Source organism: Allobosea sp. GW821-FHT12C12, from assembly GCF_058807355.1.
Genome location: NZ_JBXAQP010000011.1, coordinates 56,457 through 144,871 on the forward strand (window position 1 = coordinate 56,457; position 88,415 = coordinate 144,871).

Annotated in this window: 88 protein-coding genes and 6 pseudogenes; 57 read left to right on the top strand and 37 right to left on the bottom strand. The window is 65.2% G+C overall.

Going from position 1 to position 88,415, the window contains the following annotated elements:
* Window positions 1-17: 17 nt before the first annotated feature.
* The 6 genes from AC1RRW_RS16180 to AC1RRW_RS16205 are packed head-to-tail and all read left to right on the top strand — an operon-like array spanning window position 18 to window position 6,811.
* Window positions 18-947 (top strand): hydroxymethylglutaryl-CoA lyase, encoded by a 930-nt coding sequence (locus tag AC1RRW_RS16180; protein WP_492901857.1) that lies wholly within the window; start codon window positions 18-20, stop codon window positions 945-947.
* Entirely contained in the window at window positions 944-2,095 is a 1,152-nt protein-coding gene (locus AC1RRW_RS16185; protein ID WP_492901859.1) for a CaiB/BaiF CoA transferase family protein, read from the top strand. The genes AC1RRW_RS16180 and AC1RRW_RS16185 overlap by 4 nt, the downstream gene beginning before the upstream one ends.
* Before the next feature lie 19 nt (window positions 2,096-2,114).
* Entirely contained in the window at window positions 2,115-3,161 is a 1,047-nt protein-coding gene (locus tag AC1RRW_RS16190; protein ID WP_492901860.1) for an ABC transporter substrate-binding protein, read from the top strand.
* Window positions 3,162-3,165: 4 nt separating this feature from the next.
* Window positions 3,166-4,002, top strand: coding sequence for an ABC transporter ATP-binding protein (locus AC1RRW_RS16195; RefSeq protein ID WP_492901862.1), 837 nt, complete (start codon window positions 3,166-3,168; stop codon window positions 4,000-4,002).
* Window positions 4,003-4,004: 2 nt separating this feature from the next.
* Window positions 4,005-4,856: an ABC transporter permease gene (locus AC1RRW_RS16200; RefSeq protein WP_492901864.1), complete on the top strand. Its 852-nt coding sequence runs from the start codon at window positions 4,005-4,007 to the stop codon at window positions 4,854-4,856.
* Between the two features lie 5 nt (window positions 4,857-4,861).
* Complete coding sequence (locus AC1RRW_RS16205) at window positions 4,862-6,811, top strand: aconitase family protein (RefSeq protein ID WP_492901866.1); 1,950 nt, start codon at window positions 4,862-4,864, stop codon at window positions 6,809-6,811.
* 202 nt (window positions 6,812-7,013) lie between these two features.
* Here the strand turns inward: AC1RRW_RS16205 and AC1RRW_RS16210 are convergent.
* The 7 genes and pseudogenes from AC1RRW_RS16210 to AC1RRW_RS16240 all read right to left on the bottom strand — a co-directional run.
* Window positions 7,014-7,170, bottom strand: a pseudogene (locus tag AC1RRW_RS16210) (IS481 family transposase); the annotation flags it as partial.
* A gap of 181 nt (window positions 7,171-7,351) precedes the next feature.
* A complete protein-coding gene (locus tag AC1RRW_RS16215; protein WP_492901868.1) occupies window positions 7,352-8,083 on the bottom strand; it encodes an amino acid ABC transporter ATP-binding protein in 732 nt (243 codons plus the stop codon).
* On the bottom strand, window positions 8,064-8,717 hold the full coding sequence (locus tag AC1RRW_RS16220; protein ID WP_492901870.1) for an amino acid ABC transporter permease: 654 nt from the start codon (window positions 8,715-8,717) through the stop codon (window positions 8,064-8,066). The genes AC1RRW_RS16215 and AC1RRW_RS16220 overlap by 20 nt, the downstream gene beginning before the upstream one ends.
* A complete protein-coding gene (locus tag AC1RRW_RS16225) occupies window positions 8,717-9,418 on the bottom strand; it encodes an amino acid ABC transporter permease (protein ID WP_492901871.1) in 702 nt (233 codons plus the stop codon). Before AC1RRW_RS16225 ends, AC1RRW_RS16220 begins: the two co-directional genes overlap by 1 nt.
* 67 nt (window positions 9,419-9,485) lie before the next feature.
* A complete protein-coding gene (locus AC1RRW_RS16230; protein WP_492901873.1) occupies window positions 9,486-10,289 on the bottom strand; it encodes a transporter substrate-binding domain-containing protein in 804 nt (267 codons plus the stop codon).
* A gap of 76 nt (window positions 10,290-10,365) precedes the next feature.
* On the bottom strand, window positions 10,366-11,352 hold the full coding sequence (locus AC1RRW_RS16235) for a 2-hydroxyacid dehydrogenase (RefSeq protein ID WP_492901875.1): 987 nt from the start codon (window positions 11,350-11,352) through the stop codon (window positions 10,366-10,368).
* Window positions 11,353-11,369: 17 nt separating this feature from the next.
* Window positions 11,370-12,128, bottom strand: coding sequence for a GntR family transcriptional regulator (locus AC1RRW_RS16240; protein WP_492901877.1), 759 nt, complete (start codon window positions 12,126-12,128; stop codon window positions 11,370-11,372).
* Between the two features lie 191 nt (window positions 12,129-12,319).
* Here AC1RRW_RS16240 and AC1RRW_RS16245 point away from each other — a divergent pair, with 191 nt between their 5' ends.
* Both AC1RRW_RS16245 and AC1RRW_RS16250 read left to right on the top strand, forming a co-directional pair.
* Window positions 12,320-13,519 (top strand): mandelate racemase/muconate lactonizing enzyme family protein, encoded by a 1,200-nt coding sequence (locus tag AC1RRW_RS16245; protein WP_492901878.1) that lies wholly within the window; start codon window positions 12,320-12,322, stop codon window positions 13,517-13,519.
* Window positions 13,520-13,527: 8 nt separating this feature from the next.
* Window positions 13,528-14,295 carry an SDR family oxidoreductase gene (locus AC1RRW_RS16250; RefSeq protein ID WP_492901880.1) on the top strand — a complete coding sequence of 256 codons (768 nt, stop codon included), beginning with the start codon at window positions 13,528-13,530 and terminating at the stop codon, window positions 14,293-14,295.
* A gap of 223 nt (window positions 14,296-14,518) precedes the next feature.
* Here the strand turns inward: AC1RRW_RS16250 and AC1RRW_RS16255 are convergent, their stop codons facing one another.
* From AC1RRW_RS16255 to AC1RRW_RS16265, 3 genes are all read right to left on the bottom strand, one after another.
* Window positions 14,519-14,953: a transposase gene (locus AC1RRW_RS16255; protein ID WP_492901882.1), complete on the bottom strand. Its 435-nt coding sequence runs from the start codon at window positions 14,951-14,953 to the stop codon at window positions 14,519-14,521.
* Between the two features lie 73 nt (window positions 14,954-15,026).
* A complete protein-coding gene (locus tag AC1RRW_RS16260) occupies window positions 15,027-15,353 on the bottom strand; it encodes a hypothetical protein (protein ID WP_492901884.1) in 327 nt (108 codons plus the stop codon).
* Window positions 15,354-15,430: 77 nt separating this feature from the next.
* On the bottom strand, window positions 15,431-15,964 hold the full coding sequence (locus tag AC1RRW_RS16265; RefSeq protein ID WP_492901886.1) for a 2,4'-dihydroxyacetophenone dioxygenase family protein: 534 nt from the start codon (window positions 15,962-15,964) through the stop codon (window positions 15,431-15,433).
* Window positions 15,965-16,142: 178 nt separating this feature from the next.
* On the opposite strand from AC1RRW_RS16265, the gene AC1RRW_RS16270 reads away from it, so the two are divergent.
* Window positions 16,143-16,961: an IclR family transcriptional regulator gene (locus AC1RRW_RS16270; protein ID WP_492901888.1), complete on the top strand. Its 819-nt coding sequence runs from the start codon at window positions 16,143-16,145 to the stop codon at window positions 16,959-16,961.
* A gap of 4 nt (window positions 16,962-16,965) precedes the next feature.
* On the opposite strand, the gene gcvA is transcribed toward AC1RRW_RS16270, so the two are convergent.
* Complete coding sequence (gene gcvA, locus AC1RRW_RS16275) at window positions 16,966-17,898, bottom strand: transcriptional regulator GcvA (protein ID WP_492901890.1); 933 nt, start codon at window positions 17,896-17,898, stop codon at window positions 16,966-16,968.
* A gap of 259 nt (window positions 17,899-18,157) precedes the next feature.
* Here gcvA and leuC point away from each other — a divergent pair, with 259 nt between their 5' ends.
* The 11 genes from leuC to AC1RRW_RS16330 are packed head-to-tail and all read left to right on the top strand — an operon-like array spanning window position 18,158 to window position 27,906.
* Window positions 18,158-19,606, top strand: a complete 1,449-nt coding sequence (gene leuC / locus AC1RRW_RS16280; RefSeq protein WP_492901892.1) for a 3-isopropylmalate dehydratase large subunit — start codon at window positions 18,158-18,160, stop codon at window positions 19,604-19,606.
* Complete coding sequence (gene leuD, locus AC1RRW_RS16285) at window positions 19,599-20,237, top strand: 3-isopropylmalate dehydratase small subunit (protein ID WP_492901893.1); 639 nt, start codon at window positions 19,599-19,601, stop codon at window positions 20,235-20,237. The genes leuC and leuD overlap by 8 nt, the downstream gene beginning before the upstream one ends.
* Window positions 20,238-20,239: 2 nt before the next feature.
* Window positions 20,240-20,920 (top strand): NIPSNAP family protein, encoded by a 681-nt coding sequence (locus AC1RRW_RS16290; protein WP_492902003.1) that lies wholly within the window; start codon window positions 20,240-20,242, stop codon window positions 20,918-20,920.
* Window positions 20,917-21,540: a hypothetical protein gene (locus tag AC1RRW_RS16295; RefSeq protein WP_492901894.1), complete on the top strand. Its 624-nt coding sequence runs from the start codon at window positions 20,917-20,919 to the stop codon at window positions 21,538-21,540. Before AC1RRW_RS16290 ends, AC1RRW_RS16295 begins: the two co-directional genes overlap by 4 nt.
* A 26-nt stretch (window positions 21,541-21,566) precedes the next feature.
* Window positions 21,567-22,442, top strand: coding sequence for an isocitrate lyase/PEP mutase family protein (locus tag AC1RRW_RS16300; protein WP_492901896.1), 876 nt, complete (start codon window positions 21,567-21,569; stop codon window positions 22,440-22,442).
* A 44-nt stretch (window positions 22,443-22,486) separates the two neighbouring features.
* On the top strand, window positions 22,487-23,530 hold the full coding sequence (locus AC1RRW_RS16305) for an ABC transporter substrate-binding protein (RefSeq protein WP_492901897.1): 1,044 nt from the start codon (window positions 22,487-22,489) through the stop codon (window positions 23,528-23,530).
* An 11-nt stretch (window positions 23,531-23,541) separates the two neighbouring features.
* A complete protein-coding gene (locus AC1RRW_RS16310) occupies window positions 23,542-24,327 on the top strand; it encodes an ABC transporter permease (protein WP_492901899.1) in 786 nt (261 codons plus the stop codon).
* A gap of 25 nt (window positions 24,328-24,352) precedes the next feature.
* Entirely contained in the window at window positions 24,353-25,165 is an 813-nt protein-coding gene (locus AC1RRW_RS16315; RefSeq protein WP_492901900.1) for an ABC transporter ATP-binding protein, read from the top strand.
* A 1-nt stretch (window position 25,166) separates the two neighbouring features.
* Window positions 25,167-25,994 (top strand): ABC transporter permease, encoded by an 828-nt coding sequence (locus tag AC1RRW_RS16320; protein WP_492901902.1) that lies wholly within the window; start codon window positions 25,167-25,169, stop codon window positions 25,992-25,994.
* A gap of 42 nt (window positions 25,995-26,036) precedes the next feature.
* Complete coding sequence (locus AC1RRW_RS16325) at window positions 26,037-27,131, top strand: Gfo/Idh/MocA family protein (protein ID WP_492901904.1); 1,095 nt, start codon at window positions 26,037-26,039, stop codon at window positions 27,129-27,131.
* Window position 27,132: 1 nt separating this feature from the next.
* Window positions 27,133-27,906 carry an SDR family NAD(P)-dependent oxidoreductase gene (locus AC1RRW_RS16330; protein WP_492901906.1) on the top strand — a complete coding sequence of 258 codons (774 nt, stop codon included), beginning with the start codon at window positions 27,133-27,135 and terminating at the stop codon, window positions 27,904-27,906.
* A gap of 172 nt (window positions 27,907-28,078) precedes the next feature.
* Here AC1RRW_RS16330 and AC1RRW_RS16335 read toward each other — a convergent pair whose 3' ends face one another.
* The 5 genes and pseudogenes from AC1RRW_RS16335 to AC1RRW_RS16355 form a co-directional block, all read right to left on the bottom strand.
* Complete coding sequence (locus AC1RRW_RS16335; RefSeq protein ID WP_492901908.1) at window positions 28,079-29,290, bottom strand: MFS transporter; 1,212 nt, start codon at window positions 29,288-29,290, stop codon at window positions 28,079-28,081.
* A gap of 190 nt (window positions 29,291-29,480) precedes the next feature.
* Window positions 29,481-30,323 carry an SDR family NAD(P)-dependent oxidoreductase gene (locus AC1RRW_RS16340; protein ID WP_492901909.1) on the bottom strand — a complete coding sequence of 281 codons (843 nt, stop codon included), beginning with the start codon at window positions 30,321-30,323 and terminating at the stop codon, window positions 29,481-29,483.
* 47 nt (window positions 30,324-30,370) lie between these two features.
* Window positions 30,371-31,871: pseudogene (locus AC1RRW_RS16345) on the bottom strand (tripartite tricarboxylate transporter permease).
* 11 nt (window positions 31,872-31,882) lie between these two features.
* Window positions 31,883-32,335, bottom strand: a complete 453-nt coding sequence (locus tag AC1RRW_RS16350; RefSeq protein WP_492901911.1) for a tripartite tricarboxylate transporter TctB family protein — start codon at window positions 32,333-32,335, stop codon at window positions 31,883-31,885.
* Window positions 32,336-32,430: 95 nt separating this feature from the next.
* Window positions 32,431-33,402, bottom strand: a complete 972-nt coding sequence (locus AC1RRW_RS16355) for a Bug family tripartite tricarboxylate transporter substrate binding protein (RefSeq protein WP_492901912.1) — start codon at window positions 33,400-33,402, stop codon at window positions 32,431-32,433.
* 310 nt (window positions 33,403-33,712) lie between these two features.
* Between AC1RRW_RS16355 and AC1RRW_RS16360 the strand changes: the two genes are divergently transcribed.
* Window positions 33,713-34,621, top strand: a complete 909-nt coding sequence (locus tag AC1RRW_RS16360) for a LysR substrate-binding domain-containing protein (RefSeq protein ID WP_492901914.1) — start codon at window positions 33,713-33,715, stop codon at window positions 34,619-34,621.
* Window positions 34,622-34,754: 133 nt separating this feature from the next.
* On the opposite strand, the gene AC1RRW_RS16365 is transcribed toward AC1RRW_RS16360, so the two are convergent.
* On the bottom strand, window positions 34,755-35,141 hold the full coding sequence (locus AC1RRW_RS16365; RefSeq protein ID WP_492902005.1) for an alpha-hydroxy-acid oxidizing protein: 387 nt from the start codon (window positions 35,139-35,141) through the stop codon (window positions 34,755-34,757).
* Here AC1RRW_RS16365 and AC1RRW_RS16370 point away from each other — a divergent pair.
* Entirely contained in the window at window positions 35,043-35,252 is a 210-nt protein-coding gene (locus AC1RRW_RS16370; RefSeq protein ID WP_492902010.1) for a hypothetical protein, read from the top strand. The genes AC1RRW_RS16365 and AC1RRW_RS16370 overlap by 99 nt on opposite strands.
* 3 nt (window positions 35,253-35,255) lie before the next feature.
* Here the strand turns inward: AC1RRW_RS16370 and AC1RRW_RS16375 are convergent.
* The 3 genes and pseudogenes from AC1RRW_RS16375 to AC1RRW_RS16385 form a co-directional block, all read right to left on the bottom strand.
* Window positions 35,256-35,516: pseudogene (locus tag AC1RRW_RS16375) on the bottom strand (IS481 family transposase); the annotation flags it as partial.
* Between the two features lie 141 nt (window positions 35,517-35,657).
* Window positions 35,658-36,854 carry a M24 family metallopeptidase gene (locus AC1RRW_RS16380; protein ID WP_492901916.1) on the bottom strand — a complete coding sequence of 399 codons (1,197 nt, stop codon included), beginning with the start codon at window positions 36,852-36,854 and terminating at the stop codon, window positions 35,658-35,660.
* Between the two features lie 87 nt (window positions 36,855-36,941).
* A complete protein-coding gene (locus AC1RRW_RS16385) occupies window positions 36,942-38,033 on the bottom strand; it encodes an ABC transporter substrate-binding protein (protein WP_492901918.1) in 1,092 nt (363 codons plus the stop codon).
* A gap of 249 nt (window positions 38,034-38,282) precedes the next feature.
* Between AC1RRW_RS16385 and AC1RRW_RS16390 the strand changes: the two genes are divergently transcribed.
* The 3 genes from AC1RRW_RS16390 to AC1RRW_RS16400 are packed head-to-tail and all read left to right on the top strand — an operon-like array spanning window position 38,283 to window position 41,127.
* The gene (locus AC1RRW_RS16390; protein ID WP_492901920.1) at window positions 38,283-39,437 is read left to right on the top strand and encodes an ABC transporter ATP-binding protein; all 1,155 of its coding nucleotides are present in this window, start codon (window positions 38,283-38,285) and stop codon (window positions 39,435-39,437) included.
* 5 nt (window positions 39,438-39,442) lie between these two features.
* Window positions 39,443-40,324, top strand: coding sequence for an ABC transporter permease (locus AC1RRW_RS16395; protein WP_492901922.1), 882 nt, complete (start codon window positions 39,443-39,445; stop codon window positions 40,322-40,324).
* Window positions 40,321-41,127: an ABC transporter permease gene (locus AC1RRW_RS16400; RefSeq protein WP_492901923.1), complete on the top strand. Its 807-nt coding sequence runs from the start codon at window positions 40,321-40,323 to the stop codon at window positions 41,125-41,127. The genes AC1RRW_RS16395 and AC1RRW_RS16400 overlap by 4 nt, the downstream gene beginning before the upstream one ends.
* A gap of 78 nt (window positions 41,128-41,205) precedes the next feature.
* Here AC1RRW_RS16400 and AC1RRW_RS16405 read toward each other — a convergent pair whose 3' ends face one another.
* On the bottom strand, window positions 41,206-41,664 hold the full coding sequence (locus AC1RRW_RS16405; protein ID WP_492901925.1) for a transposase: 459 nt from the start codon (window positions 41,662-41,664) through the stop codon (window positions 41,206-41,208).
* Window positions 41,618-42,094, bottom strand: coding sequence for a transposase (locus AC1RRW_RS16410; protein WP_492901926.1), 477 nt, complete (start codon window positions 42,092-42,094; stop codon window positions 41,618-41,620). The genes AC1RRW_RS16405 and AC1RRW_RS16410 overlap by 47 nt, the downstream gene beginning before the upstream one ends.
* Here AC1RRW_RS16410 and AC1RRW_RS16415 point away from each other — a divergent pair.
* Window positions 42,023-42,277: pseudogene (locus AC1RRW_RS16415) on the top strand (hypothetical protein); the annotation flags it as partial. The gene AC1RRW_RS16410 and the pseudogene AC1RRW_RS16415 overlap by 72 nt on opposite strands.
* On the opposite strand, the gene AC1RRW_RS16420 reads toward AC1RRW_RS16415, so the two are convergent.
* From AC1RRW_RS16420 to AC1RRW_RS16450, 7 genes are all read right to left on the bottom strand, one after another.
* Entirely contained in the window at window positions 42,253-43,737 is a 1,485-nt protein-coding gene (locus tag AC1RRW_RS16420) for a mannitol dehydrogenase family protein (protein WP_492901928.1), read from the bottom strand. The pseudogene AC1RRW_RS16415 and the gene AC1RRW_RS16420 overlap by 25 nt on opposite strands.
* Window positions 43,738-43,740: 3 nt before the next feature.
* Window positions 43,741-44,481, bottom strand: coding sequence for a glycerophosphodiester phosphodiesterase family protein (locus tag AC1RRW_RS16425; protein ID WP_492901930.1), 741 nt, complete (start codon window positions 44,479-44,481; stop codon window positions 43,741-43,743).
* 30 nt (window positions 44,482-44,511) lie between these two features.
* A complete protein-coding gene (locus AC1RRW_RS16430; protein ID WP_492901931.1) occupies window positions 44,512-45,402 on the bottom strand; it encodes an ABC transporter permease subunit in 891 nt (296 codons plus the stop codon).
* 7 nt (window positions 45,403-45,409) lie between these two features.
* Window positions 45,410-46,417, bottom strand: coding sequence for an ABC transporter permease subunit (locus AC1RRW_RS16435; protein ID WP_492901933.1), 1,008 nt, complete (start codon window positions 46,415-46,417; stop codon window positions 45,410-45,412).
* Window positions 46,401-47,714, bottom strand: coding sequence for an extracellular solute-binding protein (locus AC1RRW_RS16440; protein ID WP_492901935.1), 1,314 nt, complete (start codon window positions 47,712-47,714; stop codon window positions 46,401-46,403). Before AC1RRW_RS16440 ends, AC1RRW_RS16435 begins: the two co-directional genes overlap by 17 nt.
* Before the next feature lie 156 nt (window positions 47,715-47,870).
* The gene (locus AC1RRW_RS16445) at window positions 47,871-48,818 is read right to left on the bottom strand and encodes a sugar-binding transcriptional regulator (RefSeq protein WP_492901937.1); all 948 of its coding nucleotides are present in this window, start codon (window positions 48,816-48,818) and stop codon (window positions 47,871-47,873) included.
* Between the two features lie 5 nt (window positions 48,819-48,823).
* Entirely contained in the window at window positions 48,824-49,501 is a 678-nt protein-coding gene (locus AC1RRW_RS16450; RefSeq protein WP_492901939.1) for an HAD family hydrolase, read from the bottom strand.
* Between the two features lie 57 nt (window positions 49,502-49,558).
* Between AC1RRW_RS16450 and AC1RRW_RS16455 the strand changes: the two are divergent.
* The 6 genes and pseudogenes from AC1RRW_RS16455 to AC1RRW_RS16480 form a co-directional block, all read left to right on the top strand.
* Window positions 49,559-49,912, top strand: a pseudogene (locus tag AC1RRW_RS16455) (transposase); the annotation flags it as partial.
* Window positions 49,913-50,072: 160 nt separating this feature from the next.
* Complete coding sequence (locus AC1RRW_RS16460) at window positions 50,073-50,873, top strand: shikimate dehydrogenase family protein (RefSeq protein ID WP_492901940.1); 801 nt, start codon at window positions 50,073-50,075, stop codon at window positions 50,871-50,873.
* Complete coding sequence (locus AC1RRW_RS16465) at window positions 50,870-52,513, top strand: GMC family oxidoreductase (protein WP_492901942.1); 1,644 nt, start codon at window positions 50,870-50,872, stop codon at window positions 52,511-52,513. Before AC1RRW_RS16460 ends, AC1RRW_RS16465 begins: the two co-directional genes overlap by 4 nt.
* Before the next feature lie 164 nt (window positions 52,514-52,677).
* Window positions 52,678-53,805, top strand: coding sequence for an ABC transporter ATP-binding protein (locus AC1RRW_RS16470; protein ID WP_492901944.1), 1,128 nt, complete (start codon window positions 52,678-52,680; stop codon window positions 53,803-53,805).
* Window positions 53,802-54,710 carry an ABC transporter permease gene (locus tag AC1RRW_RS16475; protein ID WP_492901945.1) on the top strand — a complete coding sequence of 303 codons (909 nt, stop codon included), beginning with the start codon at window positions 53,802-53,804 and terminating at the stop codon, window positions 54,708-54,710. The genes AC1RRW_RS16470 and AC1RRW_RS16475 overlap by 4 nt, the downstream gene beginning before the upstream one ends.
* The gene (locus tag AC1RRW_RS16480; RefSeq protein WP_492901947.1) at window positions 54,703-55,500 is read left to right on the top strand and encodes an ABC transporter permease; all 798 of its coding nucleotides are present in this window, start codon (window positions 54,703-54,705) and stop codon (window positions 55,498-55,500) included. The genes AC1RRW_RS16475 and AC1RRW_RS16480 overlap by 8 nt, the downstream gene beginning before the upstream one ends.
* A 90-nt stretch (window positions 55,501-55,590) precedes the next feature.
* Here the strand turns inward: AC1RRW_RS16480 and AC1RRW_RS16485 are convergent, their stop codons facing one another.
* The 3 genes from AC1RRW_RS16485 to AC1RRW_RS16495 form a co-directional block, all read right to left on the bottom strand.
* Window positions 55,591-56,961: an aspartate aminotransferase family protein gene (locus tag AC1RRW_RS16485; protein WP_492901949.1), complete on the bottom strand. Its 1,371-nt coding sequence runs from the start codon at window positions 56,959-56,961 to the stop codon at window positions 55,591-55,593.
* Window positions 56,962-56,973: 12 nt separating this feature from the next.
* Window positions 56,974-58,287, bottom strand: a complete 1,314-nt coding sequence (locus AC1RRW_RS16490; protein WP_492901951.1) for an NAD(P)/FAD-dependent oxidoreductase — start codon at window positions 58,285-58,287, stop codon at window positions 56,974-56,976.
* A gap of 68 nt (window positions 58,288-58,355) precedes the next feature.
* Complete coding sequence (locus AC1RRW_RS16495; RefSeq protein WP_492901952.1) at window positions 58,356-59,438, bottom strand: ABC transporter substrate-binding protein; 1,083 nt, start codon at window positions 59,436-59,438, stop codon at window positions 58,356-58,358.
* A 133-nt stretch (window positions 59,439-59,571) separates the two neighbouring features.
* On the opposite strand from AC1RRW_RS16495, the gene AC1RRW_RS16500 reads away from it, so the two are divergent.
* The 3 genes and pseudogenes from AC1RRW_RS16500 (at window position 59,572) to AC1RRW_RS16510 (ending at window position 61,676) form a co-directional block, all read left to right on the top strand.
* Complete coding sequence (locus tag AC1RRW_RS16500; protein WP_492901954.1) at window positions 59,572-60,888, top strand: NAD(P)/FAD-dependent oxidoreductase; 1,317 nt, start codon at window positions 59,572-59,574, stop codon at window positions 60,886-60,888.
* Window positions 60,889-60,971: 83 nt separating this feature from the next.
* Window positions 60,972-61,181 (top strand): annotated as a pseudogene (locus AC1RRW_RS16505) (FadR/GntR family transcriptional regulator); the annotation flags it as partial.
* Between the two features lie 9 nt (window positions 61,182-61,190).
* Complete coding sequence (locus tag AC1RRW_RS16510; RefSeq protein ID WP_492902007.1) at window positions 61,191-61,676, top strand: FadR/GntR family transcriptional regulator; 486 nt, start codon at window positions 61,191-61,193, stop codon at window positions 61,674-61,676.
* Here the strand turns inward: AC1RRW_RS16510 and AC1RRW_RS16515 are convergent.
* The 4 genes from AC1RRW_RS16515 to AC1RRW_RS16530 form a co-directional block, all read right to left on the bottom strand.
* The gene (locus AC1RRW_RS16515) at window positions 61,673-62,305 is read right to left on the bottom strand and encodes an SDR family NAD(P)-dependent oxidoreductase (protein ID WP_492901955.1); all 633 of its coding nucleotides are present in this window, start codon (window positions 62,303-62,305) and stop codon (window positions 61,673-61,675) included. The genes AC1RRW_RS16510 and AC1RRW_RS16515 overlap by 4 nt on opposite strands.
* Window positions 62,302-63,609 (bottom strand): histidinol dehydrogenase, encoded by a 1,308-nt coding sequence (hisD, locus tag AC1RRW_RS16520; RefSeq protein ID WP_492901956.1) that lies wholly within the window; start codon window positions 63,607-63,609, stop codon window positions 62,302-62,304. The genes AC1RRW_RS16515 and hisD overlap by 4 nt, the downstream gene beginning before the upstream one ends.
* Window positions 63,610-63,629: 20 nt before the next feature.
* Window positions 63,630-64,835, bottom strand: coding sequence for an aspartate aminotransferase family protein (locus AC1RRW_RS16525; protein WP_492901957.1), 1,206 nt, complete (start codon window positions 64,833-64,835; stop codon window positions 63,630-63,632).
* A 115-nt stretch (window positions 64,836-64,950) separates the two neighbouring features.
* Window positions 64,951-65,316 carry an FAD-dependent oxidoreductase gene (locus AC1RRW_RS16530; protein ID WP_492901958.1) on the bottom strand — a complete coding sequence of 122 codons (366 nt, stop codon included), beginning with the start codon at window positions 65,314-65,316 and terminating at the stop codon, window positions 64,951-64,953.
* 68 nt (window positions 65,317-65,384) lie between these two features.
* Between AC1RRW_RS16530 and AC1RRW_RS16535 the strand changes: the two genes are divergently transcribed.
* The 10 genes from AC1RRW_RS16535 to AC1RRW_RS16580 all read left to right on the top strand — a co-directional run bounded on the left by AC1RRW_RS16535 (window position 65,385) and on the right by AC1RRW_RS16580 (window position 73,363).
* Complete coding sequence (locus AC1RRW_RS16535; protein WP_492901960.1) at window positions 65,385-66,443, top strand: ABC transporter substrate-binding protein; 1,059 nt, start codon at window positions 65,385-65,387, stop codon at window positions 66,441-66,443.
* A gap of 11 nt (window positions 66,444-66,454) precedes the next feature.
* Window positions 66,455-67,765 carry an NAD(P)/FAD-dependent oxidoreductase gene (locus AC1RRW_RS16540; RefSeq protein WP_492901962.1) on the top strand — a complete coding sequence of 437 codons (1,311 nt, stop codon included), beginning with the start codon at window positions 66,455-66,457 and terminating at the stop codon, window positions 67,763-67,765.
* Between the two features lie 31 nt (window positions 67,766-67,796).
* Window positions 67,797-68,744 (top strand): dihydrodipicolinate synthase family protein, encoded by a 948-nt coding sequence (locus tag AC1RRW_RS16545; RefSeq protein WP_492901964.1) that lies wholly within the window; start codon window positions 67,797-67,799, stop codon window positions 68,742-68,744.
* Window positions 68,734-69,495: an SDR family oxidoreductase gene (locus AC1RRW_RS16550; RefSeq protein ID WP_492901965.1), complete on the top strand. Its 762-nt coding sequence runs from the start codon at window positions 68,734-68,736 to the stop codon at window positions 69,493-69,495. The genes AC1RRW_RS16545 and AC1RRW_RS16550 overlap by 11 nt, the downstream gene beginning before the upstream one ends.
* The gene (locus tag AC1RRW_RS16555) at window positions 69,492-69,698 is read left to right on the top strand and encodes a hypothetical protein (protein WP_492901966.1); all 207 of its coding nucleotides are present in this window, start codon (window positions 69,492-69,494) and stop codon (window positions 69,696-69,698) included. Before AC1RRW_RS16550 ends, AC1RRW_RS16555 begins: the two co-directional genes overlap by 4 nt.
* The gene (locus tag AC1RRW_RS16560; RefSeq protein ID WP_492901968.1) at window positions 69,695-71,041 is read left to right on the top strand and encodes an amidase; all 1,347 of its coding nucleotides are present in this window, start codon (window positions 69,695-69,697) and stop codon (window positions 71,039-71,041) included. The genes AC1RRW_RS16555 and AC1RRW_RS16560 overlap by 4 nt, the downstream gene beginning before the upstream one ends.
* A gap of 684 nt (window positions 71,042-71,725) precedes the next feature.
* On the top strand, window positions 71,726-72,160 hold the full coding sequence (locus AC1RRW_RS16565; protein WP_492901969.1) for a hypothetical protein: 435 nt from the start codon (window positions 71,726-71,728) through the stop codon (window positions 72,158-72,160).
* 81 nt (window positions 72,161-72,241) lie between these two features.
* The gene (locus AC1RRW_RS16570; RefSeq protein ID WP_492901971.1) at window positions 72,242-72,601 is read left to right on the top strand and encodes a hypothetical protein; all 360 of its coding nucleotides are present in this window, start codon (window positions 72,242-72,244) and stop codon (window positions 72,599-72,601) included.
* A 12-nt stretch (window positions 72,602-72,613) separates the two neighbouring features.
* Window positions 72,614-73,225: a helix-turn-helix transcriptional regulator gene (locus AC1RRW_RS16575; protein WP_492901972.1), complete on the top strand. Its 612-nt coding sequence runs from the start codon at window positions 72,614-72,616 to the stop codon at window positions 73,223-73,225.
* Window positions 73,226-73,234: 9 nt separating this feature from the next.
* Window positions 73,235-73,363, top strand: a complete 129-nt coding sequence (locus AC1RRW_RS16580) for a hypothetical protein (protein WP_492901974.1) — start codon at window positions 73,235-73,237, stop codon at window positions 73,361-73,363.
* A 219-nt stretch (window positions 73,364-73,582) separates the two neighbouring features.
* On the opposite strand, the gene AC1RRW_RS16585 is transcribed toward AC1RRW_RS16580, so the two are convergent.
* Window positions 73,583-74,308: a GntR family transcriptional regulator gene (locus tag AC1RRW_RS16585; RefSeq protein WP_492901976.1), complete on the bottom strand. Its 726-nt coding sequence runs from the start codon at window positions 74,306-74,308 to the stop codon at window positions 73,583-73,585.
* Window positions 74,309-74,329: 21 nt separating this feature from the next.
* On the opposite strand from AC1RRW_RS16585, the gene AC1RRW_RS16590 reads away from it, so the two are divergent.
* The 12 genes from AC1RRW_RS16590 to AC1RRW_RS16645 form a co-directional block, all read left to right on the top strand.
* Window positions 74,330-76,426 carry a hydantoinase/oxoprolinase family protein gene (locus AC1RRW_RS16590; RefSeq protein ID WP_492901977.1) on the top strand — a complete coding sequence of 699 codons (2,097 nt, stop codon included), beginning with the start codon at window positions 74,330-74,332 and terminating at the stop codon, window positions 76,424-76,426.
* Entirely contained in the window at window positions 76,423-78,153 is a 1,731-nt protein-coding gene (locus AC1RRW_RS16595) for a hydantoinase B/oxoprolinase family protein (RefSeq protein ID WP_492901979.1), read from the top strand. The genes AC1RRW_RS16590 and AC1RRW_RS16595 overlap by 4 nt, the downstream gene beginning before the upstream one ends.
* Window positions 78,150-79,079, top strand: coding sequence for a 4-hydroxy-tetrahydrodipicolinate synthase (dapA, locus tag AC1RRW_RS16600; RefSeq protein WP_492901981.1), 930 nt, complete (start codon window positions 78,150-78,152; stop codon window positions 79,077-79,079). Before AC1RRW_RS16595 ends, dapA begins: the two co-directional genes overlap by 4 nt.
* Window positions 79,080-79,125: 46 nt before the next feature.
* A complete protein-coding gene (locus AC1RRW_RS16605) occupies window positions 79,126-80,199 on the top strand; it encodes an ABC transporter substrate-binding protein (RefSeq protein ID WP_492901983.1) in 1,074 nt (357 codons plus the stop codon).
* A gap of 41 nt (window positions 80,200-80,240) precedes the next feature.
* Window positions 80,241-81,077, top strand: a complete 837-nt coding sequence (locus AC1RRW_RS16610) for an ABC transporter permease (RefSeq protein ID WP_492901985.1) — start codon at window positions 80,241-80,243, stop codon at window positions 81,075-81,077.
* 5 nt (window positions 81,078-81,082) lie between these two features.
* A complete protein-coding gene (locus AC1RRW_RS16615; protein ID WP_492901986.1) occupies window positions 81,083-81,901 on the top strand; it encodes an ABC transporter permease in 819 nt (272 codons plus the stop codon).
* A 27-nt stretch (window positions 81,902-81,928) separates the two neighbouring features.
* Window positions 81,929-82,999 carry a hypothetical protein gene (locus AC1RRW_RS16620; protein WP_492901988.1) on the top strand — a complete coding sequence of 357 codons (1,071 nt, stop codon included), beginning with the start codon at window positions 81,929-81,931 and terminating at the stop codon, window positions 82,997-82,999.
* 5 nt (window positions 83,000-83,004) lie between these two features.
* Complete coding sequence (locus AC1RRW_RS16625) at window positions 83,005-84,588, top strand: AMP-binding protein (RefSeq protein ID WP_492902009.1); 1,584 nt, start codon at window positions 83,005-83,007, stop codon at window positions 84,586-84,588.
* 14 nt (window positions 84,589-84,602) lie between these two features.
* Entirely contained in the window at window positions 84,603-85,373 is a 771-nt protein-coding gene (locus AC1RRW_RS16630) for an SDR family NAD(P)-dependent oxidoreductase (RefSeq protein ID WP_492901989.1), read from the top strand.
* Window positions 85,370-86,464, top strand: a complete 1,095-nt coding sequence (locus AC1RRW_RS16635) for an ABC transporter ATP-binding protein (RefSeq protein WP_492901991.1) — start codon at window positions 85,370-85,372, stop codon at window positions 86,462-86,464. The genes AC1RRW_RS16630 and AC1RRW_RS16635 overlap by 4 nt, the downstream gene beginning before the upstream one ends.
* A 6-nt stretch (window positions 86,465-86,470) precedes the next feature.
* Window positions 86,471-87,898, top strand: a complete 1,428-nt coding sequence (locus AC1RRW_RS16640; RefSeq protein WP_492901992.1) for an FAD-binding oxidoreductase — start codon at window positions 86,471-86,473, stop codon at window positions 87,896-87,898.
* A gap of 195 nt (window positions 87,899-88,093) precedes the next feature.
* A partial coding sequence (locus AC1RRW_RS16645; RefSeq protein WP_492901994.1) for a transposase occupies window positions 88,094-88,415 on the top strand: 322 nt, incomplete at its 3' end.

Here is an 88,415-nt window from a genome sequence, read left to right on the forward strand (position 1 = left end):
AAATTCGACGGGTGGAGATGCGCGATATCACGATCTGCGAGGTAGGCCCTCGCGACGGCCTGCAGCTCGTCCGGCAGATCATGCCGACGCCGGTGAAGCGTGCGTGGATCGAGGCTCTGGCTCGCTGCGGGTTCGCCGAGATCGACGCGACGAGCTTCGTGCCGCCGCAAGCCTTTCCGCAATTCGCCGACGCGGCGGACGTGTTGCCCCACGCTCTCGCTGTCGGCGTAGAATGGCGCGTCGGAGCACTGGTCCCCAACCGCAAGGGAGCCGAGCGCGCGATCGCGGCAGGCGCGCGCATGCTGTACTGCATCGTTTCAGCGAGCCACGGCCACAGCCTCGCCAACACCCGCCGAACGCGCGAGGAACAGGCCGATATCGTGGCTGATATCGTCGGGCTCGCGCGCGATGCGAATGAGGATCGGCCCCATGTGATGGGCGGCATTCCAACCGCCTTCGGCTGCTCGATCGAGGGCCTCGTCGCCGAAATCGAGGTCTGCCGCGTCGCGGCAATGCTCGTCGAGCGCGGTGTCAACGAGATCGGCCTCGCCGACACGGTCGGCTACGCCGATCCCAGGCTCGTCGCGAGCGTGGTCGCGGCTGTGCGCCGCGCGATCGGCGACGCCGTGCCGATCCGACTTCATTTCCATGACACGATGGGGCTTGGCCTGGCTAACGTGCTCGCTGGCATCGATGCCGGCGTCACGACCTTCGACGCCGCGTCCGGCGGGCTGGGAGGCTGTCCCTTCGCGCCAGGCGCCTCCGGCAATATCGCGACCGAGGATGTCGTCTTCATGCTCGAGCAGATGGGGCTCAAGACCGGGATCGATCTCGAACGGCTCCTGGCGGCGACCGAACTGCTCGCCGAAGCCCTGCCGGAAGAACGCATCCGGAGCCATGTCCGTGAGGCCGGCCTGCCGCAGAAAATCTACGGGGTCACCGCATGAACCCGCTTCCGCTCGCGGGCATCCGCGTCGTCGAATTCTCGCAAATGGTGATGGGGCCGTCCTGCGGGATGATCCTCGGCGATCTCGGCGCGGATGTCGTCAAGGTTGAGCCGCCCAGGGGCGACCGGACCCGTTACTTCAAGAGCGTCGCCTCGGGTTTCTTCAACACCTACAGCCGCAACAAGCGCAGCGTCGTCATCGACACCGCGACGGAGGAAGGACGCGCGACGGCACGAGAGCTCGTCCTCGACGCCGACGTGCTGATCGAGAACTTCAGGCCGGGACTGCTCGGGCGCTTCGGGCTCGACTATGCGTCGCTGGCGGCGGACGCCCCGGGGCTGATCTATTGCTCGCTGAAAGGGTATCTGCCCGGTCCCTACGAGAACCGGCTGGCGCTCGACGAGGTCGTCCAGATGATGGGCGGCCTTGCCTTTATGACCGGACTGCCGGGGCGCCCGATGCGCGCGGGCGCATCGGTCAACGACATCATGGGCGGCATGTTCGGCGTCATCGCCATTCAGGCGGCCCTGGCCCAACGCGCCCGGACGGGCAAGGGCACGTATATCCAGAGCGCGCTGTTCGAGAACAACGTCTTCCTGATGGCCCAGGCGATGATGTTCGAGAGCGTCACCGGCGAACGCTCGGTGCCCTGGTCGGTCAAGGAATCGCCCTGGCCGGTCTACGATCTGTTCGAGACGCGCGGCGGCGAGAAAATCTTCGTCTCGATCGTCGGCGAGGAGCAATGGGACGGCTTCTGCCGCAGCTTCGGCCGCGAGGCGTGGATGACTGATCCCCGCCTGAGGACAAGCCAGGAGCGGGTCGACAACCGGAGCTGGATCATCCCCGAGATCGCCGCGATCGTTGCGACCTACGGCATCGACGAGCTCAGCGCCATTCTCGAGCGGCTGGGCCTCCCCTTCGCGCCGGTGAACGCGCCGGGCGACCTTTTCGATGACGCACATCTCAACGCGTCGGACGGGCTGATGGACCTTACCTTGAACGACGGGCGGCAGGTCAGGACGCCGGCCCTGCCGTTCAGCTTCGACGGCGAACGCCTGAAGAAGCGGCGCGACCCGCCCTCGGTGGGTCAGCACACGCAGGAAGTCTTGGCGGAACTTCGCGATCGGAAAACCGGCGCTCTCAACTGAACGATCCAGGGAGGACATCATGCAGGCTACACGTAGGCAGATTCTGGCAGGCGGAAGCGCATTCGCGCTGGCGGGGCAGTTTTCGTCGGCCGCGCAAGCGCAGTCGACCGTCGCGACACTCGCCTATGGGCCGGCACTGCCGGTCTACAGCATCGGCCCGATCGCGAACGAGCGCGGGCTCTTCGGCGGCGAAAAGCTCGAATTGAAGATCATCGCCGGCAATGCCGGGACGCATGGCCGGCAGACGCTTGCGGCCGGCCAGGCGCTGTTTGCGCATGGCGACGCCAGCCACGCGCTGCAGCTCTCGACGCGCGGCAAGCCCGCCAAGATCATTCTCGCCACGCAGATGATTTCCTCGATCGCCAACATCGTCGTTCGCAAGGACCTCTTCGATGCCGGGATCGACAGCGTCGAGAAGCTTGCCGCCTATAAGCGTCCCAACGGCGGCAAGCCGATCATCGCGGCAACCGCGATCGGTTCCGGCACCTGGGCCTACGGTACCTACACCTTCGAATCGAAGGGCCTCGGAGATAAGGTGACCTGGGTCGCGGGCGGCGGCCTTAACACCATGCTGCCCGGGTTGGAGACCAAGCAGTTCGATGCCATCATGGCCGTGCCCGGATGGGTGCTCGAGGCCGAGGCAAAAGGCTTCGGCAAGGCGATCTTCGACACCTCGAAGCCTGGCGTGTTCACCTCGGCCTTCGGCGGCACGGTCCCCGTCCTCGTCGTCTATGCCCTGGCCGAAACCTGCGAGCAGCAGAAGCCGCAGGTCCAGGCTTTCGTCAACGCGCTCTACCAGGCGATGAAATGGGTCAAGTCGGCGTCGACCGACGAAATCTACGCGCTGGTCGGCGAGAAATACTATAGCGGCCAGAACCCGGACTTCGTGAAGGCCGAGCTCGCCTTCGACAAGCAGACCTGGGAGTATGACGGCCGCATCGACAAGGCCTCTTTCGAGCGCGGCGGCAAGGTCTGGTACCGCCCCGGCACCGACATCCCGCCGGCGAAGTTCGAGGACATCGTCGATATGAGCTTTCTTGACGCCGCCCAGGCCAAGTTCAAGTAGCGCCATGACGGTCCTCGCGCACCGGGCGGTGCAGGCGGTCGAGACGGACGCAGCGCGTGTCAGGATTACCGTTCAGAATCTCGACAAGCGTTACGGCTCGGGCGCGAGCGGCGTGACGGCTGTCGACAACGTCTCTTTCGACGTGCGGCAGGGCGAGTTCGTCGCCCTGCTCGGCCCATCGGGCTGCGGTAAGAGCACCATCCTCAACATGGTCGCGGGCCTGCTGACCCGGAGCGGCGGCACCATCGCCATCGACGGCGACGAGGTCCGGCACGGCGAGGTCAATCGCAAGGTCGGCTACGTTTTCCAGCGCGATACGGTGTTCCCCTGGCGGACGGTCGAGGCCAATATCGGTTATGGGCTCGAGATCGCCGGCGTCGCCGCGGCAGAGCGCAAGAACAAGGTCACCCGAGCCATTGAGACGGCGGGTCTTGACGGTTTCGGCGCCAAGTTTCCGCGCATGCTGTCTGGCGGCATGCGCCAGCGCGTGGCGCTGATGCGGACGCTCATCATGGAGCCCGAGATCCTGCTGATGGACGAACCCTTCGGCGCGCTCGACACCCATACCAAGCTCGAAATGCACAATACTTTGCTGGAAATCTGGGAGCGCGAGCGCCAGACCGTGCTCTTCGTCACCCATGACCTCGGTGAGGCGTTGACGCTAGCCAGCCGCATCATCCTTCTTTCGGCCCGACCCGGCAGGCTGAAGGAAGATTTCGAGGTGCCGTTTCCGCGGCCCCGCGACGCCGTCTCGCTGCGCGAGACGCCCGAATTCGGGCGGCTTTACTCCCATATCTGGCACTCGCTCGGCGAGGAGTTCCGGCGGACCAAGGCGGACTGACGATGAAGCACGGCGCCGCAAAGATCCTGTTCTGGCAGATCGCCATCCTTGTGGTCGCCCTTGCCATCTGGGAATGGGGCTACAGTCTCCGCAGCGTGCCGGTGCTGCGGCCCTTCGTGCCCAGCATCCTCGATCCCTATTTTATCTCGCGCCCGTCGATGATCTGGACGAGCTTCCTCAAGCTGAGCTGTTTCGCCGATCCAGCCGGCTTTCGCGCCTGCTTCTCGCGCAACGACAACAATCTCTGGCTCGCGCTGCTGGTAACGCTCAAGAACATGTGGTGGGGCTTCCTGTTCGGAACGCTGTCTGGCGTTGCCTGCGGACTGGTGCTCGGCCGCTCGGACTACCTGTCGCGGATATTCCAGCCCTATGTCGTGGCGATGAACTCGGTGCCGCGCATCGCGCTCGTGCCACTGATCATCCTGATGTTCGGCCTCGGCGACATGTCGAAGATCGTCACCGCCTGGATCGTCGTGTTTTTCGTCGTGTTCTTCAACACATTTGAGGGCACACGCGCCGTCGACCGCGATCAGGTCGCGGCGGCGCGCCTGCTCGGCGCTTCGGAGATGACCGTGCTGCGCACCGTCGTCGTGCCCTCGGCGCTTGCATGGGTGTTCGCCTCGCTGACGCCGGCGGTGTCTTTTGCGCTGATCGGCGTCATCGTCGGCGAGTTCATCGGTGCCGAACGCGGTCTCGGCAAGCTGATCATCGAGGCCGAGGCCAGGGCCAATGCATCCGAAATGATGGTCTCGATCTTCGTCATGATGATCGTCGGCATCTTCCTCGCGACCATCGTCCGTCAGGTCCAGCGCTATCTCCTGCGCTGGCAGCCCCAGTTCGAAGCGCAGGCCTGACCACGATGACCGCGATCCGCTTCGAGAAGCGCACACTTTTCCTGTCGACCGATCCGGGCATGGTTGCCCGGCAGATCGGGGGCGAGGACATCGACCTCGCGCAAGTCGGCAGCCTGCGCGACGACGTCTCGACGGACGAGATCACGCCGTTGCCCTCGCTCGTCCATTTCGATGACGAGATCGGGCGTCACGCCCATGTCGGTTTTCGGGCTGGTGAGACCCATCCGATCCCGCTCGACGGCATTCGGAATGGCGATTTCGACGTTATCGTGGCGGGCCGGCGCTACGGCAAGGGATCCTCGCGCGAGCACTCGCCGCTGGCCGAATACACGGCCGGCATCCGGCTCGTCGTCGCCGAGAGCTTCGAGCGGATCTACCGCCAGAACTGCGACAATATCGGTCTGTTCACCTCAACCGACTACGGGCTGGTCGAGCGCATCCGCTCCGGTGAAGCGATCCCGCTCGCGGATCTGCTGAAGGACAGGGACGAACTCGCCAGCGCCATCCTGTCGGCTGGCGGCCTGCTGAAATACGGCGAGCGGCACCTGAAAGGCCTCGCGACGCGGCCCGAGATCGCCCCCGACAAGCCCCGCACGCTGGTCCAGAAGATCATCGACCGCAATATCCTGACCGGAGTGCCGCCAGATTGGGACGCCGCGCCGGGGACCGGCGGCTTCGTGCAGGCGCGGTTCCGCTTCATCCACGAGATCTATACGGCGATGGCGGCGCATATGCTGCATCGTCACTACGGCCGGCCGCTCGCGCTTCACGAGCCCGAATCGATCCTGCTGTTCGAGGACCACAACTCCTATGCCCACCGGTCGCCCACCCATGTGAAACGCGACCTGCTGCCCGCCATCCGCAGGCTATCCGAGGGGCACCGCGCCTTCGCGCGCGAATACGGGCTCAAGGACCATGGCTACCTGCTCGGCGAGGAAGGGTCCGAAGGCATCTCGCATGCGATGATGGCCGAGAGCTACGCGATGCCCGGCGAGATCTGCGTCGGCACGGATTCGCACACGCCTCACTCCGGCGCGCTCGGCTGCCTCGCCTTCGGCGTCGGCACGACCGACATGGCAAATGCCTTCATGACCGGCGCGATCCGGCTGACCGTGCCGGAGTCGCTGCTGATCCGGCTCGACGGAAAGCTGCCGCGCGGCGTGACGGCCAAGGACGCCGTGCTCAAGCTGCTGGCGGAGCCGCGCATCCGCGCCGGCCTTGGACTGGGCAAGGTGTTCGAATTCGCCGGGACGGCGATCGGGGCGATGTCGATCGACGAGCGGGCGACCTTGACCAACATGACGGCCGAGCTTGGCGGTTTCACCGGCATCGTCGCACCCGATGCAGAGACGCTGCGCTTCATCCACCAGCGCAGAGGCGTTGACGCCACCATCGAAGACTGGATGAGGAGCGATGTGGGCGCGCCTTATGCCGCTGAGATCGTGATCGACTGCGGCGCGTTGACGCCGATGCTGGCGGCTCCGGGAGATCCCGGAAACGGCATCGCGCTGGGCGACGTCACCGACAGCATCACGATCGGGATCGCTTATGGCGGCTCCTGCACCGCCGGCAAGCGCGACGATTTCGACCAGTATCACGAGGTGCTGGAGTGGGCGGCGGCGCATGGGCTTAAAGTGTCCGCGAGCGTTACCCTCTATCTCCAGTTCGGTACCCTGGCCGTGCGCCGCTACTGCGAGGAAAGGGGCTATCTCACCGCGTTCCGAAAGGTCGGCGCCGAACTGCTTAACCCCGCCTGCGGCGCCTGCGCGCAATGCGGCCCCGGCGTCTCGTCAAGTGCCGACGAGGTGACGATCAGCGCGATCAACCGCAATTTCCCGGGGCGGTCGGGACCGGGCAAAGTCTGGCTGGCCAGCCCGCCGACCGTCGCAGCAAGCGCGATCGCGGGCGAGATCCTCTCATTCGAGGATCTGAAGTCGCGATTTAAACATCGATAGCGGCAGGCGACGATCGTCTTTCGAGGCATCGAGATGGGTGCTGAGCGCCACAAGCTGACCTTGACGCCCTGCCATGACCAGACATCCGATCATGCTATCAGTATGGCTATGGTATTCCTCCTAGAGTGAATCCAACTTCCGCCATTTGAGCATCGACCGGTCCAATTTCGCGATGGCCGTATGCGCCAACTCCATGATGTAACTAGATGTTTGATCCCGGCATTTGGTGGAGTGGGTTGAGCTTGAACTTTTCTGGTTCGATCGTCCATCGTTTGCAGACGAACTCGTAGGGTGTGGCCCTCGAGGGTCTTCAGGCGCCGGCCGAAATCGTAGGCCGAGACGAAGTCCTGGAGGCGCCGTGTCGACACGGTCATCGCTTTCCTCCACGCGCCCGTTATCCGGGTTGCTGTTGTCCGTGTGTCGTGCGTCGAACGTGCCGCTGACGGCAAAGCGGCTTGTCGCATTGGAAGAAGTCGAGGGATCAAGACTGAATTCCGGAACGACCGGATCCTTCTCCGGGGGCAGCGGAGTTTTTGCGGCTCAGCGCGCTCCGGCTTTGACGAAGTTCGCCAGTTCCGGGGTCTTGGGCTGCGCGAAGAGCTCCTTCGACGGCCCGCTTTCCCAGATCTTGCCCTGATGCATGAAGATCGTCGTATCGGCGACGTTGCGAGCGAAATTCATCTCGTGCGTGACGAGGATCATCGTCATCCCGTCCCTGGCGAGCTTCTCCATGACAAGCAGCACCTCGCCGGTCAACTCGGGATCGAGCGCCGAGGTGACCTCGTCGAAGAGCATCACCTTCGGCCGCATCGCCAGCGAGCGGGCGATGGCGACGCGCTGCTGCTGGCCGCCGGAGAGATTGTCAGGATAGCTGTCGATCTTGTCGGACAGGCCGACCTGCGCCAGCACCTCCTTGGCGAGCGCGAGCGCCTGCGCCCGCGGCACGTTCTTAGTGATCCGCGGCGAGAGCATGATGTTCTGCCCGACCGTCAGATGGGGAAAGAGGTTGTAGCTCTGGAAGACGATGCCGACATCCTTACGCAGATCGCGCAGACGTTTCTGGTCCTGGTTGACGACATGGCCGGCGACCTCGATACGGCCGGACTGGAAGGCCTCCAGCCCGTTGATGCAGCGAAGCATGGTGGATTTGCCCGAGCCCGAGCGGCCGATCAGCGCCACGACCTGGCCGGTATCGACCGAGATCGAGACGCCTTTGAGGACTTCGAGCGAGCCGTAGCTCTTGTGGACATCGTCAATGCGGACGGCTGGCATTCATCACCTTTTCGAGATGGCGGCTGAGCCGGGAGAGCGGGAAGCAGATGGCGAAATAGATCGCTGCGACCAGCGTGAAAATCTGGAAGGGCTGGAAAGTCGCGTTGTTGACGAGCTGCCCAGCCCGCGACAGCTCGACGAAGCCCACGACCGAGACGATCGAAGTATTCTTCACCAGCTGGACGAGGAAACCGACCGTCGGCGGGAGCGAGATGCGCACCGCCTGCGGCAGGACGACGTAGCGATAGGTCTGCGCCGGTGTATGCGCCAGCGAGGCCGAGGCTTCCCATTGCTGGAACGGCACCGATTCGATCGAGCCGCGCCAGATCTCGGCGAGATAGGCGCTGACATAGATCGCGAGCGAGGCGGAGGCAGCGAAGAAGGGCGGCAGCTCGATGCCGAAGAGGGAAAGCCCGTAATAACTCATGAACAGCACCATGAGCACCGGGATCGACTGGATCACAAGGATGTAGCCCGACGCGAAGGCGCGCAGCGGCTTGAGCGGCGACAGGCGCATGATGGCGAACACGCCGCCGATGAGCCCGCCGATCAGAAAGGCGATCGCCGTCAGCAGGAGCGTCCAGCCGGCAGCGCGGACGATGAAGAGGATTTCGGGCCAACCGAACGTCGTCATCACGCGGCCTCCGCCTTGGCGGCGAGCCGCTCGACGCCCGATAGCCGCGGAAAGACCCGCCTGCCCAGCCACAGCAGCGACAACTTCAGGCTCAGCGCGAGCGCGAGATAGATGATGGTGACGACGATGTAGGTCTCGAAGCTGCGGAAGGTGTTCTGCTCGATGATCGCGGCGGTCCCCGACAGTTCCGGGACGGCGATGAAGGAGCAGATCGAGGAGGCCAGCAGCATCAGCACGAACTGGCTTGACAGCGCTGGCCAAACCCGTGCGAGCGCGGGCATCAGCACGACGTATTGGAAGACCTGGCGCTTGGTCAGCGCCAGCGACATCCCGGCCTCGATCTGCGAGCGGTGGATCGAGTCCACGCCCGCCCGGATGATCTCGGTCGCATAGGCGGCGAGGTTCAGCGTCATCGCTAGCAGCGCGGCCTGCGTGCCCGACATGCGCACGCCGAGCAGCGGCAGGCCGAAGAACAGCATGAAGAGCTGCACCAGGAAGGGGGTGTTGCGCATCAGCTCGACATAGGCGTCGACGACGAGCTCCACCCAACGGCCGGACAGGCTGCGCGCCGCCACTAGCAGAACGGCCAGCGCTAGCCCGAGGGCGATCGCGCCGAAGGACAGCCCGATCGTCAGCAGGACGCCGTCGAGGATGCGGTCCGCCTCGGAGAAGACCGCATCGAACTGGAATTGATACCGCATGCTCTCCCGCCGGGCTCGATGTCGCGGATGCCGGCGGAGCGCGCTCCGCCGGCCGGGTCCAGACCGCTCAGAAGGTCGGCAGCTGCGGCAGCGGCGCGCCGACCCACTTCTCGGAGATCGCGTTCAGCTCGCCGTTCTGCTTGATGTAGTAGATCGTGTTGTTGAGCCACTGCTTCAGCTCGTAGGCGTCCTTGCGGACTGTCATCGAGTTCGGCTGCATGCCGAAGTTAAACTTCAGTTCGGTCTCTGTCTCGCCGCGCGCCTTCATTGCGGCGTTGGCCTGTGCGTCGGGGCCGGCGATCGCCTCGACCTGGCCGGAGAACAGCGCCTGCATGGTGGTGGCGTCGTCCTCGAAGCGCAGGATGGTGAGGTTCAGCTCCTTCTCGCGGTTGGTGAATTCGCGTTCGACGCTGGAGCCGCGATTGACGCCGACCTTGCGGCCCTTGAGATCCTCCCACGCCTTGATCGGGGTGCTCTTCTTGGCATAGACGCCGGTCTGGAAGGCGCTGTAGGGGATCGTGAACATCACGGCCTTGGCCCGCTCGGGCGTCGGGGCGAGCGTCGCGATCAGGAAATCGACGCGGCCGGCCTCCAGCGCGGGAATGCGCGCGGGCGGCGTCAGCTGCACGATGTCGACCGGCACGCCGAGATACTTGCCGATCAGCGCGGTCACGTCCGCGTCATAGCCGATGGCGTTGCCCTGCGCGTCGACCGAGCCGTAGGGCGGTGCGCCGATCAGCACGCCGACGCGGACCTTGCCGCGCTTGACGATCTCGCTGACGGTCTGGGCCGAGGCATGCCCCGCGGCCAGCATGCCGGCGCCGAGCGCCAGCAGCGTTCCGGCGACCTTGAGTGTCTTGAAGAGGTTCATGGTGCGTTTCCCTGTTTTTTGCGGATAGCCTGGTTTTGGCGTGACCGGCTTCTTCGGCCGGCTTCGTAAACGATCGTCAGCCGGCGGTCCGTCCCTCGCGCACGAGGTTCGACAGCGATTCCCCGGCGAGACAGCGTCGGATGTTGTCGGCCATCGTCTGCTGCCGCCGCCGGATGGTGCCGTCGGTCCAGCCGGACATGTGCGGCGTCATCACGATGTTGGGGAGCTCGTGAAAAGGCAATCCTGCCGGCAGCCGATGGGCATCGCCGGCGTCGGGATAGCGATACCAGGTGTCGATCACCGCGCCGCCGATCCGCTCGCTCTTCAGCGCCTCGTAGAGCGCCGCCTCGTCGACGATCGGCCCGCGCCCGACATTGAAGACCACCGCGTCGGTGCGCATCGCCGCGAAGGCGGCGGAACCGACGAGCCCCTTGGTCTCCGGCGTCAGCGGCAGCGAGACGACGATCGCGTCGGCCGAACCCCAGAACGCGTCGAGCCGGTCGAGGGTGAAGGCGCGGTCGACCGTGTCCGAGGTGGCGACCGGGCTGCGATTGGCGACGTGGACGCGCATCTCGAAGCTCTTGGCGCGCTTCGCGATCGTCTTGCCGATATGGCCGAAGCCGAGAAGCCCGATGGTCTTGCCGGCGATCTCGCCATGGACGCGGTCCGGCGCGCCCGCCCAATAGGCCCAGTCGCCGCGGCGAAGCCTCGTGTCGGCGTCCGCGAGCGGGACATGGCGGGCGAGCCAGGCGCTCATCACATATTCGGCGATCGCAAGCTCATGGCCGAAGCAGTTACAGACATTCGCCGTTTCCGGCAGCAAAGCGAGATCGACCGCATCGTAGCCGGCGCCCGGCACATGGAAGAGCCTCAACCGCTCAGGGCGCGGAAGCGAGGCGTCGAACCTGACGCCGACGACGACGTCGGCTTCCTCATAGGCGCGCCGGTCCGCCTCGGCGTCGAGCCTGTCGGGCAGGATGAGGATCTCGGCACCCGGCCCGACGAGCCCGGCGAAGTCGCGGCTGAAGGAGGCGGCGTTTTCGCCGTGGAAGACGATGCGCATGGGGTGACGGTCTCCGGTCAGGCGCCGAGCAAGGGCTCGACGCTGCAATCCAGCAGAGAAGGGTCAATCGCCGCCTCCATCTCGTCGAACATACCGTCGACGAAGGCGATCAGCGCGTCGGAGGCTGCGACCGCGCGCTCGGGATGGCGGGTGGCGATGGCGTTCAGCACGGCGAGATGGTGGTCGATCGTCCCCTCCAGCCCGGCCGGCTGGTTCATGCGGCTGTGATAGATGAAGCCGATGCGGCGGAAGATCGTATGCAGGGGCCGCAACGTGTGTTCGAGGAACGGCTCGGCCGCCGCCGACAGCACCATCTGGTCGATGCGCCGGTCTAGGGTGTTGAAGTCGGCCAGCGTCATCCCGTCCCGCCTTTCGCGCAGCAGGCGCTCCATATGCAGCATCTGATTGCGATGGGCAGGTCCGGCGCGATCCGCCGCCAAGCCGATGACGAAGCGTTCGAGATCGCGTCGCAGCCGCAGGAGCACCCGCTCGCGGGCGAGGTCGATCGGCGCGATCTGCAGGCCGTGGCGGGGCCGGATGACGATCAGCGTGTCCGCCGCCAGCCGATTGACCGCATTGTGGATCGGCGTGCGGCCGAAGCCGGTCAGGCTCTGCAAGTCCTGCATCGCCAGGAACCGCCCGGGCTGCAGCTCGCAGGTGACAAGCATGTCCTCAATGCGCTGATAGGCAAGTTCGAAGAAATTGACGCGGTTGCGCCGGCGCGGCGTCGCCTCGCCGACTTCGACGAGTTGGGAACGGTTCGCGCGCTTCGTCATCGATCGTCCTCCCTGGTGGCGCTCTGAGCGGACTCCATCCTCGGGTCACTATAAACATGTTGTGAAATGTTACAAGCGCAACTATGGTCGCCGCCATGCGGCGCGGCGCTGATGCCGCCAAGCCGCGCGATCGACGAAGGCGCTCCCGGAGCTCGGCTCGCGAGAAGGTGCCGGTTTTTCGGGAGACATTCGTGAAGATAACCGCCATCGAGACGCTGCGGACCGAAGAGTTCGCCAATGTGCTGTGGGTGCGCGTGCATACCGACACCGGCATCATCGGCCTCGGCGAGACCTTCTACGGCGCCGGCGCCGTCGAGGCGCACCTGCATGACACGCTGGCCATGCGGCTGCTCGGCAAGAACCCGCTGCAGATCGAGGCCTTGCACAAGGAGATGACCAACCTGCCGATGGCGCAGGCCTCGACGGGCGTGGAATCGCGCGCCACGTCGGCGGTCGACATCGCGCTGTGGGACCTCTTTGGCAAGGTCTGCGGCCAACCCGTGCACCAGATGCTGGGCGGGCTCTGCCGCGACAGGCAACGCATCTACAACACCTGCGCCGGCTACGGATATGTGCGGTCCCGCAATATCAAGCCAGTGTCGACCTGGAATTTCGGCGCGTCCGAAGGCCCTTACGAGGATCTGAGCGGCTTCATGAACCGTGCCGACGCCGTCGCCGAGAGCCTGCTGGAGAGTGGCGTCACCGCGATGAAGATCTGGCCCTTCGATCCGCCCGCGATCGAGAACCAGGGGCTGTTCATCACCCCCGAGCAGATGAAGAAGGCGATCGAGCCCTTTGAAAAGATCCGCAGGGCGGTCGGCGACAGGATGGAGATCATGGTCGAGTTCCACTCGCTCTGGAACCTGCCGACCGCGATCAGGATCGCGCGCGCGCTCGAACCCTACGAGCCGAGCTGGTACGAGGACCCGATCCGGATGAACTCGCCGCAGGCGCTGGCGGAGTTCGCCCGCTCGACCACCGTTTCCGTGACGGCGAGCGAGACGCTGGGCTCGCGCTTCCCCTACAAGGACATGCTCGAACGCGACGCGATGCATGTGGTGATGGCCGATCTGTGCTGGACCGGTGGGCTGACCGAAGGCCGCAAGATCGCGGCGCTGGCCGATACCTATCACCGCCCCTTCGCGCCGCATGACTGCATCGGCCCGGTCGGCTTCGTCGCCGCGATCCACGCCTCCTTTAGCCAGCCCAACACGCTGATCCAGGAATCGGTGCGCGCCTTCTACACCGGCTGGTACAAGGAGCTCGTCAACGAAATGCCGCGCATCGAGGGCGGCTACGTCTATCCGATCGAGGCGCCGGGTCTCGGCGTCGACCTGCTGCCGGCCGTGTTCGAGCGTTCGGACCTGACCGTTCGCCGATCGAGCCTGTGAGCCGCGCCATGAGCAATCCCCTGTTCGACCTCACCGGCCGCACCGCGCTGGTCACCGGCTCCTCGCGCGGGCTCGGCCGCGCCATGGCGGAAGGGCTGGCGGCTGCCAGCGCCCGCATCCTCGTCAACGGCACCGACGCGGCCCGCGTCGACATGGCGGTCGAGGAGATGCGCCAAGCCGGCCACGACGCCGAGCCGGCCCGGTTCGACGTCACGTCGGAGAAGGAGGTCGTGGACGCCTTCGCCAGCTTCGACGAGGCCGGCATCGCCGTCGACATCCTAGTCAACAATGCCGGCATCCAGTTCCGCAAGCCGATGGTCGAGCTCGCCACCGCCGACTGGCAGCGCGTCCTCGATACCAACCTGACATCCGCCTTCGTGATCGGACGCGAGGCGGCCAAGCGCATGATCGCGCGCGGCCACGGCAAGGTCGTCAATATCGGCTCGCTCACCAGCGGGCTCGCCCGCGCCACGGTCGCGCCCTATACTGTCGCCAAGGGCGGCATCAAGATGCTGACCCAGGCGATGGCGGCCGAATGGGCCGAGCATGGCATCCAGGCCAACGCCATCGGCCCCGGCTACATGATCACAGACATGAATCAGGCTCTTATCGACAACCCGACCTTCGACACATGGGTCAAAGGTCGCACGCCGGCGCGGCGCTGGGGTCGCCCAGACGAGCTGATAGGCGCAGCGGTCTTCCTCTCTTCGCCGGCGTCGGACTACGTCAACGGCCAGATTATCTACGTCGACGGGGGCATGTCCGCGGTCTTGTAGACGATGTCCGATTACGGAGCGTGCCGCACCGCCCCTCAACCCTTATCAGATGCGCCCCTTCGATGCGCTGCAGAGCAGTTCCTCGGTTCTCGGGAGCTCGAAAACGCTGGGAGCTTTACCTTAGCTGGCTCAACTCGGACCGGGTGACGCGGGGCTCGTCTCGCATGTCCGCTTTCAGGCGTTGCGCCAACGTTCGAAAGTGGCGCAAAATATCGGTTCAGCTTTATTCGCACTGGAGACGGATGTTGAAGCCGTTCACCCTTGGTGCCGTCACCGGCCGACAGGCGCCGCCATATATCCTCGGGCAGGCTTTCGGCGATGTCCTTCGCGGTTCCGGCAACGATGTGTGGCTTGACCCAAGAGCGGAAGGGCGGTTGGCGTTGACGCCCAGGACATAGCCTTTGCCGGCATGCCGCAGCGCCATCTCGATATCGCCGACACCGTAGACACAGTCCCCCGCAACCCATGAGAAGGGCAGATCGGCCGCGAGCGCGCGCTCGATCATGGCGATCGCAAGCGCTGGCTTGGAGGCAAAGCCGATCTTCTCCGGCACATGCGCCTTTGCCATCCGTGCAGGGTACTCCGTCCACGCCTTGGGCAGATAAAGCGCCCGGTCGATGAAGGCATGCCCGTGCCGCGAGACACAGGCTGCGAACACGCCGATCTGCCAATTGGTGATCTTCCCGGCCGAGCCCGTGTATTCGCGCCCCCGCAGGAGGCCTGGCCCTGCTTCAGGAACCCAGTCTCATCGACGACCAGCACCGCACAAGATCGGCAAGTGTCTCCAACGCGTAGTCGCGGACGATGTCGCGAAGGGCATCGGCGTCCCAGTGACCGCGGCCGAGGATCGCCTGCTGGCGCCAGAGGCCGCGATCACCGGCCGCCTCGGCACGCATCCAACCCGTCTTGCGATGCTCATCGCCAAGCAGACCATCCAGGAACTGCCCCGCCGAAGCCGCCACACGGTCCTGCCTGAACAGTGGCCGCATCCGCATCTTCGCGTCCCGCAAGGACGACGCCCACAGTTCCAGCGCCGCCTCGATCGGCGAGCCCGTCATCCATGATCTCCGAATCATGGTCGCCCATCGATTCAGACATCACCCAAATCGCAACTGTGATGCTGGCTGAGAGTGAGTTAGCGAATGAACTGATCGACGTACTCGGCGCCGAGCCCGTTCTTGGCGTAATGCGCCCGGCACTTGTCGAGGCGGGTGAATACGTCGTCGTAGCCGATATTGCGGCCGTCCGGGTCAACATAGATCATCGCGCCGTTGACTTGGAACAACGTGATCATCTCATCGACATGCGGGTCGACAACTAGCGTATGGGTTTCGCCCGGCGCCTCATAGGCGTAGCTGCCTTCGGTCGCGACCCAATCATGCTCAAGGTAGCGCCATTCGCCCTTGATGACATAGGCGTGGACGGGCATCGGGTGGCGATGGCGCGAGAGCACGCCGGATTTGCGCACGCGGAGCAGATTCATCCAGTAGCCGCGGCTCACGCACAGGCAAAGCGGCCGGAACCAGACATTCTCCTCCACCGGCACCCAGATCCGCTCGTCGGTCGGGACCGCGTTGGGGATCACCAGCTCCGGCGGCGACTCCTTCGGCTGAGGGCGCTTGTAAGGCTGCCATTTCTCGCTGCCGCCTGCTGCAACCGGTCCGTTCATTTCTGCCTCCATCCCGCCGATGCGAGACCAAACGATGTCTCATAATATGGACATTTTAGCCACATTGTAATACATTTGCTGTCACCTGTGAGCGGCTGTCAAGTACGGCCTTGCCGCAACCGGATGCCTCGCGTGAGCAGGAGCGGCGGGAGCGTGACGTAAAGAAGGTCCTCGTGAGATGCCAAAACGTGCCGATCAGGCCGGGCCGATAGTAAGCGCCGGTCGCGACAGCGTTCCCGGCACGGCCGCGTTCTCGAAATTCGTCGCGGTTCTGCAAATCGTCGCCGATGCGCCCGGCAGGCTCGGCATGGCCGACCTTTGTGCGCGCACCGGCATGCCGCGGGCGACGGTCTACCGCATCGTGGCAGCCTTGCGCGCCGAGGGGTTGGTTGGCGGCGCGGACCGGCTTGCGCTCGGTCCCCGGCTGATCAGCCTCGCCTCGCGCAGTTGGGCGGAGTTCGATCTGCGCACGCTGGCACAGGACGAGATCCTGGCGTTGCGCGACCTCACGGGCGAGACGGTTCATCTCGCCGTGCCGAGCGATACGGAGATGGTCTATATCGACAAGCTCGACAGCCCGCAGGCCGTGCGTATGAGCTCGCGCATCGGCACACGCGTCATGCTGCATTCGAGCTCAGTCGGCAAAGCCTATCTCGCGGCCTTGCGGCCTGACGAGCGCGCGGAATTAGTGGACCGGCTTACGTTGTTGCGGATGACGCCGAACACGCTCACGCGGCGCGAGGAGCTCGATGCGGATATTGGGCGCACCGTCGCGCGGGGCCACGCTGTCGACAGCGAAGAGAACGAGCCGGGTACGCAATGCCTGGGTGCTGCGATCCGCGACCGCAACGGCGTGCCGGTCGGAGCGATCAGTCTCAGTATCCCGCGCTATCGCTTCGACGCGGACGCGGAGACCCGGCTGCCTCAGCTCGTCACCGCCTGCGCTGAGCGGATTTCGGCCAAGCTCGCGCTCTATTCCGGCCCGGCAGCCGATTGAATGTTCACACCACCGCGCTCACGCCGGTCGCTGGGTTGACACCTGAGGCCTCGGCGATGAGCCAGGCTTCGAATGTCGCCAAAGCCTTAAGCTTGGGGGAGGCACTCGGATACACGAGATAATAAGCCCATTCCGTCTCGGCCCGGATACGGAATGGCTCAACCAGGCGTCCGTCGCGCAGGTCATCCTGGATGAAAGAGGGCTGGGCGATCGTCACGCCCGCCTGGTCGATCGCCGCCTGATAGGACAGCGCCGAATTTTCGAACCTTATCCCTTCGGCCATCTCTAGATCGGCCTGACCCGCGGCGGCAAGCCAAGTCTCCCAATCGCGCGGTCGATGCGTCGACGAGAGCAGCGTGTGCCGCCCTAGGTCCTCCGGCTTGCGCAGCTTGCCGCTCCGAACCAGAGCTGGACTACAGACCGGCGTTACTGTCTCCCCAAACAGGCGGTGTCGCGTAACCTTCGCACCGGCCACGGTGAGCGGTCCGCAGGCGTCGGACTGGATGCAGGCTTCCACATCCCCGCGCTGGAAATCGGCCGGCTCATGCGAGGTCGTAATCTGGATCTTGATGCCGCGATGGGCCATCTGGAACCGAGCCAGCCGTGGCACTAACCAGCGCAGCGCGAAAGTCGGCGGTGCACGCAGCCGAAGCACCTGCCTGTCCACGGCATGATGCAGACGATGCGTCGCATCTGCGATGATGTCGAGCGCGTGTCGCACCGGCTCGTAGTAGGCCTCGCCATTGCTGGTCAGCATTGTGCCCTTGCGGGTGCGGCTGAAGAGCTTGACTGCCAGCCTGTCCTCTAGAAGCGCGACCTGGCGACTCACCGCGCCATGGGTCACGCACAGTTCCTCGGCTGCGCGGCTGAAGCTGGCGTGGCGCGCACAAGCCTCAAAAGCGCGCAACGCGTTCAACGGAGGTAGGCTTCTGCCCATGGCGTTTCCCCTTTGTGAGTTTTCCTCACAGCTAATTAGAATAAATCGATTGCTTGGCGGAAGCTTATCGCCAAACCTCAAGCCTAGTAACGGGGAGCCGCTACATCGTAAGCAAAACACAACGTCCGGCAAGAGGTGGTGCGAGAAGTGAAGGCGATCGTAGTGAAAGGCATGATCTCATAAAGAGAAAAGGTCGTTCGCCGTAGCCTGGTATAAATATCTCGCGCAGGCACCGCCGTGCGGAACCGCAGGGCATAACATGGCTGATAGAGCGAGCGCGGTTAGGCGACCGCAGACCTTGCATGACAAGCTCTGGGACAGTCATGTCGTCGCTGACCGAGACGACGGTACAACCGTCCTCTATATCGATCGTCATCTCGTCCATGAGGTCACGAGCCCGCAGGCCTTTTCCGGTCTCGCCCTGGCCCGGCGGCCGGTGGCGCGTCCAGACGCGACCTTTGCGGTGCCTGACCACAATGTGCCAACAGTCGACCGCAGGGCTGGCATCCGCAACGAGCTGTCGCGGCGGCAAGTCGAAGTGCTGGAGGCGAACTGCCGGACGCACAACATCCCACTCATCAGGCTCGACGACGCCCGCCAGGGCATCGTCCACGTCATCGGCCCCGAGTTGGGACTGACTCAGCCCGGCGTCACCGTGGTCTGCGGGGACAGCCATACCTCGACGCATGGAGCATTCGGCGCGCTCGCCTTCGGCATCGGCACCAGCGAGGTCGAGCACGTGCTGGCAACGCAGACGCTGGTGACCAAGCGCTCCGAGTCGATGCGCGTCACCATCGATGGCCCCCTGCCTTTCGGCTGCACGGCCAAGGACCTTGCGCTTGCGGTGGTCGGCCGGCTCGGCGTTGCCGGGGGCACGGGCTACGTCATCGAATATGCCGGCAGCACTGTACGCGGCCTCTCGATGGAGGGCCGCATGACCCTCTGCAACATGAACATCGAATGCGGCTCGGCCTCCGGCATCATCGCGCCCGACGAGAAGACCTTCGACTATGTCCGCTCGCGCGAGCATGCGCCACGCGATGCGGAATGGCAGGCCGCGCTCGAGTGGTGGCGCTCGCTGCACAGCGACGACGGCGCCGTGTTCGACGCCGAGGTGCGTATCGATGCGGCGAGCATAGCCCCGCACGTCACCTGGGGCACCTTGCCCGACCAGGTCGCCCCGATCGACGGCCGCATTCCCGATCCGGCGCGGGCGCCGACCGCGCTGCAGCGTCAGGCTCAGGAGCGCGCGCTCGCCTATATGGGGCTCGAGCCGGGGCAGCTCCTGGCCTCGATCCCGATCGACGTCGTCTTCATCGGCTCCTGCACCAATGGCCGGATCGAGGACCTACGGGCGGCGGCGGAGGTCATCATCGGGCGCAAGGCTTCCAGCCATGTCCGCGCGATGGTGGTGCCGGGCTCGGGCGCGGTCCGGGCGCAGGCTGAAGCCGAGGGGCTCGACCGCATCTTCACCGAGGCCGGCTTCGAATGGCGCGAGCCCGGCTGCTCGATGTGCCTCGGCATGAACGGCGATCTGGCCAATGCCGGCGAGCGGGTGGCCTCGACCTCGAACCGCAATTTCGAAGGTCGGCAGGGCCGCGGCGCCCGCACGCATCTGCTCAGCCCGGTCATGGCGGCCGCCGCGGCGATCGACGGGCACCTCTCCGACGTGCGCCGCCACATGCGCGGGGACAAGCTCCATGGATAAGTTCACCAGCCTGCACGGCGTCGCCGCGGTCATGCCGCAGGCCAATGTCGATACCGACCAGATCATCCCGAAGCAGTTCCTGACCACGACGGAGCGCACCGGTCTCGTCAATGGGCTGCTCTACGAGCTGCGCTACGACACGGCGGGCGCCGAGATCGCGGATTTCGTGCTGAACCGCGAGCCCTTTCGGCACGCCCGCATCCTCGTCGCGGGCGAGAATTTCGGCTGCGGCTCCAGCCGCGAGCATGCCGTCTGGGCTCTGCTCGATTTCGGCATACGCTGCATCATCGCGCCGAGCTTCGCTGCGATCTTCCGCAATAACTGCTTTAAGAACGGCGTATTGCTGATCGCCTTGCCGCCCGACGAGATCGAACGCTGCACCGCGGCGATGGAGGCGAGCGGAAGTCCCGAGCTCAACGTCGACCTGGCGGCGCAAACGATCGGCTTGCCGGACGGGGCGACCGTGTCGTTCAGCATCGACGAGAGCGACCGCACCCGCCTGCTCGAAGGGCTCGACGACATCGAGGAGACGCTGCGCCAGCGCGAGCTGATCGCGCTTTATGCCGAAAAGTCGCGCGCGAGCTTCCCCTGGCTCTGGCGCGGTCAAAGCCCCCAGGCGGCAGAGACTTGACCGTGCCGGCGCCCTCGACCCACATGTCGCAGACGCAACCGACCTCGCGTGAGGTCCATCGGGTTGTCTATCTCGACCTGGTGCCGCAGACCATGGTGGCGGCACTCGCCGGCATCGGGCAATGGCTGCGCGAAGAGGGCTCACCCGGCACGTTGCGGGCCTGCTGGCATTCGGTCATGGGCTCGCTCGACCGCATCCTGCTCTGGCACAGCTTCGCGGATGCGTCCGCCTTCGACGCGGCCGGGCTGGCGCTCTCCGCCGGCCGCAACCCGTTCGGCGTCGCCGACGTGCTGCGCGGCCTCAGCATCAACGGCTTCCGCAAGGTGCCCTTCGCGGGAGAGATACCGGAGCGCGGCGACGACCCGCTCTTTGAGGTCCGCGACTACGTGCTGAAGCTCGACGGGCTCACCGCGATGATGGAGCTCTGGCTGCCGTTGCTGCCGGCGCGGCTCGCGCTCGCGCCATGGGTGACCGCAATGTACGGACTGACCGGCGAAGCGCCGCGCATGCTGCACATCTATCCTTGGAGCGACCTGGGCCAGCGCACGGCGATCAGGGATGGAGCCCAGGCGGTCGGTTGGCCCCCGACCGACGCGCCGCGCCAGATTCTCGAACAGAAAGCGACGATCTACCGTGCTGCCGAGTTCTCGCCGCTCGGCGGACAGACGAGGTCGTCCGCATGAGCGCCGCAACCGACACCGCCCGCTTCGATCTTACCGTGCTCAGGCTGCGCCCGCGAACCATGCCGGTGGCGCTGGAACGGATGAAGACCTGGCTGGAAGGGCAGCGCTCATCCGGCGAGCTGCTCGCCTGCCTCTATTCCGATCTCGGCACGGTCAACCAGCTCCTGCTGCTGCGCCGCTTCGCCGACGCGGAACAGCTTCTCGATGCGCGCGACTGCGCCATTCGCGAGGCCGACCCGTTCGGCGTGAGCGAGTTCACGCTCGGCCTGACGATGAGCCTGATGGCGGTTCTGCCGGGACTACCGCTCGCGCAGCCTGGCGCTAATGGCCCCTTCTTCGAAATTCGCAGCGACGAGGCGAAGCCGGGCCGGCTTGGCCAGGCGCTCGCCTCATGGCAGCGGGTGGAACCGCGCCGCACGCCTCTGCTCGGCCTGTACGCGCTCGCGGCCGACGCCCCGCGGATCGTCCATATCTGGCCCTGGTCGGGACCGGACGGCAGCGCGGGTCTGCCGCTGGCCGATTCCCCGACGGATCTCGGCTCGGATTTTGCCGGAGCGAGCAACCTGGCCTGGCAGAAGGCCGAAATCTTCCGCGCAGCCGCCTTCTCGCCGCTGCGCTGAGGCGCCACAGATGACAAGGACAACTCGTGACCAGAGCATCACTCCGCAAGATCCATGACGCGGCCCGCCCGCTGGTGGTGCCGCTCGCCCACGACGCCCTCTCGGCGCGGCTGATCGAGCGCGCCGGCTTCCCCTCCTTCAACATTGGCGGCTCCTCGCTGCTCGCCGCCCGCCACGGCCTGCCCGATCTCGGCCTCGCCGGCATGGGAGAGATGGCGGCGGCGATCCAGGATATCGTCCGGTCGGTCTCGATCCCCTGCCTCGCCGATGCCGATGACGGCTATGGTGACGTCAAGAACGTCGTCCACACCATCGAGACCTATCATCGGATCGGCGTGCGTGGCATGCTGATCGAGGACCAGTCGCGCGATACCAAGCGACCGGGTGAGCAGGCGGCGCAGGCCGTCGTGCCGATCGAGCTGATCGAGCAGAAGCTGCGCATCGCCCTGGAGCAGCGGACCGATCCGGACTTCGTCGTCATCGGCCGCACCGACGCCGCCGGCACAGAAGGGCTCGACGCCGCGATCCGGCGCGCCGAGCGCTTCCTCAGGCTCGGCGTCGACGGCGTCTTCGTCGCCGGGCTGAAGAGCACGAGCGACCTCGAGCGCGCCGGCGCGGCCTTCAAGGGCCAGTGGAACATGACGGTGATGCCCGAAGGCGGACGCATCGCCTGGCACACGCCGCAGGAGCTTCACCAGATGGGCTTCTCGCAGGTTGTCTACACCAATAGCCTGATCCTGCGCGCGACCGGCGCGATGGAGCAGACGCTAGACGGGATCAAGGCGTTGAGCGCCGGCGCCGCGACGGCAATCGGCCCGGCCGAGGGGCTGGCGACGACGGCTTTCGATGACGCCGTGCAGATGCGCAAATGGCGCGAGATCGGGGAAACGGCCCGCAATTAGCGACGGGCCGGCCAAACACTAACGGGAGAGCAAGGGAGAGCATGATGAGGACATTCGCAATTCGGGCGTTGGCTGCCGGCGCGGCCATGCTGGCGGCCGTGGCGGCTTCGCCGTCCTTCGCCCAGGGGCGGCCCAAGATCACGGCGGCTCAGGCCGGCGACGGCTTCCAGTTCCTGACGCAGCAGCTGGCGATCAAGGCCGGCTTCTTCGAGAAGGAGGGCTACGATGTCGAAATCGCCGATGTCGGCTCGGGTCCGCGCGTCGTCGCGGCACTGATGGGCGGCAGCGCGGTCTATAGCGGTCTCGGCCTGATCAACCTGCTCAACGCCCGCGCCCAGGGCGGCGAGCTCGTCGCGGTCGCCTCGGAATCGAGCCTGATCGACATCCAGCTCGTGCTCTCGAATGCCGCGATCGCCAAGACCGGCATCGACCCCGCCATGCCGATCGACGAGAAGATCAAGCGGCTGAAGGACCTGCGCATCTCGATCACCTCGCCGGGCAGCAGCACCGACACGATGCTGCGCACCCTTTTGCGCGCCCGTGACATCGATCCGGACAAGGTGCTCAAGGTCATCCCGACCGGCGGCGGCTCGAACATGCTCGCGGCCATGGAGAAGGGCGCCAATGACGGTTTCGTCTGGGGCGCGCCGCAGACGCTGAACGCGGCTAATTCCGGCATCGGCAAGATCGTCATCGATCCGTTCAAGGGCGAGGTGCCGGAGGTCAAGGGGGTGCCCTATATCGTCATCACCACGACGATGGACACGATCAAGAAGAAGCCCGAGATGGTCCGGGCCACCGTCCGCGCCATGACGCGCGCGATGCAGTTCGCCCGCGAGAACCCGGAAGAGGCCAAGAAAGTCGTCCGCCCGGCCTTCGCCGAGATGGACGATACGGTCTTCAACCAGGCCTGGGACAATTACTACAAGGCCATTCCGGAGACGCCGGCGATCACGCGCGAGGAGTTCGAGCGCACCAAGACCTGGCTCAACATCACCTCCAAGAAGCCGCTCACCGTGGGCTATGACGAGTCGATCTACGGCAAGTTCGCGGACGAGGCCGCCGCCGAGCTGCTGAAGAAGAAGTGACGGGACGCGCCGTGACTGCCAATCAAGCCGCGCGCGGCCTCTCCGGAGAGCGCCAGCCCATCCTGGTCTGGCAGCTCGCCTTTGGCGTCGCTGCGCTCGCGCTATGGGAGCTTGCCGGGCGGGTCTTCGGCTCGACCTGGACCAGCCTGCCGAGCCTGATCTTCGAACGCCTGCTGCTCTGGGGCAGCACCGACCTGTTCCGTCACATTTACACGACCCTGGCCGAGGTCTTTGTCGGGCTCGCGCTCGGCACGGCTGCCGGCGTCGTGGCGGGGCTGGCGCTCGGGCGCACGCAGACGCTGGCGCTGATCCTGCGGCCGATCATCGTGACGCTCTACAGCGTGCCGCTCGTCACGATGGCGCCGCTGCTCATCCTCTGGTTCGGGTTGGAGATGGAATCGAAGATCGTGCTGGTCACGATCGTCGTCTTCTTCCTGATATTCTTCAATACCTTCGCGGGCGTGCAATCGATCGATCCGCTGCTCGTCACAACGCTCGACCTGATGGGCGCGAACACGTTCGAGCAATACCAGAAGGTGATCGCTCCGGCGGCGATGGCCTGGATATTCTCGGGCATCAAGATCGCTCTGCCCTATGCGCTCTCGGCCGCGACCACGGGCGAGCTGCTCGGCGGCAGCTACGGGCTCGGCACGCTGCTGGCGCGGGCCGGCTCGCAATTCGACATGACCGGCCTCTACACCGCGCTGATGGTGCTGCTCGCGATCGGAATCCTGCTCAGCGAAGGCCTCGCCTTCGTCGAAAATCACCTGCTGAGGTGGCGCCATGTGGCGGAGTAAATCGCAAGACACAGAGGAGCACGCGGTGTCAGGACCCGTTTCCGCCGCGCAGCCGGAGAAGATCGCCTTCTCCGGCGTCGGCAAGACCTTCTATGTCCGCGGCAAGGAGGTGCGTGCGCTCCAGCCCGTCGACCTCTCGGTTAGGACGCGCGAGTTCGTCGCGCTGGTCGGCCCCTCCGGCTGCGGCAAGTCGACCTTGCTCAACCTCGTCGCCGGCCTGCTGCAGCCGAGCGAAGGCAGCGTCACCTATGACGGCAAGCCCGTGCAGGGCCTCAACTTCCGCGTCGGCTACATGACCCAGAAGGACACGCTGCTGCCCTGGCGCAGCGCGGCCGACAATATCGGCGTCTCGCTGGAGCTGCGCTGCCGCCCGGTCTCGAAGGCGGAACGGGCCGAGCGCATCGCCGCAATGGTCGATCTCGTCGGCCTGCGCGGCTTCGAGAACCACTTCCCCGGCGAGCTTTCGGGCGGCATGCGCAAGCGTGTCGCGCTGGCGCGCACGCTGATCTACGAGCCCGAGACCTTGCTGATGGACGAGCCCTTCGGCGCGCTCGACGCCCAGCTCAAGCTGGTCATGCAGGACCAGCTCCAGCGCATCACGCAGGAGCGCAAGATGACGGTGCTCTTCGTCACCCACGATCTCGGCGAGGCGATCGCGATCGGCGACCGCGTCGTCGTCTTCAGCGGCCGACCGGGGCGCATCCGCGCCGTGAGCGACGTGACGCTGCCGCGGCCGCGCGACGTCTTCAAGATGCGCTTCTCCGGGGAGTTCAGCCGGCTCCACGAGGGACTCTGGGATGAGCTCAAGGACGAAGTCGTCAAGGGCACGGATATTTGAGATGGCGGCGCGCTCGGCAACATCGATGACTGCCGGCCGCTCCGGCGACGGTCGACCGCAAGGCAGCCTCGCCGCGCTGGCGACGAGCCTGTCCGGGCTCATCCTCATCCGCCTCCTGATCCTCGCCGGCTTCCTGCTGTTCTGGGAATATGCGTCGGGCACGCTGATCTCGAAATTCTGGGTCTCCGCGCCATCCGCGATCTTTGCCATGTTGGTGACCTGGTTCTCCGACGGCTCGATCTGGCCTCATCTCGAGGCGACGCTCGTCGCGATGGGGAGCGGCTATGTGATCGGCGTGGCGCTCGGCGTCGGCTGCGGGCTGCTGCTCGGTTTCCTGCCGCTCGTCCAACGCATCGTGATGCCCTATGTCTCGGGCCTCTACGCGCTGCCGAAGATCGCGCTCGCGCCGCTGTTCGTGATCATCCTCGGCATCGATATCCCCTCGAAGATCGCGCTGGTCGCGATCACGACGATGTTCCTGCTGCTCTACAGCACGCTCGACGGCATTCGCGACGTCGATCGCGATCTCGTTCAGACGCTGCGCCTGATGGGCGCGACGCGCAGCGAGATCATTCGCAAGGTCCTGATCCCGGCGACCCTGCCCTGGATCTTCACCGGCATGCGTGTCGCGGTGCGCTATGCCTTCACCGCCGCTGTGCTCGGCGAGCTGATCGCCGCCAACCAGGGCATCGGCTACCTGATCGAGGCCAATGCCGGGCTCTACGACGCCACCGGCGTCTTCGCCGGCGTCTTCATCATCGTCGTGCTCAGCGTCGCCATGGCCGAGCTGCTGACCCGGGCGGAAGGCAGGCGCGCGCCGCCGGCTTGACCCGAGGCGCCGCCCGCAGCTCCAAAACAAGGTTTGTTCATGATGACGGCTGTTCGAATTGCGATCCTCGGCGCCTCCGGCGCCATCGGCGTGCGCCATGTCGGCTTCCTGCAGAAGAACCCGGCGACGGAAGCCTGCGCGCTGGTCGACACGGCGCCGCAGGTCGAGGAGCTGGCGCGCCGGAACGGCATCCCGTTCTTTTCCGACTACCGCGCCATGCTCGACCAGGTCCGGCCCGATGGCGTGATCATCGCGACGCCCAACCGGCTGCACGTGTCGATGGCGCTGGACTGCATCGCGCGCGGCATCCCGGCGCTGGTCGAGAAGCCGATCGCCGACGAGATAGGCCCAGCGCTCGAACTCGCCGCCGCCGCCGAGGCGAGCGGCGTGCCCATCCTCGTCGGCCATCACCGCCGTCATTCGCCGATCGTGCGGAAGGCGGTTGAGGTGATCAAGGCCGGCGAGCTCGGTCAGGTCGTCTCGGCGGTCGCCATGCATCTCAGGCGCAAGTCGGACGCCTATTTCAAGGCGCAGTGGCGCCGCGAGGAGGGCGGGGGGCCTCTGCTGATCAACGGCATCCACGAGCTCGACACGCTGCGCGTGCTCTGCGGTGAGATCGAGGAACTCCAGGCGACGACCTCGAACGCCGCGCGCGGCTTCGCGGTCGAAGACACAGCCGCCGTCACGATGCGCTTCAGCAACGGCGCACTCGGCACGCTGACCCTGTCGGACGCGACTCAGGCCGCCTGGGCCTGGGAACTCTCCTCGGGCGAGGACGTGCGCTATGCGCAGGAACTGACCAACGCCTTCCTGATCTGCGGCGCCAAAGGTTCACTCGCACTGCCGACGCTGGACATGTGCTGGAACGAGCGCGGCGGCGGCGAGGCCGACCCGCTGCTGCGCAAGCGCCTGCCCATCGTCCCGGCCGACCCTTGGTATGTCGAGGTCGACCATTTCGCCAAGGTGATCCGCGGCGAGGAGGAGCCGTTGGTCACGCCGGCCGACGGCGTGCGCACGCTCGCCGCCATCGAGGCCGTCAAGGAATCGGCGAAGACGCGGGCTTGGGTGAATATCGATGAGCTGATCGACCGGCACCGCGCACAACCTCCACAGCGTCTCACCGGCACCGGGAACTGACATGTCCGAGACCAGCGCAGACAGGCGCATCGCCCTCGTCACCGGCGCGGCCCGCGGCATCGGCCGCGCCATCGCCGAGCGCCTCGCCCGCGACGGCATCACGCTCGTCCTTGGCGATGTCGAGCAGGCGCTGCTCGATCAGACGGTGGGCCAGTTCAATGCGGCCGGCAGCGAGGCGTACGGCCTCGTCCTCGACGTGTCGAGCGAGGACTCCGTCGCCGCCGCGATGGCCGAGATCGAGCCGCGCTTTGGCCGGCTCGACATCCTCGTCAACAATGCCGGCATCATGCCGCGCGTCGAGGGGCGCAATCCCTGCGTCGAGGAGACGCCGCTCGCGATCTGGCAGGCGACGCTGGCTGTCAATCTCACCGGCACCTTTCTGGTCTGCCGCGCCGCGATCCCGTTGCTGCGCAAGAGCAGATCGGGCCGGATCGTCAATATCGCCTCGCGAGCGGCGCGGATGAGCACGTCGGGCAACAGCCATTACTCGGCCTCCAAGGCAGGCATCGTCGGCTTCTCGCGCGTGCTCGCCAAGGAACTCGGGCCGGAGAAGATCACGGTCAACTGCATTGCGCCCTCGGCGGTCGAGAACGCCATGCACCAGGGCCTCGCCAGTGCGGAAGCGCATATCGAGCGACTGACGCAGGAGACGCCGCTGCGCCGGCTGGCGACCGGAGAGGACATCGCCAACGGCGTCGCCTTCCTGGCCTCGGATCAGGCGAGCTTCATCACCGGTTCGATCCTCGACGTGAACGGCGGCAGCTACATGGCGTGACGGTCTCGGCCTTGTCGAACCAGGATCTGAGCCCTCGCCCTGAGGACGGTCGAAGGCCCGTCTCGAAGGATGCTCCAGATGTTTCCGGAGTTTCCTGAAATATCCTTCAAGAAGGCCGCCGCCCGCCCTCCTCAGCATGAGGGCTCCGGGCTTCCAGTCAGCCACCAAATCCTCAGCGCTCCAGCCCGCGCAGGCTCCAGAGCGCGAACAGTGTGGTCAGCGCGACCAGGCCGAAGGCGATGTCGAACCGCGCCGTCAGCGCGAGCACGAGCGAGAAGCAGATCGGCCCGAAGACATAGCCCGCGAAAATCAGGAGCGTCGCGCCGGCCGTCGCCTCGGCGACGAGCCCGGCCGCAGCGCGCCGCGAAATCTCCGCGACCTGCAAGCCGTTCCAACTCGACACTGTCACGCCGGAGATGCCGGCGACGACGATCAGTGCCCAGAGCGGCCAGTCCGGCGCCGTGACCACGAGCGCGAGCGAGGTCAGCGCCGAGGCGATTGTGTTGGCGCGCAGCACCGTGATCGAACTGGCCCGGTCGGCAAGCGCGCCGAGAAAGATGCGCCCGAAGATACCGGTGAACTGCGTCACGGCGAAGATCGCCCCCGCCATTTCGAGCGAATAGTCCATCCTGATCACGAGGAACGAGACGAGGAAGGCGACCCAGCAGCCATGGCCGATGCTGAGCCAGACGCCGGCGAAGCTCAGCTTCAACAAGCTCGGCGCGCGGGCCAGCGCGCGCAGCGGCGTGCTGATATTGCCGAGAGCGAGGAAGGCGCGCAATCCGACCGCCTGCCGGACATCGCGCCTGGCATCGACCTGCCCGCGCAGCAGCTGTGTAGCCAGCACGACGATCAGCGCCGGCACGAGCACGGCGGCAAGCACCGCCGGCCAGCCGCCCCGCACGAGCGCGATCGGGAGGATCATGCCCGCCAGCACTCCACCGATCGGTACGCCGGCTTGCTTGATCGAGAAGACGAGGTTGCGCCGCGCCGCCGGCGTATAGCGGTGCAGAATATCGGTGCCCGCGGGAGTCGATGGGCCGTAGCCGAAGCCGATGAAGAAGCTCGACAGAACGGCGATCGCCGCCGTCGGCCAGGACAGCAGGACGGCGCCGACCGCCGAGATGGCGAGGCCGATCTGCGAAGCACGCACCGGCCCGAAGCGGCGCGTCAGGGGGCTGCCGATCAGCAGGAAGGTGATCGAGCCGATCGTCCCGATGCTTGCGAGGAAGCCGGCCGTGGCCTCACCCCAGCCGAGATCGTCAGCCAATGCGGGCGCCAATGTCGGGATAACACGCAGGATGTAGGCCGCGGCCATTTGCAGGCCGAGCGTCACCAGCAGTGGCGTGATCCAGACCCAGCGCGTCTCTGCTTTCGCATGCATCCTGATCTCAGCCGCTCCAGCCGCGCGGGTATTGGGTCACATCGCCCCGGGGGAAACATCTCACTATATAAAAACCCCAACGCGTCATCATGAAACCCCAACGCGTCATCCCGGAGCGGCGCGGCTTCGCCGCTTGTCCGGAATGAGGCGGGTGTCGTTCCGCGAAACGTTTCATGGCGCCCGCCCGGGGTCAGCCATTCGCGGCCTTGGCGATCTTGGCCTGCTGCAGCGGCGGCCGTGCGCCCGTCGCGAATTCCTCGGTCAGCTTGGCCCTAACGCGCATCAGCCCCGCCGCGAGCAGCCCGCCATCGACGGGAATCTCCGCGCCGGTGATGAAGCTCGACTCGTCCGAGCAGAGGAACAACACCACCTGCGCACATTCGTCCGGCCGACCGTGGCGGCCCATCGGCGTCACCATCCAGTTCGCCTCCCAATGGCCGGGGCGCGCGTCGCGCTGGAAGGTCGTGTCCCAGATCTGGCCGGGATGGATCGAGTTCACCCGGATATTCCAGTCGACGAGATCCATCGCCGCGCTCTTGGTCAGGCCACGCAGGCCCCATTTGCTGGCGGCATAGGCTACGTCGTAATGCGCGGTCATGCCGGCGGTCGAGGAGACGTTGATGATCGAGCCGCCGCCGGAATCCCGCATGAGCGGCGCCATCGCCTGGATGCCGAGCAGCGGGCCGGTGAGGTTGACCTCCATCACCCGGCGCCAGCTCTCGCCGTCGATGGCGAGCAGGCCCTTGCGGCTGATCGTGCCGGCATTGTTGACGAGCGCATCGAGACGGCCGAACTCGGCGCGCACGATCTCGGCCGCCCTGTCCCAGTCCTCGCGCCTGCTGACTTCGAGACGAATATAGCGCGCCTCGCCGCCGCCCTGCCTGATCTGCTCCGCCAGCCGCTCGCCCGCCTCGTCGGCGATGTCACAGATCACGATGGCCGCTCGCTCCTCCGAGAACAGCCGCGCCTCGACGGCACCCTGCCCGGCACTGCCGCCGGTGATGAGGATCGTCTTGCCTTTCAATCGAGCCATGTCTGCTTCCTGCCCATGCATTGGCGGCGCACCGAGGCGGCCGCGCCTCAGTCTTCCTGGAAGGCTTCCTGCCGGATGCCGCGAATGGCGGGGACGGCGACGATGATCGCCAGGATCAGCGCCACGGCCAGCAGTACGATCGAGATGGCGCTGCCGACGAAGACGCCGTAATCGCCGGCCGAGATCAGCAGCGCGCGGCGGAAATTCTCTTCCATCATCGGCCCGAGCACGAAGCCGAGTAGCAGCGGTGCGGGCTCGCAATCGAGCTTCAGCAGCACGTAGCCGACGAGGCCGAAGAAGACCATGACATAGATGTCGAATACGCTGGAGGAGACCGAGAACACGCCGATCGAGCAGAAGATCAGGATCGAGCCGAAGAGATACTTGTACGGTACCTTAAGGAACATCACCCAGATGCTGATCAGCGGCAGGTTGAGGATGACCAGGATCACGTTGCCGACCCACATCGAGGTGATCAGCCCCCAGAACAGGCTCGGCTCCTTCGTGATGATAAGCGGGCTCGGCTGGATGTTGTGCAGGATCATCGCGCCCATCATCAGCGCCATCACCGCATTGGACGGGATGCCGAGCGTCAGCAGCGGGATGAAGGAGGTCTGCGCTGCGGCGTTGTTGGCCGATTCCGGTCCGGCCAGCCCCTCGACCGCTCCCTTGCCCATTTCGGGCGCATAGCGCGAGACCTTCTTCTCGCAAGTGTAGGAAGCGAAGGAGGCGAGCGCAGCTCCTCCGCCCGGCAGCATGCCGAGCAGCGAGCCGATACCGGTGCCGCGCAACATCGGCGCGATCATGCGCTTCAGCTCGACCTTGGACGGCCAGAGCGAGCGGAACGGCACGAGGATGCGCTCCGGTAGCTTGCCACGCTCCAGGTTGCTGATGATCTCCGGCAGGCCGAACAGCCCGACCGCGACCGCGACGACGCTGAACCCTTCCGTCAATTCCGGGAAGGAGGAGGCGAAGCGCGAGGTGCCGGTGTTGATGTCGGTGCCGACGAGCCCGAGCAGGAGCCCGAGGACCACCATCGCGACCGCCTTCAGCAGCGCTCCCGAGGAGATCACGATCGCACCGACGAGGCCGACCGTCATTAGCGCGAAATTCTCGGCCGGGCCGAATTGGAAAGCGAAGTTCGACATCGGCCGCGCGAAGGCGGCGATGGCGAGAGTCGCCACCGTGCCGGCGAAGAACGAGCCGAGCGCCGAGATGGCGAGCGCGGCGCCGGCCCGGCCGCGCTTGGCCATCTGGTGGCCGTCGATGGTCGTGACGACCGACGAGGTCTCGCCCGGCAGGTTGACCAGGATCGCCGAGATTGAGCCGCCATACTGCGCGCCGTAATAGATGCCGGCGAGCATGATGAGGCCCGAGGCTGGCGCCATGCCGTAGGATCGGAAGCAACATCGCGATGGTCGCGAGCGCGCCGACACCGGGCAGCACGCCGACCAGCGTGCCGACGACGCAGCCGATCAGCGCATAGAGCAGGTTCGCCGCCGATAGCGAGACGGAAAAGCCGAGCAGCAGGTTGTTGATCAGGTCCATCTTGGCCTGACTCAGAACGATGGCCAGAGCGGCATCTGCAGCCCGAGCGCCCAGACGAAGATCACGACGCAGAGCACGCTGAGCACCACGCCCGCGCAGAAGGCCTGGAGCAGCGAATAGTCTGGCGCGGCACGGCTGGAGAGCAGGACCGCGCTGATGGTGGCGGGGACCAGCCCGATATCGTCGTAGAGCACGCCGAAAAGGCAGATCGAGCCGAGCACGAGCAGCCCGGCCTTGAGCTCGACACGATCGAGTTGACGCAGCGCCCGTTTTGCCGCCACCGAGCGGCCGGCGATCACCGCACCGACAATGGCCAGCAGGCCGCCGAGCATGAAGGGGAAATAGCCCGGCCCCATCTTCGAGGCCGTGCCGAGGTGATAGCCGGTCGCCGTGAGCGCGAAGCCCGCGCCTATGACGAGGCATGCGCCACCCAGGGCGAAATCCTTGTGATCTCTAATCTGCATGAGTCGAAGCCCGCGCGGTCATCTTGCGGAATGGCCGATCCCGGCGGGCTCCGCCGCCGGGCGATGGCCTTGTCGAAGCTGCGTGAGCGCGGCCGCTATTGCTTCTCGAGGCCGAGCGCGCCGACGATCTTGCCGTATTTCTCGCGCTCCTTGACGACGAAGGCTCCGAACTCGTCCGGCGTCATCGGCTGCGGCGCGAAGCCGCCCTTGGCGAGCTGCACCTTGGCCACATCCGTCGCGAGCGCCTTGCGGACGTCCTCGGAGACCTGCTTGACGATGGCGTCCGACGTGGCGGCCGGAGCCCAGAGCCCGAACCAGGTCAGATTCTCGGCGCCCGGCGCGCCGGCCTCGGCGACGGTCGGCACATCGGGCAGCAACGGCGAGCGCTGGGCGCCCGTCACCGCGAGCGCCCGCAGGCCGCCCTGCTGGACCTGGGCGATCGAGGTCGGGATCGTGACGTAGTTGATCGGCACGCGCCCGGCGACGACGTCGAGCAGTCCTTCGGCGCCGCCCTTGTAGGGCACATGTGTCATCTTCATTCCGGTGACGTTCTGCAGCAGCTCGCCGCCGATATGGTCCTGCGTGCCGACGGCGGTCGAGGCCCAGCTGAACTTGCCCGGCGTCGCCTTTACCAGCGTGACGAGCTCCGTCAGCGTCTTGGCAGGAACTCCGGGGTGGACCGCAACGACATAGGCAGCCGAGGCGGAGAGCGTGATCGGCCGCAGGTCCTTGGCCGGATCGAAGCCGAGATTTTTGTAGAGATACTCGTTGACGGTCATGACGCCGCCATAGCCGGCGAAGAGCGTGTAGCCGTCCGGCTTGGAGCGGGCGACGAACTGGGCGCCGATATTGCCGCCGCCACCGGGCTTGTTCTCGACAATAGCGGTCTGGCCCCAGAGCGCGCTCAGTCGCTCGGCGACGATCCGAGCGACGAGGTCCGTGCCGCCGCCGGGCGGGTTGGGCACAATCAGCCGGACAGTGCGGGTCGGATACTGCTCGGCCTGTGCGGCCAACGGCGTACCGGCCGCGACCGCGGCGAGCAACAGCATGGCTTGACGACGATTCACCTCGGATCTCCTTCCCTCGTTGTTCTTGTCATGGCCGGCGGACCGGCCGAGCGATAATAGCGCGCTCCCCTGGCTGAGGTGTGTGTGGGGGTTTGCGAAGTATATTTATCTTTTAATCGGAATGATAAGGTTGTCAGCCGCCGGTTTCATTGAATTCGAATGTTATCTGAACTTGAAATCGACGCTGTTAGCTGCCAACCCTTGAATAAGATCAGATCGCATATTGATAAATCCGTGGAGCATGGACGAATTGCAGTCAATCGATTATTTGTGCCCGGTTGTGAATTGATCTCACATCAGGCCCAGCGCAATGACTGACAGACTCCCGTCCCTCAACGCACTGCGCGCCTTCGAGGCGACGGCCCGGCATCGCAGCTTCACCCACGCCGCTGCCGAGCTCGGCGTGACCCATGGTGCGGTCAGCCGCCAGGTCGCGGCATTGGAGCAGAGGGTTCAGCTCAAGCTCTTCGTACGCGCCCAGCGTGGCATCGAGCTGACGGCGGTTGGTGAGAGATATTTCCGCACCTTGAGAGATGCCTTCGACATCATCCTGAAGGGCACACTCGATCTGGCGCCGCGATCGAGCAAGGACGAGTTGCGCCTGTCGGTGCCACCGACCTTCGCGATGCGCTGGCTCGTGCCGCGGCTGGTCCGGCTCCGGGCGCGGAACCATGGCGTCAATGTCCGTGTCGTGACCTCGCACGCACCCTGTAATTTCGTCGATCGCGATATCGACGCCTATATCCAATCCGAGGCGTGCGAGCTCGTGCGCGTCGACTATCCAGCGCAGATTCGCGTCTCCCGTCTGTTCGGGGAAGTGCTGATGCCGGTCTGCAGTCCGGCCCTGTTATCGCGCCAGCGCATCCGCTATCCGCGCGACTTGGAGGAACCTGCGCTGTTGTCCTCGCTGCACCGGCCGAGCGATTGGCCGACCTGGCTTGCCGCCGCGGGGGTCTCGGATCTCGACAACGACAATGGCATTGCCTTCGAGAATTCAGCGCTGTCCTATCAAGCAGCGATCGATCAGGCCGGTGTCGCCGTCGCGCAATTTGCCTTCATCGAAGGCGACATCCTAAACGGCCGGCTGGTCGAGCCGTTCAACATTCGGGCGAATTCGCCTTGGTCGCATTTCCTGGTCTATCCGGTGGACCGGCCGAAGCCGCGTGCGGTCGAGCTGTTCGAGCGCTGGATCCTGGAAGAGGCAGCCCGATATCAGTGAAGTGACACATGCCGACCGAAGCATCGCTCAACCGCGCAACGAGACCCGGCATAAAGGTGAAACCCGAGCTTAGCCCACGTGCTCGATCAGAGAAGCGGACACCCAAAGCGCAGCCATCTCAGGTCGGGAGCGATTAAGCATTGCGTGGCCCAAAAGGGATGTCGGGGCCGATCTCCTCGATAATGCGGCAAGTCGTGTAAGCCATCGTTTTGGCGGCCTGGTTGCGCAAAATCTCAAGCGCCTTTCGCCCGCCGCAATTCCGGCAACCGAAGCGCCATAGAGCGGCGCGTCCGCCCAGTGCCAGCGCCTTGACCATATCGGAGCCGTGCCGAAACGTACGCCCTATCAGTCTGTTGAAGAAGGTACTCGTTCGGGCGTGTTGGCATGATTGCTTGGCTCTGATGGATTCGGAGCGCGATGCATGCGGGGCGAGGCAGGCCAGCCTCGACCTCTCCTCCAGCCTCGCCTGGTCTTCTTCACAGGGGCCGGCTTCGACGAGACGGACGAGATCACCGGCGATGGCTCCGCCGAACCGCGCGACGACGGCGCGATCGGGATCTCCTTCGCCTGTCACAATGGCGACGAGCTCGTCCTCAAGGCCAAACCAGAACCTTCTTCAACAGCCTGTTAGCTAGAGACAGTCATCCAGCGGCAGCGGCGCGTGCCGCCGGAAGGCGACGATCACCGCCTCTTCCTCGATCGACAGCACCGTCGACCTCGGCTCCTTCGGGCCGGCCGGCACATCGGCGACCGAGACCCGCTTCCTCCACTTCGCGACCGTCTCCGGGTTGATGCCGTAGCGCGTCGCGAGGTGTCTCGGGCTCGCCTGACCATGCCGTATCGCCCGACGGACCGCCGCTGTCGTCGGGGCGCTCCCGTGGTGAACCTGGCCCATAGCGCATCCTTCCACTCGCGCAAAAAGACTGCGCCCTCAAAACCCGGGATCATACAGCTTAAATGAGTGACTATGTCAGCTGACCAGCCGCTTTCTTAATCTCACCTGCGGTCAACTCTCTTTGCCTCGGGACTTTCCCTCTTATTTCAGGATGGGGCCGGCATGTTCGTCCGTTGCAATGAGCTCGCGGCCGTTCTCCGTGACCAGAACAGTCGAAGAATGCGCAATGGAAAATCGCTCCGGATCGAGCAAATTAGTCACCATGTGAAATATCATGCCGGGTTTCATCTCAGCGCGATTGCCCGCCATGAATTCTAGGCCGCCTCGCTGAACCCAGTTAGGCGAGAATGCAAACCCAACAGTGTAACCGACACGACCAGCAAGGAGATTCCCTATGCCGTGCTTCTCGAGAGTCGTCTTCTGGATCGAGTACGGCGCCTCTGCAGCTACGCCTGGGCCGACTTGATTCACGCCTGCAGCGTGGGCCTCGGCGATGCCGCCAGCAATCTTTCGCTGTTCCGCCGTGGGCTCGATTATAACTGATCGGTAGATGGGGGAATGATACCGATTGAATGCGCCAGAGAATTCCAGCGTTGTCGGCGCGCCGGCTTCGATAGGCTCATGTCGCCACGAGGAGTGGAGCCGAGCGGTGTGGTCGCCCGTCTGGACGATCGGCCACGTGGTCGGCCACTCGCTGCCATGCTCGATCAGGTCCTTGACAATATTCGCGGCGACGTAGCTATCAAGCGCACCCACGCGAATGCGCTGAACTGCGCGCTTTAAGCTGGCTATCGTCATTTTTGCAGCGTGACGGTGATTCTCGATTTCCCACGCCGACTTGATTAATCTCATGTCTTGGATTGCGTCGCCGACATCCATGACATCCGCGCCAAGTACTGCTCTGAAGCTCTCAAACTGGCGCCAGGAAATGAAGAGCCCATTTTCCTCGATGCCGATCAGCGTGCCAAGCAGGGACTGATCCCGAGCGATACCAGCTGCGATTTCGAGGCCCGATGCAAGCTGGTCATCATAGTAGGGAACAAATTCCGATATTGGGCTGGCGTCGCAAATGCGAAGATAGTTGGCCTTATCCATCCATCTCGTGACCAAGGTCATTTTTCCCTGGCGAGTGAAAATGATGCTCTGACTAGCAGTCAAGGCTCTGGTATAGTATCCACTAAAGTAATATATGCTCTCAGGCGTCGTGAAAATGCAGACGCTAAGATTCATTTGTTCCATCAATTGGAGAAGAGACTGGCACCTATCGAGCAGCTCGGTACGCGGAATTTCGCCGAATTTAACAGTCGTCTCAACAGATTCGGTCGGGGCAAAATTCATGATATTCTCTCTTGATGATCTTCAATCAAGCAACAGGCTTCCGTCGTAGAGAGAGAAGCCTGTTGTGTTTCCTCATTTATGCGGGAATCATTTATTTGCGGACCAGGCGTTCCAAGCCGTTGTCACGGCAGGCAGATTTTCTCCCCACCATTTGGAATCTTGCATAAAGCCCTTGTCTGACCATTTTGGATTGGTCGGCAGCTTGAGGGCGCTCTGTTCCGGAATAAAGCTGAAGGCCTTAGTATTGGTTGGGCCATAGGGAATTAACGTGGCGAACCGCGCCTGGGTTTCTGGCGACATCGCGTAATCAATGAATGCGTACGCGCTGTCGAGATTCTTTGCTCCCTTTAGGATCGAGTAGCCCATCGGCGCCTTCATATGTTGATTCCACTCGATCGCGAAATCGCCGCCGGAATCGATCAAGCCCTGGATTCGGCCATTGGAAACCGCAGTCAGATCCACTTCGCCGGTCGAAAGCAAATTCTCTGAAATTGCATCCGTGCCATAGAACGATTGCACTTGGGCACGTATCTTTGAGAGGGACGCCAGCGCACGGGGCACGTCCATGGGATAAATGGCAGACATAGGCACGCCATCGGCGAGGAGAGCGAATTCCAGGTCAGGCGTGTTAAGTCCGAGACCAGAGATCGCTCGCGCTGCTGGAAAGTTCTTCGTGTCCCAGAATTCCTGCCAACTTGACGGGGCAGGCTTTTTTGAAAAAATAGACTTCCTGTACCCAAGTACGCGTGCGTACACCATTCGCCGAACTATTTCAGTCCTTGCCGAATCCTTGCCAATATCGGCTATCGTAAATTTCTTGAATCTAGAGTAATCAACACTATCTAATGCTTTGTTAGAAACAAGAGTTTCCAGCAGTCCCTCGCCGGTATCGACAACATCGACAAGTGGCTGGCCTTGCTTCACCGAGGCGATGAGGGGAGCCATCGCGGAGGGAGTTTTTTCGACTGCGATCCCAGTCTCTTTCGAGAAAGGGGCGAAAACCGCGTTTTCCATCGCATCACCGAAAACGCCGCCAGTTGTAGTGCGAATGACAAGCTTTCTTTCGCTCGCGGTCGCTCGCCCCCCGATTGCGAAGGTGGAGATCGCTGCGGCAGCGCTCGATAGTACCGCTCGACGATTCACATTGAGGCCGAGTCGGCAATGGTCATCGAATGACATGTCAATCCTCATGGTTAGCGTTGCTGCGATTGTTCGCGCCGATGCTTTTGCGGCATTTCTGTATATCGAAGATCGTATACGAAGATATGCAGGTCGAAGCTTTGTTGTCAATCGCGCGAATTCGCCTGCTCGACCTCAGGATTCACGGCCGCGGGAAAGCGCTTGACACAAAACAATATTAAAGAATGTATACGATCTCCGATATACCATAAACGACGCGCACGGGTGTGTCGGCAGGGAGAGGTGGTAATGCGGAGCAATAAGTCGCTGTCAGGCCAGTTTTCGGCCCCATCGGCGTCGGTTCGGATAGAGGACGTTTGGAAAACGCTCGGAGGAACTCGTGTCCTATGCGGCGTCAATCTCTTTGTAAATGCCGGAGAATTTGTAACTCTGCTGGGCCCTTCGGGATCAGGAAAGACGTCCACACTTATGGCTGTGGCGGGCTTCATCGTGCCTGATCGCGGTAGAATAGTCGTGGGCGAGCGCGATGTGACACGTATCGGCCCCGGTCGAGATCGGGACATGGGAATCGTGTTTCAAAACTATGCGCTTTTCCCTCATATGAGCGTGGAGAAGAACATCGCTTACCCCCTCGCCGTACGCGGGTTGTCTCGGGGCGAGATTGCGGAAAAGGTCGCCCGCGCCCTCGCGCTGGTTCAACTCGACGGACTGGCTGATAGGAAGCCGGCGCGGTTGTCGGGTGGTCAACAGCAGAGGGTGGCGCTTGCGCGTGCGTTGGTTTTCGAGCCTTCCGTGCTGCTGATGGACGAGCCGATGGGTGCGCTTGACGTGCGGCTCAAGCAGGAATTGCAGTGGGAGATCCGTGAACTGCAGCGCAAGCTCGGCGCCACGGTCATATATGTGACGCACGATCAGGACGAGGCGATGGTGCTTTCCGACCGGATCGCATTAATGAAGGATGGTCGCCTGGAGCAATTCGGCACTCCTCAGGAGCTTTACCGTACCCCGACCTCGCTCTTCGCCGCCCGTTTCCTGGGCGAGTCGAATCTCATCTTCGGCCTCTATGAGGCCGGTCGGCAAGCAGCACTCCTGATTGAAGGCACGGGCGTACGAATTGGCCTCGAGTCGGAGCGGCTTGGCTTCAGGCAAAACGAGCCTTGCGCAGCGCTGCTAAGGCCCGAAGCGCTGTCTGTTCTGCCGACGGCAAAGAAGAGGGCATCTTCCGCGGCAGCCGCGGCGGGGGACATGATCAGCATGGCCGGCACGATCATCGAAGCGGTCTTCGTCGGACAGGCCGTCAGGTATCAGGTCGATGTCCCGCAGTTGGGTCAGCATTTGACCGTCCAACAGCCGGTTCGAGCAAAGGTCGAGCAGCTTTCGTCTGGCGATTGCGCATCGGTCCAATGGTGCCCGGCGGACATGCACCTGCTTCCTAAGGGGTGAACAAGATGGCTAGCCTTTCTTCCGCTTCGCCGGTCAATCGAAGTGGCTGGCTCGCTCGCGTGGACCGAGAGCATCTGGGTCTTTGGTTGGTGCTGGGCTTTCTAGGCCTCTTCTTTCTCTATCCGATCGCCAGGATCTTGGTGCTCAGTCTGAATGAAGGCGGACGTTTGTCCGTTGGACAGTTTTCGCGCCTTCTCAGCGAGCCCACTACCACACAAGTGCTTCTGCAGACCATTCAGACATCGGTGGCAGTCTCTCTCATCTGCCTCGTGATCGGCTATCCAGCCGCTGCGCGCCTGGCGGGTTTGAGCGGATGGAAGGCGACGCTTGCGAACCTGATGATCCTCTTTCCCTTCTTGACCAGCAGCCTGGTTCGCACCTTCGTCTTCATCGTCCTGTTGGGCAGGCGGGGGGTCGTCAATCAGGCTCTGGAGTTCCTGGGTATTCCTGGCGGGCCTTTCAAGCTCCTATTCAACCAGATCGGTGTGCTGATTGGCATGACTTATGTGCTGCTACCTTACATGTTGCTGTCGCTCGTCGGCAGCATGAAGAGGATCGATCCCGCGCTGCTGCGGGCGGCACGAAGCCTAGGCGCCAGTTCTTTAACTGTATTCTGGACTATTTATCTACCATTGAGCCTACCAGGCCTTGCTGCTGGTTTCGTCATCACCACTATTCTCGGGTTCGGATATTTCGTCACCCCGGCTCTAATGGGTGGGCCGGGCGATATGATGATCGCCCAGCTCGTCGAACAGCAGATTTCAGTTACATACAATCTAAGCGGAGCGGCGGCGCTGGCTGTCCTCATGATCGTCGTGGTCGCAGGTTCTTACGCGGCTGCGAGCCGCTGGCTCGGCCTGTCGCGTTTGATGAGGCCTGACTCATGATCGAGAGCGAAGGTCGCGGCTTCCGCGCGATGCAGAATGGTTACCTGATCCTGGTCTTGGGTCTCTTGGTGCTCCCCCTGTTGGCATTGGTGCCGATGTCGTTTAGCCCCACGGCAACCGTTGTCGCCTGGCCGAGTTCCTGGTCGCCGCGTTGGTTCCAGTCGGTCGCAACGTCACCAGAATGGCAGCGTGCCCTCGGGTGGAGCCTGCTGACAGCCACGTTCGCGAGCGTGATTGCAACGACAACGGGCTACATGGGAGCGGCGGCGATTGTGCGGGCAGGCGCTCGGGGCAGTGCGGCGTTACAACTTCTGATCCTGTCGCCGATGATGGTGCCTCAGGTGGTCGTCGCCCTGTCGACCTATGTCCTAGCCACCTCGCTGGGTTTGCATGGACATTGGATCATGCTCGCCATCGGGCAATCCCTACTTGGCCTGCCTGTCGCTGCGATGATCATCGCAGCGAGCCTGCGGGGCATTCACGAGAGCGTAATCCGCGCGGGTATCAGTCTCGGTGGATCACGATCACAGGTCTTCTGGCGCATCGTGTTCCCGATGGCCCTGCATGGCATCCTCTCTGCTGCTGCGCTGAGTTTCCTCATTGCCTTCGACGAGCTGCTCATCGCGGTCTTCCTGGCGACGCCAAATCTCCAGACACTTCCAGTCAAGATCTACGAATCGGTTCATTACGAACTGAATCCAGCCATTGCCGTCATTAGCGTCATCCTGACTGCCATTCTCTGTGTGGGATTCATCGTCAATCAACTTGTCAAATGGACGACAGCCCAGGTCCAGAATTCCTAGCAGGCTGTTGAAGAAGGTTCTCGTTCGGGCGTTGTTGGCATGATTGCTTGGCTCTGATGGATTCGGAGCGGCCTGGGATCATTCGGTGTTCTCGAAGAGACCACGCCATCGCATCCGGCGCGGGCCATGGCGGCGTTTCCATGTCCCGAAGATCTTCTCGATCCTGGCGCGGACGCGGTGGATCGGCTGGTTCCAGGCCAGGGGGCGGGCCTGGACTTCGGCCTGGTCGCGTCCCCACATGCCGGTTGCCACGCCGCACGGTGTTCCGCCCCTGGCACGGACCGCGTCACCAGAATGCGGACCGCGACAGGCCCTGTCGGCGAACACCTCTCCGGGATCGTCCGGCAGAGCATCCGGGCCGGCACGTCCATCGTTGACGTTGGCCGGGGTGACCGGGATCTTCTCGACCGAGGCGCTGGTGGCATCCGCGCCGACATGGGGCTTGAAGCCATGGACCGCCGGCTTGCCCTTGTGCTTCACCCATCGGCCATCATCGTCCTTCTCGCTCGACGAGGCGATGACCGTGGCGTCGACCATCGTGCACGGTCTTGACCGTGACCGCCCTGGCCTTGAGCTGGGCCGTCACGGCCTCGAACAAGCTCCGGTCGAGGCTGTGCTCGACCAGCTTGCCGCGATAGCGCACGAAGGCGGCGCGCTCCGGCGTCGCCTCAGAGCGTGACAGCCCGCGGAAGCGGCGGAACGAGCCGCGGTCGTCGAGCGCCTCGGCCAGCTTCACGTCGGACAGATCATGCCAGACCGACAGCAACAGCGCCTTGAACATCGCCAATGGAGGCCAGGCCGGCTCGCCTTTTGCCGCCGGATAGAGAGGGCCGAGCAGCTCCGCGACAGGATGCCAGTCGATCAGGCCGTCGAGCTCGTCCAGCGACGACTTCGGGCCGACGTGATCATCGATATCCTGGCTCGGTGGCACGAGCAGGCAGCGGCGATCACGATCATGACGCCCCATGCGTTGCGCCTGCGCCGTGAGCCCATCGACGATTGTGCCCGCTACGACAGCCTCAGGAGAGCCGTGGGTGCACTTCCTTGCTCCACTTACGGAAGCAAACTTGCCAAACCGAGAGACACTCTTTTGTGGGCGAGCTTAAAGCCTACAGCCCTTGGTTCTCATCTGGAGTGCGATGCAAGGTAGCAAGCGATGCTCGTACGGGTGCCAGATTGCCAGATTCTCCGCAATGCTAGGATGAATGCATCAACAAATCGCCCATTTTTCGTTAGATCGCTGTAAATCTGGGGCATTTGCAGCCAAGCCTCCGGCGTTAACCTGGCCCGGTGAGCTTGCGCCTTCAGTTGCGACCAGTTGGGGTCGTTCGGCGCAATGGGCTGCCCGCTTTCGGTTTCACCGTAGCAGTAGCGGCACCAGAGCGCGCTCACCAGCGCGAGCCCCTCGATCGGCGTACCGGCCCGCAAGGCATCGCGCAGCGTCGGTAGGATGAATTTCGGCTGCCGGTTTGAGCCGTCCAGGCAGAGCCGGCGGATGGTGTCGCCGACCTTCGGATTGGCGAAGCGGCGCTCGACCGTGCGCTTGTAGCCGGTGAGATCGGTATCGGGCACCGGTGTCACGACAGGGATGACCTCGTCATCGAGCAGGGTCGAGAGGAAGCGGGCTAGCAGGGCATCCTGCATCGCTTCATGGACGAAATGGATGTCGAGCAGGCCGGCGGGATAGGCGATCGCCGCATGCCCGCCATTGAGGATGCGGATTTTCATCAGTTCGAAGGGCGCGACATCGGCGACGAACTGCACGCCGACCTCTTCCAGCCGTGGGCGGCCAGCCGGGAAATGATCCTCCAGCACCCATTGCCGGAAATCCTCGCAAAGGACCGGACGGCGGTCCGCGATGCCGAAATCATCGCGCAACGCCTGGCGTTCACGCTCCGAGGTGGCCGGCGTGATACGGTCGACCATGCCGTTCGGAAAGGCAACGCTTTCGCGAATCCAGCGTGCGTTGCCGCGATCGATTAGATCGACGAGCCCGGCGATGGCATCCGCCGTGACATGGCCGTTGCCCGGCAGGTTGTCGCAGGACATCACCGTGAAGGGCGGCAGGCCGACCGCGCGTCGTCTGAGGAGTCCGGCTGCGATCAGGCCGAAGGCAGTCTTCGGGGCGGCGAGGCGGTCAGCCGCATCGGTGACGATATCGGGATGGTCGGGATCGAAGACCTGCGTCGCCGGGTCGATATAATAGCCGCCCTCAGTGACGGTCAGCGAGACGATCCGCGTGCGGGGATCGACGAGGCGCTCGATGATCGCGGCGCTTCCGCCGGGGACCACGAAATCGATCATCGCGCCGGTGACGCGCGCCTGCGATCTCTCGGCCTCCTGCGTCACGACCGTGGTCAGGAAATCCTGCGCGGCGAGGTCGCGGCCCATCTCAACGTCGCTTTCGCGCACGCCGGTGCCGATGATCGCCCAGTCATGGTCGAGCCCGCGTTCGAACAATTCGTCGAGATAGGCGGCCTGATGGGCGCGGTGGAAATTGCCGACGCCGATATGGACGATGCTTGGGCTCAGCTCTTCCCGCCGGTAGCCGGGAACCCCGACCGGCGGCCCGAACTGTCCGAGAGTCGCAAGCGACAGGCGCACCGCCATGGCTCAGCTCTTCCTTGCGGCGAGGAGTTGCAAGGCGAGATCGGGGCGGTCGCTGGTGATCTGCGTGATCGGCTGGCCCAACCAGAAATCGAGATCGCGCACCGTGTTGGGAACCCAGGCGCCGAGCTTGCCGCGCCCGACGATGCCGACAGCGCGGTCGACGCAGAGCCGCAGCAGCGACTGCTCGACGGCGATGATGCAGCCGAGATCGACGAAGCGCTGCAAGGTGCGATCGACGCCGCCGAAGGCCTCGCAGGATCGGCGATCGACCGAGGCAAGCCGGCGCATATGCGGCGCCCGCGCCCGAATCTCCTCGATCACCTCCGGCACGAAGCAGGTCAGCACGACGCGCGAGGCCATCTCGCGGGCCTCCACGAGGGCGATCACCTTGTCGAGCAGGCCGGGATAGGGATTGCCGAAGGCATCCATCTTCATCTCGATCTCGAGCTCGATCCCGGTCGGGCCGAAGACATCGAGCACCTCCCGAAGCGTCGGGATGGTCTCGCCCAGTGTGTCGTCCAGCGTCACCTTGGCGAGCGCTGCGCGGGAGAGATTCGCGACCGGCCCCTTATGATCGGTGGTGCGCTCCAGCAGCGGATCGTGAATCACCATGATCTCCCCGTCGCTAGACAGGTGCACGTCGAGTTCGACGGCATCCACGCCGAGGCCGCAGACGTTGCGGAAGCCGCTCAGGCTGTTTTCCGCCCAGATATTGCGCGCGCCGCGATGGCCGATGATCCGCATGTCGAAAAGCCTTGCTTGCCCGTGGGCGGGCTATTTGCCGCTATCCACCAGCCCCTTCACGAACCAGCGCTGGAGGATGAGGATGACGATGGTCGGCGGCAGCATCGTCAGGAAGGCCGCGTTCATCAGGAGATGCCAGGTCGGCAGCGAATCGCTCTGCGGCATCAGTTTCTTTAGGCCGATCACCGCATTGGCCATGGCGGGCTCGGTGGTGAGCAGCAGCGGCCAGAGATACTGGTTCCAGCCCATCAGGAAGAGGATGATCGCCAGCGCCACGATGTTCGAGCGCGAGAGCGGCAGCAGGATCAGGCGGAAGAACTGCCAGGGCGTGGCCCCGTCGATGCGCGCGGCCTCGCAGAGTTCGTCGGGGATGGTCAGGAAGAACTGGCGGAACAGGAAGGTCGCGGTCGCCGAGGCGATCAGCGGCAGTATCAGGCCGGAATAGGTGTTGACCAGGTTCCAGTCGAGATCGACCAGCGCCCCGATGCCGAGCCAGGAGCCGATAATGTTCAGCGGCAGAGCGACATTCGCGGCGGATTCGTAGGTCGGCACGATGCGCACCTCGATCGGTAGCATCAGCGACATGAAGATCAGCCAGAAGGCGGTCATCCGGAAGGGGAAGCGGAAATAGGTGACGGCGAACGCGGCGATCACCGAGACCGCGAGCTTCCCGATGGTGATGCCGGTGGCGATGATGAAGGAGTTGAGCAGGAGCCGGCCGAAATTGGCGTTGCTCAGCACCGTCTGCATGTTCGTGACGAATTGGCTGCCCGGCAGCCAGGACATCGGCACGCGCATGATCTCCTGCTGCGTGAGCGAGCCGGTGACGAAGACGAAATAGATCGGCAGACAGACGAGCGCCGCGCCCACCAGCAGAATGAGGTGGCAGAGAGCATCGATGACGGGGGTGCGCTCGTTCATCGCCGACCTAGATGCTGTAGTTCACGCGGCGCTCCACAAAGCGGAACTGCGCGAAGGTCAGGAGCAGGGCGAGCGCCATAAGCACGACGGATTGCGCGGCCGACGAGCCCAGGTCGAGCGTGACGAAGCCGTCCTGATAGACCTTGTAGACGAGGATCGAGGTGGCGCCGGCCGGGCCGCCGCGGGTGGTCGCGTCGACGATGGCGAAGGTCTCGAACAGTCCGTAGACGAAGTTGATGACGATCAGGAAGAACAGCGTCGGCGCGATCATCGGAAGCGAGATGCGCAGGAAGCGCTGGATCGGCCCCGCGCCGTCCAGATAGGCGGATTCGAGGATCGACTGCGGCACCGACATCAGCGCCGCGACGAGGAAGATGTAGTTGTAGCAGATGTGCTTCCACGAGGCGGCCATGACCACCAGCGCGAGCGCATGCCAGGAATTGCGGTTCGGATCCCAGTCCAGCCCCATCCCCTGCAGCATATGGGCGACGGGGCCGACGCGGGGATTGAACAGGAAGGCGAGCATGATGCCGGCGATCGCGGGTGCGATGGCATAGGGCAGGAGAAGCACGGTGCGATAGGCGCCGCGGCCGCGCAGGATATGGTTCGACGCGAAGGCCAGCAACAGCGCGAGCGACAGGGTCAGCACGTTCTGCGCGATTGTGAAGATCAGCGTGACCTGCGCCGACGACCAGTAGACGTTGCTGCGGAAGAGCCGCTCGAAATTCTGGAAGCCGACCCATTGGGTCGTGGCGCCGAACGGGTCGGTCAATTGGAAGGCCTGGATCAGCGCCCTGATCGAGGGGATGAAGAAGAACAGCAGCAGGATGAAGAGCTGCGGCGCGAGCAGCCAGAAGGGCAGGCGCCATTCCTTGAAATGCGCGCGCTTGAGCCCGCTTTCCGCCTGACCGTCGCTGGCGCCTTTCAGGAAAAGGCGCCGCAGCGGCGAGCGAAGGCGTGGACCGCCCCCGCCAGCCACTGCCGGAAGGCCGGCCGGCTTATTTCTTGCCAGCATTGAGCTGCTCGTAGCGGCGCAGCGCCTCGTTGCCGCGCGACACCGCATCGTCGAGCGCCTGTTGCACCGGCTTCTTGCCGAGGAAGGCGGCCGAGACTTCCTCCATGATCGCGACGTTGATCTGGTTGCTGTTGCCGATGCGGAAGCCCAACGAATTGTCGCTGGGCGTGCCGCGCATCAGCTGGAGCACGGCGATCTCGCGGGTCGGGTTCTTCTGATAGTAGCCCTGCGCCTTGGCGGCGTCATAGGCAGCGGTCGTGACCGGGACATAACCCGTCGCCTGGTGCCACCAGACCTGCGTGTCGGTCTTGGCGAGGAAATCGTAGAAGGCGGCGACCGCCTTGTACTTCTCCGGCGTATGACCCTTCAGGGTCCAGAGCGCGGCGCCGCCGATGACGCTGTTCCGGGGAGTGACGCCCTGCTCATAGGGGATTTCCGTCGCGCTCCAGTCGAACTTGGCGGCCGCGACGACGGCGGCATGCGAGGCGGTCGAGGCGATGATGCTCGAGCATTCGCCGGAGGTGAAGAGCTGGATCGGGATGATGCCCTGGCCGGCGAGCTGCATCACGCCCGACGAGACGAGGCGCTTCATGCGCTCGACCTGACCGACGAGTTTGCCCTTGTTGAAGACGAAATTGGTATCGAGCCCGTCCATGCCGTTGCGCTTGGTCGCATACGGGATGTCGTTCACGGCGCTGTAGTTCTCGAGGAAGCTCCACTCGTAGTCGCCGGGGAGCACCATCGCGCATTTCGAGACGCCCTTGGCCTTGATCGCGTCGAGCTGCGGCTCGAGTTCCTGCCAGGTCGCGCCGGGCTTGTCGAAGCCGGCGGCTTTGAAATGATCGCGGTTGTAGAACAGGATCGGCGTCGAGGAGTTGAACGGCATCGCCTGCAGCTTGCCGTTGATGGCGAAGTAGCTGACGACCGGGGCGATGAATTTCGAGGTGTCGAGCGGCATGCCCTGCTCGGCCATCAGTTCGTTCGTCGGCACGATGGCGCCGGAATTGACCATCGTTAGGAAGGACCGCTCGTTCGATTGGACAATCTCGGGCTGGCGCTTGGCGCGATAGGCCGCGATCGTGCCGTTCAGGACCTCGTCATAGGTGCCCTTGGCGATCGACTTGACGACGTAGTCCTTCTGCGAGTCGTTGAACTTCTTGACGACCTCGTCGACGCGCTCGCCGAGCGCGCCGCTCATCGCGTGCCAGAGTTCGATTTCGGTTGCCGCCTGTACGGCGGACATCTCCGTCAGGAGCAGGGCGCCTGCGCCCGCCATAGCAGCATAGAAAGGTCGCATGTCAAAGCCTCCCTCGTTCGTCTTTTGTGAGCATATGCTCTTTGTTGAAGCATATGCTCGCATACTGGCTTGTTATGTCAACCGCCGGTGACGGGTGCGTGACAGCCGCGCGCAATCGCTCGCGTGCAGGGCGGATGGACGAGTTGGTGAGTAGGATCAGTCCGCGAGCAGGGCGCGGGCGGTGTCCTCGTCCGTGACGAGCCCGTTGACGATCTTGCCGGTCAGGGCGGCGCGCAGCGGCACGACCTTGGCCGGGCCCTGGCCAATGCAGATGCGCAAGCGGGCCCTGCCCGGTTCCGGTGGCACGCTGGTGACGCGGAGGTTGGTGCCGCGATCGAGGAAGTGGCCTTCGGCATCGAAGACCCAGCCGGTCACCTCGCCTACGGCTCCATGGCGGACCATGTCGAGCAGTTCGCTCCGATTCATGAAGCCGTCGCGGTAGAGCACGGCGTCCTCGCCGATCTGGCTGATTCCCATGACCCAGAGATCGGCCTCGCCGGCGATGGCGCGGATGCGCCGGATCGAATCGATCTCGATGAGCTGAGCTCGCTCCTCGGGGCTCGAGACGTAGAGCGGCAGCGGCATCGGAAAATGCTGGGCCTTGGTGATCTCTGCGAGTTTGACCAGCGTGTCGAAGGGGCTGGCCGAACCGTCCGGCGAGATGGTGCCGACCAGCGAAACCAGCCGGTGCAGCGGGCAGGACATCGAGGGGACGCGCTCGATGCTGGCGCGCATCGAGCGGCCGGTGCCGAGCGCCATGACCAGCGACTTGCGCGAGCGTAGCCAGCGCTCGATCAGCACGCCGCCGAGTGCGGCCACGCCGGCGGCGCCGGTTTCCGGCGAGCCGTCGGACGGGGCGATATCGCAATGCAGCAATTCGAACCGGCCCCGCAGCCTGGCGGCAAGATCCATGCAGGTGCTGATAGGGTGGTTCATCCGGAAGCTGATCAGGCCCTCGCTGCGGCAGAGCGAAACGAGCCGCTGCGCCGCCGGGCGCGAGATGTTCAGGATCTGTGCGATGTCGTCCTGCGTGCGTCCGGCGATGTAGTAGAGCCAGCCGGCCCGGGCGGCGTCGTCGAGGCGGGTGCTGTCGTTCTCGGCCATCGCGGTCAGTGGGGCGTCGGTGCGAGCGCGATCTCCCGCCAGGATTCGAAAAGCCGATCGGCTCCGGCCGCGAGAAGCGCTTGGCGCTGGTTGAGCACGGTGAAATGGCTGCCGGCGGCAAGGCCATAGGCAGTCATGCCAGCCGCCTTGGCCGCCGTCACGCCACTGACGCTATCCTCGATCACCAGGCAGCGTTCGCATGCGACGCCGCGCTCGCTCGCCGCCAGCAAAAAAAGGTCGGGCGCGGGCTTGCCGCGCTTCACGCGCGTGGTGCTGAAGATCCGGCCCTCGAACAGGTCCCAGAGTCCGGCCTTGCGCAGGCAGAACTCGATGCGCTCCTCGTCGCTGGACGAGGCGACGCAATAGTCGCTTGCGAAGGATTCGACGGCGTCGCGGACGCCCTCGATCGGCTGGAGGTCGCTACTGAACGCTGCGAAAAGCTGGATGCGCCAGTCTCGCGCGAAGTTGGCCGAGGCCGGACGGCCGGTCATTCTCTCGTAATCCTCGATCACTGCGCTGGCCGGACGCCCGAGATAGCGGCGCATGACCGTCTCCAGATCATAGCTCTCGTCGAAAGGCGAGAGGATATCGACCAGGGTCCGGCAGCTGATGGCTTCGCTGTCGACGAGCACGCCGTCGCAGTCGAGGATGACGAGGTCGAAGGTTGGGTGCGGAGCAAGCATCGGGCAACAGTAATTTTGAAGGAATGCTTACATGAAGAGCATTTGCCCGATGATCTGTCAAACGTCGCCTTGGTCATCGCAGCGTGCGTGCCGGACGGTCACGGAGGCTATCGGACCAGGCCCGAGATCGCGCTCGCCGGGATCGATCGGGCGCGCGCGGCCGGCCCGCGCTTCGGCTGCGTGCTGGCCGATGCCGGCCATGGCCTCTCCGCGCCGTTCCGGCAGGGCCTGAGCGAGCGTGGCCTTTCCTGGGCCGTCGGCATAGGGGCGCGCCAGAAGGTCTGCCCGGTCGACGTGGCCCTCGTCTTTCCCGTCGCCGGGCGCGGCCGCCCGCGCAAGAACCATGTGCCCGACGCGAAGTCGGTCTCGGCCGAGAAGACGCTGGCGACCGTGCCCTGGCGCACGCCGAGCTGATGGAGGCAGCCGCCCCCCCTATTCGCCTGAAGTGTTTGTCGGGCGCAGGGTTGCGCTCGCCAGATCGCAGAGAGCAGTCCAATGACAAAGTTGTCAGGCAACCTGATTTATTGTAAGCCCTCGATCTCAGTTCATTCGCCGGTGGCGAAGGGTTCGCATGCATCAGATAACAGGCGCGACGCGCATCTTCGGGATCATCGCTGATCCCATCGCCCATGTGAAAACGCCGCAGGTGATCAACGCCCTCCTCGACAAGCGGGGCGTCGACGGCGTACTGGTGCCGTTTCATGCGGCGCCGGCCGATCTTCCTGCGTCCTTCACGGCGTTTCGCGGCTTCCATAACCTCGCGGGCTGGATCGTAACTGTCCCGCACAAGTCAGCCGCCTTATTGCTCTGTGATGAGGTGACGCCGCAGGCTGCGCGGATCGGCGCCGTGAATTGCGTGCGCCGCGAGAGCGATGGCCGTCTTGTCGGCGCCATGCTCGACGGCATCGGGTTCGTCGATGGGCTGCGAGGGGAGAAGATCGAGCCTTCCGGGACGTCCGTCTACCTCGCCGGGGCAGGGGGCGCCGCATCCGCGATTGCCTTCGCATTGTGCGAGGCCGGAATCGCCCGCCTCGCCATCGCCAATCGGGACGTGGCCAGGCGAGACGAACTCGTGGCGCGGCTTGCTCGTCATTACCCCGATTGCACGGTCGCGGCGGGCGGGCCGGCCAGCCAAGCTGACATCGTGATCAACGGTACATCGCTTGGCCTGCGGCCGGACGATCCGGCTCCGATCAATGCAGATGACTTGTCGCCCCATCAGGTCGTCGCCGAGGTGATCATGAAGCCGGCGATGACGCCGCTGCTCGCTTCCGCGCAGGCGAGGGGCTGCCGGATCCATCTCGGCAGCCATATGCTGGAGGCCCAGGCCGCCGCGATGATCGCGCATATGACGGCTGGCGCCTGCCGATGAGCCAAGGCTTCGACTTCGTGATCGTGGGCGGCGGCACGGCCGGTTGCGTGCTGGCGAACCGCCTGTCAGCCAATGGCCGCTACACGGTGCTGCTGCTCGAGGCAGGCGGCGAGCCGCGCAGCATGTGGATTTCCATTCCCGCCGGCTTCAGCAAGATGCTGGTCGACGAGACCTACAACTGGCGCTTTGCGACAGAGCCCGAGGAGGCGACTCGCAACCGCGTGATCGCCATTCCGCGCGGCCGCGGTCTCGGCGGGTCGACGCTGATCAACGGCATGATCTACGTCCGTGGCCAGGCCAGCGACTATGACGGCTGGGCGCAGACAGGCTGCCGGGGCTGGAGCTTCGACGAGGTTCTGCCCTATTTTCGTAAGCTCGAGTCTTACGCCGGGCCTGCTGGCGAATGGCGCGGCAGCGGCGGCCCCCTGCCGGTCATGGAGGTGCGCGAGCGCCCCGCGATCGCCGAAGCCTTCATCGCCGCGGCCCGCGAAAGCGGCTTCGAGAACAATGCGGACTATAACGGCGCGCGCCAGGACGGCTTCGGCTACTACCAGGTCAATCAGCGCGGCGGTCGACGCGTTTCGGCGGAAAAGGCGTATCTGGAACCCGCCCGCCGCCGTCGAAATCTTTCGGTCGTCACGGGCGCATCTGCGACGAAGCTCGTGATGGAGGGCGACCGGGTCGCCGCCGTGGAATATCGGCGCGGCAGCGAGTCGCTGACGGTGCGCGCGCGCTGCGAAGTGATCCTGTCGGCCGGCGCCATCCAGTCCCCACAGCTTCTCGAATGCTCCGGGATCGGCAATCCAGATGTGCTGGGCCGGGCCGGCATCGTTGCCAGAGTCGAACTGCCGGCCGTGGGCGAGAACTACATCGACCATTTCTGCACGCGCATGAACTGGCGGGTGAGGCTACCCGTCACACTGAACGAGCTCACCCGCGGGCCGCGTCTCGGCCTGGCTGTCGCCCAGTATTATCTCAGCCGCACCGGCATCCTGACGCTCGGCACCGGGCTGGCCTACGGGTTCGTTCGCACGCGGCCGGGGCTCAGCGGCCCCGACGTCCAGTACTTCTTCATGCACGCCAGCTACGCCAACGCCGCCGAGCGCAAGCTTGACCGGAAACCCGGGATGACGATCGGGGTCACGCAGTTGCGTCCGGAATCGCGCGGCACGATCCACGTCACCTCGCCCGACCCGCTCGCTCAGCCGGCAATCCGGCCAAACTTCCTGGCGAGCCAGACCGATCGCGACTGCATGGTCGCCGGCATGTGCATCGCCCGGGACATCGTCGGCCAGCCCGCGTTGGCTCGCTATCGCGACGTTGAGACGAGCCCTGGATCGAACTGCGAAAGCTACGAGGATTGGCTGGATTTCGCCCGCTCGAACGGGCAGACGATCTATCATGCCTCGGGAACCTGCAGCATGGGCCGCGGCGGCGTCGTCGATTCCGAACTGAGGGTGCACAAGCTGCGCGGCCTGCGCGTGGTCGATGCATCCGTGATGCCGACGATCGTATCCGGCAACACGCAAGCCGCCGTGCTGATGATCGCGGAGAAGGCGTCCGATATGATCCTGGAGGCAGCACGCGAGATCGAGACGCCGGCGGCCAGCCGTCTTGCAACGGCTGTCAACCTTCGATAATTTGTCAGGCAACCTGATAAGAAAAATTGGCTTGGCGGAGGGGTTCGCGAGTTGGCGGAGACCAGGCGGGTGGCCGCTCCCGGGAAACAGAGAGGCAGAGGATGAGCGTGCAGGCGATGGAGCGTGAGCCAACTCCGGTGGTGGCGGGCAGCAAGGCTTCTGCCATGCCAATGACGTCTGGTTGTGGCGGGGCCGGCCTCGGGGTCGAGGTCAGGATCGACAGGGTCAGCCGAAATTACGGGCAGGTGCAGGCGGTCGCCGACGTCTCGCTGACCGTGGCGCCTGGAGAATTCGTTTCGCTTCTCGGCCCCTCGGGCTCCGGGAAGACGACGCTGCTGATGATGCTCGCGGGCTTCGAGGAGCCCGATTCCGGGACGATCGCCATCGCGGGGCGCGATGTCACGCATGTCGCGCCGAACAAGCGCGACATTGCCATGGTCTTCCAGCGCTATGCGCTATTCCCGCATATGACGGTGGCGGAGAACATCGCCTTTCCGCTGCGGATGCGGGGCATCTCGCGTGCGGAACAGCAGGTGCTCGTCACCCGGGCGCTCGACATGGTCCAGCTCGCCGGATACGGCGACAGGCGGCCCTCGGCCCTGTCAGGCGGCCAGCAGCAGCGCGTCGCGCTGGCGCGCGCGATCGTGTTCGATCCGCCGGTGATCCTGATGGACGAGCCTCTGGGCGCGCTCGACAAGAAGCTGCGCCAGCACATGCAAATCGAATTGAAGCAACTGCAACGCCGGCTTGGCGCGACCGTGATCTACGTCACTCATGATCAGGAGGAGGCGTTGACCATGTCGGATCGGGTCGCGGTGATGAGCCAGGGCGGCCTCAGCCAGCTCGGCTCGCCGCGCGAGCTCTATGACGACCCCGCCAACCCCTTCGTCGCCGATTTCCTCGGCGAGATGAACTTCCTCCAGGCGACGGTCGACGAGGCCTCCGACGGCTTCTGCCGCGCCAGAGGACCCGCGATGAGCGCCGTCGCGCGGCTTGCCCGCGGGCAGGCCGTGCCGCGAAAGGGCGAGGCGGTGCGCATCGCCGTCCGTCCCGAGGCGATGAGCCTTCACGCAGGGGAGGTGGGTCTGCAGCCCGGTGCGCCGCAACTGGCCGCGACGGTCAGGCACACGGTGTTCAACGGCGCGAGCCTGCACTTCCATCTCGACATCGACGGCGGTGGCAGCCTGGTCGCCGCGCTGAATCCTGCCGCGGCTCCCGATTTCGCAACGGGCCAGCGCGTCGTCGCAACCTGGGCTCCGGAGGCCGCGATTACCTTCCACGGCGCGTCATGAGCGTCGCGACCACATCCCCTGCCGATCTGGCGCCTCCCGCGGTTCGCAAAACCGGATCGCGCCGCTCACGCGGACAGCTTTCGCTCGGTCTTTCGCTGCTGTTGCTGGCGCCGCTGATCCTGCTGCTGGGCTGGGCCTTCTTCCTGCCGATCGGACGGCTGATCCTGACCAGCTTCACCGAGCCGACCTTCGGCTTCGCGCGCTATGCGCGGATCTGGAACGAGCCGCTTTATATCCAGGTGTTCGTCCGGACGCTCTGGATTGCTGGCGCCTGCACCTTCCTCGCGCTCCTCATCGGCTATCCCGTTGCCCTGCTGATGGCTCGCAGAGGCGGCTGGTTCGCGAAGCTCGCGACGATTTGCGTCCTTGTTCCGCTCTGGACCTCGGTGCTGATCCGCTCCTACGCTTGGATCATCTTGCTGGAGCGCAACGGCCTGATCAATGGCTGGCTGCTTTCACTCGGTCTGACCGACAAACCGCTGCGCATGCTCTATACCGATGGCGCCGTGCTGATGGCGATGACGCATGTCCTGCTGCCCTTCATGGTGCTGCCGGTCGCGACCGCACTGAAAAGCATTCCGGAGGACCTGCCGCGGGCGGCGCTCAATCTCGGCGCCAGCCGCTGGAACGTGTTCTGGAGCGTGACGCTGCCGCTCAGCCTGCCCGGTGTCTTTGCCGGCTGCCTGATCGTCTTCGTCATGTCGCTGGGCTTCTATGTCACGCCAGCGCTGCTCGGCGGCCCGCGCACGCTGATGATCGCGACGCTCATCGGCCAGCAGGCGCTCGAGCTTCTCGATTGGCCTTTCGCCGGAGCTCTTTCTTTCGTGCTCCTCGTGCTGTCGCTGGGCGTCACGATCGTCTTCAAGCGCCTTCTTAAGCTCGACAGGGTGATTGCTCATGACTAGCCCGCGCCAGAATTCGTGGCCCCTGATGGTGCTCGGCGGCGTCATCCTGGTCTTTCTGATTCTGCCGACTGTCCTCGTCGTGCCGATGTCGTTCAGCCCGACGAACTATCTCCAGTTGCCGCCCACGGGCTTCTCGACCCGCTGGTATGCCGCCTATTTTTCCGACCCGGCCTGGATCGACGCCACGCTTTTCTCACTTCAGATCGCGGCGATGACGACTGTCGCGAGCGCGGTGATCGGCACGATGGCCTCGGTCGCCCTGGTGCGCGGGCGGGTGCCGGGGCAGGAAACCCTTACGGCGCTGATGCTGGCGCCCCTGATCGTCCCGCATGTGGTGGTGGCGATCGCCGTCTATTTCCAGCTCTCGCCACTCGGCCTCATCGGCACGCGCCTCGCCTTCGTGCTCGTGCATACGGCGCTGGCTGTGCCCTATGTGCTGCTGGTTGTGACGGCCGCGCTGCAGCGCGTGCCTTCGTCCTACGAGATGGCTGGGCTCAATCTGGGCGCCTCGCGCTTCGATTGCTTTCGGCTGATCACCCTGCCGCTGATCATGCCGGCGGTTGCGGCGGGCTCGATCTTCGCCTTCCTCGCCTCCTTCGACGAGACGGTCGTCTCCTTCTTCATCTCGGGTGTCGAGCACAAGACCATCACGCGCAAGCTGATGGAGGATATCGAGTTTAACCTTTCGCCGCTGATCGCTGCGGCCTCGACCATCTTCGTCGTCGCGACGGTGCTGCTGATGTGGGGCGGCACGTTGGTCAAGGGCGGTGACGGTGCGAAGGCGGCCTGAGGTTTTTGGCTCGGCTTGCCTCGTCTGACAAAGAAAGAGCGCTGCATCGGTGCCGCGCTCTTTCCATTGAGGGAATGCGGTTTCGGACGTTCAGCCCAGCAGGCCCTCGGCTCTGAGATCGGCGAGGCTGTTTTTCAGTGCGCTCAGCGTCCTGTCGAGATCGGCCTCGTCATGGACGGCGCTGCAGGGGCCACCGGGCCAGGCCGACAGGTCGACGCCATGCAGACGCATCGCCAGCCGGAATTTCACGTTGAGCGGTCCGTTGCGAGCGACCCGCAGGTCGCTCGCCGGCATGGCCTCGGCATCAAAGGTGTCGGGCGACAGCGGCAGGCCGTTCGGATTAAGGAAGAAGTGGAAGCCGGTGAAGCTGCCATAGCTGCTCCAGGGCAGCCCTTCCTCGACGAAGATCGCCCTGGCGCCATCGCGGACCCTGGCGGCGTAGGCCTGTGTGGCGGCGATCAGCCTACCGTCCTTGAGCAGCTCCAGCGTGGCGATGCCGGCGGCGGCCGAGAGCGGATTGGCGTTGAAAGTGCCCTGGTGGCCGATCTTCTCGAATTTCTTCAGCTGCGCCGTCTCGGGGTCGAGATGGTCGAGCAGATCCTGCCGCCCGACGACGGCTCCGCCCGGCAGGCCACCAGCGAGGATCTTGGCGAGCGTCGTCAGGTCGGGCGTGATGCCGAGCGCCTGCTGCGCCCCGCCCGGCGCGACACGGAACCCCGTGACGACCTCGTCGAAGATCAGAACGATGCCGCTCTGCCCGGTCAGGTCACGGAGCCGCTGGACGAAGGCGCGGCGCAGCGGCACCTGTCCGTAGATCGAGCCTGTTGGCTCGACGATCGCGGCCGCGATGTCGCTACCATGTTCGGTGATGACACGACTGAGATCGGCCTCGTCGTTCGGTTCGACGAGCACGACGCTCTCGGCGAGTTGGTCGAGAACGCCCGGGGTCGGCGTTCCGTCGTAATGGTTGACCACGCCGAAGGCGGCATGGTCGTGCCAGCCGTGGAAATGGCCGCGCAGCCTGAGGATCAAGCGCCGGCCCGTGGCCGCCCGCGCTATCCGGAAGGCCATGAGGCTCGACTCGGTGCCGGAGCCGGTGAAACGCACCCGCTCGGCCGAGGGAACCATCTCGCGGATCAGCTCGGCCCAGCGTAGCTCCAGCTCGTGATTTGCACCGTAATGCGTGCCCCGTGCCAGTTGCTCGGCGATGCGCTCATTCACCTGCGGATGGGCATGGCCGAGGATCAGTGCTCCATGCCCGCCCTGATAGTCGACATATTCGCGGCCATCGACGTCCCATTTTCGCGAGCCCTTGGCCTGGGTCACGAAGATCGGATGAGGCAGGATGTAACGCACGTCATGCGTCACGCCGCCCGGGAAGATGTCCTTGGCTTTCTCGAAGGCCGACGCGGATCCGGGCGTCGCGGCGACATATTCGCCGATGATGTCGAGATTGGGCATGGAACCTCCGGTTCACGCTGCGAGATAGCGGTCCACAGCATCGCGCGTCTTGTAGTAAGCCCCGATCCCGGGAAGGAACCATGGATTGCCCGTGTAGGTCGGCCTGGTCGGGAAGGGGATGCCGTCATGCCCGCATTGGCGGTCGCTGCCGCCCAGGATCTTCTGGGCCGCCTTGTAGCCAAGATAGGACATGATGGCGACGCCGTTGCCCTGGCAGCCGGCGACATAGAGCACGCCGTCATGCTCCCCGAGATGAGGCACGGCGTCGAAGGTGAATGCGACCAGCCCCTTCCAGCAATGCGTCACCCGATAGGGAGCGATCTCGGGCCAGACGTCGCGCATGAAGCGATGCAGGATCGGCGTCGCTTCCGCCTCGTCGATGTCGCGGAACTTCGCCCGGCCCGCGAAGATGATCCGTCGGCCGTCTGGCGACAGACGGAAGGCATAGAGCGAGCGCTTGGTGTCGCCGCACATGCGGTTGGTCGGCAGCAGCGAACGCGCGAGATCCGGCGGCAACTCCTCGGTCGCAGCCATGTAGGCGGTCACCGGGACCAGCCGCCGCCTCACATAAGGGAAGACGCTGCCGTTGAATGCGCTCGTATAGGCGTTGGTCGCGAGCAACACCTTGTCGGCCTTCACCTCGCCGCGCCTGGTCTTCACGGTGAATGACCTGGGCCGCCCGTCGATCGAGAGGACTTCGGCTCGGCCGTGGACCGTAGCGCCCGCGGCTTCGGCCAGATCGCGCACTGCACGGTGCAGCTTGGCTGGATGCATGCCGCTGACCTGCTCGATGACGTAGCCGCCATAGTAGAAATCGCTGCCGACCTCTGTCCGCTGCTGCTCGCGCGGGACCATGCGCACGTCGTAGCCATAGGCGTTGCGGAGATAGTCGGCGCGGGCTTCCAGGGTCTTGTAGGCCTTTGGCGCATGGGCTCCGATGAAGCGGCCCGTCGGCTGGTAATCGACGTCCAGCTCGTTCTCGGCGATGAGGCGCTTCATGTAGTCGAAGGACTCGAAGGCGGTGGCCCTGACCGCATCGGCCCAATCCTTGCCGAGGCGCTTGTCGAGATCGGCCGGCACCTTCAGGCCGCCGCTCAGCATGCCGTGATTGCGCGTGCTGGCGCCGAAGCCCGGATCGCCCGCCTCTATCACGGCGACTGAAAGCCCGGCCTGTGCCAGCACCCGCGCGGCATGGAGGCCGCAATAGCCGCTCCCGACGATGGCGACATCCACCCGCTGCGGCAGCGCCGCATCGCGAGGGGCGAGCGGGGCCGCCTCCCACCAGAAGGGCAGGGGCTTCCAGTCGGGATGAGGGGTCTGGCTCATGGAGGCCAAGCTGTTGGAGGCAGGAGCGGAAGGCCGGCCGCGGCACGGCCTTCCGCATTCGGATGCCGTCAGGCGGAGAGCCAGCGGTTCCAGCGCTCCAGCGCCATGGCGCGATTCTTTTCGAGCCAGTCGGCGTCCGGAATGATGATCTGTTCGACGATCTCGGGCTTGGCGCCGAGCTCGGCCTTTTCCTCCTCGGTCAGCAGCTCCTGGCCCTTCTTGTTCGATGTGGAATAGCCCATCTCACGCGAAAAGGCGGCGTGGTTCTCGGGGTTGCCCATGTAGAAGTCGATGAAGGCGCGCGCGGCGTTGGGGTGCGGCGCATTCTTCAGGATGGTCCAGGCCCCGAAATCCGCGACCGCGTTGCTCCAGCTCCAATCCAAGGCGACGCCGGCCTTCTTCGTGGCGTAGGCGGTGCCGCTCCACATCAGGCTCATCACGGCATCGCCCTGACGCATCACCTGCTGGCTCTGCGCGCCGGTCTTCCACCAGACGGCGACATGCGGCTTGATGGCATCGAGCTTGGCGAAGGCGCGGTCGAGATCGAGCGGAAACAGCTTGTCGGCGGGGACGCCGTCGGCGATCAGCGCCACGATCAGATTGGCCCAGGGGCTGCCGGTATTCGGCAGTGCGCGCGGACCGGGAAAGGCCTTCACATCCCAGAAATCGGCCCAGGTCTGGGGCTTCTTGTCCTTGAAGGTCTGCGGATCGAAAGCGAGCACCTGGCCACCAGTGAGATAGAGCACGCCATACCCGCCGCAGGCTCGCGGAATGCCCTGGGAAGCGACGTTGGGCATCGCGGCGCAATCACCGAGGTTCTCGACCAGATGCGAGAGCTTGGAGAGCTCGTAATATTGCGGGGAGATGATGTCCCATTCGACATTGCCGGATGTCTGCATCGCGGTCGCCTTGGCCATCATGTCGCCATAGGAGGCGGCGACCGGAACGACCTTGACGCCCGTGGCTTTGGTGAAGGGATCGAAGAAGTTCTTCTTGAGCGCCGCCTCGAAGACACCGCCGGTCGTGCGGATCACCAGCGTGCCTTCGAGCTTACCGCCGGCGGCCTGCGCTGCGGCCGGCGCGGCGTGAAACGCGCCGGCGGCGATTGTGCCCATCCCGCCCAGCAGCACCTGACGACGATCGATCCTCATGGCTCACCTCTGTTTTTCGGGCGCCCGGGAAGGGCGCCGCACCTCGTATAGTTAGCAGGTTGCCAGACAAATATCGCAGGGATTATGATTGTGCAACCTGTTCCGTGAATTTCCGTGCCGACGAAAGACGCCCATGGCGAAAGCGAATGTTCTGACTGAGGATTTCCGCGCCGCGCCGCTCTGGTGGGACGAGGCGCCGCTGGTCCGTGCCGATGCCGCGCCGCCAGCGGAGTGCGACGTGGTGGTGGTCGGGGCGGGGTATTGCGGCCTTTCCGCCGCGCGCGTGCTGGCGCAGGCCGGGCGCTCTGTGGTGGTGGTTGAGGCTCAGGACCCTGGATACGGCGCGAGCACACGTAATCACGGCCATGTCGCCGGCGCGGGCAAGCTGCCGCTCGATATCGACGCGCGCTACGGAGCGGAGCGTGCGGGCCTGATCCGCGAGGATGCGCGGCGGGCGGCCACCTATCTGCGGGATCTGCTGCGCGACGAGGTCCACGATGTCGACTACGTCCAGAACGGGCGTTTCGTCGGAGCGCACAGCAAGGCCACCTTCAACGAACTAATGCGACGCGGCGAGGCGTGGCGTCGCGACATGGGTCTGACGGTGGCCACCATCCCGCGCGAGCGACAGCGCTCCGAAATCGGCAGCGATTTCTATTTCGGCGGCATCACGCTGGCCGAGGGCGGCGCGCTGCAGCCTGCGAAGCTCCATCGCGCGATGCGGCGGCTGGCGGAGGAGGCGGGCGCCGTCCTGTGTGGGCGCAGCCCCGTCGCCACGATCGAGCGGCAGGGCGGAGGCTTCGTCACAGCCTCGGCGCGCGGCACGGTGCGCTCGCGGCATGTCGTGGTCGCAACCAATGCCTATGCCAGTCCCGCGACGCCCTATCTTCAGCGTCGCCTCGTTCCGGTGACCGCCTATATGGTTGCGACCGAACCGCTGCCGGAGGATCTGGCGCGCGAGCTCCTGCCGAACAATCGCACAGGGGGCGATACCAAGCGTGCCCTGTTCGCGTTCCGCCGTTCGCCGGATGGCCGGCGCATCGTCTTCGCCGGGCGCGCCAAGTTCCGCGACATTCCGGAGGCGGAGTCATCCCGGATCCTGCACGGCTTCATGTCCAAGGTCTGGCCGCAGCTGCTTCCTTACCGGATCTCGCATGGCTGGAAGGGGCTGGTGGGCTTCACCTTCGATTTCATGCCGCATATGGGAGAGTATGACGGCGTCCAATATGCCGCCGGCTGCCAGGGGGCGGGGGTCGCGCTGATGAGCTGGCTCGGGCGCGAGATCGGACTTAAGATCCTCGGCGCTCAGGAGCGGCCGTCCGGCTTCGACGGCCTGCGTTTTCCGACCATGCCCGCCTATAGCGGGCGGCCATGGTTCCTGCCGATGGTCGGCGGATATTACACGTTCCGCGACGGCGTCGATCGTCTGGTTTCGGGAAGAATGCCGTGAATGGCCGCGGATCAAAGATTGGTCCGTTGCCAGGGCAAGTGTAAGCATAACGAGACATATCGGCAGTTTGGATGAGCCATTCCATGGACACGATCTTGGCCAGGGCGCCGTCGCTGGCGGACACGGTCGCCAACCGGCTGCGGCGCGAGATCAGCGAGGACCGATACAAGTCGGGCGAAAAGCTTCCGACCGAGCGCGAGCTGTCAGAGACCTATGGCGTCAGCCGGGCGATCATTCGCGAGGCGCTGGGGCGACTGAAGCAGGACGGTCTCGTCCGTTCGCGGCAGGGGGCAGGAGCCTTCGTGGCGGAGGGCGCCACGCCGGTCTTCCGACTATCGGTGCTCGATCTGGGTGACGCCGCCGAGATCCAGAATGTCGTCGAACTTCTGGTCGCGTTCGAATCCGCGGCATCGGCGCTCGCGGCGACGCGCAGGACGAAACCGCAGTTGGCGATGATCACCGCTCAGTTCGAGGCCATGGAGCGGGCCATCGTCGAAGAACGCTCGGGCGTTGATGAGGATGTCGCTTTCCACCGCGCCATCGTCGATGCGACCGCCAATCCCGTTTTCCGCGACATGTTCGATTTTCTTGACACCCGGGTGAGAGGCTTCATCGGGGCCGCGCGCACGAATTCGGCGAGGCGCAGCCTTTCGCGCCAGGTCCAGGACGAGCACCGCGCGATCCTCGACGCCATCAAGGCGAAGGATGGCGAAGCGGCGAGAAGTGCCGCCGCCACCCATCTGCAGAACGCGATCAAGCGGCTGACGCAACAGCGCAATGGCGCCTAGCAGGCTGTTGGAGAAGGTTCTGGTCTGGCCTTGAGGACGAGTTCGTCGCCATTGTGACAGGCGAAGGAGATCCCGATCGCGCCGTCGTCGCGCGGTTCGGCGGAGCCATCGCCGGTGATCTCGTCCGTCTCGTCGAAGCCGGCCCCTGTGAAGAAGACCAGGCGAGGCTGGAGGAGAGGTCGAGGCTGGCCTGCCTCGGCCCGAAGGCGATCTCGCCACGGTTGCCGGCTCCGATGACGATGGCGGCGGGCGCGACCAGGTCGAGATGGCCGCGATCCCGCGGACCGGCCTCGACGATCAGCCAACGGCCGCCCGGCGTGCGGCTCGATCATGCGCAGCGCCGCCGCCCGCCCGGCATGCCCGTCGGCTTGCGTCAGGCCGGCGTCGGCCAGAAGGCCATGGCGGTTCTCCATCGGCCCATGCCCCACGAAGCAGGGCTTGGCCTCCCTGCCCGCCCCCTCCAGGGCCGTCGCCGAGCGGGCGCAGAGCACCACCCCGGCGCCTTGCGCCGCCAGGGCTGCGGCCGGGGCGAAACCAATGCCTCTGCTTGCACCCGTGACGAGCGCTCGCCTGCCGTCGAGGCGGAAATTCGGCAGCGGTGGCAGTGAGGGCCAGGCCGCGTCGGTCACGGTGCCGCTTCGGCGTAGGGCACGTTGACGCCGCCGAAACGGCGAAGCCGGATATTCGCCTGTTCGGCATGGCCGGCGAAACCCTCCAGCATGCACAGGCGCGAACAGTAGGAGCCGATGGTCGCGCTGGCCTCGTCGGTAAGAACACGCTGATAGGTGCAGGTCTTGAGGAACTTGCCGACCCAGAGACCGCCGGTGTAGCGGGCCGCTCCCAGGGTCGGCAGAGTGTGGTTGGTGCCGATAACCTTGTCGCCATAGGCAACGTTGGTGCGCTGGCCGAGGAAGAGCGCGCCGTAATTTGTCATCCGCCGCAGGAAGAAATCCGGGTCCCGCGTCATCACCTGCACGTGCTCGGAGGCGATGCGGTCCGCCTCCTTGACCATCTCCTCATCGTCCTCGCAAACGATCACCTGGCCGTAGTCTGCCCAGGCCTTGCGCGCGATCTCGGTGGTCGGCAGCACACCGAGCAGGCGCTCGATTTCCGCCATCGTCTCGCGAGCGAGCTTTTCCGAGCTGGTCAGCAGGATGGCCGGCGAGTTCGGGCCGTGCTCGGCCTGGCCCAGCAGGTCGGTGGCGCAGATCTCCCCGTCGACGGTCTCGTCAGCAATCACGAGGGTTTCGGTAGGGCCGGCGAAGAGGTCGATGCCGACCCGGCCGAAAAGCTGGCGCTTGGCTTCGGCGACGAACGCATTACCGGGCCCGACCAGCATGTCGACCGGCGCCATGCTCTGCGTCCCCAAAGCCATCGCGCCGATAGCCTGGACGCCTCCCAGAGCATAGATCTCGTCGGCGCCGGCGAGGTGCTGGGCCGCTACGATTGCCGGGGCCGGCCTGCCCTTGAACGGCGGGGCGCAGGTGGCGATGCGCGTCACGCCTGCGACCTTGGCCGTGATCACCGACATATGCGCCGAGGCGAGCAGCGGGTATTTCCCTCCCGGCACGTAGCAACCCACGGCGTTGACCGGAATGTTCCTGTGGCCCAGCACGACGCCTGGCAGCGTCTCGACCTCGAGATCGGTGATCGTGGCGCGCTGGTAACCTGCGAAGTTTCGCACCTGCTCCTGGGCGAACCGGATGTCATCCAGGGCACGGGAGTCGAGCTCGTTGAGGCACTCCCGGATTTCCTTGTCGGTCAAGCGGAAATCCTCGCGCGACCAGCCGTCGAAGCGCTGTGAATACTCTCGCACGGCCGCATCGCCGCGCGCCGCGATGTCGTCGAGGATCGTCTCGACCGTCTCGCGCACCTTCCGGTCGGCGTCCCGGGCGACGGCCGCGTCGATGCCCTGCTTCAGAATTCTCGCCATCGTTCCTCGTCCTCGCCGTTCTAGGCCGCCGCTGCCGCGCGCATGTCTCGACAGGCGCTCGCCAGAATCTCGACGGCCTCGGAGACATGGTTCTCGTCGATGATCAGCGGGGGAAGCAGGCGGATCACATTGTGTCCAGCCGGCGCGGTCAGCAGACCCCGTTCCCGCAACGCCGCCATCAGGCTGCGGTTCTCGACCTTGCAACCGAGGCCGAGGAGCAGGCCCTGTCCGCGCACGTCGAGCAGGATGTCGTCGAACTCGGCGACAAGCGCCTCCAGTCTGGCGCGCAACATTCCTCCCATTCGCGTCACGCGGCCGTTCGAGCCGTCGGCGTCGAGCAGGTCGCCGTCGAGCAGAAGATCCATCACAGCATTTCCGACGGCACTTGCGAGAGGCGCCCCGCCCAAGGTCGAGCCATGGCTGCCAGGCGTGACGAGATCGGCGACTTTCGCGTTCGCGAGCACTGCGCCTATCGGATAGCCGGCGCCGATGCCCTTCGCCGCCGCCAGGATGTCGGGAACGACGCCGGCATGCTCATGGGCGAAGAGTTTTCCGGTCCGGCCGAAACCGGTCTGAACCTCGTCGAGCACCAGCAGCAGGCCAAGACGGTCGCAGAGTTCCCTGATCTCGGCCAGCATCGGCACGGTGAAAGGCCTGATGCCGCCTTCGCCCTGGATCGGCTCGAGCAGGATTGCGCCGGTCTCCGGGCCTATCGCCACGCGAAGCGCGCCCATGTCGCCGAACGGGACCTTGTCGAAGCCTGGAATGACCGGCTCGAAGCCCTGAGTGAGCTTGGGCTGTCCGCCAGCGGCGATCGCGGCCATCGAGCGGCCGTGGAAAGCGTCGGCAAAGGAGATCACCCGCCAGCGCTGCGAGCCCGGCTGGTTCCGGAAGTAGCGCCGCACCAGCTTGAGGGCGAAGTCGATCGCCTCGCCGCCGGAGTTGGTGAAGAAGACGGCGTCAGCGAAACTGGCCTCGCAGATGCGGTCGGCCAGGCGTTCCTGCTCAGGAATGCGAACGATGTTGGAGGCGTGCCAGAGCTTGCCGGCCTGCTCGCACAGCGCCTTTACGAGCGCCGGGTGGCAATGTCCGAATGCGTTGACCGCGACCCCGCCGAGGAAATCGAGATAGCGGCGGTCCTCCCGATCGAAAAGGTAGCAGCCTTCGCCGCGCTCGGCTTCGAGATCTGTACGCGGAAACGCCTTCATCAGGTGGGGTGTCATCATGCTCGCCTAATTCATCAGGTTGCCTGACAACTATGAGATCATGTTCCGCGACGCAATCGCTTTCTTTCCGCGCGGCAGACCAGTGTGGCCTGGAGCGGTCGCCGCGCCTGTCCGCTCACGCGAAACGCGAAGGTGAAAGAGGCGTCAGGTCGATGCGCGGCGGCTTGCCGCCGACGAGGTCGTCGATGATCTCGGCCGTTTGCGTGCGCCGGTCAGCCTGAAATGGGTTCGCAAGCACATCCGGCCCAGCGAGCGGTATGATGCTGGAGGGGCTAAGGCAGCCCGAATTTCCGGAAGAGGCGCCGCTGCCCGGCGGCTCAGGATCGAGCAGTGTCACCGCATGACAGCGTCGGCCCAGATGCCACGCGATCAGCGTGCCGACGATGCCGCCCCGATCACAACGATCTTCCGTCGCGCTGACAAGCCTGTCCTTTGGGCAGATGCTTGCCTTGAAATACCAAACGCGATATTTGTCTGGCAACCCGGTTATTAGATCAATAAGCGCTTAAGCGAGCCGGGCTTGGTCACTGGGCGATCAGGGAGGGCAGGATGGATCTCGACAGGCGACAGATCGTGAAGGGCCTTGGAGCGGGCGCTCTCTCAGCGCTGGCGGCGCCCGGTCTTGCACAGAGCAAGCTGGAGGACACGCTCGTCGTCAGAACGACCGGCGGGGCCTTCGAACAGGCCCTCAAGAAAAACTTCTTCGATCCTTTCACCGCCGCTACCGGCGTCAAGATTCTGCCTGTCAGCACGTCCTATGGCGAGATGATCGCCAAGACCGTCGCCATGCACGCCGCCGGCAAGGCTGAATGGGACATCATCTCCCCGCAATATTACGAGCTCGCCAAGCTGTCGGACTATCTGGTCGATCTCGGCGATTGTGCCGCTCTGCCGCATGTCGCGAGCGACGGCACCGAGGCCGCCTGCGGGCGCTACGGCGTGCAGTATCTCACCGGGGCACTGGTGCTGAGCTACATGCCCGAGGCCTTTCCGAGCGGAAAGCCGCAGAGCTGGGCCGATTTCTGGGATGTGAAACGCTTCCCCGGCCGTCGTGCCCTGCCGAGCTACGGCAATCCCTGGGCCAATACACTGCTGCTGGCCCTGCTGGCCGACGGCGTGCCCGGCGACAAGCTCTTTCCGCTCGATCTGGACCGCGCTTTCGCGAAGCTCGACGAAATCAAGCCACATGTCACGGTCTGGTGGAAGACCGGCGCTCAGAGCCAGCAGATCCTGCGCTCGGGAGAGGTAGCGGCCACGATGATGTGGAGCGGAACCGCCTTCGCCGCCAAGCGGGCCGGCGTGCCGCTGGAATGGACCTTCAACCAAGCCATCGCCGACCAGGGCTCCTGGGCGATCCTGAAGCGCGCGCCGCATCCGAACGCCGCCCGCGCCTTCATCGACTTCTACATGCGTAATCCGGAAAGCCACGCCGCCTTCGCCCGCGAGATGGGCTATGCAACGACAAACCGCGCCGCGCAGGCCTTGCTGACGGCGCAGGAGCGACGCGAACTCGTGCCCGAGACACGCCCGATCGCGATCGACGCCGACTGGGTCGAGACGAATCGGGCGGCCACGCTCGATCGCTGGAACAAATGGATCGCAGCCTGAGAGGTTCGATCATGACGCGCGACGTGCTGACGGCCGACTTCAAGGCGTCTCCGTTCTGGTGGGAGGACGCGCCGCTGGCCCCTGCCAATGCCTCAGTGCCGGTGCGGGCCGATGTCGCCGTCGTCGGAGGCGGGTATTGCGGCATGATGGCGGCGACAGCGCTGGCGCGCTCTGGCGCCAGTGTCGTCGTCCTCGAAGCGGAGGATCCAGGTTTTGGCGCCAGCACCCGCAACCACGGCCATGTCGGCGGCATCGGCAAGCTGCCGGTCCAGCTCGAGAAAACGATCGGGCGCGAACGCGCGGCGCTGATGAAGGAGGATGCCGTGCGCGCGCGGCGCTTCCTGACCGGTCTCATCGCCGACGAGAAGCTGGACGTCGACTATGTGGAGTGCGGCCGCTTCATGGGGGCGCATAGTCCAGCCGCCTATCAGTCCTACGAGCGCCGGGCCGAGAGCTTCCGCACCGAGCTCGGCCTTACGGTCCGGCTGATTGCGCGCGATGAGCAGCGCAGCGAGATCGGCAGCGACTTCTACCATGGCGGCATCGTCGCGAAGGAGGCCGGGTCGCTGCAGCCGGCGAAGCTCTACCGCGAGATCCGGCGTCTCGCGGAGGAGGCCGGCGCCGTCATCTGCGGCCGAGCCCGCGTCACCGGGCTGGAGAAGGGCCATGGCGGCTATCGGCTGACCACGGCACGCGGCACGCTCCACGCCGAGCAGGTCGTCGTCGCGACCAACGCCTATACCGACCGCCTGAGCCCGTTCATCCGCAAGCGTCTCGTTCCCGTCACCGCCTATATGGTCGCGACCGAAGCGATGCCGCTGCAGCTCGCCGAGAAGTTGATGCCGACCAACCGGACCGGCGGCGACACCAAGCGGGCGCTCTACGCTTTCCGGCGTTCTCCGGACGGACGCCGCATCGTCTTCGCCGGCCGGGCGAAATTCCGCGACATCGACGAACGCTCGGCCGCACGCATTCTGCACGGCTTCATGTGCGGGGTCTGGCCGCAGATGCGTGACGTCCAGATCAGCCATTGCTGGAAGGGCTTCGTCGCCTTCACACTCGACAACATCCCGCATATGGGCAGCGAGGACGGGCTGCACTATGTCGCCGGCTGCAACGGCAGCGGCGTGATGATGATGAGCTATCTCGGCCATCAGCTCGGCCTCAAGCTGGCCGGCCGGCAGGACAGGCCCTGCGCCATCGACGGCCTGCCTTTCCCCGCCATCCCAGTACCCGGCTACAGCGGCGACCCGTGGTTCCTGCCGGTCGTCGGCGGCTACTATACGCTGCGCGACCGGCTCGACCGCGTCTTCGCCGCCTGAGGCGGCCCGTTTCCCGACAGATGGAGCTAAAATGGCGCCCAATCCGCTGCGCGATCGCCTGAAGGGTCTGTTCTCGGTCGTCGTCACGCCGTTCGATCGCGCCGGCGCCTTCTCGCCGGAGGCCTTCGAGACGATCCTGCGCTGGCATCTCGCGCAAGGCTCGGTCGGGCTCGTCATCGCAGCCGACAACGGCGAGGCCTCGCTGCTGAGCCTCGACGAGCGGCGGCGCATGGCCGAGATCGCCGTGCGTGTCGCCGCCGGCCGTTTGCCGGTGGTGATGGGAGCGATCGGCACGCATGCCTTCACCGCGGCCGAGACCGCGCGTATGGTCGCGGCCGGCGCAGAAGCCGGCTGCGACGCCGCGCTCGTCGCCCCGGCGCCCTATATCCACAGCGGCACGCGATCGGAGATCGTCACGCGCTACCGCGAGATCCACCGCGCCTGCCCCCTGCCGATGATCGCCTACAACAATCCGCGCCATTTCGGTGTGCCGCTGGAGGGCGATACGCTTCAGGCTCTGCTCGACGAGATCGAACTCGTCGGCGTCAAACAGTCCTCCCGCGATTTCCTGACGATCACGAACGAGATCGCGCGCTTTTCGGACAGGCTCGCGATGTTCATGGGCTGCGGTTATCTCCTGATGCCGGGCCTCGCTTTGGGGGCGGCCGGCATCATGTCGACCGGCATCGACCTGTTCGGCCCGGCTTGTGCACGCCTGCCGGAGATGGCGCGTGCGGCCTGGACGGACGAGACGCGGGCGATGCATCTGCGCATTGCGCGGGCCTACGCCTTCCTGCTCGCGACGGGCACGGCGCCGGCTCCGCTGAAGGCGGCGCTCAATCTCGTGGGGTTGCCCGCGGGGGATCCTCGGCCTCCCGCGCAACCGCTTGTGGGCGACGACCTGCAAAGACTCGTCGCCCTGTTGGACGAACTGGGAGTCGAGCGCGCAGCATCGGGCGAGCGCCATCATGCTGCTTGAAGGCGCCGCAGCGGTGGTCACCGGTGGTGGCACCGGGGTAGGGGCCGCGACCGCGCTGAGGCTGGCGCGCAAGGGCGTCAATGTCGTCGTGAACTACAGCCGCAGCGCGGCGGAGGCGCACACGACCGCCGAGGCCTGCAAGGCAGTAGGCGTGGAAGCGCTGGCCGTGCAGGCCGACGTGTCACGCGGCGAGGATTGCACGGCTCTCGTCGCCGCAGCGGCCGTTCGTTGGGGGCGCCTCGACATTCTGGTGAATTCTGCCGGGACGACGCGGTTCATACCGCATGAGGACCTCGACGCCGTGATGCCGGAGGTCTTCGAGGCGATCTCAACTTGCGAGGGCCTTCCAGATGAGCCGCGCCGCCGCGCCGTTATTGCGGAAGACGGCGCAGGGCGCCATCGTCAACCTCTCCTCCGTATCGGGCATGGTCGGCGACGGCAGCTCCATTCCCTATGCCGCTTCGAAGGGCGCGCTCAACACGATGACGCGTTCGCTGGCGCGTCTGCTCGCGCCGGAGATAAGGTCAACGCGGTCTGTCCGGACTGCATCGCCGGCCGCTGGATGCGCGATGGCGTCGGCAAGGCCTATGAGCGGATCATGGACGATGCGCGGCGGAAATCCGCGATCGGCCGGGTCGGCCGGCCGGACGATATCGCTGCGGCGATCTTGTGGCTGATCGAGGGTGCAGCTTTCATCACTGGAGACGCCATCGTCGTCGATGGTGAAATTCATCTGGGCAAGGGCACATGAGCGAGAACGACGGCTCCGGCGCAGGGATGACTCCCGAGGACGAGCTCGCCTTCCTGCTGGCAAGGGCCGGCATCCGGCTGACGCCCGAGCAGTTCGACGGCGTAGCTGCGGAGTGGCAGGGCTTTCGCACCCATGTCGATCTGGTGAACCAGGCTTTCGACCCGGCGGACGAGCCCGCGACGATCTTCGACGTCACGCGATGAACGGCTCCCTTTCGATCGTGGAGGCGGGCCGGCGGCTGCGCAGCGGCACCACCAGCGCCCTGGCGCTGACCGAGCGGGCTCTGGGCGAGATCGAGGCGCGAGATGGAGAGATCAGCGCCTTCGTCCGCATCGAGCCTCATGCGGCCCGGGCCGCGGCTGCACAGGCCGACCGGGAACTGGCTTCGGGGCACGATCGCGGGCCGCTTCATGGCATTCCCTATGCGATCAAGGACATCTACGACGTCGCTGGTCTGCCCACGACCTGCCACTCCCGCCTGCGCATGGACCACGTCGCCGACAGCGACAGCGCGGTGGTCGAGCGCCTGCGTGCGGGCGGAGCCGTCCTGCTCGGGAAGCTCGCGACCCATGAATTCGCCTTCGGCGGCCCGAGCTTCGACCTGCCATTTCCGCCGGCGCGCAATCCGCGGAACATAGCTCATATTCCCGGCGGATCGTCGTCCGGCTCAGCGGCGGCTGTCGCGGCCGGTTATGTCCGCTTCGCGCCCGGTTCCTGCACGGGCGGATCGATCCGCGGGCCGGCCGCCTGGTGCGGTGTCGTCGGGTTGAAACCGACCTATGGCCGCGTTTCGCGCCGTGGCGTCTTCCCGTTGGCCTGGAGCCTCGACCATTGTGGCCCGCTTGCTGCCAGCGTCGAGGACGCCGCGCTCGTATTACAGACGATGGCAGGCCATGATCCCCTCGACCCGGCGAGCGCGGACGTGCCGGTTCCCGACTTCGCCTCGGGGCTGGGTCGCGGTGTTTCCGGCCTGAGAATTGGCGTTCCGCGCGCCTTCTTCGACAGGCACCCGCTTCTCTCCGGCGAAATCGCGGCGGCGATCGACGGCGCGCTGGATCGACTGCGCGAGGCGGGAGCGATGGTTAGCGACATCGTCCTGCCCGATCTTAAACTGTTCGGTGCTTGCGGCCGGGTCCTGATGATGGCCGAGCTATTTGCCATCCATCGCGAAAATCTCAGCGCTCGTCCTGGCGCCTATGGCACGCTGACGCTCAACCGTTTTGCTCTGGGAGCGACGTTGACGGCCTCGGACTACCTCAACGCACAACGTCTCAGACGTCGCCTCAAGGCTGGGGTCGATGGCGCCTTCCAGCAGATCGACATCGTTCTCACGGCGATATCGCTTGATACAGCACCCGCCTTCATGCCGCCCCCCAATCCAGCGGCATGGGCGCTGCAGGCGAACGCGTTTAACGTCACGGGCCACCCCGCGATCAGTGTTCCGGTTGGGCTATCATCAAGCGGCATGCCATTGGCGGTCCAGCTCGTTGCTCCGCATTTTGATGAGGTGACGCTGCTCATTGCTGCGACTGCGCTGCATCTGTAGCCCCTTTCGGGGCTTGTCTGCGGAAGCCTTCCGCAACCCGGAACCGGACGATCTTTGTGTAGGAGCCTCGATCTGCTCTGTGAAGCGCGACAAAGGCAGGCGGTTCCCGCCGATGCGACCGTGTACGAGTCCCTTGGCAACCATGACGAAGGTCCGCTTATGGGCGAGATTCACGATGGGAGCGCCGCGACGCAGCGGCGGTCCGTCGAGCGATACAGCCTGCTAGCGCCGCGTGCCCGTTTAGTTGAACATTGCGTTTCTCTGCGTGGCTACGCTCCACCCTCTGCCGGAAGCGTTTCAAATTCCGAAGAGATCAGTGCCCCGGCGGCGGGTTTCGTTCTTCGTCAGACTGAACACGCCTATGTGGGCAAGGGGCAACTCATCGGTAATATCGGAACACAGCTTTAATCCATCCAGCTATCTGGAAATACGCCGCCAGGAGACGCGTTCACGCTCCAGTTGAGAGGCGATATTTGAAGGGTCGCACGTGCCGTCCATACGGAGGTTTTCGGACCGAGCCGAAGGGTCCGCGTGCGAATGGTCTCCTAAACTCAGGTTTATCCAGCTAAACCTGCGTGAAATGGCGGCTGGCCTAAACTGCGGATGAATTGTGCGGACGCGCCGTCGCCATCCAATGGCCGCGTCGGGTTCAATCACGTCCCGACCAGAAGGAGGCCCACGACGATGAAAATCCGCATTCTGGCAATCGCTGCTCTGGTCACATCGGCAATGTCCTTTCCCTACGTTGCGATCTCGCAGACGTCCCTCGCGCCGGTCGATCCCGGCGCGACGAAGGGTGGCTGGAATCTCGAAGCTGTCACTGCCAAATACCAGTCCGACGGTTACACGCGTATCGAGGTTTCGGTCGGCTCCCGGCGCGCCGAGGTTGACGCGATCAAGGGATCGTCCAAGGTTGAGGAGGTCTATGATCTGACCACCGGCGAGATCGTGAAGTCGGAAACGCGGCCGCTCAGAGCGGGCGAGAACACCGCGCCGGGCGTGTTCGTCGACCAGAGGGGCGGCGGCAACCATGACGGCATCGGCCACGATGGCGATAGCAACGGAAATCACAGCGGCAGGAACGATCATCGCAACGGCGAAAACCGCCACCAGAATTAATCGCGATCATCATATGGCTGTGGGAACGCCGGCCTTGCCGAGCCGGCGCTCCCCGCTTATTTCTGGGCCGAGGCTACCGAGATGAACCGTCGCCGTTTCCTGATTGCCGCCGCGACTGCCGTCACTCTTTCCGCTATCGATGCCCGGGCCGACGATGATCGCGTCGAGGAATGGGTCGAGTTTCTGGAGAAGGCTGGCTACAGCGATGTCTCCTACCGCCGCACTCTGCTCGGCCGCGTCCAAATCAGCGCACGTATTGCCCAGGACAGGCGTGAGATCGTTCTCAATCCCAGGACGGGCGAAATCCTGCGCGACATTCTAACGGACCCAACTGGCAAAATGCGAGCCTTCGGCGGGCCTCTGCCAGGCGGCAGTCATGGCGGAGACACGCGCGGAAGGGGCGAAGACCGCGATCACGGAGGGCATCGCGGTGAGGACTGACATGGCCTCCTCATGACACGTGTGATTGCCCTCATAGCAATTCTCGCCCTTCAGATCGCAAGCGCGCTGTTCTTCGTTTCCGACATCCTGTCATCGTACGTGTCGTTCACGACACAACCGCCTTCCTGGCAGATGCGGGAATTGACTGAGATCGCTGCCGCCGCGGGGCTGATCTGCGGAGTGATTTTCGGTGCAGCGGCACTCTGGCACTCCCACCGGCAGCGGCGCCGCGCCGAGGAGCGGCTGCGCCTCGCTTCGGGCGCGTTCATGGAGTTGCTCAAGGAACGCTTTGCAGCCTGGAAGGTGACTCCGGCCGAGGCCGACGTCGCCTTTCTCGCCATAAAGGGCCTTTCGATCGCTGAGATCGCAGCGCTGCGGAACACGTCGGAGGGCACGGTTAAGGCGCAGACCAACGCCATATACCGTAAGGCGGGCGTGAGCGGACGGCCGCAGCTTCTCGCGCTGTTCATCGAGGATCTCATGAGCGAAGACGGCAGTATCCGCGCGCGCCTTGCCGCCCCCCGACCTTCGCCGCTTCTGCCGCAGCTTAAGCAGGCCAGCATGGTATTGGAACACGACACGTCCCCGCCCGCAGCCGAAGCACTGCAATCGCGTCGGCGGTAATGCGCGATCATGACCTTCAGCCATGTCGGCGATGTCGCCATCGCCGGTAGCGATTATGACCTGCCGATCGCCCCGAACCTGGCGAAGGACATGATCCCAGACCTGCCGAACCGGCGCTGGATGGCCCATATCGCCTAAGTCGCCATCACGGCAGGCTTCGCTTACGTCGCCGTTATCCTCCGACGCCTGGTCGGGCAAGGTCATCGCCTATCGGTTTGGCCAACCAAGCGCGCGGACCGCGCGTATTTCGGTGCGGCTCGCCAGTTCGCTAGACGGTGTGCCGGCGCGACATGAATCCGCGGCGCACCTCAAGCAGGACCGCAGTAATCACCGCCGCGCCTGACAGACCTTAGTCTGCTAGCCAAGATCTCGCAGCTGTGGCTCGCCCAAGGAATTTGGGGGTCCCAGCAGCTGGCGAGCCACCCTATCGCGGAACAAGTCGGAGTGGCGCGTCGCGACAGAGTCGGCCTCGTCAGGCAATCTGCCTTCGATCGCCCTGAAGAGATCGCGGTGATCGGAGACGATCTGCGCGATGTGCGCCTCGAACTGGTCCGTGGTGTTATCGCCGACTTCGAAGCATTGCCGCGACAAACGCATCGCCTCGAGCTGCAGGTCCGAATAGGTCTGCTCTAGGAACGAGGAGTCCGCCGCGATCGCAATCTCCTTGTGAAAGCGGAAGTTCGACGCGTTCATGAACGCGTCGTTGCCGTTCTCGATGCTCTTCTCGAAGGCCAACATCTCCGACCTGATCCGCTCAAGTTGCAAAGGGGTGCGCCGGATCGCGGCCAGGCGGTGGAGCGAGCGGGATAGCAGACGGTTCGCCTCGAAGAACGGTCTGAGCTGACCGACCTCGAACGAGGATACGCGGATCTGGCGGCCGTCCCTCTGGAGGAGCCCCTCGGATACGAGGCGGATGACGGCTTCCCTGACGGGGGTGCGCGAGACCCCCAACTCGCTCACGATGCGCGCCTCATCAAACACAGAGCCCGGCACGAGGTCGAGCGTGAGGATCCTCTGACGCAAGTCGTCATAGACCCGGTCCCCGTTCCTAACGGCTCCGTCTGCAGCAAGCGCCAGGCTCATCCACGATCCTCCTACTGCCCTTTGGATACCGGATCAGGCCTTGGATTGACAATGTGTCCATTTTGGATATTTACTGTATCCAACAGAGGGATGATCATGAGCTGGACCGTCGGTGTCGACGTCGGAGGCACGTTCACGGACTTCTACGCCGTAGAAGCCGGCACCCAGGACGTCGTGGTTCACAAGCGCCCATCCACCCCGGACGACCCCTCCCGCGCCATTTTGGCCGGCCTCGCCGAGCTTGCGGAGAAATCAGATGTGGAAGTCTGCGGGATCGCCCGCCTGGCGCACGGCACCACTGTGGCCACCAACGCTCTGATCGAGCGCAGCGGCGGGCAGGTCGCGATGATCACGACCAAGGGCTTCCGTGACCTCCTCGAAATCGGACGTCAGGTCCGCCCCAAAATCTACGACTTGAAGGCTGACGCCCCAGCGCCTGTCGTGGCGAGGAAGAACCGCTTCGAGATCGCGGAGCGCGTCGGGCCCCGCGGCGAGGTCGTGACGGCTCTGACGGACGACGAGATCGTAGCGGCGGTCGACGCCGTCGCCGCCAGTGGCGCCGACTGCTGCGCCGTCGGCCTGCTGTTCTCGTTCCTCAACCCCGATCACGAGCGGCGGATCGGCGCTGCCTTACGCGAACGACTGCCGAACTTTTACGTCTCGCTGTCGAGTGAAGTCCAGCCGGAGTTCCGAGAGTACGAGCGCTTCTCGACCACCGTCCTCAACGCCTATCTCCAGCCGAAGGTGACGCGCTACATGGAGCGTCTCGGAGCGACCCTCCAGGAGCACGCGCCGGGCGTTGCGATCGGCATCAGCCAGTCCGCCGGCGGCCTCATGGCGATCGAGCGCGCCGGGGAGCTTCCGATCCGAACCGCCTTATCAGGGCCGGCGGCAGGCGTCGTCGGCGCCGTCGCCGTCGCCGCGCGCTCGGGCGAGGCCAACCTGATCACCCTCGACATCGGCGGGACCAGCACCGACGTCTGCCTGATCGAGGACGGCGCGGCGGCGATGACCTACGGGCGCGACATCGCCGAGTTCCCGGTCCGCCTGCCATCGATCGACATCAACACCGTCGGAGCCGGGGGCGGATCGATCGCCCAGGTCGGCCGCGACGGCCTGATGAAGGTCGGGCCCGAGAGCGCGGGGGCCGTTCCAGGGCCAGCCTGCTACGGTCGCGGCGGCACGCTGCCGACGGTGTCCGATGCGAACGCCTTTCTCGGCCGCCTCCCCGCGACGCTCGTCGGCGGCGGCATGGCGCTCGATCGGGAAGCCGCAGAGCGCGCGATCGCGCCCTTGGCGGCGAGTCTCGGCCTTGCGATGAAGGAGACCGCGCTTGGGATCATCCGCATCTGCGTGTCCAACATGGTCCGCGCGATCCGCGCGATCTCCGTCGAGCGAGGTTACGACCCGCGCGACTTCGCGCTGATGCCGTTCGGCGGCGCGGGTGGCCTCCACGCCGCCGCCGTCGCCGAGGAGCTCTCGATCCGCAGGATCCTGGTGCCCCTTTCCCCAGGGATTCTCTGCGCCGAGGGCGTCGCGATGTCCGACATCCAGGAGAGCTTCGTCACGACGTGCCGGATGCAGCTCGTCGAGGACGAGGAGCCGATCGAGGCGGCGATCGCCGATCTCGTCGCACAGGCAAGGCGTTGGAGCGAGGGGGCCGGCCAGTTGGAGCTCGGCGCCTCCCTCGACATGCGCTACGTCGGGCAGAACTACGAAATATCGATCCCTGTTGGCGATGGTCTCGGGCTGCCATCGCCCGCCGAACTGCGACAGCGTTTCCTGGCGGCACACGCCGCGAAATACGGCCACGCCGATCCGACCGCAGCGATCGAACTCGTCAACATCCGCATGAGGGCGAAGCTGCCCCAGTCGAAGACCTCGGCGCCTCGCCTCCGCGGCCGCCAGACCGAAACGCAAGCCCAGCAGGCCGAAGCCTGGTTCCGCCCTGAAGCACCGGACGCGACGCTGATCGTGGACCGCTCGGGGCTCGAGATCGGCGCCATCCTGCAAGGGCCGGCCATCATCACGCAGTTCGACTCCACGACGGTCGTGCCGCCGAACTGGACGGCCCGGGTCGACGACGCCCTGAACATCATCATGGAGCACCAGCCGTGAGCTGCGCCGGTCTCGACCCGATCACCCTCGAGATCCTCTGGAACGGGCTGCGCTCGACGACCGACGAGTGCTTCCTGACGATCCAACGCTCCGCCTTCTCGACCAATATCAAGGAGCGCCACGACCACTCCGTCGCGGTCCTCGATGCGCGAGGCCGGCTCGTCGTCCAAGCCGAGCACGCCCTGCCGATCCACCTCGCCTCCATGAGCGGGCTCGTCGAGATCCTCCAAGATCGCTTCGCGGACGACATCGAGCCGGGCGACATCTTCGTCGGCAACGACCCCCATGTCGCCGGCGGTACGCACCTACCCGACATCAACCTGGCCGCTCCCGTCTTCGCCGAGGGCAAGCTGGTGGGCTTCGTCTGCAACATCGCCCATCACGCCGACGTCGGCGGAGCCGCTCGCGGCTCAATGTCTGGAGGCCTGACGGAGATCTACCAGGAGGGCCTGCGCATCCCGGTGGTGCGGCTCTTTAGGGACGGGAAGCCAGTCCGCGACATCCTCGACATCCTGCTGCTCAACATGCGCCTGCCCACCGAGCGTAAGGGCGACCTTAACGCCCAGATCGCCGCGTGCCGGCTCGGGGTGGACCGCATCGGTGGCCTTTGCGAGCGATACGGAGTGCGCCTTCTCGAAAGCAGCTTCGACGAGATCATCGAGCGCAGCCGCGGCCGGATGCGCGATGCCATCGCAGGATTGCCTGACGGCGAGTGGTCCCATTCCGACATGATGGACGATGACGGCGTCGGGACGTCAGACGTCGCCATCTCGCTGACGGTGCGCAAGCGCGGCAGCGAGGCGGTCTTCGACTTCTCCGGATCCGCTCCGCAGGTGCCCGGCAACATCAACCTGACGCTGAACGCCGTCCGCTCCTCGGTCTGCTACGCGTTGAAGGCGCTACTCGACCCCTCGATGCCGAACAACGAGGGCGTGGTCCAGGCGTTCGAGATCGTCGCCCCGCAGGGCGCCATCGTGAACTGCCTTGCCCCGGCGGCGGTCGCGCTTCGCGCGAACACCTGCCAACGGGTCATCGACGTCGTCCTCGGGGCCCTGGCTCCCTTGCTTCCGGAGCGTGCGATCGGATGCGCCAACGGAGCGAACACCTCCATGGTCTTCGCCGGCACAGACCCCCACACCGGTCAGCCGTACGTCTACCTTGAGACGCTTGGCGGCGGCATGGGGGCCCGGAACGATCGCGACGGCAAGGACGGCGTCCAGGTCCACATCACCAACACCTCGAACCTGCCCGTCGAGGCGATCGAGATGGAGTACCCGCTACGCGTCGAGGAGTACTCCCTCGTTCCCGACTCCGGCGGCGCCGGCGCCTTCCGCGGCGGCCTCGGCCTCCGGCGGGTCGTCCGACCGGTCGACCACGCCTGCGAGTTCTCCGGCGTCGGCGAGCGCTTCAGGCATGCGCCCCCCGGCGTCTTCGGAGGAGAGCCGGGCAAGCCGGGCCGTTTTCAACTCCACCGGTCAGACGGCGGCGCCGAAAGCCTGCCGAGCAAGCTCACCGGCATGACGCTGACACCGGACTCAGCTGTCTCGGTGGAGACGCCCGGAGCCGGCGGCTACGGACCTGCCGCGGCGCGGCTCGCCGCGCTCGTCGAGGACGACATCGCGTCCGGCAAGACTTCGGCAGGCTTCGCCTCCCGTCACCATCGCCGCTCTGCCATGTCGGTAGCCGACCGGGCGATCGCCGCGAACGAACTGGAGAAGGCGTCATGAAGGCCGCGGGTCAGACCTACCAGGGCATCATCTCGGCAACGCCGACACCGCTCGACGCTTCCGGTAACGTCGATGCCGCCGCGGTTCGCAAGCTCGCCACCCATCTCGTCGCGGAAGGGGCAGACGGCCTTTGCCCCATCGGCGGGACCGGCGAATACGTCTCCCTGACATCACGCCAGCGCCGCCAGATGCTCGATGCCACACTGGAGGCTGCCGGCGGCCGCGTGCCGGTCATCCCAGGCGTCCTGTCGGCGGGCTTCGGAGAGTGCGTCGAGACCAGCCGCGCTTTCGCGAGCGCCGGCGCGAGCGCATTGCTGGTCGTCACGCCCTATTATGCCCGCCCCACCCAAGAAGGCATCGTCGACTACTTCAAGAAGCTATCCGACGCCGTCGATGCCGACCTGATGCTGTACGAGATCCCGTACCGCACGGGCGTCGCGCTGAGGCCGGAGACGGTGGACGCCCTCGCGCGCCAGACCCGCGTCGCCGCGATGAAGGCGTGCAACCAGGACCTCTCGGTCCAACTGCGCGCCATGGAACTGGCCGGCGCGGAAATCTCGATCCTGACGGGTGAGGAGAACGTCTTCCCTCTTCACGTCGCGATGGGCGCGCGGGGAGGCCTCCTTGCGACGTCGTGCCTCTTCCCGCGGATATGGTCCGAGCTCTACCGGCTGGCCTCGTCTGGCCGCCTGAACGAGGCGAAGACCCTTCACGCGGCGATCATGCCGACCGTGAACCTGCTTTACCGCGAGCATAACCCCGGGCCGATCAAGGCCGCCCTGACCATGTCCGGCTTCCCGTCGGGCGAGGTGATCGCGCCGCTGCTCCCCATCACCGAAGAGACCCGCCGGCTGGTCGCGGAAGCCCTGCCGGCGACGTTCGAGCGAGAGCGTTCCCTTTCCTCGACGAAGTCCAGCGCTGCCTGACGCCTACCCAGAGAAGAGTAGGCACCATAAAGAAGGGGATCCCGTCATGTCAGAATTCGAGAACAAGCACGGCCTCTACCGCCCGTCCCGGCGCAAGCTGTTGACCACGCTCGGCGGCGGCGCCGTCGCCGCGCCGTTCGTCCTGCGCGGCGGACTGGCCCAGGCCCAGTCGAAGAACCTGGTGTTCGTGACCTGGGGCGGCACCTACCGCGCCTCCGTCGAGGAGGGCCTCATCAAGCCCTTCACGAAGGAGACCGGCATCAACGTCACGGTGATCGACACGCCCGACCTCGCCAAGGTCAAGGCGCAGGTCACGACCGGAAACGTCGAATGGGACGTTTTCGACGCGCCCGGGGCGCTCGGCACGAGCGGATCGAGGGAGGGATATTGGGAGCCGCTGCCGGCGAGCCTCTTCGACGCCTCCGACCTGTCGATCCCGGCGACGAAGGACCTCGTGCCGTTCTACACCTTCGCCGGCGGCATCGCCTACGATCCCAAGCGCTATCCCGAGGGCAAGTACCCCAAGAACTTCGCGGAGTACTTCGACGCGAAGGCCTTCCCGGGCCGCAGGACGTTCCGCAACCGGCCGAGCGAAACGCTCGAAGCCGCGCTGCTCGCCGATGGCGTTCCGCCCTCGAAGCTCTATCCCCTCGACGTGGATCGCGCCTTCAAGGCTCTGGACCGGATCAAGCCCAGCGTCGCGAAATGGGTCGACTCCACGCCCCAGACGATCACGCTGCTTCAGACCGGCGAGGTCGACTTCAGCTACTCCTACGCATCGCGCGTCAAGACGACGGGCGCGACCGGAGCCGGCATGGCGTTCTCCTTCGCGCAGACGCTCAACGGCCTGGAATATCTCACCGTCCTGAAGAACGCGCCGAACAAGGAGAACGCGCTGAAGTTCGTCTCCTACGCCCTGCAGCCCAAGGCCCAGGCGGCGGTGATGGAGCTGCTCGGTAACACGCCGGTCAGCAAGAAGGCCCTGCCCATGGTCTCGGCCGACACACGCAAGTGGCTGCCGAACATGGAGTCCGACCAGAACCTGGTGATGAACGAGCAGTGGTGGGCGGAAAATTTCGAGAAGCTGAGTCGCCGCTTCAAGGAGTGGGTGCTCACCTGAGCCCCCGCCGCGCGCCGACCAGGACAGCGGACTGAAAATCGATGACGCGTTCGGACGACTCCAGGGGAGCGGCCACCTTCGTGCTGCCAGCGGCCATCGTGTCGCTGGCGATCGCGGCGGTTCCCATCCTCTTCATCGTGTGGACGAGCCTGGGCGGCGCAAGCCTGTCGCTGGACGCGTTTCAGGCGCTGCTGGAGAGCCGCCTCTTTCAGCGCTCGCTCTACACGACGCTAGAGATCAGCATCCTCGCGTCGCTGATCAGCCTCCTGCTCGGCTATACGGTCGCCCTGCACCTCGTCCGCCAGCCGCCACGACACCGCGCGGTCTACATGGTGCTGGTCCTGCTGCCGTTCTGGACCAGCATCCTCGTCAAGAGCTACGCCTTCACGGTCATCCTCGGCCGCGAGGGCGTCATCAACCTCGCGCTCAGCTGGATATTCGGAACTCAGATCGCCCTGCCGATGATCCTGAACCGCGTAGGCGTAATGGTGGGCATGACGAACTATCTCACGCCCTTCATCGTCTTCCCGGTCCTGGCGAGCCTTCTGGCGATCGATCCCGCGCTCTACCGCGCCGCCGACATCATGGGCGCCCGCCCGATCCGCACCTTCTTCACGATCACGCTGCCCCTCAGCCTGCCGGGCGTCGCCGCCGGGGTCTCGAGCGTAGCCGTCATGTCGCTCGGCTTCTTCGTCATCCCGGCGCTCCTCGGCGGCCGGCAGGATGTCATGCTGGCGAACCTCGTCGATTTCTACACGCGCGAGACGCTCGACTGGAACATGGCCGCGGCGATCGGCGTCCTGCTGCTCGGCATGGTCGTGCTGCTGTCGGGACCGGCGCTCTGGATGCGGCGCAACCAGCTCGCCGGAAAGGCCTGACCTTCATGTCCGAGGCCTTCGACCACAAGGATCCGCTGAAGCGCCGCTATCGGATCGCGGGCACGTCTCTGGCGGTCCTGGTCTACGCGTTCCTGCTGGTGCCGAGCCTGATCGTCATCCCCGTTTCGTTCGGCACGCAGCACGAGATCCGCTTTCCTCCGCGCGAGTTCTCGCTCGAGCTCTACCGGCTCTTCTTCTCGTCACCGGCCTGGACGGGGCCGCTGCTGCAAAGCGCGAAGATCGCTTTGATGACCACCGCCCTCGCGCTCGTCACCGCGGTTCCCGCCGCCTATGGCATCGTGCGCTACGAATTTCCCGGCAAGAAGGTCATCACGCTCCTGATGATGAGCCCGCTCGTCATCCCCGCGATCGTGATGGCGCTCGGGCTCTACCTCTACTTCTCGTATCTTCGGGTCACCGGCACGACGCTCGCGCTCGTGCTCGGGCACACGATTTACGTCACGCCCTTCGTCCTGGTGATGGTCGCGGCGGGGGTGCAGAAGCTCGATCCCAACCTCGAGTTCGGCGCCACCCTCATGGGCGCCGGCCGCTACCGCATGTTCTTCACGGTCGTTCTCCCGCAGCTCGTCCCGTCGATCCTGGCCGGGGGCCTTTTCGCCTTCCTCATCTCCTTCGACGAGGTCGTCATCTCCTGGTTCCTCGTTTCGGCCACCACCACGACGCTGCCAGTCAAGATGTACTCCTCGATCCAATGGGAGATCTCTCCCGTCATCGCAGCCGTCTCGACCATGCTCACGGCGCTTTCCTTCATCGTCTGCCTGCTCACGGCGGCGCTCCAGCGCCGCGACGCATCGTCTCGCTGACGCATGCCAACCAAGGTTCGACCCGCCATGTCCGCTCCCGCCCGTATCGAGGAAGATGTCCCGGCCCTGCGCGAGCGGATCGCGCTGGCGAACAGGTTCGCATGGATCGTCGTCTCTGGCCTGACCGCGATCTGCTACCGCGAGCGCGGCGAGAAGGCGCTGAACGACATCTGGGCCGCGCTGCTCTCTTCGGAGCAGAAGATCCGCTTCCGGGCCGCCCTGGTGAAGCTCGGCATCGAGAACGATCCGCCGGCCCTGGCGGCAGCCAAGTACCATTACTTCTCCAACTCGATCGGGGGGCTGAACATGCAGCTCATCGAGGAGAGCCCGAGGAAGGTCTGGATCCGCTACCTCTCGCCGTGGGGCACCTATCCGGGCATCGCCGCGCTGACGGTGCCCACCTCGGTCCGCCGGACCATCCTGTCGACCTGGCATCCCCGCAACGGCCACCTGCTCGGCTGTCCGCGGCTCGGCTGGGTCGCCACGAAATTCGTCGCCGAGGGCCACCCTTACGACGAGGGGTACTTCCAGGAATACGATCACGACCTCGCGCCGGAAGAGCGCTTCCGCTCGGAGCATGTCGAGCGGACTCCGGAATTCGATCCCGAACGGGCTCCCAAGCTCGACCCCGCGATCTGGCCCGAAGCACGCTGGCTGAAGGGCGGCTATAGCTACGGCGTCGACTACGTCCAGCACGTCATCGAGATCATGCACCGGCTGTTCGGCGCTCCGGCGGCGCGCAACCTCGTCGCCACGGGGATGCGCCTGCTCGCGGTTCAGTTCGGACCAGATCTCGCCAAAGCGAGCGGCGAAGAGGGCTCCAGCCCGAAAGCGATCGCCGACAGCTTCCGCGCGATCCTGAGTTCGTTCCGCAACGACTGCGAGGTCGAGGCGTCGGGCGACCGCGCGGTTCTCCGGCTGCGCGGCTTCCTGCCCTTCGCGCACGACGCCGACGAGGGACTGCGCCAGTCGGTCTTCGCCCTCTTCGCCATGATGACGCGCCTGCGCAACGGCCATGTCTCGATCGCACGGAGCTTCGACGGCGCCAGCGGGACCGAGCAATGGACGCTCACCGACAAGAAGCGCTGGCTCTGGTGACACCGATGACGACCGGCAAGCGGACCCACTGGTTTTCAGACGAGGAGACCGTCCCGCTCCTCCTGGAGCGCTGCGCCAAGGAGCGTCCCGCGCACGTCTTCTGCCGGCAGGGCAGCGAGGAGATCACCTGCGCCGACCTGAACGGGCGGGTCAACCGGGCGGCGAACGGCCTCAGGGCGCTCGGGGTCCGGAAGGGCGCCCATGTCGCGGTCATGCTCGGCCACCATCTCGACTATGTCGCGCTCTTCTTCGCCCTGATGAAGCTCGGGGCGGTCCAGGTTCCGATCAACAGCAATCTCAAGGGCCAGGGCCTGGCCTATATAATTGATCATTCCGCGCCGGCGCTGATCATCGCCGACGGCGAGTTCTCGGAAGCGCTGGACCCGATCCTCGGCGAGCGCGGTGGGATCGCCCAGATCTGGCGGGGCCGAGTCCGGGGCGACGGCGGTGACTTTACGCCGATCGAAGCGATCTTGAACCACGCAGACAATACGAACCCCGCAGCGGATCTCCGCGACGACGACCTTCGGATCATCCTCTACACCTCGGGCACGACCGGCCCGGCGAAGGGCGTCGAGATGACCGACCGGATGGTAAGGGCCTCGGCGCTCGGTTCGATCTGGATCGGCAACATCCAGCCCGGCAGCGTCCTGCACTTCTGGGATCCGATCTACCATGTCTTCGGCACGGAGGTCCTCGTCCTCTCGCTGATGGTGCCCGTGACGCTCGGCTTCGTGCCCCGCTTCAGCGCCTCCAGGTTCTGGGAGGAGGTGCGCGGCTCCGGCGCCACCCACATCCACTTCGTGGGCGGCGTGCTGCAATTGCTGCTCAAGCAGCCACCCTCGGCGCTCGACCGCAGCCACGGCGCGAGGATCGCCTGGGGCGGCGGCTGCCCGGTCGGCGTCTGGCGCGAGTTCGAGGAGCGCTTCGGCGTCGAGATCCGCGAGGGCTACGGCATGACCGAGACCTCGAGCTTCAGTGTGATCAACACCGAGGGCAAGCTCGGCTCCATCGGAAAGGCCGTCGACTTTTTCTCGGTCGAGATCGTCGACGACGCCGGCAACGTCACCGCGCCGCGCGAGGTCGGCGAGATCCGCGTCGCCGAGAACGAGCGCGGCACGATGGTCGCCCGGTATCACAAAGATCCCGAAACGACCGCCAGGACGATCCGGGACGGCTGGCTCTACACGGGCGACCTCGCCTGGCGCGATGAGGACGGCTTCATGTTCTTCCTCGGCCGCAAGAAGGACAGCCTCAGGCGACGGGGCGAGAACATCTCGGCGTGGGAGGTCGAGAGGGTGATCAACGACCATCCGGCCGTCGAGGAATCCGCCCTCATCGGGGTGACGAACGAATTGGCGGACGAGGACCTGAAGCTCTTCGTCAAGCTGAAGCCCGGCCAGCGCCTCGGGGCGGAAGAGCTGCTCCGCTGGTGCGAGCCGCGCATGGCCGCCTTCCAGATCCCCCGCTTCGTCGCCTTCGTCGACGACTTCAGGAAGACACCCACCCAGCGCATCCAGAAGCAGTTCCTCTCGAAGGACGTCGCCGACGGCTGCTTCGACCGCGAACGCACGGTCGCCAAGGCCTGAGACCCGAGGACCAGATGCAGCTCGACAGCAAGACCGCGATCGTCACCGGCGCCGCCCAAGGGATAGGCGCGGCGATCGCGAGGGAATTCATCGCCCAGGGGGCGAACGTCGTGATCGCCGACGTGCAGGACCAGCGTGGCGCGCAGCTCGCAGCCGAACTCGGCGAGCGCTGCCGCTACAGTCATTGCGACGTCGGTGACGCCGAGGACGTGAATCGCCTGATCGAGACGACCTGCGACCGCTTCGGCGGGATCGACATCGCCGTCAGCAACGCCGGCATCAACCAGAACGCAGAGATCCTCGACATCACGGAGGCCGACTTCGACCGCGTCCTGCGGGTCAACCTCAAGGGGGGGTTCCTGGTCGGCCAGGCGACGGCCCGGAAGATGGTCGCACAGGGACGCCGTGGCGCGATCATCAACATGAGCTCGATCAACGCCATCGTCTGCAGCCCTCACATCGTGCCTTACGCGGTCAGCAAGGGCGGCCTGAACCAGCTGACCGCCGTCATGGCGCTCGGCCTCGCCAAGCACGGGATCCGCGTCAACGGCATTGGCCCCGGCAGCGTCGAGACGGAACTCCTCGCCCAGATCGTCAATACCGACCCCGACGCGCTGAAAAACATCCTCTCCAGGACGCCCATGGGCCGCCTCGGGCAGCCAGACGAGATCGCGCGGATCGCCGTGTTCCTCGCGAGCGACGCCTCGAGCTACATGACCGGGCAGACCATCTACGCGGATGGCGGCCGTCTTCCCCTGGCCTACACGGTCCCGGTGCCGGCATGACCAACACGACGACGTCACCCGGCGAGGGCAAGCCGATGATCCGCCTTCAGGGCGTCAGCAAGGCCTATGGCGGCTTCACCGCCCTGCGAGAGACCGACCTCTTAGTGCGCAGAGGGGAGTTCCTGACACTCCTCGGTCCAAGCGGCTCCGGCAAGAGCACGATCCTGAACCTGATCTCTGGGGCGATCGCGGCCAGCACCGGCACGATCGACATCGACGGGCGCGAGGTCACCGAGGTGCCGGCGCGCGAACGCGGGATCGGCATGGTCTTCCAGAACTACGCTCTGATGCCGCATCTCAGCGTCTTCGACAACGTCGCCTATCCACTCCGGATACGCGGCGTCCCGAGGGCGCAGATCGCGGAGAAGGTGCGCGACGTACTCGCCCGCGTCGGGCTCACCGGGTTCGAGGCCCGGAAGCCCCGCCAACTCTCCGGCGGCCAGCAGCAGCGCGTCGGCATCGCGCGCTGCATCGTCTACTCGCCGAAGATCATCCTGATGGACGAGCCGCTGGGCGCGCTCGACAAGAACATGCGTGACCAGATGCAGGAGGAGATCAAGCGCCTCCACACCGAGCTCGGGACCACGATCGTCTACGTCACCCACGACCAGGAGGAGGCCCTCAACCTGTCCGACACCGTCTGCCTGATGGAGACGGGCAAGGTCTCTCAAATCGGCACGCCGGAGCAGCTCTACTTCGCGCCGGCCAACCTGTTCGCCGCCGAGTTCATCGGCGAGTCCAACCTCTTCGACGTCACCGAGGCCGAAGGCGGACTGCTGAAGAGCGCGGACGGCGCGACGTTCAGGCCTTCCGCCGGCTCCACAGCCGGCAGCCGTAAGGTCCTGGTGAGACCAGAGAAGCTGCGGATCGTCAGTGAAGACCAGGTATCGCTCGACGGGGTCAACGCGCTCTCCGGCCAAATCGACCACGTCTCATTCGTAGGCGGCATGACCCGTATCACCGTGAGGACCACGGGCGGTTCGAGCTTCGTCGCGAAGAGAATCTCCGAGCGCGCGGCCTTGCGTGCGAAGCCAGGAGACACGCTGCACGTCTCGTGGGACCCCGACGACGTCATCCTCCTCGGCGGCTAGAGGCAAATGGGCGAAGCGTTTCTCAATGCGCTGAGGGAGATCCCCGATACGCTCCTCGCGGAAGAGCGAAGCGATATGGAGCCGCATCTGGTCGACTGGCGCAGGCGCCATTTCGGCAGCGCGCTCGCGGTCGTGTTCCCCGCATCGACGCAGGCGGTCTCGGAGATCGTGAAGCTGTGCGGGCAGCATGGCGTCCCTATTTTCCCGCAAGGCGGGAACACCTCCGTCTGCGGCGGCTCGGTCCCCGACGAAAGCGGCCGAGGGATCGTCCTAAACCTCCGGCGCATGAACCGGATCACGGCGGTCGACGCAGACGACAACTCGATCCAGGTCGAAGCGGGATGCGTCCTCGCGAACGTGCAAGACGCCGCACGAGCGGCCGGCCGTCTGTTCCCGATGAGCCTCGGTGCCGAGGGGTCCTGCCAGATCGGCGGCAACCTCGCGACCAATGCGGGCGGAACCGCGGTCCTCCGCTACGGGAACATGCGCGATCTCGTGCTCGGCATCGAGGCCGTCATGCCAGACGGGACGATCTGGAACGGCCTGCGCGCGCTGCGCAAGAACAACAGCGGCTACGACCTGAAGAGCCTCCTGATCGGATCGGAGGGCACGCTCGGGATCATCACCGCGGCGGTGCTCAAGCTGTTCCCGGCGCCCCCCCACACCGTCACGGCCCTCATAGCCGTGCCGTCGATCGAGGACGCGGCTGACCTCGCCGTCCATGTGCAATCGGGGATGCTCGGGCTCGTCTCGGCGATGGAGCTGATCTCCACGTCGGAGCTCGACCTCGTCATCCGCTACGTCGCGGACGCCGTGCGGCCGCTGGAGACGCGAGCGCCCTGGTACGTGCTCGCCGAACTGGCGGGCGTCGACGAAGCCGCGGCGATGGCTGAGCGGTTAACATCCCTTCTAGAGGCGCCCCTGACGGCCGGCACCGTCACTGACGCCACCATCGCGACGAGCGAGCGGCAGCGGCAGAATCTCTGGCGCCTCCGCCATCACGTCACTCAAGCCAACGTCCAGGAGGGCATGGGGATCACGCACGACATCGCAGTCCCCCCTGCGCGCATCCCCGATTTCGTCCGCCGCGCGGAGGCCGTCTTGGCGGAGCGCTTCCCGGAGGCGACGCCGGTCGTCGTCGGGCATCTCGGGGACGGCAACCTGCACTACATCGCGATGTTCTCGCATGCCATCTGGTCAGCCGTCGCCGATAAACCCAGCCTAACGGCGGAGGTCAACCACCTCCTCTACGACATCGCCGCCGAGCTGGGGGGCACCTTCAGCGCGGAGCACGGGATCGGCTCCATCCACGTCGGGGAGATGGAAAGGTACAAGCCAGCCGAAGAGCTGGCCCTCATGGTCTCCGTGAAGCGTCTACTGGACCCGCAGGGGATCATGAATCCCGGCCGCGTCCTCTCCGCCGCCCCGTTCTGAAGGCCACGAGCGCACCCGCCAAGAGCGAGCCGACACCCGGCACATCCATCAACTGCGCCCGGTCTCGGTCCCACGGAACTTGGCTCCGATCCGGCGATCTGTCTCCAAGATCTGATCGTTAGGAGACCTGTGCGCGGTTAAGCATGGACGACGCTATTGATATCTGATTCCATTGGGCTTTCCGGAATGGCGGCGATGGGGTATCGTTCGATCGGCCAGGAGCAGCTTGGCTTTGTGATGGGCGCGCGGAGTTCGTCGTCGCTGGACGAGCTCGCGGGCCTGATCGACTGGAAGCCGATCGCGGAGCTGCCCGGGCCGCTCTATCCGGCGGCCAAGGGAGAACCCGCCTGGGCTCCATTGGCGACGTTCAAGGCGCTGCCGCTGTCGGTCTGGCATGATCTGTCCGATGTGAAGCTGGCCGAGGCGCTCGACGACCGCGCCTCGTTCCGCCGCTTCCGCGGGCTGTCACGCTCTGAGGCGACGCCGGAGCGCGCCGCCTTCGTGCGCTATCGCGGCA

Coding starts and splice junctions, on each gene's coding strand:
- AC1RRW_RS16180 (WP_492901857.1), top strand. CDS start 18: ATGCGCGATATCACGATCTGCGAGGTAGGCCCTCGCGACGGCCTGCAG.
- AC1RRW_RS16185 (WP_492901859.1), top strand. CDS start 944: ATGAACCCGCTTCCGCTCGCGGGCATCCGCGTCGTCGAATTCTCGCAA.
- AC1RRW_RS16190 (WP_492901860.1), top strand. CDS start 2,115: ATGCAGGCTACACGTAGGCAGATTCTGGCAGGCGGAAGCGCATTCGCG.
- AC1RRW_RS16195 (WP_492901862.1), top strand. CDS start 3,166: ATGACGGTCCTCGCGCACCGGGCGGTGCAGGCGGTCGAGACGGACGCA.
- AC1RRW_RS16200 (WP_492901864.1), top strand. CDS start 4,005: ATGAAGCACGGCGCCGCAAAGATCCTGTTCTGGCAGATCGCCATCCTT.
- AC1RRW_RS16205 (WP_492901866.1), top strand. CDS start 4,862: ATGACCGCGATCCGCTTCGAGAAGCGCACACTTTTCCTGTCGACCGAT.
- AC1RRW_RS16215 (WP_492901868.1), bottom strand. CDS start 8,083: ATGCCAGCCGTCCGCATTGACGATGTCCACAAGAGCTACGGCTCGCTC.
- AC1RRW_RS16220 (WP_492901870.1), bottom strand. CDS start 8,717: ATGACGACGTTCGGTTGGCCCGAAATCCTCTTCATCGTCCGCGCTGCC.
- AC1RRW_RS16225 (WP_492901871.1), bottom strand. CDS start 9,418: ATGCGGTATCAATTCCAGTTCGATGCGGTCTTCTCCGAGGCGGACCGC.
- AC1RRW_RS16230 (WP_492901873.1), bottom strand. CDS start 10,289: ATGAACCTCTTCAAGACACTCAAGGTCGCCGGAACGCTGCTGGCGCTC.
- AC1RRW_RS16235 (WP_492901875.1), bottom strand. CDS start 11,352: ATGCGCATCGTCTTCCACGGCGAAAACGCCGCCTCCTTCAGCCGCGAC.
- AC1RRW_RS16240 (WP_492901877.1), bottom strand. CDS start 12,128: ATGACGAAGCGCGCGAACCGTTCCCAACTCGTCGAAGTCGGCGAGGCG.
- AC1RRW_RS16250 (WP_492901880.1), top strand. CDS start 13,528: ATGAGCAATCCCCTGTTCGACCTCACCGGCCGCACCGCGCTGGTCACC.
- AC1RRW_RS16260 (WP_492901884.1), bottom strand. CDS start 15,353: ATGACGGGCTCGCCGATCGAGGCGGCGCTGGAACTGTGGGCGTCGTCC.
- AC1RRW_RS16265 (WP_492901886.1), bottom strand. CDS start 15,964: ATGAACGGACCGGTTGCAGCAGGCGGCAGCGAGAAATGGCAGCCTTAC.
- AC1RRW_RS16270 (WP_492901888.1), top strand. CDS start 16,143: ATGCCAAAACGTGCCGATCAGGCCGGGCCGATAGTAAGCGCCGGTCGC.
- gcvA (WP_492901890.1), bottom strand. CDS start 17,898: ATGGGCAGAAGCCTACCTCCGTTGAACGCGTTGCGCGCTTTTGAGGCT.
- leuC (WP_492901892.1), top strand. CDS start 18,158: ATGGCTGATAGAGCGAGCGCGGTTAGGCGACCGCAGACCTTGCATGAC.
- leuD (WP_492901893.1), top strand. CDS start 19,599: ATGGATAAGTTCACCAGCCTGCACGGCGTCGCCGCGGTCATGCCGCAG.
- AC1RRW_RS16295 (WP_492901894.1), top strand. CDS start 20,917: ATGAGCGCCGCAACCGACACCGCCCGCTTCGATCTTACCGTGCTCAGG.
- AC1RRW_RS16305 (WP_492901897.1), top strand. CDS start 22,487: ATGAGGACATTCGCAATTCGGGCGTTGGCTGCCGGCGCGGCCATGCTG.
- AC1RRW_RS16320 (WP_492901902.1), top strand. CDS start 25,167: ATGGCGGCGCGCTCGGCAACATCGATGACTGCCGGCCGCTCCGGCGAC.
- AC1RRW_RS16325 (WP_492901904.1), top strand. CDS start 26,037: ATGACGGCTGTTCGAATTGCGATCCTCGGCGCCTCCGGCGCCATCGGC.
- AC1RRW_RS16330 (WP_492901906.1), top strand. CDS start 27,133: ATGTCCGAGACCAGCGCAGACAGGCGCATCGCCCTCGTCACCGGCGCG.
- AC1RRW_RS16335 (WP_492901908.1), bottom strand. CDS start 29,290: ATGCATGCGAAAGCAGAGACGCGCTGGGTCTGGATCACGCCACTGCTG.
- AC1RRW_RS16340 (WP_492901909.1), bottom strand. CDS start 30,323: ATGGCTCGATTGAAAGGCAAGACGATCCTCATCACCGGCGGCAGTGCC.
- AC1RRW_RS16350 (WP_492901911.1), bottom strand. CDS start 32,335: ATGCAGATTAGAGATCACAAGGATTTCGCCCTGGGTGGCGCATGCCTC.
- AC1RRW_RS16360 (WP_492901914.1), top strand. CDS start 33,713: ATGACTGACAGACTCCCGTCCCTCAACGCACTGCGCGCCTTCGAGGCG.
- AC1RRW_RS16370 (WP_492902010.1), top strand. CDS start 35,043: ATGCGGGGCGAGGCAGGCCAGCCTCGACCTCTCCTCCAGCCTCGCCTG.
- AC1RRW_RS16380 (WP_492901916.1), bottom strand. CDS start 36,854: ATGAATTTTGCCCCGACCGAATCTGTTGAGACGACTGTTAAATTCGGC.
- AC1RRW_RS16385 (WP_492901918.1), bottom strand. CDS start 38,033: ATGTCATTCGATGACCATTGCCGACTCGGCCTCAATGTGAATCGTCGA.
- AC1RRW_RS16390 (WP_492901920.1), top strand. CDS start 38,283: ATGCGGAGCAATAAGTCGCTGTCAGGCCAGTTTTCGGCCCCATCGGCG.
- AC1RRW_RS16395 (WP_492901922.1), top strand. CDS start 39,443: ATGGCTAGCCTTTCTTCCGCTTCGCCGGTCAATCGAAGTGGCTGGCTC.
- AC1RRW_RS16400 (WP_492901923.1), top strand. CDS start 40,321: ATGATCGAGAGCGAAGGTCGCGGCTTCCGCGCGATGCAGAATGGTTAC.
- AC1RRW_RS16405 (WP_492901925.1), bottom strand. CDS start 41,664: ATGGTCGACGCCACGGTCATCGCCTCGTCGAGCGAGAAGGACGATGAT.
- AC1RRW_RS16410 (WP_492901926.1), bottom strand. CDS start 42,094: ATGGGGCGTCATGATCGTGATCGCCGCTGCCTGCTCGTGCCACCGAGC.
- AC1RRW_RS16420 (WP_492901928.1), bottom strand. CDS start 43,737: ATGGCGGTGCGCCTGTCGCTTGCGACTCTCGGACAGTTCGGGCCGCCG.
- AC1RRW_RS16425 (WP_492901930.1), bottom strand. CDS start 44,481: ATGCGGATCATCGGCCATCGCGGCGCGCGCAATATCTGGGCGGAAAAC.
- AC1RRW_RS16430 (WP_492901931.1), bottom strand. CDS start 45,402: ATGAACGAGCGCACCCCCGTCATCGATGCTCTCTGCCACCTCATTCTG.
- AC1RRW_RS16435 (WP_492901933.1), bottom strand. CDS start 46,417: ATGCTGGCAAGAAATAAGCCGGCCGGCCTTCCGGCAGTGGCTGGCGGG.
- AC1RRW_RS16440 (WP_492901935.1), bottom strand. CDS start 47,714: ATGCGACCTTTCTATGCTGCTATGGCGGGCGCAGGCGCCCTGCTCCTG.
- AC1RRW_RS16445 (WP_492901937.1), bottom strand. CDS start 48,818: ATGGCCGAGAACGACAGCACCCGCCTCGACGACGCCGCCCGGGCCGGC.
- AC1RRW_RS16450 (WP_492901939.1), bottom strand. CDS start 49,501: ATGCTTGCTCCGCACCCAACCTTCGACCTCGTCATCCTCGACTGCGAC.
- AC1RRW_RS16460 (WP_492901940.1), top strand. CDS start 50,073: ATGCATCAGATAACAGGCGCGACGCGCATCTTCGGGATCATCGCTGAT.
- AC1RRW_RS16465 (WP_492901942.1), top strand. CDS start 50,870: ATGAGCCAAGGCTTCGACTTCGTGATCGTGGGCGGCGGCACGGCCGGT.
- AC1RRW_RS16470 (WP_492901944.1), top strand. CDS start 52,678: ATGCCAATGACGTCTGGTTGTGGCGGGGCCGGCCTCGGGGTCGAGGTC.
- AC1RRW_RS16475 (WP_492901945.1), top strand. CDS start 53,802: ATGAGCGTCGCGACCACATCCCCTGCCGATCTGGCGCCTCCCGCGGTT.
- AC1RRW_RS16480 (WP_492901947.1), top strand. CDS start 54,703: ATGACTAGCCCGCGCCAGAATTCGTGGCCCCTGATGGTGCTCGGCGGC.
- AC1RRW_RS16485 (WP_492901949.1), bottom strand. CDS start 56,961: ATGCCCAATCTCGACATCATCGGCGAATATGTCGCCGCGACGCCCGGA.
- AC1RRW_RS16490 (WP_492901951.1), bottom strand. CDS start 58,287: ATGAGCCAGACCCCTCATCCCGACTGGAAGCCCCTGCCCTTCTGGTGG.
- AC1RRW_RS16495 (WP_492901952.1), bottom strand. CDS start 59,438: ATGAGGATCGATCGTCGTCAGGTGCTGCTGGGCGGGATGGGCACAATC.
- AC1RRW_RS16500 (WP_492901954.1), top strand. CDS start 59,572: ATGGCGAAAGCGAATGTTCTGACTGAGGATTTCCGCGCCGCGCCGCTC.
- hisD (WP_492901956.1), bottom strand. CDS start 63,609: ATGGCGAGAATTCTGAAGCAGGGCATCGACGCGGCCGTCGCCCGGGAC.
- AC1RRW_RS16525 (WP_492901957.1), bottom strand. CDS start 64,835: ATGATGACACCCCACCTGATGAAGGCGTTTCCGCGTACAGATCTCGAA.
- AC1RRW_RS16535 (WP_492901960.1), top strand. CDS start 65,385: ATGGATCTCGACAGGCGACAGATCGTGAAGGGCCTTGGAGCGGGCGCT.
- AC1RRW_RS16540 (WP_492901962.1), top strand. CDS start 66,455: ATGACGCGCGACGTGCTGACGGCCGACTTCAAGGCGTCTCCGTTCTGG.
- AC1RRW_RS16545 (WP_492901964.1), top strand. CDS start 67,797: ATGGCGCCCAATCCGCTGCGCGATCGCCTGAAGGGTCTGTTCTCGGTC.
- AC1RRW_RS16550 (WP_492901965.1), top strand. CDS start 68,734: ATGCTGCTTGAAGGCGCCGCAGCGGTGGTCACCGGTGGTGGCACCGGG.
- AC1RRW_RS16555 (WP_492901966.1), top strand. CDS start 69,492: ATGAGCGAGAACGACGGCTCCGGCGCAGGGATGACTCCCGAGGACGAG.
- AC1RRW_RS16560 (WP_492901968.1), top strand. CDS start 69,695: ATGAACGGCTCCCTTTCGATCGTGGAGGCGGGCCGGCGGCTGCGCAGC.
- AC1RRW_RS16565 (WP_492901969.1), top strand. CDS start 71,726: ATGAAAATCCGCATTCTGGCAATCGCTGCTCTGGTCACATCGGCAATG.
- AC1RRW_RS16570 (WP_492901971.1), top strand. CDS start 72,242: ATGAACCGTCGCCGTTTCCTGATTGCCGCCGCGACTGCCGTCACTCTT.
- AC1RRW_RS16575 (WP_492901972.1), top strand. CDS start 72,614: ATGACACGTGTGATTGCCCTCATAGCAATTCTCGCCCTTCAGATCGCA.
- AC1RRW_RS16580 (WP_492901974.1), top strand. CDS start 73,235: ATGACCTTCAGCCATGTCGGCGATGTCGCCATCGCCGGTAGCGATTAT.
- AC1RRW_RS16585 (WP_492901976.1), bottom strand. CDS start 74,308: ATGAGCCTGGCGCTTGCTGCAGACGGAGCCGTTAGGAACGGGGACCGG.
- dapA (WP_492901981.1), top strand. CDS start 78,150: ATGAAGGCCGCGGGTCAGACCTACCAGGGCATCATCTCGGCAACGCCG.
- AC1RRW_RS16605 (WP_492901983.1), top strand. CDS start 79,126: ATGTCAGAATTCGAGAACAAGCACGGCCTCTACCGCCCGTCCCGGCGC.
- AC1RRW_RS16610 (WP_492901985.1), top strand. CDS start 80,241: ATGACGCGTTCGGACGACTCCAGGGGAGCGGCCACCTTCGTGCTGCCA.
- AC1RRW_RS16615 (WP_492901986.1), top strand. CDS start 81,083: ATGTCCGAGGCCTTCGACCACAAGGATCCGCTGAAGCGCCGCTATCGG.
- AC1RRW_RS16620 (WP_492901988.1), top strand. CDS start 81,929: ATGTCCGCTCCCGCCCGTATCGAGGAAGATGTCCCGGCCCTGCGCGAG.
- AC1RRW_RS16625 (WP_492902009.1), top strand. CDS start 83,005: ATGACGACCGGCAAGCGGACCCACTGGTTTTCAGACGAGGAGACCGTC.
- AC1RRW_RS16630 (WP_492901989.1), top strand. CDS start 84,603: ATGCAGCTCGACAGCAAGACCGCGATCGTCACCGGCGCCGCCCAAGGG.
- AC1RRW_RS16635 (WP_492901991.1), top strand. CDS start 85,370: ATGACCAACACGACGACGTCACCCGGCGAGGGCAAGCCGATGATCCGC.
- AC1RRW_RS16640 (WP_492901992.1), top strand. CDS start 86,471: ATGGGCGAAGCGTTTCTCAATGCGCTGAGGGAGATCCCCGATACGCTC.